Annotated in this window: 110 protein-coding genes and 1 tRNA gene (2 of these 111 running past the window's edge); 66 read left to right on the plus strand and 45 right to left on the minus strand. The window is 66.4% G+C overall.

Annotation, left to right across the window (positions count from 1 at the left end; translation table 11 throughout):
* The 3 genes from AC1M0F_RS00975 to AC1M0F_RS00985 form a co-directional block, all read left to right on the plus strand.
* On the plus strand, positions 1-382 hold the 3' portion of the coding sequence (locus tag AC1M0F_RS00975) for an FHA domain-containing protein (RefSeq protein ID WP_480237333.1). The gene continues 86 nt to the left of window position 1, outside the view; 382 of the gene's 468 nt are visible here — the last part of the coding sequence; its start codon lies beyond the left edge, outside the window; its stop codon occupies positions 380-382.
* A gap of 3 nt (positions 383-385) precedes the next feature.
* Positions 386-1,117 (plus strand): transcriptional regulator FtsR, encoded by a 732-nt coding sequence (gene ftsR / locus AC1M0F_RS00980; RefSeq protein WP_480236343.1) that lies wholly within the window; start codon positions 386-388, stop codon positions 1,115-1,117.
* A gap of 151 nt (positions 1,118-1,268) precedes the next feature.
* Entirely contained in the window at positions 1,269-1,814 is a 546-nt protein-coding gene (locus tag AC1M0F_RS00985; protein WP_480236344.1) for a MerR family transcriptional regulator, read from the plus strand.
* Between the two features lie 32 nt (positions 1,815-1,846).
* Here AC1M0F_RS00985 and AC1M0F_RS00990 read toward each other — a convergent pair whose 3' ends face one another.
* Both AC1M0F_RS00990 and AC1M0F_RS00995 read right to left on the minus strand, forming a co-directional pair.
* Positions 1,847-2,428, minus strand: a complete 582-nt coding sequence (locus AC1M0F_RS00990; protein WP_480236345.1) for a dihydrofolate reductase family protein — start codon at positions 2,426-2,428, stop codon at positions 1,847-1,849.
* A 213-nt stretch (positions 2,429-2,641) separates the two neighbouring features.
* Entirely contained in the window at positions 2,642-3,460 is an 819-nt protein-coding gene (locus AC1M0F_RS00995) for a ParA family protein (RefSeq protein ID WP_480237334.1), read from the minus strand.
* 75 nt (positions 3,461-3,535) lie between these two features.
* Between AC1M0F_RS00995 and AC1M0F_RS01000 the strand changes: the two genes are divergently transcribed.
* From AC1M0F_RS01000 to def, 3 genes are all read left to right on the plus strand, one after another.
* Entirely contained in the window at positions 3,536-6,943 is a 3,408-nt protein-coding gene (locus AC1M0F_RS01000; RefSeq protein ID WP_480236346.1) for a pyruvate carboxylase, read from the plus strand.
* Positions 6,944-7,012: 69 nt separating this feature from the next.
* Positions 7,013-8,275 carry a MinD/ParA family ATP-binding protein gene (locus tag AC1M0F_RS01005; RefSeq protein WP_480236347.1) on the plus strand — a complete coding sequence of 421 codons (1,263 nt, stop codon included), beginning with the start codon at positions 7,013-7,015 and terminating at the stop codon, positions 8,273-8,275.
* A gap of 25 nt (positions 8,276-8,300) precedes the next feature.
* Entirely contained in the window at positions 8,301-8,792 is a 492-nt protein-coding gene (def, locus tag AC1M0F_RS01010) for a peptide deformylase (RefSeq protein ID WP_480236348.1), read from the plus strand.
* Between the two features lie 103 nt (positions 8,793-8,895).
* Here def and AC1M0F_RS01015 read toward each other — a convergent pair whose 3' ends face one another.
* The gene (locus tag AC1M0F_RS01015) at positions 8,896-10,722 is read right to left on the minus strand and encodes an AMP-dependent synthetase/ligase (protein ID WP_480236349.1); all 1,827 of its coding nucleotides are present in this window, start codon (positions 10,720-10,722) and stop codon (positions 8,896-8,898) included.
* 176 nt (positions 10,723-10,898) lie between these two features.
* On the opposite strand from AC1M0F_RS01015, the gene AC1M0F_RS01020 reads away from it, so the two are divergent.
* The 3 genes from AC1M0F_RS01020 (at position 10,899) to AC1M0F_RS01030 (ending at position 14,002) form a co-directional block, all read left to right on the plus strand.
* Entirely contained in the window at positions 10,899-11,864 is a 966-nt protein-coding gene (locus AC1M0F_RS01020) for an ROK family glucokinase (protein WP_480236350.1), read from the plus strand.
* Between the two features lie 17 nt (positions 11,865-11,881).
* Positions 11,882-12,571, plus strand: coding sequence for a lysophospholipid acyltransferase family protein (locus AC1M0F_RS01025; RefSeq protein WP_480236351.1), 690 nt, complete (start codon positions 11,882-11,884; stop codon positions 12,569-12,571).
* A 105-nt stretch (positions 12,572-12,676) separates the two neighbouring features.
* Entirely contained in the window at positions 12,677-14,002 is a 1,326-nt protein-coding gene (locus tag AC1M0F_RS01030; RefSeq protein WP_480237335.1) for a class II 3-deoxy-7-phosphoheptulonate synthase, read from the plus strand.
* A 57-nt stretch (positions 14,003-14,059) separates the two neighbouring features.
* Here the strand turns inward: AC1M0F_RS01030 and pknB are convergent, their stop codons facing one another.
* Together pknB and AC1M0F_RS01040 are read right to left on the minus strand one after the other, a co-directional pair.
* A complete protein-coding gene (gene pknB, locus AC1M0F_RS01035) occupies positions 14,060-16,000 on the minus strand; it encodes a Stk1 family PASTA domain-containing Ser/Thr kinase (protein ID WP_480236352.1) in 1,941 nt (646 codons plus the stop codon).
* Between the two features lie 120 nt (positions 16,001-16,120).
* Positions 16,121-17,200, minus strand: a complete 1,080-nt coding sequence (locus tag AC1M0F_RS01040; protein ID WP_480236353.1) for a LysM peptidoglycan-binding domain-containing protein — start codon at positions 17,198-17,200, stop codon at positions 16,121-16,123.
* Between the two features lie 150 nt (positions 17,201-17,350).
* Here AC1M0F_RS01040 and AC1M0F_RS01045 point away from each other — a divergent pair, with 150 nt between their 5' ends.
* Complete coding sequence (locus AC1M0F_RS01045; protein ID WP_480236354.1) at positions 17,351-17,695, plus strand: Rv2175c family DNA-binding protein; 345 nt, start codon at positions 17,351-17,353, stop codon at positions 17,693-17,695.
* Between the two features lie 28 nt (positions 17,696-17,723).
* Here the strand turns inward: AC1M0F_RS01045 and AC1M0F_RS01050 are convergent, their stop codons facing one another.
* The gene (locus tag AC1M0F_RS01050; protein WP_480236355.1) at positions 17,724-18,818 is read right to left on the minus strand and encodes a polyprenyl synthetase family protein; all 1,095 of its coding nucleotides are present in this window, start codon (positions 18,816-18,818) and stop codon (positions 17,724-17,726) included.
* Positions 18,819-18,896: 78 nt separating this feature from the next.
* On the opposite strand from AC1M0F_RS01050, the gene AC1M0F_RS01055 reads away from it, so the two are divergent.
* The 21 genes from AC1M0F_RS01055 (at position 18,897) to AC1M0F_RS01155 (ending at position 42,854) form a co-directional block, all read left to right on the plus strand.
* Positions 18,897-19,280, plus strand: coding sequence for a DUF3040 domain-containing protein (locus AC1M0F_RS01055; RefSeq protein WP_480236356.1), 384 nt, complete (start codon positions 18,897-18,899; stop codon positions 19,278-19,280).
* A gap of 325 nt (positions 19,281-19,605) precedes the next feature.
* Positions 19,606-20,037, plus strand: a complete 432-nt coding sequence (gene mraZ / locus AC1M0F_RS01060) for a division/cell wall cluster transcriptional repressor MraZ (protein WP_480236357.1) — start codon at positions 19,606-19,608, stop codon at positions 20,035-20,037.
* A 103-nt stretch (positions 20,038-20,140) separates the two neighbouring features.
* On the plus strand, positions 20,141-21,097 hold the full coding sequence (gene rsmH / locus AC1M0F_RS01065; protein WP_480237336.1) for a 16S rRNA (cytosine(1402)-N(4))-methyltransferase RsmH: 957 nt from the start codon (positions 20,141-20,143) through the stop codon (positions 21,095-21,097).
* Positions 21,094-21,681: a cell division protein FtsL gene (gene ftsL / locus AC1M0F_RS01070; RefSeq protein WP_480236358.1), complete on the plus strand. Its 588-nt coding sequence runs from the start codon at positions 21,094-21,096 to the stop codon at positions 21,679-21,681. Before rsmH ends, ftsL begins: the two co-directional genes overlap by 4 nt.
* A gap of 42 nt (positions 21,682-21,723) precedes the next feature.
* Positions 21,724-23,508, plus strand: a complete 1,785-nt coding sequence (locus AC1M0F_RS01075; RefSeq protein WP_480236359.1) for a peptidoglycan D,D-transpeptidase FtsI family protein — start codon at positions 21,724-21,726, stop codon at positions 23,506-23,508.
* 71 nt (positions 23,509-23,579) lie between these two features.
* Entirely contained in the window at positions 23,580-24,995 is a 1,416-nt protein-coding gene (locus AC1M0F_RS01080; protein ID WP_480236360.1) for a UDP-N-acetylmuramoyl-tripeptide--D-alanyl-D-alanine ligase, read from the plus strand.
* Positions 24,989-26,083 carry a phospho-N-acetylmuramoyl-pentapeptide-transferase gene (gene mraY / locus AC1M0F_RS01085; protein WP_480236361.1) on the plus strand — a complete coding sequence of 365 codons (1,095 nt, stop codon included), beginning with the start codon at positions 24,989-24,991 and terminating at the stop codon, positions 26,081-26,083. The genes AC1M0F_RS01080 and mraY overlap by 7 nt, the downstream gene beginning before the upstream one ends.
* A gap of 4 nt (positions 26,084-26,087) precedes the next feature.
* On the plus strand, positions 26,088-27,605 hold the full coding sequence (gene murD, locus AC1M0F_RS01090) for a UDP-N-acetylmuramoyl-L-alanine--D-glutamate ligase (RefSeq protein WP_480236362.1): 1,518 nt from the start codon (positions 26,088-26,090) through the stop codon (positions 27,603-27,605).
* Positions 27,574-28,779 carry a putative lipid II flippase FtsW gene (gene ftsW / locus AC1M0F_RS01095; protein WP_480236363.1) on the plus strand — a complete coding sequence of 402 codons (1,206 nt, stop codon included), beginning with the start codon at positions 27,574-27,576 and terminating at the stop codon, positions 28,777-28,779. Before murD ends, ftsW begins: the two co-directional genes overlap by 32 nt.
* Positions 28,776-29,852, plus strand: coding sequence for a UDP-N-acetylglucosamine--N-acetylmuramyl-(pentapeptide) pyrophosphoryl-undecaprenol N-acetylglucosamine transferase (locus tag AC1M0F_RS01100; RefSeq protein WP_480236364.1), 1,077 nt, complete (start codon positions 28,776-28,778; stop codon positions 29,850-29,852). Before ftsW ends, AC1M0F_RS01100 begins: the two co-directional genes overlap by 4 nt.
* Positions 29,853-29,921: 69 nt before the next feature.
* Positions 29,922-31,319: a UDP-N-acetylmuramate--L-alanine ligase gene (murC, locus tag AC1M0F_RS01105; RefSeq protein ID WP_480236365.1), complete on the plus strand. Its 1,398-nt coding sequence runs from the start codon at positions 29,922-29,924 to the stop codon at positions 31,317-31,319.
* Positions 31,320-31,322: 3 nt separating this feature from the next.
* Positions 31,323-32,258, plus strand: a complete 936-nt coding sequence (locus AC1M0F_RS01110) for a cell division protein FtsQ/DivIB (protein WP_480236366.1) — start codon at positions 31,323-31,325, stop codon at positions 32,256-32,258.
* 158 nt (positions 32,259-32,416) lie between these two features.
* The gene (gene ftsZ / locus AC1M0F_RS01115; RefSeq protein ID WP_480236367.1) at positions 32,417-33,616 is read left to right on the plus strand and encodes a cell division protein FtsZ; all 1,200 of its coding nucleotides are present in this window, start codon (positions 32,417-32,419) and stop codon (positions 33,614-33,616) included.
* 2 nt (positions 33,617-33,618) lie between these two features.
* Positions 33,619-34,326 carry a YggS family pyridoxal phosphate-dependent enzyme gene (locus AC1M0F_RS01120; RefSeq protein ID WP_480236368.1) on the plus strand — a complete coding sequence of 236 codons (708 nt, stop codon included), beginning with the start codon at positions 33,619-33,621 and terminating at the stop codon, positions 34,324-34,326.
* A 37-nt stretch (positions 34,327-34,363) separates the two neighbouring features.
* The gene (locus tag AC1M0F_RS01125) at positions 34,364-34,867 is read left to right on the plus strand and encodes a cell division protein SepF (protein ID WP_480236369.1); all 504 of its coding nucleotides are present in this window, start codon (positions 34,364-34,366) and stop codon (positions 34,865-34,867) included.
* Positions 34,868-34,874: 7 nt separating this feature from the next.
* Entirely contained in the window at positions 34,875-35,177 is a 303-nt protein-coding gene (locus AC1M0F_RS01130; protein ID WP_480236370.1) for a YggT family protein, read from the plus strand.
* A 123-nt stretch (positions 35,178-35,300) separates the two neighbouring features.
* A complete protein-coding gene (locus AC1M0F_RS01135; protein WP_480236371.1) occupies positions 35,301-35,933 on the plus strand; it encodes a DivIVA domain-containing protein in 633 nt (210 codons plus the stop codon).
* A 4-nt stretch (positions 35,934-35,937) separates the two neighbouring features.
* Positions 35,938-36,627 (plus strand): signal peptidase II, encoded by a 690-nt coding sequence (gene lspA / locus AC1M0F_RS01140; RefSeq protein WP_480236372.1) that lies wholly within the window; start codon positions 35,938-35,940, stop codon positions 36,625-36,627.
* The gene (locus AC1M0F_RS01145) at positions 36,627-37,547 is read left to right on the plus strand and encodes an RluA family pseudouridine synthase (protein WP_480236373.1); all 921 of its coding nucleotides are present in this window, start codon (positions 36,627-36,629) and stop codon (positions 37,545-37,547) included. Before lspA ends, AC1M0F_RS01145 begins: the two co-directional genes overlap by 1 nt.
* An 89-nt stretch (positions 37,548-37,636) precedes the next feature.
* Entirely contained in the window at positions 37,637-41,101 is a 3,465-nt protein-coding gene (gene dnaE, locus AC1M0F_RS01150; RefSeq protein ID WP_480237337.1) for a DNA polymerase III subunit alpha, read from the plus strand.
* Between the two features lie 76 nt (positions 41,102-41,177).
* Positions 41,178-42,854, plus strand: a complete 1,677-nt coding sequence (locus tag AC1M0F_RS01155; RefSeq protein WP_480236374.1) for a hypothetical protein — start codon at positions 41,178-41,180, stop codon at positions 42,852-42,854.
* Here AC1M0F_RS01155 and AC1M0F_RS01160 read toward each other — a convergent pair.
* Positions 42,851-43,336, minus strand: coding sequence for a flavin reductase family protein (locus AC1M0F_RS01160; RefSeq protein WP_480236375.1), 486 nt, complete (start codon positions 43,334-43,336; stop codon positions 42,851-42,853). The genes AC1M0F_RS01155 and AC1M0F_RS01160 overlap by 4 nt on opposite strands.
* A gap of 120 nt (positions 43,337-43,456) precedes the next feature.
* Between AC1M0F_RS01160 and hisD the strand changes: the two genes are divergently transcribed.
* The 3 genes from hisD (at position 43,457) to AC1M0F_RS01175 (ending at position 46,472) form a co-directional block, all read left to right on the plus strand.
* On the plus strand, positions 43,457-44,767 hold the full coding sequence (hisD, locus tag AC1M0F_RS01165; protein WP_480236376.1) for a histidinol dehydrogenase: 1,311 nt from the start codon (positions 43,457-43,459) through the stop codon (positions 44,765-44,767).
* A gap of 146 nt (positions 44,768-44,913) precedes the next feature.
* The gene (gene nrdR, locus AC1M0F_RS01170) at positions 44,914-45,408 is read left to right on the plus strand and encodes a transcriptional regulator NrdR (RefSeq protein ID WP_480236377.1); all 495 of its coding nucleotides are present in this window, start codon (positions 44,914-44,916) and stop codon (positions 45,406-45,408) included.
* Between the two features lie 29 nt (positions 45,409-45,437).
* The gene (locus AC1M0F_RS01175; protein WP_480236378.1) at positions 45,438-46,472 is read left to right on the plus strand and encodes a quinone-dependent dihydroorotate dehydrogenase; all 1,035 of its coding nucleotides are present in this window, start codon (positions 45,438-45,440) and stop codon (positions 46,470-46,472) included.
* A gap of 15 nt (positions 46,473-46,487) precedes the next feature.
* On the opposite strand, the gene AC1M0F_RS01180 is transcribed toward AC1M0F_RS01175, so the two are convergent.
* Positions 46,488-47,081 (minus strand): DUF3043 domain-containing protein, encoded by a 594-nt coding sequence (locus AC1M0F_RS01180; RefSeq protein WP_480236379.1) that lies wholly within the window; start codon positions 47,079-47,081, stop codon positions 46,488-46,490.
* Between the two features lie 39 nt (positions 47,082-47,120).
* Here AC1M0F_RS01180 and AC1M0F_RS01185 point away from each other — a divergent pair, with 39 nt between their 5' ends.
* The 5 genes from AC1M0F_RS01185 to AC1M0F_RS01205 all read left to right on the plus strand — a co-directional run bounded on the left by AC1M0F_RS01185 (position 47,121) and on the right by AC1M0F_RS01205 (position 52,234).
* A complete protein-coding gene (locus tag AC1M0F_RS01185; protein WP_480236380.1) occupies positions 47,121-48,539 on the plus strand; it encodes a M20/M25/M40 family metallo-hydrolase in 1,419 nt (472 codons plus the stop codon).
* A 107-nt stretch (positions 48,540-48,646) separates the two neighbouring features.
* Entirely contained in the window at positions 48,647-49,006 is a 360-nt protein-coding gene (locus AC1M0F_RS01190) for a HesB/IscA family protein (RefSeq protein WP_480236381.1), read from the plus strand.
* A gap of 173 nt (positions 49,007-49,179) precedes the next feature.
* On the plus strand, positions 49,180-50,085 hold the full coding sequence (ctaC, locus tag AC1M0F_RS01195) for an aa3-type cytochrome oxidase subunit II (protein ID WP_480236382.1): 906 nt from the start codon (positions 49,180-49,182) through the stop codon (positions 50,083-50,085).
* A gap of 2 nt (positions 50,086-50,087) precedes the next feature.
* On the plus strand, positions 50,088-51,818 hold the full coding sequence (gene ctaD, locus AC1M0F_RS01200) for an aa3-type cytochrome oxidase subunit I (RefSeq protein WP_480236383.1): 1,731 nt from the start codon (positions 50,088-50,090) through the stop codon (positions 51,816-51,818).
* Positions 51,818-52,234, plus strand: coding sequence for a cytochrome c oxidase subunit 4 (locus AC1M0F_RS01205; RefSeq protein ID WP_480236384.1), 417 nt, complete (start codon positions 51,818-51,820; stop codon positions 52,232-52,234). The genes ctaD and AC1M0F_RS01205 overlap by 1 nt, the downstream gene beginning before the upstream one ends.
* An 84-nt stretch (positions 52,235-52,318) precedes the next feature.
* Here AC1M0F_RS01205 and AC1M0F_RS01210 read toward each other — a convergent pair whose 3' ends face one another.
* The 5 genes from AC1M0F_RS01210 to ctaE form a co-directional block, all read right to left on the minus strand.
* Positions 52,319-53,095, minus strand: coding sequence for a methyltransferase domain-containing protein (locus AC1M0F_RS01210; protein ID WP_480236385.1), 777 nt, complete (start codon positions 53,093-53,095; stop codon positions 52,319-52,321).
* A gap of 93 nt (positions 53,096-53,188) precedes the next feature.
* The gene (qcrB, locus tag AC1M0F_RS01215; RefSeq protein ID WP_480236386.1) at positions 53,189-54,808 is read right to left on the minus strand and encodes a cytochrome bc1 complex cytochrome b subunit; all 1,620 of its coding nucleotides are present in this window, start codon (positions 54,806-54,808) and stop codon (positions 53,189-53,191) included.
* Positions 54,805-55,887 carry a cytochrome bc1 complex Rieske iron-sulfur subunit gene (gene qcrA, locus AC1M0F_RS01220; protein WP_480236387.1) on the minus strand — a complete coding sequence of 361 codons (1,083 nt, stop codon included), beginning with the start codon at positions 55,885-55,887 and terminating at the stop codon, positions 54,805-54,807. The genes qcrB and qcrA overlap by 4 nt, the downstream gene beginning before the upstream one ends.
* 41 nt (positions 55,888-55,928) lie before the next feature.
* Positions 55,929-56,744 carry a cytochrome bc1 complex diheme cytochrome c subunit gene (gene qcrC / locus AC1M0F_RS01225; RefSeq protein ID WP_480236388.1) on the minus strand — a complete coding sequence of 272 codons (816 nt, stop codon included), beginning with the start codon at positions 56,742-56,744 and terminating at the stop codon, positions 55,929-55,931.
* Positions 56,745-56,764: 20 nt separating this feature from the next.
* On the minus strand, positions 56,765-57,394 hold the full coding sequence (gene ctaE / locus AC1M0F_RS01230) for an aa3-type cytochrome oxidase subunit III (protein ID WP_480236389.1): 630 nt from the start codon (positions 57,392-57,394) through the stop codon (positions 56,765-56,767).
* Positions 57,395-57,536: 142 nt separating this feature from the next.
* Here ctaE and trpD point away from each other — a divergent pair, with 142 nt between their 5' ends.
* The 10 genes from trpD (at position 57,537) to AC1M0F_RS01280 (ending at position 67,617) form a co-directional block, all read left to right on the plus strand.
* Complete coding sequence (gene trpD / locus AC1M0F_RS01235) at positions 57,537-58,595, plus strand: anthranilate phosphoribosyltransferase (protein WP_480236390.1); 1,059 nt, start codon at positions 57,537-57,539, stop codon at positions 58,593-58,595.
* A 93-nt stretch (positions 58,596-58,688) separates the two neighbouring features.
* Positions 58,689-59,687 (plus strand): dihydroxyacetone kinase subunit DhaK, encoded by a 999-nt coding sequence (gene dhaK / locus AC1M0F_RS01240; protein ID WP_480236391.1) that lies wholly within the window; start codon positions 58,689-58,691, stop codon positions 59,685-59,687.
* Between the two features lie 32 nt (positions 59,688-59,719).
* Positions 59,720-60,367, plus strand: coding sequence for a dihydroxyacetone kinase subunit DhaL (gene dhaL, locus AC1M0F_RS01245; protein ID WP_480236392.1), 648 nt, complete (start codon positions 59,720-59,722; stop codon positions 60,365-60,367).
* Positions 60,364-61,041, plus strand: a complete 678-nt coding sequence (dhaM, locus tag AC1M0F_RS01250; RefSeq protein ID WP_480236393.1) for a dihydroxyacetone kinase phosphoryl donor subunit DhaM — start codon at positions 60,364-60,366, stop codon at positions 61,039-61,041. The genes dhaL and dhaM overlap by 4 nt, the downstream gene beginning before the upstream one ends.
* A 195-nt stretch (positions 61,042-61,236) precedes the next feature.
* Positions 61,237-62,556: a C40 family peptidase gene (locus AC1M0F_RS01255; RefSeq protein WP_480236394.1), complete on the plus strand. Its 1,320-nt coding sequence runs from the start codon at positions 61,237-61,239 to the stop codon at positions 62,554-62,556.
* Between the two features lie 52 nt (positions 62,557-62,608).
* Positions 62,609-62,923: a hypothetical protein gene (locus tag AC1M0F_RS01260; RefSeq protein ID WP_480236395.1), complete on the plus strand. Its 315-nt coding sequence runs from the start codon at positions 62,609-62,611 to the stop codon at positions 62,921-62,923.
* Positions 62,920-63,237, plus strand: coding sequence for a 4a-hydroxytetrahydrobiopterin dehydratase (locus AC1M0F_RS01265; RefSeq protein WP_480236396.1), 318 nt, complete (start codon positions 62,920-62,922; stop codon positions 63,235-63,237). The genes AC1M0F_RS01260 and AC1M0F_RS01265 overlap by 4 nt, the downstream gene beginning before the upstream one ends.
* Before the next feature lie 150 nt (positions 63,238-63,387).
* Positions 63,388-64,929 carry an arylsulfatase gene (locus AC1M0F_RS01270; RefSeq protein ID WP_480236397.1) on the plus strand — a complete coding sequence of 514 codons (1,542 nt, stop codon included), beginning with the start codon at positions 63,388-63,390 and terminating at the stop codon, positions 64,927-64,929.
* Positions 64,930-64,940: 11 nt separating this feature from the next.
* A complete protein-coding gene (locus AC1M0F_RS01275) occupies positions 64,941-65,882 on the plus strand; it encodes a formylglycine-generating enzyme family protein (RefSeq protein ID WP_480236398.1) in 942 nt (313 codons plus the stop codon).
* Positions 65,883-66,015: 133 nt separating this feature from the next.
* Entirely contained in the window at positions 66,016-67,617 is a 1,602-nt protein-coding gene (locus AC1M0F_RS01280) for an MFS transporter (RefSeq protein WP_480236399.1), read from the plus strand.
* 80 nt (positions 67,618-67,697) lie between these two features.
* On the opposite strand, the gene AC1M0F_RS01285 is transcribed toward AC1M0F_RS01280, so the two are convergent.
* Together AC1M0F_RS01285 and AC1M0F_RS01290 are read right to left on the minus strand one after the other, a co-directional pair.
* Entirely contained in the window at positions 67,698-69,356 is a 1,659-nt protein-coding gene (locus tag AC1M0F_RS01285; protein WP_480236400.1) for an MDR family MFS transporter, read from the minus strand.
* Positions 69,353-69,985 carry a TetR/AcrR family transcriptional regulator gene (locus AC1M0F_RS01290; protein ID WP_480236401.1) on the minus strand — a complete coding sequence of 211 codons (633 nt, stop codon included), beginning with the start codon at positions 69,983-69,985 and terminating at the stop codon, positions 69,353-69,355. The genes AC1M0F_RS01285 and AC1M0F_RS01290 overlap by 4 nt, the downstream gene beginning before the upstream one ends.
* A 180-nt stretch (positions 69,986-70,165) precedes the next feature.
* On the opposite strand from AC1M0F_RS01290, the gene AC1M0F_RS01295 reads away from it, so the two are divergent.
* Both AC1M0F_RS01295 and AC1M0F_RS01300 read left to right on the plus strand, forming a co-directional pair.
* Positions 70,166-70,579: a hypothetical protein gene (locus AC1M0F_RS01295; protein WP_480236402.1), complete on the plus strand. Its 414-nt coding sequence runs from the start codon at positions 70,166-70,168 to the stop codon at positions 70,577-70,579.
* On the plus strand, positions 70,576-70,791 hold the full coding sequence (locus AC1M0F_RS01300) for a helix-turn-helix transcriptional regulator (protein ID WP_480236403.1): 216 nt from the start codon (positions 70,576-70,578) through the stop codon (positions 70,789-70,791). The genes AC1M0F_RS01295 and AC1M0F_RS01300 overlap by 4 nt, the downstream gene beginning before the upstream one ends.
* 365 nt (positions 70,792-71,156) lie before the next feature.
* Here the strand turns inward: AC1M0F_RS01300 and AC1M0F_RS01305 are convergent, their stop codons facing one another.
* Positions 71,157-71,918, minus strand: coding sequence for an SDR family oxidoreductase (locus AC1M0F_RS01305; RefSeq protein ID WP_480236404.1), 762 nt, complete (start codon positions 71,916-71,918; stop codon positions 71,157-71,159).
* Positions 71,919-72,063: 145 nt separating this feature from the next.
* On the opposite strand from AC1M0F_RS01305, the gene AC1M0F_RS01310 reads away from it, so the two are divergent.
* The 4 genes from AC1M0F_RS01310 (at position 72,064) to AC1M0F_RS01325 (ending at position 74,793) form a co-directional block, all read left to right on the plus strand.
* Positions 72,064-72,519, plus strand: coding sequence for an NfeD family protein (locus AC1M0F_RS01310; protein ID WP_480236405.1), 456 nt, complete (start codon positions 72,064-72,066; stop codon positions 72,517-72,519).
* Between the two features lie 13 nt (positions 72,520-72,532).
* Positions 72,533-73,552, plus strand: a complete 1,020-nt coding sequence (locus AC1M0F_RS01315) for an SPFH domain-containing protein (RefSeq protein WP_480236406.1) — start codon at positions 72,533-72,535, stop codon at positions 73,550-73,552.
* A 3-nt stretch (positions 73,553-73,555) separates the two neighbouring features.
* The gene (locus AC1M0F_RS01320) at positions 73,556-74,344 is read left to right on the plus strand and encodes a glycerophosphodiester phosphodiesterase family protein (RefSeq protein ID WP_480236407.1); all 789 of its coding nucleotides are present in this window, start codon (positions 73,556-73,558) and stop codon (positions 74,342-74,344) included.
* Positions 74,345-74,427: 83 nt separating this feature from the next.
* Positions 74,428-74,793, plus strand: coding sequence for an RNA polymerase-binding protein RbpA (locus tag AC1M0F_RS01325; RefSeq protein ID WP_480236408.1), 366 nt, complete (start codon positions 74,428-74,430; stop codon positions 74,791-74,793).
* Here AC1M0F_RS01325 and lnt read toward each other — a convergent pair.
* The 9 genes from lnt to AC1M0F_RS01370 form a co-directional block, all read right to left on the minus strand.
* The gene (gene lnt / locus AC1M0F_RS01330; protein ID WP_480236409.1) at positions 74,790-76,352 is read right to left on the minus strand and encodes an apolipoprotein N-acyltransferase; all 1,563 of its coding nucleotides are present in this window, start codon (positions 76,350-76,352) and stop codon (positions 74,790-74,792) included. The genes AC1M0F_RS01325 and lnt overlap by 4 nt on opposite strands.
* Positions 76,353-76,387: 35 nt before the next feature.
* Positions 76,388-78,811, minus strand: coding sequence for a DEAD/DEAH box helicase (locus AC1M0F_RS01335; RefSeq protein WP_480236410.1), 2,424 nt, complete (start codon positions 78,809-78,811; stop codon positions 76,388-76,390).
* Positions 78,808-79,557 (minus strand): twin-arginine translocase subunit TatC, encoded by a 750-nt coding sequence (gene tatC / locus AC1M0F_RS01340; RefSeq protein ID WP_480237338.1) that lies wholly within the window; start codon positions 79,555-79,557, stop codon positions 78,808-78,810. The genes AC1M0F_RS01335 and tatC overlap by 4 nt, the downstream gene beginning before the upstream one ends.
* 47 nt (positions 79,558-79,604) lie before the next feature.
* Positions 79,605-79,901: a twin-arginine translocase TatA/TatE family subunit gene (locus tag AC1M0F_RS01345; protein ID WP_480236411.1), complete on the minus strand. Its 297-nt coding sequence runs from the start codon at positions 79,899-79,901 to the stop codon at positions 79,605-79,607.
* A 66-nt stretch (positions 79,902-79,967) separates the two neighbouring features.
* Positions 79,968-80,954 (minus strand): helix-turn-helix transcriptional regulator, encoded by a 987-nt coding sequence (locus AC1M0F_RS01350; RefSeq protein ID WP_480236412.1) that lies wholly within the window; start codon positions 80,952-80,954, stop codon positions 79,968-79,970.
* Positions 80,947-81,987 carry a helix-turn-helix transcriptional regulator gene (locus AC1M0F_RS01355; RefSeq protein ID WP_480236413.1) on the minus strand — a complete coding sequence of 347 codons (1,041 nt, stop codon included), beginning with the start codon at positions 81,985-81,987 and terminating at the stop codon, positions 80,947-80,949. Before AC1M0F_RS01355 ends, AC1M0F_RS01350 begins: the two co-directional genes overlap by 8 nt.
* 36 nt (positions 81,988-82,023) lie before the next feature.
* Positions 82,024-82,956, minus strand: coding sequence for an FKBP-type peptidyl-prolyl cis-trans isomerase (locus AC1M0F_RS01360; RefSeq protein ID WP_480236414.1), 933 nt, complete (start codon positions 82,954-82,956; stop codon positions 82,024-82,026).
* 53 nt (positions 82,957-83,009) lie between these two features.
* Complete coding sequence (locus AC1M0F_RS01365; protein WP_480236415.1) at positions 83,010-84,083, minus strand: tRNA (adenine-N1)-methyltransferase; 1,074 nt, start codon at positions 84,081-84,083, stop codon at positions 83,010-83,012.
* A complete protein-coding gene (locus tag AC1M0F_RS01370) occupies positions 84,080-84,763 on the minus strand; it encodes an HAD family hydrolase (protein WP_480236416.1) in 684 nt (227 codons plus the stop codon). Before AC1M0F_RS01370 ends, AC1M0F_RS01365 begins: the two co-directional genes overlap by 4 nt.
* Positions 84,764-84,852: 89 nt before the next feature.
* On the opposite strand from AC1M0F_RS01370, the gene AC1M0F_RS01375 reads away from it, so the two are divergent.
* Positions 84,853-85,761 (plus strand): proteasome assembly chaperone family protein, encoded by a 909-nt coding sequence (locus AC1M0F_RS01375; protein ID WP_480236417.1) that lies wholly within the window; start codon positions 84,853-84,855, stop codon positions 85,759-85,761.
* Between the two features lie 7 nt (positions 85,762-85,768).
* Here the strand turns inward: AC1M0F_RS01375 and mshC are convergent, their stop codons facing one another.
* Genes mshC through AC1M0F_RS01390 form a run of 3 tightly spaced genes read right to left on the minus strand, consistent with a single transcriptional unit; the run spans position 85,769 to position 89,268 of the window.
* On the minus strand, positions 85,769-87,016 hold the full coding sequence (gene mshC / locus AC1M0F_RS01380; RefSeq protein WP_480236418.1) for a cysteine--1-D-myo-inosityl 2-amino-2-deoxy-alpha-D-glucopyranoside ligase: 1,248 nt from the start codon (positions 87,014-87,016) through the stop codon (positions 85,769-85,771).
* Between the two features lie 40 nt (positions 87,017-87,056).
* Positions 87,057-87,911: an undecaprenyl-diphosphate phosphatase gene (locus tag AC1M0F_RS01385; protein WP_480236419.1), complete on the minus strand. Its 855-nt coding sequence runs from the start codon at positions 87,909-87,911 to the stop codon at positions 87,057-87,059.
* Between the two features lie 28 nt (positions 87,912-87,939).
* The gene (locus AC1M0F_RS01390; RefSeq protein WP_480236420.1) at positions 87,940-89,268 is read right to left on the minus strand and encodes a M20/M25/M40 family metallo-hydrolase; all 1,329 of its coding nucleotides are present in this window, start codon (positions 89,266-89,268) and stop codon (positions 87,940-87,942) included.
* Positions 89,269-89,375: 107 nt separating this feature from the next.
* Between AC1M0F_RS01390 and AC1M0F_RS01395 the strand changes: the two genes are divergently transcribed.
* Positions 89,376-89,459 (plus strand) — tRNA-Leu (locus tag AC1M0F_RS01395).
* 107 nt (positions 89,460-89,566) lie between these two features.
* Here the strand turns inward: AC1M0F_RS01395 and AC1M0F_RS01400 are convergent.
* On the minus strand, positions 89,567-91,408 hold the full coding sequence (locus AC1M0F_RS01400; protein ID WP_480236421.1) for a DEAD/DEAH box helicase: 1,842 nt from the start codon (positions 91,406-91,408) through the stop codon (positions 89,567-89,569).
* Between the two features lie 118 nt (positions 91,409-91,526).
* On the opposite strand from AC1M0F_RS01400, the gene AC1M0F_RS01405 reads away from it, so the two are divergent.
* Positions 91,527-92,348 (plus strand): SGNH/GDSL hydrolase family protein, encoded by an 822-nt coding sequence (locus AC1M0F_RS01405; RefSeq protein WP_480237339.1) that lies wholly within the window; start codon positions 91,527-91,529, stop codon positions 92,346-92,348.
* A 16-nt stretch (positions 92,349-92,364) separates the two neighbouring features.
* Here AC1M0F_RS01405 and AC1M0F_RS01410 read toward each other — a convergent pair whose 3' ends face one another.
* Both AC1M0F_RS01410 and AC1M0F_RS01415 read right to left on the minus strand, forming a co-directional pair.
* Positions 92,365-93,597, minus strand: a complete 1,233-nt coding sequence (locus tag AC1M0F_RS01410; protein ID WP_480236422.1) for a D-alanyl-D-alanine carboxypeptidase family protein — start codon at positions 93,595-93,597, stop codon at positions 92,365-92,367.
* Between the two features lie 53 nt (positions 93,598-93,650).
* On the minus strand, positions 93,651-94,475 hold the full coding sequence (locus AC1M0F_RS01415; protein WP_480236423.1) for a TrmH family RNA methyltransferase: 825 nt from the start codon (positions 94,473-94,475) through the stop codon (positions 93,651-93,653).
* Between the two features lie 120 nt (positions 94,476-94,595).
* Between AC1M0F_RS01415 and AC1M0F_RS01420 the strand changes: the two genes are divergently transcribed.
* The gene (locus tag AC1M0F_RS01420) at positions 94,596-95,444 is read left to right on the plus strand and encodes a Sir2 family NAD-dependent protein deacetylase (protein WP_480236424.1); all 849 of its coding nucleotides are present in this window, start codon (positions 94,596-94,598) and stop codon (positions 95,442-95,444) included.
* 5 nt (positions 95,445-95,449) lie between these two features.
* On the opposite strand, the gene AC1M0F_RS01425 is transcribed toward AC1M0F_RS01420, so the two are convergent.
* The 3 genes from AC1M0F_RS01425 to AC1M0F_RS01435 are packed head-to-tail and all read right to left on the minus strand — an operon-like array spanning position 95,450 to position 98,001.
* On the minus strand, positions 95,450-96,439 hold the full coding sequence (locus tag AC1M0F_RS01425) for an NAD-dependent epimerase/dehydratase family protein (protein ID WP_480236425.1): 990 nt from the start codon (positions 96,437-96,439) through the stop codon (positions 95,450-95,452).
* A 54-nt stretch (positions 96,440-96,493) separates the two neighbouring features.
* A complete protein-coding gene (locus tag AC1M0F_RS01430; RefSeq protein ID WP_480236426.1) occupies positions 96,494-97,105 on the minus strand; it encodes a hypothetical protein in 612 nt (203 codons plus the stop codon).
* Positions 97,102-98,001 (minus strand): alpha/beta fold hydrolase, encoded by a 900-nt coding sequence (locus AC1M0F_RS01435; RefSeq protein WP_480236427.1) that lies wholly within the window; start codon positions 97,999-98,001, stop codon positions 97,102-97,104. Before AC1M0F_RS01435 ends, AC1M0F_RS01430 begins: the two co-directional genes overlap by 4 nt.
* Positions 98,002-98,115: 114 nt before the next feature.
* On the opposite strand from AC1M0F_RS01435, the gene treS reads away from it, so the two are divergent.
* The gene (gene treS / locus AC1M0F_RS01440) at positions 98,116-99,864 is read left to right on the plus strand and encodes a maltose alpha-D-glucosyltransferase (protein ID WP_480236428.1); all 1,749 of its coding nucleotides are present in this window, start codon (positions 98,116-98,118) and stop codon (positions 99,862-99,864) included.
* 44 nt (positions 99,865-99,908) lie between these two features.
* Complete coding sequence (locus AC1M0F_RS01445; protein WP_480237340.1) at positions 99,909-100,604, plus strand: exonuclease domain-containing protein; 696 nt, start codon at positions 99,909-99,911, stop codon at positions 100,602-100,604.
* 160 nt (positions 100,605-100,764) lie between these two features.
* On the opposite strand, the gene AC1M0F_RS01450 is transcribed toward AC1M0F_RS01445, so the two are convergent.
* The 3 genes from AC1M0F_RS01450 to glgA all read right to left on the minus strand — a co-directional run bounded on the left by AC1M0F_RS01450 (position 100,765) and on the right by glgA (position 103,149).
* Positions 100,765-101,016, minus strand: a complete 252-nt coding sequence (locus AC1M0F_RS01450; RefSeq protein WP_480236429.1) for a type B 50S ribosomal protein L31 — start codon at positions 101,014-101,016, stop codon at positions 100,765-100,767.
* A gap of 113 nt (positions 101,017-101,129) precedes the next feature.
* The gene (locus tag AC1M0F_RS01455) at positions 101,130-101,912 is read right to left on the minus strand and encodes an ABC transporter ATP-binding protein (RefSeq protein WP_480236430.1); all 783 of its coding nucleotides are present in this window, start codon (positions 101,910-101,912) and stop codon (positions 101,130-101,132) included.
* 49 nt (positions 101,913-101,961) lie between these two features.
* On the minus strand, positions 101,962-103,149 hold the full coding sequence (gene glgA / locus AC1M0F_RS01460; protein ID WP_480236431.1) for a glycogen synthase: 1,188 nt from the start codon (positions 103,147-103,149) through the stop codon (positions 101,962-101,964).
* A 46-nt stretch (positions 103,150-103,195) separates the two neighbouring features.
* Here glgA and AC1M0F_RS01465 point away from each other — a divergent pair, with 46 nt between their 5' ends.
* Both AC1M0F_RS01465 and serB read left to right on the plus strand, forming a co-directional pair.
* The gene (locus AC1M0F_RS01465) at positions 103,196-104,440 is read left to right on the plus strand and encodes a glucose-1-phosphate adenylyltransferase (RefSeq protein ID WP_480236432.1); all 1,245 of its coding nucleotides are present in this window, start codon (positions 103,196-103,198) and stop codon (positions 104,438-104,440) included.
* Positions 104,437-105,108 (plus strand): phosphoserine phosphatase SerB, encoded by a 672-nt coding sequence (serB, locus tag AC1M0F_RS01470; RefSeq protein WP_480236433.1) that lies wholly within the window; start codon positions 104,437-104,439, stop codon positions 105,106-105,108. Before AC1M0F_RS01465 ends, serB begins: the two co-directional genes overlap by 4 nt.
* 47 nt (positions 105,109-105,155) lie before the next feature.
* On the opposite strand, the gene AC1M0F_RS01475 is transcribed toward serB, so the two are convergent.
* A complete protein-coding gene (locus tag AC1M0F_RS01475) occupies positions 105,156-105,878 on the minus strand; it encodes a beta-ketoacyl-ACP reductase (RefSeq protein WP_480236434.1) in 723 nt (240 codons plus the stop codon).
* 99 nt (positions 105,879-105,977) lie between these two features.
* Here AC1M0F_RS01475 and AC1M0F_RS01480 point away from each other — a divergent pair, with 99 nt between their 5' ends.
* Genes AC1M0F_RS01480 through AC1M0F_RS01490 form a run of 3 tightly spaced genes read left to right on the plus strand, consistent with a single transcriptional unit; the run spans position 105,978 to position 107,352 of the window.
* The gene (locus AC1M0F_RS01480) at positions 105,978-106,289 is read left to right on the plus strand and encodes a DUF3099 domain-containing protein (RefSeq protein WP_480236435.1); all 312 of its coding nucleotides are present in this window, start codon (positions 105,978-105,980) and stop codon (positions 106,287-106,289) included.
* On the plus strand, positions 106,286-106,510 hold the full coding sequence (locus AC1M0F_RS01485; protein WP_480236436.1) for a hypothetical protein: 225 nt from the start codon (positions 106,286-106,288) through the stop codon (positions 106,508-106,510). The genes AC1M0F_RS01480 and AC1M0F_RS01485 overlap by 4 nt, the downstream gene beginning before the upstream one ends.
* A complete protein-coding gene (locus AC1M0F_RS01490) occupies positions 106,507-107,352 on the plus strand; it encodes an SURF1 family cytochrome oxidase biogenesis protein (protein ID WP_480236437.1) in 846 nt (281 codons plus the stop codon). The genes AC1M0F_RS01485 and AC1M0F_RS01490 overlap by 4 nt, the downstream gene beginning before the upstream one ends.
* Here AC1M0F_RS01490 and AC1M0F_RS01495 read toward each other — a convergent pair.
* The 7 genes from AC1M0F_RS01495 to sufB all read right to left on the minus strand — a co-directional run.
* On the minus strand, positions 107,349-108,947 hold the full coding sequence (locus AC1M0F_RS01495; RefSeq protein ID WP_480236438.1) for an ABC-F family ATP-binding cassette domain-containing protein: 1,599 nt from the start codon (positions 108,945-108,947) through the stop codon (positions 107,349-107,351). The genes AC1M0F_RS01490 and AC1M0F_RS01495 overlap by 4 nt on opposite strands.
* Before the next feature lie 102 nt (positions 108,948-109,049).
* Complete coding sequence (locus tag AC1M0F_RS01500; protein WP_480236439.1) at positions 109,050-110,216, minus strand: MalY/PatB family protein; 1,167 nt, start codon at positions 110,214-110,216, stop codon at positions 109,050-109,052.
* A 27-nt stretch (positions 110,217-110,243) separates the two neighbouring features.
* On the minus strand, positions 110,244-110,573 hold the full coding sequence (locus tag AC1M0F_RS01505) for a metal-sulfur cluster assembly factor (RefSeq protein WP_480236440.1): 330 nt from the start codon (positions 110,571-110,573) through the stop codon (positions 110,244-110,246).
* A 9-nt stretch (positions 110,574-110,582) separates the two neighbouring features.
* The gene (gene sufC / locus AC1M0F_RS01510) at positions 110,583-111,350 is read right to left on the minus strand and encodes a Fe-S cluster assembly ATPase SufC (protein ID WP_480236441.1); all 768 of its coding nucleotides are present in this window, start codon (positions 111,348-111,350) and stop codon (positions 110,583-110,585) included.
* 3 nt (positions 111,351-111,353) lie between these two features.
* Positions 111,354-111,677 carry a non-heme iron oxygenase ferredoxin subunit gene (locus tag AC1M0F_RS01515; protein ID WP_480237341.1) on the minus strand — a complete coding sequence of 108 codons (324 nt, stop codon included), beginning with the start codon at positions 111,675-111,677 and terminating at the stop codon, positions 111,354-111,356.
* Positions 111,678-111,679: 2 nt separating this feature from the next.
* A complete protein-coding gene (gene sufD, locus AC1M0F_RS01520; RefSeq protein ID WP_480237342.1) occupies positions 111,680-112,891 on the minus strand; it encodes a Fe-S cluster assembly protein SufD in 1,212 nt (403 codons plus the stop codon).
* Positions 112,892-112,897: 6 nt separating this feature from the next.
* Positions 112,898-114,053, minus strand: the 3' portion of a protein-coding gene (gene sufB, locus AC1M0F_RS01525; RefSeq protein ID WP_480236442.1) for a Fe-S cluster assembly protein SufB. It continues 263 nt past the right edge of the window; 1,156 of the gene's 1,419 nt are visible here — the last part of the coding sequence; its start codon lies beyond the right edge, outside the window; its stop codon occupies positions 112,898-112,900.

Raw genomic sequence — 114,053 nt, forward strand, 5'->3', positions numbered from 1 at the left:
GGCCAACGTCGACAGTGACATCAGCGCAGAGGAGCAGGAAGCGATTGCCGCCCTGCCCAGCGGTTCTGCCCTGCTGATCGTGCGTCGCGGCCCCAACTCCGGTGCCCGTTTCCTGCTCGACGCCGATGTCACGCCGGTCGGTCGTCACCCGGATGCCGACATCTTCCTCGACGACGTCACGGTCTCCCGCCGTCACGCGGAGTTCCTGCGCCATGGTGTGGCGTTCGAGATCAAGGACCTCAACTCGCTGAACGGCACCTACTTCGACGGCGTGCGTATCGACAGCGCACTGCTGAGCGACGGCGCCGAGGTGCAGATCGGCAAGTTCCGGCTGACCTTCTACCCGTCACGCCTCGACCTGCTTCCGCCCTCGGACGCCTAGACCGTGTCTGCTCAGGCAGCGCACCGCAGCTACGAGCGCGACCCCGGCAACGGCAAGACCCAGGCGGCGCCACAGCTCCTCAGCATCGGCCAGGTACTGGCGCGGCTGGCGAAGGAGTTCCCGGACCTCAGCAACTCGAAGCTGCGGTTCCTGGAGGAACAGGGACTCGTGTCGCCGTCACGCACCAAGTCCGGCTACCGCAAGTTCTCCCCGAAAGATGTCGAACGTCTCCGGCTCATCCTGTCGATGCAGCGCGACCATTACCTGCCGCTCAAGGTGATCCGCGGCCACCTGGCCGACCTCGACGCCGGGCGGGCGCCCGTTCTGCCCGGGGCTTCTCCCACAGGGCAGATCTCCACGATCATCCCGGCAGGACGGCGATATCAGCGCGACGACGTGCTCCGGGAGACCGGGGCGTCTGCCGCCCTCTTCTCGGAGGCCATCTCGGCATCCATCATCACGCCCGGCGACAGCTACGGCGAGGATTCGGTCCAGGTGCTCCGCTCGCTCGTTGCGCTTCAGCGGTGCGGCATCGAGCCGAGGCACCTCCGTGGCTACCGTGCCACCGCCGAGCGCGAGGTCAGCATGATCGAGAGCGCCCTGCTTCCCATCGCGCGACGCAAGGATGCCGCCAGTCGCGCGCGCGCCGCGGAACTCTCCGGTGAGATCGCCGGCCAGCTCGACGTGATCCGCGCCAGCCTGGTCCGCAGCGCGCTCGGACGGTTGACGTCGTAGACTGAACCCAGGCGCCGCGATTGTCACAGAATGATCACGGCCACCCGACACGCCGGACCGTTCGGTTCGGATGTCGTTGTAGAAGCCGACAGCCCTCGGTACCGTGGACTGTGCGGTACCGCCGCAGCAGATTCTTCAGAGGAGTACACGGATGAGCGAAATTCCCGCCAACGATAATCCTCGCTATGACCTCGGGCTGCTGTTCACCGACGGACTGCCCGAGATGGACGACCAGGCCGGCTACCGTGGCGCTGTCGCCGCGCGGGCCGCAGGCATCAGCTACCGCCAGCTCGACTACTGGGCACGCACCGGTCTCGTCGAGCCGACCGTGCGTGGTGCAGCCGGATCCGGTTCGCAGCGTCTTTACGGCTTCCGAGACATCCTCGTCCTCAAACTCGTCAAGCGTCTGCTCGACACCGGGATCTCACTCCAGCAGATCCGCACCGCCGTCAATCAACTCCGGGAGTCAGGGGTCAACGACCTCGCCCAGACCACGTTGATGAGCGACGGAGCCAGCGTCTACCTCTGCACGTCGGACGATGAGGTCATCGACCTCGTCAGCCGCGGGCAGGGCGTCTTCGGCATCGCCGTCGGCAAGGTGCTCCGCGAGGTGGAGACGAGCCTCATCGAGTTCGACTCGCAGGCTGCAGACCCCATGGACGAGCTCGCCGCTCGTCGCGCCGCGCGCTCCGCCTGAGTCCGCGCCGCCCGGTTATCCGCTCAGATCGGTCAACGCCGCACCCGATAGCGCAGGTGAAGCACCCGGTCGCCTTGAATCACCACGTCGGGATCCTCCAACAGGTGCTGCGCGTGAACCGATCCGAAGAACCGCTCGCCGGTCCCGAACACGACGGGTACGACGTCCATCCGCACCTCGTCGATCAGACCCGCGGCAATGGCCTGACCACCGACGTCGCCAGCGGCGACCTCGACGATGCGGTCACCCGCGAGTTCCTGTGCCAGGGCCACGGCTGCCTCGACGCCGTCGACGAAGTGAAACGGCGCCTCGGGGTTCCAGCCCTCGGGCTCCGGTCTGTGCGTGACGACGACCATGTGGTCGACCCCGCTCGGAGGTGTCCCGTCCCAGCCGTCCGTCATGTCGAAGACGCGGCGGCCGACGATCGTCACTCCGATCTGGTCCCAGTACCGCCGGGTGTAGTCGTAGGACGCCTGTGACACCTTCAGGAGACCGCTCTCGTCCAGCGGGACGTCACCGTTGGTCAGCCAGTCGAACAACGGTCCGGGCTGATCGTTCTCGTCTGCGACGAAGCCGTCGACCGAGACCGAGCTGTACATGACCACCGTGCCCACGGGGCCCTCCTTTGCTTGGGGTGGCCCCATTTTAGCGAGTCGTGCGTGACGGGCGCGCGACGTCGTCCGCGGATGCGAGGGATCGCTGCGCGACATCAGTGACCCATGAGTGAGGTGATCAGCTGGGACGAACCAGCGAAAGCAGCATCTCCGGTCGACGGCATCAGCTGCGCGAGGAGTCCTCGCCCGGAACTGATGCCCTCGCCGGAGTGGCTAGCGTGCGGCTTTGGCGGCGTCGGCGTACTCGCCGACGCGACCGGTCCGAAGAACGCGGTCAAGGAGCTGGTCGAAGTTCGACGCCATCTCCTGTGCGCTGTCGCCCGGCCAGATGTGCAGTGGCTTCGCCGCACCCTGCGCCTGCTGAAGCGATGTGCGCTCGGGCAGCTGAGGGCTGAGGACGAGGGGACCGAACATGTCGCGCAGTTCCTTGATCCGGAACTGGTGTTCCATGGACTGCGAACGCACGCGGTTGACGACGATTCCGAGGGGCTGGAGCCTGGGGCTGAGGCCCCTGCGGATCTCCTCGATGGCGCGAAGGGCGCGGTCGGCGGCTGCGACCGAGAAGAGGCCGGGTTCGGTGACGACGACGACGCGGTCACTGGCCGCCCACGCCGTGCGGGTGAGGGCGTTGAGGGAAGGTGCGCAGTCGATGAGCACGAGGTCGTAGTCGTCCTCGACGTGAGCGAGCGCCTCTTCGAGCTTCCAGATGTCGCGGATCGACGGGTGCGGGCCGTCGAAGTTGATGGCTGACGGGCTCCCGATCAGCACATCGATGGTTCCAGGGTGCGTCTTCGTCCAGCCGCTTGGCGCGATCGCCTGGCGGACCGTCTTCTCCTTCGGCGAGGCGAGTACGTCCGCGACATTCAGGCGGCCAGCGAGCGCGATGTCCATGCCTGTGGAGACATCCGACTGCGGATCGAGGTCGACGACGAGGGTCCGGACGCCCTTGGCGAACGCGGCGGAGGCCAGGCCAAGGCTGACGGTGGTTTTCCCGACGCCTCCCTTGAGGCTCGAGACGCTGAGTACGTGCACAAGTAGATACGTTACCTTCACTAAGCTGGGAGAACCTAACCGTTCCCTGTGCGCTGTGCTGCCAGAGAGGTCTGCATGTTCAAGAAAATTCTCGTTGCCAACCGAGGCGAAATCGCCATTCGCGCGTTCCGCGCCGCTTACGAACTCGGGGCAAAAACCGTTGCGGTCTTCCCATACGAGGACCGCAATTCCATGCATAGGCTCAAGGCCGACGAGGCCTACCAGATCGGCGAACCCGGACACCCGGTTCGTGCGTATCTGGACGTGGCCGAGATCATTCGCGTCGCCGTCGAATCCGGCGCAGACGCCATCTACCCGGGTTACGGCTTCCTCTCGGAGAACCCGGAACTCGCCGAGCAGGCTGCCGCAAACGGCATCACCTTCATCGGCCCGACGTCGAACGTGCTCGAGATGGCCGGCAACAAGGTCACGGCGAAGACGCACGCGATCGAGGCGGGCGTCCCCGTTCTCGCCTCGACCCCCGCGTCACGCGACATCGACGAGCTCCTCGCCGGGGCAGACGAGGTCGGCTTCCCCCTCTTCGCCAAGGCCGTCGCCGGCGGTGGCGGACGGGGCATGCGCCGGGTGGCCACGAAGGAAGAGCTGGCCCCTGCACTGGCAGAGGCCATGCGTGAGGCCGACAGTGCTTTCGGCGACCCCACCATGTTCCTCGAGCAGGCGGTCATCCGCCCGAGGCACATCGAGGTGCAGATTCTCGCGGATGCCGGCGGCGAGACCGTCCACCTGTTCGAGCGTGACTGCTCCGTCCAGCGCCGCAACCAGAAAGTCGTCGAGATCGCCCCTGCGCCGAACATCAGCGACGAGCTGCGCGCGAACCTGTACCGCGACGCCATCGCCTTCGCCAGGTCGATCGGCTACGTCAACGCAGGAACCGTCGAGTTCCTCCTCGACACGGCAGGAGAGCGCGCAGGCAAGCACGTCTTCATCGAGATGAACCCGCGCATCCAGGTCGAGCACACCGTCACGGAGGAAGTCACCGACGTCGACCTCGTCCAGGCACAGATCCGGATCGCGGCGGGCGAGAGCCTCGCCGACCTCGGGCTGACCCAGGACAAGATCCAGTTGCACGGCGCCGCGCTGCAGTGCAGGATCACGACCGAGGACCCGTCCCAGAACTTCCGTCCCGACACCGGCAAGATCACCACCTACCGCTCTCCTGGTGGCGGCGGCATCCGTCTCGACGGCGGAACGATCAACCCGGGTGCTCAGATCAGCCCCCACTTCGACTCGATGCTCGCCAAGATGACCTGCCGCGGCCGTGATTTCCCCGCTGCCGTCGCCCGCGCCAAGCGCGGACTGGCCGAGTTCCGCATCCGCGGTGTCTCCACCAACATCTCCTTCCTGCAGGCCGTGCTCGAGGATCCGTCGTTCGTGGCAGGCGACTTGAGCACGTCATTCATCGACGAGCGCCCGCAGCTCGTCCGTGGCCGGGTCTCGAAAGACCGCGGAACGAAGATCATGAACTGGCTCGCCGACGTCACGGTGAACCAGCCGCACGGACCCCGCCCGACGAACTTCCACCCGGCCGAGAAGCTGCCGGCGATCGATCTCAGCCAGCCAGCACCCGCCGGTGCCAGGCAGCGGCTCCTCGAGCTCGGACCACAGGGCTTCGCCCGTTCCCTTCGCGAGCAGACCGCCCTTGCCGTCACCGAGACCACCTTCCGCGACGCCCACCAGTCGCTCCTGGCCACACGCGTGCGCACCCGTGACCTGCTCGCAGCGGCACCGCACGTCGCCAGGCTCACACCCGAGTTGCTCTCGGTCGAGGCCTGGGGCGGCGCCACCTATGACGTGGCGCTCCGGTTCCTCGGCGAAGACCCGTGGGAGCGGCTGTCGAGCCTCCGTGAGGCCCTGCCGAACATCAACATCCAGATGCTCCTCCGTGGGCGCAACACCGTCGGTTACACGCCGTATCCGACGGCGGTGACGGATGCCTTCGTCCGCGAGGCCGCAGACAGTGGCGTCGACATCTTCCGCATCTTCGACGCGCTCAACGACGTCAACCAGATGCGCCCCGCCATCGAGTCGGTGCTCGCAACGGGAACGACCGTGGCCGAGGTCGCCGTCTGCTACACCGGTGACCTGCTCGACCCGGCCGAAGACCTGTACACGCTCGACTACTATCTCCGGCTCGCCGATGAGATCGTCTCTGCGGGTGCCCACATCCTCGCCATCAAGGACATGGCAGGGCTGCTCAGGCCTGCAGCGGCCGCCCGACTGGTCTCGGCATTCCGCGACCGGTTCGACGTTCCCGTCCACGTGCACACCCATGACACCGCGGGCGGGCAGCTCGCCACCCTGCTGGCTGCCAGCCAGGCCGGCGCTGACGCCGTCGACGTGGCCAGCGCGCCGATGGCAGGGACGACGAGCCAGCCGTCGGCATCCGCCCTCGTCGCCGCCCTTGCGCACACCGAACGGGACACGGGCCTCTCGCTGAAGGCCGTCACAGACCTCGAGCCGTACTGGGAAGCGGTCCGCCACATCTACAAGCCGTTCGAGTCAGGTCTTCCCGGCCCGACCGGCCGGGTCTACCGCCATGAGATCCCGGGCGGCCAGCTCTCGAACCTGCGTCAGCAGGCCATCGCACTCGGACTCGCCGACCACTTCGAACTGATCGAGGACATGTACGCGGCCGCGAACAGCATCCTCGGGCGTGTGCCGAAAGTCACGCCGTCGTCGAAGGTCGTCGGCGACCTCGCCCTCTACCTCGCGGCCGTGAAGGCAGACCCGGCCGACTTCGCCGAGAACCCCGACAAGTACGACGTGCCGGATTCGGTCGTCGGTTTCATGGCCGGGGAACTCGGAGACCTTCCGGGCGGCTGGCCTGAACCGTTCCGCAGCAAGGTCCTCGCCGGGCGACACATCGACATCGAGGTGGCTCCGCTCAGCGACGACGACCAGAAGCTGCTCGACGGAACATCGCTCGAGCGTCGCTCGACGCTCAACCGCCTGTTGTTCCCTGCGCCGACCAAGCAGTTCGAGCACGTGCGCGAGACCTATGGGGACCTCTCCGTCGTCGACACCATCGACTACCTGTATGGGCTGGAGCCCGGCGCCGAGCACGTGATCGAGATCGGGAAGGGCGTGCGCCTGTACGCCGGCCTCGAGGCGATCGGCGAACCGGACGACAAGGGCATGCGCACCGTCATGACCACCCTCAACGGCCAGCTGCGCCCTGTCTTCATCCGAGACACGAGCATCAAGGTCGAGACGAAGGCGGTCGAGAAGGCCGACACGTCCAAGCCGGGTCAGGTCGCCGCTCCGTTCTCCGGAGTGGTGACGCTCAAGGTCCAGGAGGGCGACGTCGTCGAGGCCGGCGACGCGGTCGCGTCGATCGAGGCCATGAAGATGGAAGCGGCGATCACGACAGCGATCTCCGGCCGGATCCAGCGCCTCGCCATCCCCGGCACCCAGCAGGTGGAGGCCGGCGACCTGATCGTGGTGGTACAGCCGGGGGAGTAGCCGGCGTGTCGGGATTTCCGGGCACCCGCCTAAACTTGAGGTCGAACCCGAACGAAGGGGGTAGCTCTCATGGCTCCCACCAAACCAGGCGGCGGCTCCCCGCGTCACACCACTGACGACCTCGTCGAGCCCAGGCTCGACGACGGCGGCGTCGACACGGCCGCGCTCGACGTCGTCGGATCCCCGGCGACGGTGACCGTGCAGCTCCCTGCTGCGCCGATCCACGACATCCCCGAGGACGAGCAGGCGGTCGCCATCGACGACGTCGCCGTGAACCCTGACTCCGAGCAGCCGGTCACCCGGTCGGTCGAGGTCATCGCCACGGTCGTCACCGTGCCCGCGGCGGAGGAATCTCCCAGTGTCAGCGCCACGCGCTACCAGACCGGCGCCCCTGAGTCGTCAGCGCAGCTCACGAGCGAACGCCTGCTCGAGGGAACCCCGGCGACTCGCGTGCCCCCGGAGGGCCGGTGGCAGCGCCTCGTCTACGACCTGACCGGGCAACGGCTGAACCTCGGCGACTCGGCCGAAGTGACGGCACGCAAAGACCTCGACCGTCGCATCCGCCGGTCCTTCGAGGGCGGGGCGCGCTTCGTGCCCGTGCTGACCAGGAAGGGCGGCGTAGGCAAGACCACGGTCACAGCGCTCCTCGGGATGGCCCTCGCGGATTCCCGCGACGACCGCACCATCGCGATCGACGCCAACCCCGACCGCGGGACACTGTCCGAACGGATCGCCCAGCACACCGACTTCACGGTTCGGGACATCGTGCGAGATGTCGACAGCATCACCGGCTACAACGAGTTCTCCTCACACGTCGCTCGCGACGAGACCAGACTCGACGTCCTCGCGTCTGACGCGGACCCCCACCTTGCCGAAGCGTTCAACGAGAACGACTACGACATCGTCGCCGACCTGGCCGCCCGGTATTACTCGCTCGTCCTCACCGACTGCGGCACCGGCATCGTGCACTCCGTCATGAGGGCGACGCTGGCCCGCGCAGACTCCGTCGTCATCGTCTCCGGCTCGAGCGTCGACGAAGCCAGGCTGGCCTCTGAGACGCTGACCTGGCTCGAGCAGAACGGCTACGAGCACCTCGTGACCAATGCCATCGTTGCTCTCAACACGGCGACGCAGGGCTCCCACATGGTCAGGCTCGATGAGATCGAGAGCCACTTCCAGTCCCGGGTGCGCGAGATCGTGCGCATCCCCTACGACCCTCAACTCGCTGCCGGCGCGGCGATCACGTTCCGTGACCTCCGTCCGGTGACGCGCCACGCTGCCCGCACACTCGCCGCCCTCGTCGTCGAGGGCATTCCCTCGCGGCGCCCATGACCGCACACCACACCGAAAGACACCAGTGACAGAACGACAGATCCGCATTTTCGGGGACCCGGTCCTCAAGACCGTTTCCGAACCGATCGGAGACATCGACGATGGCGTCCGCGGCCTCGTGGACGACCTGCTCGACAGCGTACGTCCGCCAGGGCGGGCCGGAGTGGCCGCCAGCCAGATCGGGGTGAACCTTCGGGCATTCAGCTACAACATCGACGGCGACATCGGCTACATCCTCAACCCGGTCATCGTCGAGACGCAGGGGGAGAAGGAACCCGTCGACGAGGGATGCCTTTCTGTCCCGAATCTCTGGTACCCGACACCGCGCTACCCGTTCGTGCGCGTCACCGGCCTCGACCTGGACGGCAACACGATCGAACTGAGCGGCACAGGACTGCTGTCGCAGGCGCTGCAGCACGAGATCGACCACCTCGACGGACTGCTCTACCTCGACCGCCTCGAGAAAGAGAACCGCAGGGCCGCCATGAAAGAGATCCGCGAGAGCGACTGGTTCTAAGCCGTATGGCCTGGCCTGACAGGCGCAGGCGACAACAAGAACGCCGGCCGGTTCCGAACCCCGATGGGAACGGAACCGGCCGGCGTCTTCGGTCCGTCGGGGCCTAGCCGAGCGGGATGCCCTGCGTGGGGGCGTCAGCGTACAGCTTGTCGATGTCCGGTGCGAAGTCCTTGAGGATCACGTGGCGCTTGATGCTGAGCTTCGGCGTCAGGTGACCACTCGCCTCGGTGAATTCTGTCGGGAGGACAACGAACTTGCGGATGGATTCGGCGCGCGACACCCGGGTGTTCGCCGCATCGATCGCCCGCTGGATCTCGGCGAGCACAGCCGGGTTCTTCGTGGCCTGGTCGAGGCTGAGCGACGCGTCCTGGCCGTTGTTGCCGAGCCAGGTGCCGATCATTTCCGAGTCGAGGGTGATGAGCGCGGAGATGAACGGGCGCTGGTCGCCGACGACGACGACCTGGCCGACCACAGGGTTGGACCGGATCGGGTCTTCGAGGGCGGCGGGTGCGACGTTCTTCCCGGCAGCCGTGACGATGATCTCCTTCTTGCGACCGGTGATCGTGAGGTTGCCGTCCTTGTCGAATGCACCCAGGTCGCCTGTGCGGAACCAGCCGTCGTTGAACGATTCGGCGGTGGCCTCGGGGTTCTTCCAGTACTCCTTGAAGACGTTGATTCCCTTGACCTCGATCTCGCCGTCGTCGAGGATCCGGATCGAGACACCGGGCATCGCCGGTCCGACCGTGCCGATCGGCGTCTTCCCCGGACGGCCGACAGAGGCGGGCGCCGTGGTCTCGGTGAGTCCGTAGCCTTCGAGGATCTCGATACCGAGGCTGTGGAAGAAGTGGCCGAGCCTCTGTCCGAGCGGCGCAGACCCCGAGACGGCGTATTCGACGTTGCCACCCATTGCGGTCCGCAGCTTGCCATAGACGAGCCGGTCGAAGAGCGCGAACTGCAGCTTCAGCCCGAGAGGGATCGAGCCGCCCTTCTGCTTCGCGATCGAGTGCGCGACGGCGACGTCTGCTGCCTTGCGGAAGATCTTGCCTTTGCCCCCTGCCTCCGCCTTCTGCTCGGCCGAGTTGTAGACCTTCTCGAATACGCGAGGCACGGCGAGGAGGTAGCTGGGCTTGAACGACCCGAGCGACGGCAGCAACTGCTTCGTGTCCGGCTGGTGACCGGTCTTCACGCCTGCGTGCACGTTGAGCACTGAGATGAATCGCGCGAAGATGTGCGCGAGCGTGATGAACAGCAGGGTTGATGCCCCGTTGGGGCCGTCGACGACCTCGCGGAGCGCGACGGCCGAGTTGCGTGACAGCTCGACGAAGTTCGAGTGGGTGATGACACAGCCCTTGGGCTTCCCGGTCGAACCCGAGGTGTAGATGAGCGTCGCGATGTCCGAACCGACGGCGAGGTTGCGCCTGCGCTCGATCTCTTCGTCGGAGACGGATGTCCCTGATGCTGCGAGCTTGTCGAGGTCGCCGAGCGCGATCTGCCACACGTTCTGCACCAGGGGCACGTCCGGGTGGACCTCGTCGAAGCGCGCGAAGTGGTCGGCGGTCTCGACGATCATGGCGACCGCGCCGGAGTCGGTGAGGTTCCACTGCACCTGGCTGGGAGAGCTGGTCTCGTAGACGGGAACGAGGATGGCGCCGGCGAACCAGGTCGCGAAGTCGATCAGGGTCCATTCGTAGCTGGTCTTGGCCATCAGGCCGATCTTGTCGCCAGGCTGGATCCCGGCGGCGACGAGGCCCTTCGCGAGGGCGACGACCTGGCGATGGAACTCGGCGCCGGAGACATCCACCCATCCTCCGTTCCTGGGGAGGGCGAAGAGGGGTGCGTCAGGCGTCTGCCTGACCCGGTCGACGAGGAGGTCGGTCGCATTGGCGTTCGGATCGGCGGCGACGACGGCGGGGACTTCGAACTGTTGCAAGGTAACTCCTTTGGTACCTGTAGGGGCAAGGTACGTCCTACTCTAGAGGGCGCGCTGCCGCCGATCCCGATCAGATGGCGGGACTTGGGCCGGATCACTAAACTGGCACGGGCCGCGAGGATCGTTGTTGTGGCTTTCGACAATTCACCCCGACCCCGGCCCTGGAGGTTTTTCGCGTGCACGCCATTGGCATCGACATCGGCGGGACCAAGATCGCCGGCGCCCTGGTCGACGATGACGGTGTCATCGTCGCCGAAGCACGCGTTCCGACTCCGGCCGGCCCGACCCAGCTGATCGAGGACGCCGTCGTCGAGATGGTGGCCCGTCTGGCATCCGGTCGCGAGGTCGAGGGTGTCGGGGTGGCAGCCGCAGGGTTCATCGACGCCGCCCAGTCGACCGTCTATTACGCACCGAACATCAACTGGCGTAACGAGCCGTTCCAGGCGCGGCTGTCCGCTCGCATCGACCTGCCGATCGTCATCGAGAACGACGCCAACGCCGCAGGCTGGGCCGAGTTCCGATACGGCGCCGGACGCCTGTACAGCGATATGGTCATGCTCACGATCGGCACGGGGGTCGGCGGTGCGATCGTCACCGAGGACCGCCTTTTCCGAGGCGGCTTCGGAGCAGGCGCCGAACTCGGCCACCTGCGCCTCGTCCCTGATGGCCTGCCGTGCGGCTGCGGCCAGCACGGCTGCCTCGAGCAGTACGGATCAGGGCGCGCGCTGTTGCGGATGGCGAACGAGTTGGCGGATGCCGGCGGCATCGGCCAGGCTCTCGCCGAACGGCGTGCGGTCACCGGCGTCCTCGCCGGACACGATGTCTCCGACCTGATCAGCGCCGGTGACGGCGGTGCACTCGCCGCCGTGCGCCAGCTCGGCAACTGGCTCGGCCAGGGCTGTGCTTCGCTCGGAGCCGTCCTCGACCCCCAGCTGTTCGTGTTCGGCGGGGGAGTGGCGCAGGTCGGGGAACTGATCCTCGAGCCGATCCGCCACGCCTACCTCGATCACCTGCCTGCGAGGGGATACCATCCCGAACCGGAGTTCCGCATCGCAGAACTCGTCAACGACGCCGGTGTCGTCGGTGCGGCCGATCTCGCGCGGGTCGCCGCCCGTCGCTCCGCCCCCGCGAACAGCGCATAGAGGATACTGGGACAACGATGTTCTATTGGTTCATGAAGTACCTGGTGGCGGGGCCGCTGCTGAAATCCGTGTTCCGGCCCTGGGTGATCGGCCAGGAGAACGTCCCACGCACGGGTGGCGTGATCATGGCGTCGAACCACCTCTCGGTCATCGACTCGGTCTTCCTGCCCCTCTATCTCGACCGCCGGATCTCCTTCCTGGCGAAGAGCGAGTACTTCACCGGCAAGGGCCTCAAGGGCTGGGTGACGCGGGTGTTCATGAAGGCGACGGGCCAGTTGCCGATCGACCGCTCGGGGGGCAAGGCGTCAGAGGCATCCCTGAACACGGGTTTGCGCGTGCTCGGTGGCGGCGACCTCCTCGGGATCTATCCGGAGGGCACGCGGAGCCCGGACGGCAAGATGTACAGGGGCAGGACCGGGGTGGCCAGGATGGTCCTCGAGGCCGGAGTCCCCATCGTCCCGATCGCGATGATCGACACGGAGAAGATGATGCCGATCGGCAGGAGACTCCCTCGGATCCGCAGGATCGGGATCATCATCGGCGAGCCGCTCGACTTCAGCCGGTTCGAGGGGATGGAGGGTGATCGCTTCATTCTGCGCTCGATCACGGATGAGCTGATGTACGAAATGCAGCGGCTCAGCAAGCAGGAATACGTCGACGTGTACGCCACGAGCGTGAAGGAAAAGGCGCCAACTCTTTCGCGGTAGGGTTGAAAAATCGGGCTGCATCGCGGCTCGAATCCCCTCACGAAGAGAAACAGGAAGCGTTCCGTGGTAGATCCAACTGATCCGGTGGTATTGGCAGATGATTCTGTGATTGCCGGGTTGGACTATTGGCGTGAACTGCCGATCAAGCAGCAGCCTGACTGGCCCGATTCGGATGCCGTCGGCCGCGCCAGCGCGCAGATCGCCTCGTTCCCTCCCCTCGTCTTCGCCGGCGAGGTCGACATCCTCCGTGAACGACTGGCCCGTGCGGCCAGCGGTGACGCCTTCCTGCTCCAGGGCGGCGACTGCGCCGAGACCTTCGCGGGTGCGACTGCCGACCAGATCCGCAATCGGGTGAAGACCCTCCTGCAGATGGCCGTCGTCCTCACCTACGGCGCGTCCATGCCTGTCATCAAGATGGGCCGGATGGCCGGCCAGTTCGCCAAGCCGCGATCGAGCGACACCGAGACTCGCGGGGACGTCACCCTTCCCGCGTACCGTGGCGACATCGTCAACGGCTACGACTTCACCCCTGAGTCCCGCCGTGCAGACCCGAACCGGCTCGTGCAGGGGTACCACACGGCAGCGTCGACGCTCAACCTGATCCGCGCGTTCACGCAGGGCGGATTCGCCGACCTGCGCCAGGTGCACAGCTGGAACAAGGGTTTCGCGTCGAACCCGGCGAACCACCGCTACGAGCAGCTTGCTCGCGAGATCGACAAGGCCATCCGTTTCATGGAGGCAGCAGGCGCCGACTTCGACGAGCTCAAGCGGGTCGAGTTCTACACGGCTCACGAGGCGCTGCTGATGGACTACGAGCGGCCGATGACGCGGATCGATTCCCGCACAGGGACGCCGTACAACACGTCATCGCACTTCATCTGGATCGGGGAGCGCACGCGCGACCTCGACGGAGCACACGTGGACTTCCTCTCCAGGGTACGCAACCCGATCGGTGTGAAGCTCGGCCCGTCGACCTCCGCCCAGGACATGCAGGATCTCATCGAGAAGCTCGACCCCGATCGCGAACCGGGGCGGCTCACGTTCATCACCCGCATGGGCGCAGGCAAGATCCGCGACGCGCTTCCGCCGCTCCTCGAAGCCATCAAGGCGTCAGAGGCGAACCCGCTCTGGGTGACCGATCCGATGCACGGAAACGGGATCACGACGCCGAACGGGTACAAGACCCGCCGGTTCGATGATGTCGTCGACGAGGTCAAGGGCTTCTTCGAGGCGCACCGCGCAGCGGGAACGCACCCGGGCGGCATCCACGTGGAGCTCACAGGGGACGACGTCACCGAGTGCCTCGGCGGATCCGAGCAACTCGACGAGGCGTCGCTCGCGACGAGGTACGAATCGCTGTGCGACCCGCGACTCAACCACATGCAGTCGCTCGAACTGGCGTTCCTCGTTGCAGAGGAACTCGGCAAGTAGGACCGACAGGCGAAGGCGCAGGGGCCGAGCCCCTGCGCCTTCGTCGTATGCCTCGGGTTACGGGGCTTCGAACAGGTACGCCGTGATCGTCACGGTCGATCCGCGCTTGAGGGACGTGCCTGCGACCGGGTCGGTGGCGTCGACGGTCAGCAGCGGGCTGCCCCAGTTCGGTTCGGCGATGTCGCTGACCACCTCGACGACGAAGCCCGCTTCTTCGAGCAGTTTCTTCGCGGCGGCCACGTTGTCGTCGATGACGTCGGGCACGTCGACGAGGTCGACACCCTTGGACACGACGAGGCTGACGGTGTCCGTCGGCCGGAGGGTGCCCTCTGGGAGCTTCGCAGAAATGACGAGGCCCTTGTCGATGGTGTCGCTGAACGCTTCGGCGACGTCCTCGGCGACGACGAGGCCGCTCTCGGTCAGTGCCGTCCGTGCAGCATCGGGGGAGAGCCCGACCACGTCGGGCACCGCGCCCGCCGAGACGACGAGGTCGACCGTCTCACCCTGGAGGATGGTTCCGCCTGCCGAGTAGTCCGTACCGCTGGCCGGGTCAATGGCCGATATCACGGCACCGGCCGCGACGTCGGCGTTGAACTGTTCGTCCACAGCGCCAAGCGTGAGCCTGTTGTCGGCGAGGAAGGTCTCGGCATCCGTCCTGGCCATGCCGGCGAGGGCAGGCACCTGGACCTCCTGCCGGCCGAGGGAGATGTTGATCGTGACCGTGCTGTCCTTGCCGACCTGGGTGCCTGACGCCGGGTCGGTGCTCGACACCAGCCCTGCGGCGACGTCGAAACTGTTCTCCTCGCCCTCGACCACTTTCAGACCGAGGTCGGTGAGCGTCTCCGTCGCCTCTTCCGGGGTCTGGCCGACGAGGCTCGGGATGAGCACCTGGGAGCCGGGACCGGCGCCGAAATACCAGCCGGTGCCCCCTGACACGGCGGCGAGCAGAAGCACGAGGGTGAGGATCCACCAGCCCTTCGCCCGGCGCTTCGCCGTCTTCGTGCGCAGTGCGCCGACCGCGTCGAGCGGGGCGACGGGGTCCGTCGACATGTTCGCGGAGGTGAGGGCCTGGGTGAACTCGGCGGTGTCGCTGATCGGCGCGGCCGCCGGCATGAGCATGGTCGGGTGGTGGGCTGTCGCAGCGCCACCGAAACCGAGCTGCTTCTCCACCTCCCGGAGGCGTTCGAGGAGTTCCCTGGCGTCGCTTGGGCGCTCGTCTGGCGACCGTTCGGTGGCCCACAGCACGAGATCGTCGAGCGGGTCTGGCACCGATGGGGTGACGACGCTCGGCCGGGGCACCGACTCGTTGGCGTGCTGGTAGGCGATCTGCATCGGCTGTTCGCCCTTGTAAGGCTGTTCTCCGGTGAGCATCTCGTACATCATGATGCCGAGTGCGTAGATGTCGCTCCTGGCGTCTGCGACGCCGCGGGTGACGAGCTCGGGGGAGAGATACGCGATCGTGCCGAGGAGCGACTGCCCGGTCGCGGTGTTCGCGCTGGCCGCGCGGGCCAGCCCGAAGTCGCTGATCTTGATCCGGCCGTCGTCGGCGAGGAGCACGTTCTCCGGTTTGAGGTCACGGTGGATGATGCCGGCGCGGTGTGCGGCAGCGAGGCCGCTGGTGACGGCGTCCATGATGTCGACCACCTGGCGTGGGGTCAGCTTGCCGTGGTCGCGGAGGAGGTCGCGGAGGGTGATCCCGGGCAGGTACTCCATCACGAGGTAGGCGAGGTCGGAGTCCTGTCCCTGGTCGAACACACTGACCACGTGCGGATCGGCCAGGCGTGCTGCCGACCTGGCCTCCTGGACGAAACGGTTCCGAAAGTTGCTGTCGTCGGCGAGATGCCCGTGCATGACCTTGATGGCGACGCGGCGTTCGAGACGACGGTCGGTGGCCAGGTAGACCGTTGCCATCCCGCCGCGCGCGATCCGCGATCGCACCTCATAACGGTCGTCGATGAGACGACCGATCATGGGGTCGGTCTGCTGGCTGGTGGTCACGCTTTGAATTGTATGGAGCGGCGTGCGTCGAACGCTGACAAAACACCGGCGGAGCCCGCAATGGCGCGAGATTCGTGACCGGATCGTGAGAAAGTCACGCGGGCGCCGTCACCGGCGAGGTCAACCCAGCTGGCTGAGCCAGGCGCGCGCCGACGTCTCCCACTTCGCATAGGCGTCAGGGTGACCAGATTTCTGGACGGCCTGCGCCGCTGCGGTGACAGACATCGAGGTCCAGCCCGGGATATCGAGCAGCCCAATCGTCAGGCCTGTGTTCGGGTTGGACGAGCCGCCGAAGAAGGCCTTGGTCGCCCTGACAGGGTCGAGCACCTGAGCCGGTGTTCCCCAGCCCTGACTCGGTCGCTGCTGGAACAGTCCGAGTGAATCCCGATCACCGAACTGCACGTTGCGCAGGCTGGACTCCTGTGCGGCAGCCGCGAGGGCGATCACGATTCCGGCGTCGCTCACCCCCAGGCTCCTGGCGGTCTGAACGATGATGAGGGCGTTCGCGGCCATCTCACTACTGAGCGGCGTCACAGCCCCGGCCGACGCGTGCGGGGTCGGAACCGGCGCCGCCGCAGGCGGCGAGACGGGGGCGGCCGCCTTCGGAGTTGCATGCGCACCGGCAGCGGGAATCACCAGGGACTGGCCGGGGTAGATGATGCTGGCCGAGCCGAGACCGTTGGCCGCGAAGATGGCCGAGATGCTCACACCATGTGATCCGGCGATGCCGCTCACGGTGTCGCCTGAGACGACGGTGTAACTCGTCGATGGCCCGGGTGCCGGCGCGGGGGCCGGTGCGGTTTTCGCCGCGGGTGGAGCCGGCGTCGCGGTCGCGCCGGTGAGTTTGAGGACCTGGCCAGGGAAGATCAGGCTGGACCAGCCGAGGCCGTTGAGGGCGAGGACGGATGCCGTGGCGAGGCCGAACCGGGACGCGATGGTCGAGACGGTGTCGCCAGAAGCCACCGTGTATTGGGCCGGGGGAGCCTGAACCGCTGCGGTTGCAACGGCCTGGGGTTTCGGGGCAGGGCTGGGCGCGCTCGACCTGGGCTTCGACGCGTGGGGCGAGGCGATCGCTTCAGACGGCAGGGCGATCTGCATGCTCGCGGCGAGGGAGCCGCTGAGGATGATCGGAAGCGTCAGGTTGCGCGCACGCTGGCGCACGTCGACCGCTGGCCGTGAGGTCGGTGTTCGTTGCGCCATTTAATGGCCCCCATTCGTGTGACATTCGACCCTCAGGGTGCCATACAGGCGCGGCGGGAGTCAATCACTGTGACTAATGAGGTTTGGCGTAACACAACCGAAACAATGCGCTGGGTCCGCCCGGCCGAGTCGACGTGTCACACTCGTACCGTGACACATGTGTATGCAGAACGACAGTGGCTGACCATCCCCGACCTGGTCGACAAGCTCGGCCTGACCCCCAGCAGGATCCGGCGCCTCGTGGAGGAGCGTCAGCTCCTCGCGGTGAAGATCGACGGTGTCCTCAGCGTCCCCGCCGACTTCCTCGACGAGGAGGACCTGCCGCTGAGCGAGTTGCGCGGGACCCTCTTCGTGCTCGCCGACGCGCGGTTCACCGATGACGAGGCCATGGAGTGGATGCTCAGCACCGAGGAAAGCCTCGGTGCCGCTCCGATCGACGCGTTGAGGGCCGGCCGGAAGGCCGAGGTCCGCCGCGTCGCGCAGGCCCTGGCCTGATCGACGTCCGACCGGTTGCGCGTCTCGCCTAGTACGTGCGGCGGGTGACGGCATCCGCCATCGTGTGCAGGCGGACGATCGCCTCGTCGGACAGCGGCGCCCCGTCCAGGGCGGCGCCGGCGGCGGCGACGTTCTCGGCGATCATCGCCTCCACCTTGTCGACCGCTCCTGAATCCCTGATGGTCGCCTGAAGCGAGGAGATCTGCTCAGGGGTGAGGTCCGGATCGCCGAGGAGCTCATCGAAGATCCGGCGAGCGGTCGGCGGCAGTGCCGCCCGGGTCAGGGCCACCAGGACCGTGCGCTTGCCTTCGAGGAGGTCGTCGCCGCTGGGCTTCCCCGTCACTGCCGCGTCCCCGAACACGCCGAGGAGGTCGTCGCGCAGCTGGAAGGCGATGCCGAGAGGCAGGCCGAAGGCGCGCAGTGCGGCCACCTGCTCATCGGTGCCTCCGCCGAGCAGGGCGCCGATCGCCAGCGGGCTCTCGATCGAGTACTTCGCGGACTTGTAGATGAGGACCTGGGTGGCACGGGCCAGCTGTTCGTCCTCGCCGTGGGTCCGCCACGCCCGCTCCTCGAGGATGTCGAGGTACTGTCCGGCCGTCACCTCCGAGCGCATGCGGACGAATTCGGATCGCGTGGCGCGTGCCACCTCGGGCGAGCAGTCGGAGAGGCCCTCGTCGAGCAGCTCGTCGCTCCAGCCGAGGAGGAGATCGCCGAACAGGATGGCTGCCGCCCGGCCGTACTGGTCGCCGTTGCCTGCCCAGCCCTGGACGCCATGCAGGGTTTCGAATCGCTTGTGAGCGGCAGGCGCACCGCGTCGAGTGTCCGAGTTGTCGATGATGTCGTCGTGGACGAGCGCGGCGGCGTGGAAGATCTCGAGGGATCCGGCCACGGAGACGATCGATCCGAGTGCGTCCTCCGACGAAACCGATGCGCCGGAAACGCTGTTCCAGCCCCAGTAGCAGAAGCTCGCCCTGAACCTCTTGCCACCGCTGAGAAACTCCCGAGAGAACAGGGAGAACGGGGCGAGGTCCGATCCGACCTGAGCGAGAATGGACTCCTGCGACGTCAGGAAAATGTCGATCCGCGACTGGACCAGATCGTTGAGGTTGACGGTTTCACTCACAGCGCTAGCCTAGCCATCTGAGCATGGCTAGAATTGCAGCGATGGACCTGCGTCGCACCCGAGTTGGAGGGGAACATCATGCCACTGTCTGAACAGGAGCAACGGCTTCTCGATGAGATGGAGCGCAACCTCTACCGCAACGACGCCGACTTCGTGTCGACTGTCGGAGACCGGCGGGGTCGCCCCACCTATCGAAGCATCGCGCTCGGAAGCGTCATCACCATCGTCGGTGCGATCGCCCTCGTCCTCGGAGTCGTCCTCCAGGCGCCCGTCGTCGGCATCGTCGGATTCGGTGTCATGCTCGCCGGCGTGATGGTCGCCATCACCCCGGGCAAGGTGAGCGCAGACGCCTCGGGCGATCGCGAAAGCTTCCCTGCCTCCGCCCAGAGTTCGACCAAGGGGTCCACGACGTTCATGGACCGGATGAACAACCGCTGGGACAAGCGCCAGGACGACCGCTAGGCGGACCCTCCACTTTCCACCCCACCGAACTCCACTTCCCACCCCGCACCACGCACACAGGGTCGACCACATGGTCGGCCCTTTTTTTGTGCCCGGAAACTCCCGCAAGGGATGCCGTGATGTCCGCCCTCGTTCGGTTGCGCCGCTTCACACCCATTTTCCTTCCCGGCTGCTCCATTTCCCTCCACCCTTCTCTGCGCCGCCATTCCGGGGGACAAGGCGCTCAGTTTGCCGATTTTCCCTGATATTCGTGGAATTGTGGTGCAAAGTGGAGTAAAGTGGAGAACACCTGAAGGTTGGCCGGAACGAGAGGGGGGACGTTGCGATGTTTCTTGGCACGTACGCCCCCAAGCTCGACGAAAAAGGCCGCATCATCCTGCCGGCCAAATTCCGTGACGAACTCGCAGGGGGAGTGGTGATGACCCGCGGCCAGGAACACTGCGTCTACGTGTTCAGCACCCGGGAGTTCGAGTCCCTCCACGAGAAGATCCGCCAGGCTCCTGTGACGAGCAAGCAGGCCCGCGACTACCTCCGCGTCTTCCTCTCCGGAGCAAGCGCTGAGACCCCCGACAAGCAGCACAGGGTCACCGTCCCCTCCACTCTCCGCAGCTACGCCGGCCTCAGCCGTGACCTCACGGTGATCGGCGCCGGTTCCCGCGCCGAGATCTGGGACACCGAAGCGTGGGAGACCTACCTGGCCGAACAGGAAGCCGCATTCTCAGACACCGCCGAGGAGGTGATCCCCGGACTCTTCTAGTCCCTGTGACCTGACTCCCAGCCGTTCACGCGCCCTGACACACTTCCCCGGTGCCAGGTCGGAATGGATGGGGATCAGGCCACACGGCCTCTCCGGACACATCATGGAACTCGACAACATCCACACCCCCGTCATGCTCGACCGTTGCATCGAGCTGCTCGGCCCGGCCATCGGCCGCCCGGGCGCCGTCCTCGTCGACGCCACCCTCGGAATGGGCGGCCACGCCGAGGCGTTCCTCGAGCGCTTCCCCGATCTCGTCCTCGTCGGCCTTGATCGCGACCTCGACGCCCTGGCGATCGCCGAGGAGCGGCTCAAGCGATTCACCGGACGGTTCCACCCCGTGCACACGGTCTACGACGGCATCCGCGAGGCACTCGACGGCCTCGGGATCGCTGAGACCAGCGGAATCCTGTTCGACCTCGGTGTCTCATCCCTCCAGCTCGACCGCGTCGACCGTGGCTTCTCCTACTCTCAGGACGCTCCGCTCGACATGCGAATGGACGCGACGAGCGAGCTGACGGCTGCACACATCCTCGCCACATACCGCGAAGGCGACCTCCGTCGCATCTTCGAGGACTACGGCGAGGAGAAACTGGCCGGCAGGTACGCCCGCAAGATCATCGAGGCACGCGCTGTCGAACCGATCACCAGGTCCGGCCAGCTCGTCCAGCTGCTGCAGGAAGCCACCCCTGCAGCCGTGTCACGAGCAGGTCACCCGGCGAAGCGGGTCTTCCAGGCTCTCAGGATCGAAGTGAACACCGAGCTCAGCGTGCTCAGGACGGCCATCCCCGCCGCCCTCGACACGCTCGAGGTGGGCGGCCGCATCGTCGTGCTCTCCTACCAGTCGCTCGAGGACCGCATCGTCAAGCGCGACCTGCAGGCCGCTGCGGCGTCGACCTCACCGGCCGACCTGCCCGTCGAGCTGCCCGAACACTCAGCCCGCTTCAAGCTCCTCGTCAGGGGAGCCGAGCTGGCCACAGACGCTGAAAAGGCACGGAACCCGCGCGCAACACCCGTCCGGCTGCGCGCGGCTGAACGACTGAAGTTGAGGAACACATGAGCGCGACAGCAGTTCACGACCACCTGGCGTTCGCACCCGCTCCACGGGAACACGCGCCCCGACCGGTCCGCGCCGTCCCGGCGACAGCAGCACGCAAGGCCCGACCGAAGCTGGCATACGCCGTCGTCGCGGTCTCCGGTGTCCTCGTCATGGTCGTCGTGCAGCTGCTCCTCAGCGTCGGCCTGAGCCAGGGCGCCTACGAGATCTCGTCGCTCCAGCGCGAGCAGACCACGCTCGGCTGGCAGCAGCAGTCGGTGTCAGACGACCTCCTCGAGGTGTCGTCACCCCAGTACATCGCCGCGAACGCCCAGGCACTCGGCATGGTCATCAACGGCACCCCTGCCTACCTGCGCCTGTCTGACGGCGCGGTCATCGGCGTTCCTGCGGCGGCCACTGCTCAGACCGAGATCCCGGTCGGGGCTTCGACCCTCGTCGCCAACTCGCGGATCGACGGCGTACCACTGGTGACCGTTCCTGGTGCGAGCGTGGAACCGGATGCCGGGAACACGGGCGTGGCAACCGGCGACGAGCCGGTCGCGCCCATATCGTTGGAAAACGGCATTCCCGCGCCCCAGACCCGCTAGGCGCCTGATTCCCGGATGTCACGGTTCAAAGGACGACGCGTGGTGAAGCACTCACTTTCGACACGACGGCGGGTGACCGTCGCGATCCTCTGTGTCGTCGTGATCGTCGGTGCCTTCGTGGTCCGGCTCGTCGACATCCAGGTCGTCAGGGCCAACCAGCTCGTCACGGCCTCCCTGTCGAAGACGAGCGGCGCAGGCACGATCTACGCGCCTCGGGGCAACATCGTCGACACCAACGGCGTCCTGCTCGCCGGCAGCGTCACCCTGTTCGACGTCACCATCTCACCGAAAGACGTCGACGACGTCAGCCGCACAGACGAGAACGGCGACAAGGTCACCGTGCCTGTCGCTGACGCCCTCGCCGAAGTCGCCGCCATCACCGGTCAGAAGGCCGCTGACCTCCAGACGGTCGTCGATGACGCCCTGGCGCAGGATGCCTCGGCGAACTTCGCCTACCTCGCCCGCGGGGTCGACTACGAGACCTACCAGGCGCTGAACGAGCTGAAGAAGCAGGGCACGTGGTGGATCTACACCCAGCAGACCTCGGGGAGGACCTATCCGAACGGTGCCGTCGCCGGGAGCATCCTCGGCTACGTCGGCAGCGACAACAGCGGGCTCGGCGGTCTGGAGATCGCCCAGGACTCCTGCCTCACCGGTGAGAACGGCCAGCAGGCCTTCCAGCGCAGCAAGGACAACGTCGCGCTGCCGGGGACGACGGTCGTCACCAAGGAGGCCAAGCCGGGTGGAGAGCTGAAGCTCACCATCGACAGCGACCTGAACTGGTACCTCCAGCAGCTCGTCGCCTCGCAGGTCCAGGCACAGGGCGCGCAGTGGGGGACCATCACGGTCACAGAGGCGAAGACCGGCAAGATCCGTGCCATCGCCGAGGCCCCGTCCCTCGACCCCAACGACATCTCGGCGACGCCGGCGGACGGTCGCCGGTCGTACGTGTTCCAGAACCGGTTCGAACCGGGCTCGGTGTTCAAGCCGCTCACGGCGGCATCCCTCATCGACGCCGGCCTCGCCACCCCTGCGTCCCAGGTCGTCGCCGACTACCGATACCACCCGGAGAACGGGGCAAGCATCAAGGATGCCCTGCCGCACGAACGCCAGCAGCTGACCCTCGCCGGGGTACTCCAGACCTCGTCGAACACGGGCACCAGCCAGCTCGGCGAGAAGCTCAGCCCCGAGAAGCGGTACGACTATCTCGACGCCTTCGGGATCGGCCACAAGAGTGTCATCGGTTTCCCGGGGGAGCAGCAGGGCACGCTGCACCCGTGGCAGGAGTGGGACAACCAGACCTACTACACCACCATGTTCGGCCAGGGTGTCGACGTCACCGGCATCGAACTCGCCGGCGCCTACCAGGCACTCGCGAACAAGGGTGAGAAGCTCCCGCTCCAGCTGATCGAGGGCTGCACGTATCCCGACGGCACCGTCACCGAGGTGCCAGAAACCCCCGAACCCGTGCGGATCGTGTCCGAGAAAGCCGCCCTGGAGACCCTCGGGATGATGGAGACCGTCGTGACCGAGGGGTTCTGGTCCGAACAGCTCGAGATCCCCGGCTACCGGGTCGCAGCGAAGTCCGGAACCGGTGAGCAGATCATCGCCGGTATACTTCAAGACACGTTCTTCTCATCGATGGCCGGAGCATTTCCGGCAGACGACCCCGAGTACGTGGTGACCGTGACACTCAAGGATCCGCTCTACAAGCGCTCGAGCGCCGCAGCGGCACCCGTGTTCAAAGAGGCCGTCCTCCAGGTGATCAAGAAGTACGGCATCCCGCCGTCGTCCACCCCAGGCGCGGACTACCCGGGCACCTACTAACCCATGCGCGCGGGACCATTCACACTCGCGCAGGCCGCACAGACCCCGTCGTGCCGGAAAGACATTTTTTCATGATTCGTTTGACCCTGTCCGAGATCGCCGACCGGCTGTCCGGTAGCATCCACCCCTCGGGAACCGACGCCTCAGGCGACACCGTCGTCAGTGGCCCCGTCGAGACCGACTCCCGCGAGATCGTGCCTGGAGGCGTCTTCGTGGCCAAGCGCGGCGACGACACCGACGGACACCTCTTCGTCGGAGCTGCCGTCGAACGAGGGGCAGCCCTCGCCGTCGTCGAGCACCCGGTCGGCGACGCCGTCGCGCAGATCGTCGTCGAGGATGCCGTCACGGCGCTGGGCGAGCTCGCCCGATTCGTCGTGGAACGCGTGCGTGCCGCAGGCGACCTCACGGTCATCGGGATCACCGGATCCAACGGCAAGACGACCACCAAGAACATGCTCGAAGCCATCCTCTCCGCCGAGGGCGAGACGGTGGCGCCGATCCGCTCCTTCAACAACGCCGTCGGGGCCCCGACGACCATGCTCAGGGCGACGGAGTCGACCAGGTTCCTCATCGTCGAAATGGGGGCAAGCGGCATCGGCGACATCGCCAGGCTCGTCGCCATGGCGAAGCCTGACATCGGTGTCGTCCTCAAAGTCGGGCTTGCCCACGCCGGCGGTTTCGGCGGGATCGAGTCGACGCTGCGGGCGAAGACCGAAATGGTGACGGATCTCGCCGACGGCGCCGTCGCCGTCCTCAACTCCGACGACCTCCGGGTCGAGTCGATGGCGGACAAGACCCGCGCCAGGGTGCTCCGCTTCGGCCAGGAGGACGTCGCAGACGTCCGTGCGACCCTGGTGTCCGGGTCCAGGACGGGAACGACGTTCACCGCGCAGGTGCCGGGGGAGGATCCGGTTCAGATCCGGCTTCGCGTCCTCGGCGAGCATCACGTGATGAACGCGCTTGCCGCGATCGCCGTCGCACACACCCTCGGCGTCCCTCTCGCTCGTGCAGCAGCTGCGCTCGAAACCCTCACCAGGGCCGAGCGCTGGAGGATGGAAGTCCTCGGCGGGCGCGACGACGTCACGATCATCAACGACGCGTACAACGCCAGCCCCGACTCGATGTCGGCCGCCATCAAGACACTCGCGCAGATCGCGGAGCCGGGAAAGCGGACCATCGCCGTCCTCGGGGCGATGAGCGAACTCGGCGAGTACTCCGGCGAGGAACATGATCGCATCGGGCTCCAGCTCGTCCGTCTCAACATCTCCCGCCTCGTCGTCGTGGGTGCCGAGGCCCGCCGGATGCACATCAGCGCCATCAACGAAGGCTCGTGGGACGGCGAGAGCGTGTACTTTGGCGATATGGATGCGGCCTACGACTATCTCGCTGCAGAGCTCACCCCGGGGGACACGGTGCTCGTGAAATCCTCCAACTCTGCGAAACTGCGATTCCTGGGCGACCGATTAGGAGAACTGTTCTCGTGGTAGCACTTCTCACGGCCGGCGCCCTCGCGATGGCCTTCTCGCTCTTCCTCACCCCGCTCTTCGTGCGCCTGTTCAAGAAGCTCGAGTGGGGCCAGTTCATCCGCGACGACGGACCGAAGTCCCACCACGCGAAGCGCGGAACGGCGACGATGGGCGGGATCGTCATCATCGCGGCCACCCTGTTCGGATTCTTCACGGCGATGCTCATCACCGGTGACGCGATCAGCGTGTCTGCGCTGCTCGTGCTGTTCATGATGGTCGGGCTCGGCATCGTCGGCTTCATCGACGACTTCACCAAGACGCGTAAACAGCGGAGCCTCGGGCTCGGCGGCTGGGCGAAGATCTTCGGGCAGGTCGTCGTCGCGGTGAGCTTCGGCATCCTCGCCATCAGCTTCCCAAGCCCTGAGTCCATCACCCCTGCGTCGACCGCGATCTCGCTGACCCGCGATCTGCCCCTCGACTTCCTGATCCTCGGCCCGGTCATCGGCGTCGTCCTGTACCTGTTGTGGACGAGCTTCATCGTCACCGCGACCTCGAACGGAGTCAACGTCACCGACGGACTCGACGGGCTCGCCACCGGTGCGTCCATCCTGGCGATCGGGTCGTACATCGTCATCGGGTTCTGGCAGTACAACCAGTCCTGCTTCGGATCCGCCCTCGCCGAGGAGGTGGCGTACAAGTGCTACGAAGTCCGCGATCCTCTGGCGCTGGCGATCGTCGCAGCCGCGATCTGCGGTTCGCTCATCGGCTTCCTCTGGTGGAACACGTCGCCGGCGTCGATCTTCCTCGGTGACACCGGTTCGCTCGCCCTCGGTGGTGCCCTCGCCGCTCTCGCGATCCTCACCCGCACCGAACTGCTCCTCCTCCTGATTGGTGGCCTGTTCGTGATCGAGACCGGCTCGGTGATCGTCCAGCGTGCGTACTTCAAGATCACCCGCGGCAAGCGCATCTTCCGGATGAGCCCCATCCACCACCACTTCGAACTCAAGGGCTGGGCCGAGATCACTGTCGTCGTCCGGTTCTGGATCGTCGGGGGCCTCCTCGTGGCCGCCGGAGTGGGGACCTTCTACCTCGAATGGATCCTGAGATAGCACCATGACGAACCGACTGGACACCCTGACCAGCTGGCACGCCGATTGGACGGGACTCCGCGTGGGAGTCCTCGGCCTCGGCGTGACCGGATTCTCGGTCGCAGACACCCTCGCTGAGCTCGGCGCAGACGTCCTCGTGGTCGCCTCGGCGGCCGGGGACGACCGCGCAGGACTCGTCGACGTGATCGGCGCCAGGCTGGTGCAGAGCGACCTCGCCGAAGCCCCTGCAGAGCTCATCGACCACCGCCCGGATGTGCTCGTGGTGTCGCCCGGTTTCGTGCCCACCCATCCGATCCTCGGCTGGGCCAGAGACACCGGTATCCCGGTCTGGGGCGACGTCGAGCTCGCCTGGCGGGTTCGCGACAAGGTCGGTACCCCGGCCGAGTGGATCCTCGTCACAGGGACCAACGGCAAGACCACGACCGTGCAGCTCACGGCAGCCATGCTCGCCGAGTCCGGCCTCCGCGTCGCGCCGTGCGGCAACATCGGTGTGCCCGTCCTCGACGCCATCCGGGACCCCCAGGGATTCGACGTGCTCGTGGTCGAGCTGTCGAGTTACCAGTTGCACTACCTCGGCGGGCAGGCCGGTCCTGACAAGGTCACCCCATTCTCGAGCGTGTGCCTCAACATCGCAGACGACCACCTCGACTGGCACGGCTCGCTCGAGGCGTACATCGACGCCAAGGCCGAGGTGTACTCCCGCACGCGGGTGGCCTGCGTCTACAACCGGTCAGACGCGGTGACCGAGGAAATGGTCAGGCGAGCCGACGTCCAGGAGGGCGCCCGCGCCATCGGCTTCGGGCTCGGCGTCCCAGGACCGAGCGATCTCGGCATCGTCGAAGGCATCCTCGTCGACCGTGCCTTCCTCGAGGAGCGGTTCACCTCTGCACTCGAACTGACGACGATCGACGAACTCACCGGTGTCGGGCTCGCCGCCCCGCACATCGTCGCCAACATCCTCGCGGCAGCCGCCCTCGCGCGGTCCTTCGGCGTGACGCCTGCCGACATCCGCCAGGCACTCCTCGGCTTCGCCCTCGATGCGCACCGCATCCAGCTCGTCCTCACCGCAGGCGGCGTCGGCTGGGTCAACGACTCCAAGGCCACGAACCCGCACGCGGCGGATGCCTCCCTGCGCGCGTACCCCTCTGTCGTCTGGATCCTCGGAGGGCTGCTCAAAGGGGTCGACGTCGGCGAGCTGGTCTCCCGGCACGCCGACAGGCTTCGCGGCGCCGTGATCATCGGCATCGACCGTGTCGCCGTCCGCGCCGCATTCCAGCGACACGCCCCTGAGGTCCCGGTCTTCGAGGTGCAGGCGGATGACACTGAAGACGTCATGACGGAGGCCGTCGAACTGGCGTCAGCACTGGCTGCATCCGGCGATGTCGTCCTCCTGGCTCCGGCCGCGGCATCCATGGACCAGTTCGCGGATTACGCCGAACGGGGCAGACGATTCACCGAGGCCGTGCAGCAACGATGGGGAGGGTTGAACGATGAGCGCCCCGACGACCAGCCGCCCGCGTAGCGACGACGGCGCAACCTCCTCCCGCATCTCACTCGGCCGCGTGCTGACCGCCCAGTCACGCAACTACATGCTCGTGCTCGGCACGACGCTCTTCCTCGTCGCAGTCGGACTCGTGATGGTGCTGTCATCGTCCTCAGTCGACTCGTTCCTCGACAACAAAGGATTCTTCGGCGGGTTCTGGAAACAGGCCACGTACGCCGTCGTCGGCATCCCGATGATGCTCGTCATCAGCAGGGTCCCCGTGCGGTTCTGGAAGCGCTGGGCCTGGCTTGCCCTGGCCGGCGCGCTCGTGCTGCAGCTGCTCGTCTTCACTCCGCTCGGCATCGCCGAAGGCGGTAACCGCAACTGGATCGCGGTCGGCCCGATCAGCGGCCAGCCGTCCGAGCTGCTCAAGCTCGCCCTCGCCCTTTGGCTCGGTGCCGTCCTCGGCAGGAAGATGCACCTCCTGGCCGACTGGAAGCACGCACTCATTCCTGTCGTCCCCATCGCCGTGCTCTCTCTCGGGCTCGTCCTCGCCGGTCACGACCTCGGAACAGTCGTCATCATGGCCGGCATCGTCATCGGGGCGATGTTCTTCGCCAACGTCAGGCTCCGCTTCCTCGCCGTCCCCGTGCTCGGCGGGCTTCTGCTCTTCTTCGTCATGGCCGTGATCAGCCCCAACCGGATGGCACGGATCATGACGTTCCTCGACGAGGAATGCCTCGACTACGAGAACCTCTGCTGGCAGCCGCTGCACGGCACGTGGGCGCTGGCCAACGGGGGAGTGTTCGGTCTCGGACTCGGCAACTCCCGTGAGAAGTACTCGTGGCTGCCTGCAGCGAGCAACGACTACATCTTCGCCATCATCGGCGAGGAACTCGGCCTGATCGGGGCCGTCGTCGTCCTGGTGATGTTCGTCCTGCTCGCCGTCGCCTTCGTCCGGGTCATCCGTTCGAGCACCGACCCATTCGTCCGCATCGCCACAGGCGCCATCATGGTCTGGATCATCGGACAGGCCTTCGTGAACATCGGAGTCGTCCTCAGACTCCTCCCCGTGCTCGGCGTCCCCCTACCGTTCATCTCTGCAGGAGGAACCGCTCTCTTGACCTCGCTCGCCGCCATCGGAATCGTGCTCTCGTTCGCCAGGGAGCAGACCGCCCCCCGTCGGATCTCCGACGATTGGAGCCGGTCGTGACCTGCTACCTCCTCGCAGGCGGAGGGACAGCCGGGCACGTCAACCCGCTGCTCGCCGTCGCCGACGCCATCACCGAACGCGAACCGGATGCCACGGTGCACGTGCTCGGGACGAAGGAAGGCCTCGAGGCGCGCCTCGTGCCCGCCCGCGGGTATGACCTCCTCACCATCGCCAAACTGCCCTTCCCGCGCCGGATCAACCGGAAGGCCCTGAGCTTCGGATCCCGGTTCTCGGCCGCCGTCCGCGAGATCACCGCGATGATCGCAGAGCACAAGGTCGATGTCGTCGTCGGATTCGGCGGATACGCCGCAGCCCCCGCCTACCTGGCCGCGCGCCGGGCAGGCATCCCGCTCGTCGTCCACGAGGCCAACGCGAAACCGGGCCTCGGCAACCGCCTCGGCGCCCGCTTCACCCGGTTCGTCGGCGTGGCCTTCCACGGGACACGGCTCCGTCACTCCCGATTCGTCGGGATGCCGCTGCGCCGGGAGATCGAACGTCTCGACCGGGACGCCGCCAGGCCCGAGGCCCGCGAACTCTTCGGCCTGGCCAAAGACCGCAGGACGCTCCTCGTCACAGGGGGGTCGCTCGGCGCCAGGCGCGTGAACGAGACCGTGTTCGCCGCCAGGCAGGCGATCATCGATGCGGGGTACCAGATCCTCCACGTCACCGGCGACCGCTCCGAACTCACCGATCCTGGGACACCGCACTACGTCATGCTGCCGTACTGCGACCGGATGGACCTCGCCCTCGCTGTCGCGGACTTCGCGGTCTCGCGGGCGGGCGCAGCAACTGTGTCTGAGCTCTCCGCCCTCGGCATCCCCGCAGCATACGTGCCGTACCCGGTCGGGAACGGCGAACAGCGGTACAACGCGGCAGACGCGGTCAACGCGGGCGGTGCCGTGATCGTGCTCGACGCCAAATTCACTCCCGAGTGGATCGAGTCCTCCCTCGTTCCCCTCCTCACCGACCGGATGCGGGTGCAGGACATGGCCGTCCAGTCCCGGCTGATGGGCACCCTCGAGGGGTCGGCCAGAATGATCGACCTCGTCCACGAAGCCATCGCAGCGCGCTGACGTTCAGCCACGTGCGTTATAACTGAACATTCAGCGGAACCAGCAACACAGAACAGAGAGACACCCAGCGTGATCAAACCCGACTTCAGCATCGAGATCCCTGACGACCTCGGCACCGTGCACTTCGTCGGGATCGGAGGGTCCGGGATGAGCGGCATCGCCCGCCTGTTCCTCGGCGCAGGGCACACCGTCACCGGGTCAGACGTGCGCGACTCCGCCAACATCGAAGCGCTGCGGGAACTCGGCGCGACGATCAGCATCGGTCACGACGCCGCAAACGTCGGCGACGCAGACACCCTCGTCGTCACGAGCGCCCTCTGGCCGACCAACCCCGAGTACGTGCTCGCCCAGGAACGCGGGCTTCCCGTACTGCACCGCTCGCAGGCCCTCGCCTGGTTGATCAACAAACAGCGGCTCGTCGCCGTCGCCGGCGCGCACGGCAAGACCACGTCCACCGGCATGATCGTCACAGGACTGCTCGGCCTGTCCGAGAGCCCCAGCTTCGTCAACGGGGGCGTGATCGAGTCGCTCGGCGTGTCCAGCGCCCAGGGCACGGGTGACCTGTTCGTCGTCGAAGCGGACGAATCCGACGGCTCCTTCCTGCTGTACGACACCGCCGTCGCGCTGATCACCAACGTCGACGCCGACCACCTCGACCACTACGGCTCGCTCGACGCGTTCGACGACGCCTTCGTCGCCTTCGCCCAGAAGGCATCCGAACTCGTCGTCATCTCCTCAGACGACCCGGGGGCAGTCCGGGTCACCGCCAAGATCGACGGTCCGCGCGTCCTCACGTTCGGTGAGGCCGCAGAGGCCGACGTTCGGGTCCACTCGATCACCACGGAGGGGCCCGTGTCGTTCGTCGTGAGCTTCGAGGGGCAGGACAACGGCGCCACCCTGCGCGTTCCAGGTCGTCACAATGCCATCAACGCCGCCGGTGCGTTCGCCGTGCTCGTCGGGCTCGGGTTCGGAGCGGCGGAGTCGCTCGCGGTCATCGCTGAATTCGGTGGGACGGAGCGACGGTTCGAGCTGCACGGAACCGTCGACGGTGTCAGCGTGTTCGACGATTACGCCCACCACCCGACCGAGGTCGCCGCGGCACTCTCCGCAGCTCGGACGGTCGTCGGCGATGGACGAATCATCGCCGTCCACCAGCCGCACCTCTACAGCCGTACCCGCCTGATGGCAGGCGAGTTCGCCGAGACTCTGGAATCGCACGCAGACCAGACCATCGTGCTCGACGTCTACGGCGCGCGTGAGGACCCGGAACCCGGCGTGACGGGTGCACTGGTCTCGGATCGGTTCACGGATGCCTCAAAGGTCGCGTTCATCTCCGACTGGCAGCAGGCGGCGGACTACGTGGCGTCGATCGCGAAGCCTGGAGACTATGTGATCACCCTCGGCTGCGGTGACGTCTACCGGATCGTTCCGCAGCTGCTCGGCTCACTCAGCGCCACCAGGGACTAACCGATGAAACGGCCCTCAGGGTTCACCCCGCAGCGACCGTCTACACCGGAGCCAACCACCAGCGAGCCAGAGCGCCATGCGCGTTCGGGCGACGCCGACCGGATCGCCGCGGAAAGGAACCGGACGGCGAAGGAGCCGGAACTCACCGCGCCGATCCCGTTCACCGTTGCTCCCGCCTCCCCTGTGCGCACTCCGGGCCTCCGCGAGGCCCGCAAGCAGCGCAAGCGGGTCGAGCGTGCAGAGGTCAAGCGCTTCACCGCCCACTCCCGTCGTCGCAGGCGCACCTGGCTGATCGTGGTCGGCGGCGTCGTCGGGCTCGCGCTGCTCGCCTGCGCCCTCGCGTACACTCCGATCCTCTCGGTGAGGACCATCCAGGTCGAGGGTGCCGAACGGGTGAGTTCTGACGCCATCGTCGCCGACCTCGCTGGTCAGCTCGGCTCGCCCTTCCCCATGGTCGACGAGAGCGCCATCAAGGCCGCCCTCGTGACCTATCCGCTCATCGAGTCATACTCGGTCGAAGCGCGTCCGCCGAGCACGCTGGTGGTGCGACTCGTCGAACGCACTCCCGTCGGCGCGGTGGCAACAGGAGACGGCTTCACGATCGTCGACGCGGCAGGGGTGGTCATCGAATCCGGGCCCAACCGCCCCGCGACCTTCCCGCTGATCGCGGTCGACGGGGGAATCGAGGCGGACGGCTTCACACCGGCGGCCGAAGTGCTGCGCGCGCTGCCAGACGATTTGTTCGCCAGGGTGGATTCCGTCACCGCGACGACGACGGACGATGTGCGGTTCACGTTGCGGGACAGCGACACCACCGTTGTCTGGGGGAGTGCGGAAGAGGCAGGGCTCAAGGCCTACACCCTCACTGCGCTCATGAAGGCCCAGCCCGGTTTCGATGAGTACGACGTCAGCTCGCCGAGCGTCGCCGTCGTCCGCTAGCTCCCAGCGGATCGAATTCAGCCCAGACTTCGCGACACGCGGGGTGCGCTCCCGCATGCGACGGGGTCTGCGCATAACGTCGGGTTCAAGAAATGCATACTGAGCATAACTTTAAACCTTAACCTGAGGTTGAGGGTTCTTTCCACCGGAGGCCGGACGTGACTACAAACCAGAACTACCTTGCCGTGATCAAGGTCGTCGGCATTGGCGGCGGCGGCGTCAACGCCGTCAATCGAATGATCGAACTCGGCCTTCGCGGCGTCGAGTTCATCGCCATCAACACCGACGCCCAGGCGCTGCTCATGAGCGACGCCGACGTGAAGCTCGACGTCGGACGCGAAATCACCAGGGGCCTCGGAGCAGGTGCGGACCCCGAGGTGGGCCGCCGCGCAGCCGAGGACCACGCCGAGGAGATCGAAGAGGCACTCGCCGGTGCCGACATGGTCTTCGTCACAGCGGGTGAGGGTGGAGGAACCGGCACAGGTGGTGCCCCCGTCGTCGCCAGGATCGCCAAGTCCATCGGCGCACTCACCATCGGTGTGGTGACCAAGCCCTTCGGCTTCGAAGGCCGTCGCCGTCAGGCGCAGGCCGAGCTCGGCGTCGCCAAGCTCAAGGAAGAGGTCGACACCCTCATCGTCGTGCCGAACGACCGCCTTCTGGAGATCAGCGACCGCGGCATCAGCATGCTCGAGGCGTTCTCCACCGCCGACCAGGTGCTGCTCGCCGGTGTCCAGGGCATCACGGACCTCATCACGACGCCCGGATTGATCAACCTCGACTTCGCCGACGTGAAGAGCGTCATGCAGGGAGCCGGCTCCGCCCTCATGGGCATCGGGTCCTCCCGTGGCGCCGACCGTGCCATCAAGGCCGCCGAGCTCGCTGTCGCCTCACCGCTGCTCGAGGCAAGCATCGAGGGTGCCCACGGTGTGCTGCTCTCGATCCAGGGCGGGTCGAACCTCGGAATCTTCGAGATCAACGACGCGGCCAGACTCGTGCAGGAAGCCGTCCACCCCGAAGCCAACATCATCTTCGGTGCCGTCATCGACGACACCCTGGGTGACGAGGTCAGGGTCACCGTCATCGCCGCCGGCTTCGACGGTGGAGAGCCGCCGTCGCGCCAGGGTGAATCGGCTCGCGACGCCGTGATCAGCTCAGGCGGCATCCAGACCAGCGCCCCGGCCGCCGCTGCGACAGCCGCTGCTGTCGGCGGCAGCGACACAGCCGCAGGCGGCGCGGTGCTGACCGAGACGGCTCAGACCTGGAAGGTCACGGAGGAATCCCTCGCGACCCCTCCGGTGACGGCCGACCCGGCATTCGCTGACGAGGACGAACTCGATATCCCCGACTTCCTCAAGTAGGAATGCCGAACGACGACGAACAGGCGCTCGACCAGCTTTCGCTGGCCGGGCGCCTGGCGCGTATCCGTGCCGCCGTCGCGGATGCCGCGTCAGACGCGGGCAGGGACGCAACCGGGATCACGACGATCGTCGTGACGAAGTTCCATCCGGTCGGTCTGATCAGGGACCTGCACCGGCTCGGGGTCCTCGACGTGGGGGAGAACCGGCACCAGGAGGCAGCGGCCAAGGCGGCTGACCTCGCCGATCTCCACGATCTGACCTGGCATTTCGTCGGGCAGCTGCAGTCGAAGAAGGCTCGCCAGGTGGCCGCATACGCCGACGTGGTGCATTCGATAGACAGGCAGGTGCTTGTCGACGCCCTCAGCGCGCCACGGGAGGCGCCACTGGACTGCTTCGTGCAGGTGAACCTCACGACCGATCCCGGCCGCGGTGGCGTGGCGCCCGTCGAGCTCGAGCCGCTTGTCGAAAGCGTGCTCGCCACTCCGGCGCTTCGTCTCCTGGGCGTCATGGCCGTCGCCCCACTCGGGGAGGAGCCGCTCGCCGCATTCGCGCGGTTGCGTGGAATGTCCGACCGCGTCCGCGCGCTCGATCCGGCCGCAGACAGGATCTCGGCCGGAATGTCCCACGACTTCCGCGAAGCCATCGCCGAAGGCGCGACACACCTTCGGATTGGGACCGCAATCACGGGTAACCGGCCGTCACCCGGTTAATCTCATAGAAGTAGGAACCGCACAAACGGAGGTAGCGATGTCCAACCCGCTGAAGAAGACCATGGTCTACCTTGGCCTCGCAGATGATGATCTCGAGTACGAGGAGCAGTCGAACGCCGCCCCCGCCGCGCCCGCTGCGTCGAACACGCACAACGCGTCGCACGCGAACACGCAGGGACCGACGCCGGTGCAGAACCGCGCTCCGGTGACCCCACTGCGTCGCCCGACGGCGACCAAGCAGGCAGCCCCTGCCGAACTCAACGAGATCCTCACGGTGCACCCCAAGCAGTACCGCGACGCACAGGTCATCGCCGAGACGTTCCGTGACGGTGTCCCCGTCATCATCAACCTCTCGCAGATGAGCGAAGGAGACGCGAAGCGCCTCATCGACTTCGCCAGCGGCCTCTCCCAGGGACTGTACGGAAAGATCGAACGAGTCACCAGCAAGGTGTTCCTGCTCTCCCCGGCGCACGTCGCCGTGCTCGGTGATGCCGGCGGAGCTGCGTCAGACGCAGAGTCCACCTTCTTCGCTCAGCAATAATTGACGGGTGGACTCCGTTCTTTCGCTTCTCCGAGGCATCCTGTATTTCGCCCTCCTGCTGTATTTCTTCGTCATGTGGGCCCGATTCGGTCTTGACCTCGTCCGATCCTTCAAGCCGCGCTGGCGGCCCAGGGGATTCGGACTGGTCGCAGCCGAACTCGTGTTCTCGCTGACGGACCCTCCGATCCGGTTCTTCCGGCGCATCCTCCCGCCGGTGCGGATCGGAGCCTTCGCCCTCGACTTCGGCTGGAGCATCACCATGCTGTGCGTCATCATCGCGATGACACTGGTGAATCTGCTCCTGCGCTGATGCGTGAGGCGGGGTATCCTGTAACCCACGTGCCCGACCAGTCGAAATTCCAGCAGACCGCTGCGAGGATTTGCTAGCGTAGGCACGTCCATACGAGCTCAAACAAGTAAGAGGTGGGAAGCCATGGCGCTAACTCCGGAAGACGTCGTCAACAAGCAGTTCCAGCAGACCAAGTTCCGCGAGGGCTACGACCAGGACGAAGTTGATGACTTCCTGGACGAGGTGGTCGTCGAGCTTCGCCGCCTGCTCCAGGAGAACACGGAGCTGAAGGCACGTCTCGAGGGTTCCGACACCGGTGAAGCCCGCACGGCAGAGCCCGTCGCAGCCGCAGCCGCTCCTGCAGAGGTGGCCCCGTCGCCCGTCGCCGCTCCCGTGGAGACGCCCGTCACCCCGTCGGCAGTTGCCGACGACTCCGAGTCCTCATCGAGCCTGCTCCAGCTGGCTCGCCGCCTGCACGACGAGCACGTCCGTGAAGGCGCCGAGAAGCGCGATGCCCTCGTCGCTGAGGGTCACGCCACCGCGGCGCGCGTCGTCGCCGAGGCCGAGGCCAAGCAGCGCGCACAGATGAAGATCCTCAACGACGAGAAGTCCGCTCTCGAAGAGAAGATCGACGGACTCCGGATCTTCGAACGCGAGTACCGCCAGAAGCTGCGCGGCTACATCGAAGGTCAGCTGAAGGAACTGGACGCCAACGGCGGTCCGGCAGCGCAGGGCACCGGCTCCGGCTATGTGACCAGCGAAAAGTCCAACGCTTAAGGTCTTGCCGAAAAAACCTGCTGGTTCTCCCAGTGTGCGGGCGCTCGTCGTCGTGGCCGTCATCGCGGTCACGGCGCTTGCGCTCGATCAGTTCACGAAGTACCTCGTCGTCTCCAACCTGCCGCTCGGCGAGCAGGTGAAGGTTCTTGGCGATCTGCTCATTCTGCAGTTCGTCAAGAACCCGGGGGCGGCGTTCTCGCTTGCCGCAGGCAGCACCTGGATCTTCTCGATCCTGGCGACCGCCGTCACGGTGGCGATCATCGTCTTTGCGCGCAGGATCCGGTCCATCGGCTGGGCCGTCGTCTTCGGGCTTCTCCTCGGTGGCGTGCTCGGCAACCTCACCGACCGGCTGTTCCGCGAACCGTCGTTCGGCCTCGGTCATGTCATCGACTTCATCTCCACACCGTGGATGATCCCGGCGATCTACAACATCGCCGACATCTGCATCGTCGTCAGCATGGGGTTGTTCATCATCCTCACGATCAGGGGAATCAACCTGGACGGGACGAGGACGGTGTCCTCGAAGGATGCCGACGCCTCAGTCGCTGAAGGCGAAGGCGCTGAGGGCGAAGGCGCTGAAGACCAGGCCGCTGAGGCGCCGAAGGGGGAGACCCCGGCCGGTTCCGTCGAAGCCGCCCCCCTGGCAGGCTCTCCGGCCGACCACCCCGCCGAGCCGCGCCGGTCGGACGCCTGATGGAGTCCCGCAGCCTGCCCGTCCCCGACGGGCTCGAGGGCTCGCGCGTCGATGCCGGTCTCGCCAAGGTGCTCGGCTTCTCGCGGAGCTTTGCCGCAGAAGTCGCCGAAGCCGGTGGCGTCACGATCGACGGCCAGCAGGCGGGCAAATCCGACCGCCTTCACGCCGGAAGCTGGCTCGAAGTGAGCTGGACGCCGAAACAGGAACCGGTGATCGTCCCCGTCGTCGTCTCCGACCTCACCGTCGTGCATGACGACGACGACATCATCGTGATCAACAAGCCCATCGGCGTCGCCGCGCACCCGTCGGTCGGCTGGACCGGTCCGACCGTCCTCGGGGCCCTCGCCGGCGCCGGATACACCGTCTCGACGTCCGGTTCCGCCGAGCGCGCAGGTATCGTCCACAGGCTCGACGTCGGAACGACGGGGCTCATGGTCGTCGCCAAGAGCGAGCGCGCGTACACGCAGCTCAAGCGGGCGTTCCACGACCGTGAGGTCGACAAGGTCTACCACGCGGTCGTCCAAGGTCACCCTGACCCGCTTGCAGGCACGATCGACGCGCCGATCGGGCGGCATCCCCGCCACGATTGGAAGTTCGCGGTGACGGCGGACGGCAAACCGTCGATCACGCACTACGAGACCGTGGAGGCGTTCCCCAGTGCCTCGCTACTCGAGATCCACCTGGAGAGCGGCAGGACCCATCAGATCCGGGTCCACATGGCCGCCCAACGGCATCCGTGCGTCGGCGACCCGCTGTACGGCAGCGACCCGACGCTCGCCGCGCGACTGGGCCTCACCAGGCAGTGGCTGCACGCTGCCCAGCTCTCGTTCACCCACCCGGGCTCGGGCGACTGGGTCACCTACGATGCGGCATACCCGGCTGACCTCCAGCACGCCCTCGATGTCCTCCGTGAGGATTAGGCTGGGAGTTCATCCCCCAGCTCCACGGAGAAGTCTTGCCCTCATCTGACGACTCGTTCGTTCACCTGCACGTCCACAGCGAGTACTCGATGCTCGACGGTGCCGCCCGCGTCAAACCGCTCATCGAAGCCGCAGTGGCCGAGGGGATGCCTGCAGTCGCTGTCACCGACCACGGCAACATGTTCGGTTCGTTCGATTTCTGGAGCACGGCGACAGCCGCCGGCATCAAACCGATCATCGGCACAGAGGCCTACATCACCCCTGGGACCCACAGGAGCGACAAGACCCGTGTGAAGTGGGGAACGAGCGCCCAGGGGCGCGACGACGTCTCCGGTAGTGGTGCGTACACCCACATGACCCTGCTCTCCGAGACCACGGAGGGCATGCACAACCTGTTCAGGATGTCGTCGCTCGCGTCGATCGAGGGCTACTACTTCAAGCCCAGGATGGACCGCGAGGTCCTTTCCACCTACGCGAAGGGCGTCATCGGAACGACCGGCTGTGCCGGTGGTGAGATCCAGACCCGCCTGAGGCTCGGGCAGTACGACGAGGCGAAGGCGGCTGCGGCCGAGTTCCGCGACATCTTCGGCAAGGACAACTTCTTCTGCGAGGTCATGGACCACGGCATCGACGTCGAACGCCGCACCATGACCGACCTGTTCCGGCTCGCGAAAGAGCTGGACCTGCCTCTCGTCGCCACCAACGACCTGCACTACACGCACGCGCACGACGCCAAGGCGCATGCCGCGCTGCTCTGTGTCCAGTCCGGCTCGACCCTCGACGACCCCAACCGGTTCAAGTTCGACGCAGACGAGTTCTACCTCAAGTCGGCGCAGCAGATGCGCCAGATCTTCCGCGACCACCCTGAGGCGTGCGACAACACGCTGGCCATCGCCGAGCGATGCAACGTCGAGTTCAACACCAAGGCCAACTACATGCCGCGGTTCCCGGTCCCTGCCGGTGAGTCCGAAGAGACCTGGTTCATCAAGGAGGTCGAGCGAGGACTCGTCGAGCGGTACCCGAACGGCATCTCGGACGAGGTTCGGGCGCGGGCGAACTACGAAGCAGGCGTGATCGTCCAGATGGGCTTCCCCGGCTACTTCCTCGTCGTCTCCGACTTCATCAAATGGTCGAAGGAGAACGGCATCCGTGTCGGCCCCGGCCGCGGTTCGGGTGCAGGGTCGATGGCCGCGTACGCCATGAAGATCACCGACCTGGACCCGATCGTGCACGGCCTCATCTTCGAGCGATTCCTCAACCCCGACCGCGTGTCCATGCCCGACTTCGACGTCGACTTCGATGATCGGCGCCGCGGCGAAGTGATTCGGTACGTCACCGAGAAGTACGGCGACGAACGCGTCGCCCAGATCGTCACGTACGGCACCATCAAGGCGAAGCAGGCGCTCAAGGACTCCTCGAGGGTTCTCGGGTTCCCCTTCGGGATGGGCGACAAGCTCACCAAGGCGATGCCGCCGCCCGTCATGGGCAAGGACATCCCCCTCGAGGGGATCTTCGACAAGACCCACCCGCGCTACAAGGAAGCCGTCGACATCCGGACGATCGTCGAAACGGATGCCGAGGCCAGGACGGTCTTCGACACCGCACTCGGCATCGAGAACCTCAAGCGGCAGTGGGGTGTGCACGCTGCAGGCGTGATCATGTCGAGCGACCCGCTGATCGACATCATCCCGATCATGAAGCGGGAGCAGGACGGCCAGATCGTCACGCAGTTCGACTACCCGGCCTGCGAAGCCCTCGGACTGATCAAGATGGACTTCCTCGGGCTGCGCAACCTCACGATCGTCAGCGACGCACTCGACAACATCGAATCGAACCGCGGTACCAGGATCGAGCTCGAACAGCTCGCCCTCGATGACCAGGGCGCATACGAACTGCTCTCGCGCGGTGACACCCTCGGTGTCTTCCAGCTCGACGGCGGCCCGATGCGCAGTCTGCTCCGCCTGATGAAGCCGGACAATTTCGAGGACATCTCCGCCGTGATCGCCCTCTACCGGCCGGGGCCGATGGGTGCTGACTCGCACACCAATTACGCACTGCGCAAGAACGGCCTGCAGGCGATCACCCCGATCCATCCTGAACTCGAGGAGCCGCTCCAGGAGATCCTCGGAGGGACGCACGGTCTGATCATCTACCAGGAGCAGGTCATGAGCGTGGCGCAGAAGCTGGCAGGCTTCTCGCTCGGGCAGGCAGACATCCTGCGCCGCGCCATGGGCAAGAAGAAGAAGTCGGAGCTGGACAAGCAGTTCGAGGGTTTCAGCGGCGGCATGCACGAACGCGGATACTCGGACGCGGCGATCAAGGCCGTCTGGGACATCCTCCTTCCGTTCTCCGACTACGCATTCAACAAGGCTCACTCGGCCGCATACGGGGTGGTGTCCTACTGGACCGCATACCTCAAGGCGCATTACCCGGCCGAGTACATGGCGGCGCTGCTCACGAGTGTCGGTGACTCGAAGGACAAGGCGGCCATCTACCTCAACGAGTGCCGCCGGATGGGCATCCAGGTGCTCCCACCGGACGTCAACGAGTCGATCGGTTTCTTCCGCGCTGTCGGCGAGGACATCAGGTTCGGGCTCGGTGCCGTTCGAAACGTGGGGTTCAATGTCGTCGAGGCCATCAGGGCCGCGCGGGAGCGGGAGGGGGAGTTCACCTCGTTCCACGACTTCCTCCGCAAGGTGCCCCTGCCTGTGGCCAACAAACGCACGATGGAATCTCTGATCAAGGCTGGAGCTTTCGATTCCCTCGGGGCGACGAGGCGCGGCCTGATCGAGATCCACGAGGACGCCGTCGACTCGGCCGTGAGTCTCAAACGCAACGAAGCCAACGGGCAGGTCGACCTCTTCGGCGGCATCTTCGAACTGGATGCCACGGCCCAGGTGACGCCTGACCGCCCGGAATGGTCCAAGAAGGACAAACTCGCGTTCGAACGCGAGATGCTCGGCCTGTACGTCTCGGACCACCCGCTCGCCGGACTCGAGCTGCAGCTGGCCAAACACGCGACGACCACGATCACCGACATGCTCACCTCCGAGCACACGCAGGACGGCGACACGGTGACGATCGCCGGTCTCACCACGAGCGTGCAGCACCGTGTCGCGAAGACCTCCGGCAACCAGTACGGCATGATCCAGGTCGAGGACTTCGGCGGTGAGATCACCGTCATGTTCATGGGCAAGGCGTACCAGGAGTTCGCCCCGACGCTCGTGAACGACTCCGTCGTCGTCGTTCGCGGCCGGGTGAGCATGCGGGACGACGGCATGAACCTGCACGCGTACAGCATCTTCTCGCCGGAGATCGAGCAGGGCGGGGTGTCAGGTCCGCTGACGCTCACGATGCCGGATGCCAGGGCGACGACCGAGCTCGTGACGCAGCTCGGCGGCATCCTCTCCCGGCACTCCGGAGACGCCGAAGTGCGGCTCAAGCTCGTCAGGGGCGACGTCGCGCGTGTGTTCGAGATCCCGTACCCGGTGAAGGTCACACCTGACCTGTTCGGCGAGCTCAAGTCGTTGCTGGGCCCGAATTGCCTCGGTTAGGATCGGCTACGCTCGAACCGGACCACCACCAGCTGGCCTGGCGAACGCCCGTATTGCCGTGAACGAAGGATTTCCCATGACGAACCCGCAGACACCGCAATACCAGGAGGGCACGCCCGCTGACGCAGGCGACGCGCCCCAGCAGGGAGCCTTCGCGCCGCAGCAGCCGTCGTTCGCGCCTCAGCAGCACGGCGCCCAGCCGGTCGGCTACCCGCCGTTCGACCAGTACCAGCAGCAGGCCCCTCAGGGGTACCAGCAGCCTCCGCAGGGGTACCAGCAGCAGTACCCGCAGCAGGGGCAGTACGTCCAGCAGCCGTACCCGCAGCAGTACGCGCCCGCCCCGCCGCCGCAGCCGCAGAGGCCCGCGCGTCCGAAGACCGATCCGAACGGCGTGCCGTACGGCATCGGAGGATTCACCCTCCGCGAGGTGCTGTTCCTCGGCACGACGGTGTTCGTTCTCATCACGTCCTTCCTGCCGTTCCTCGGCGGCGACTACGCCGACGTCTTCGGCTACACCAGTGTCTGGGCACCAGCACCGTGGCTCGCGATTCCTGCCGTCCTCGTCCTCGTGGCAGCTGCGGTGCTTCTCGCCGTTCGGCGACTCGCCCCGGCCCGGCCGCTCCGCGTCGGTTCGCTGTCCGTCGACCAGTACGCCTCTGTGGCATCCGTCGTCACCTCAGGCTTCTATCTCGGCGCGCTCTTCCTCATCATCGGATTCCCGGCATGGTTCGGCGGAGGATCCGATCTCCTCGTTCCCGGCGCCGGCGTCATCGTCGGGCTCCTGTTCTCCCTCGTGGCCGTCGTGCTGACCACGCTGGCACCGGTGATCCCGCTGTTCGCCGGAGATTTCTCCGGGCGAGAGGAGACCGTCGCCCACCGGGTCGCCCGTCCGGCAGGACCCGTTGCCCGCCGCCCACGGGTCGAACGCCCGGCAGCACCCCAGCAGCCGGTCGCCTACCCCGGGCAGCCAGGAGCGCCGCTTCAGCCCGCAGGGCCAGGCGAGTACGCCGCATACCAGCGCCGTGGCTCCCAGCCGGCGCCTGCCCCTCACGACCCGGGCGCCCAGGCGTTCCCACTCGCGGGAGCGGATACCGCAGCGCCGGTGGCGCCGGAGGCAGTCCAGCCGCCATCGGCGGAGACATTCACCGACACCGCAGCCCCGGTCACGGTCGAACCGGATGCCGCCCCGACCGAGGTCTCTCGAGATGCCCAGGTCGAATCCCCGGCCGAACCCGCACCGGACGACAGCGCGCCGGAGCCGTCGGACCCCGGGCAGGTCGTCTCCGAGGACCAGCCCCGTCCGCATGAAGACGCGCAGCTGCTCGACCCGGCATTCGTGGCCGCCGACGTCCCTGCCGTCGACCCCGTCGCGTCGGTTTCAGCGACGCAGGTCATCGACGCCCACGACGATCTCGACGACGACGAGGGCGCAGGCCCGGCACCGGTGTCTGCGTTCAGTCACGTCTCCGCAAGGTCCGCGGGCGACTCCGACGACGACGAAGGCACCGAACGGCTCGCGGCGGGGGAGCAGGCGGCCGAATCCCCGACCACTGTGTTCTCGACCCAGCCGTTCTGGGTCTACTCGCCTGTGCCTCGCCAGGTGATCGACGAGCAGACAGGGGCGACGGTGTTCGAGATCGGACCGACCGCGTGGGCGCTGGCGATCATCGATCGCGGCGCCGAGCTCGTGATCCGCCACGATGACGGCCGGATCGGCGTTCTCCGTGACCTCGAGGGGATCACCCGCGGCTAGGCGATCTCTCCCGGGCGCACGTAGCGGCGCTCGTGGTAGATCAGCGGCTCGTCGTCTGGTCCGATCTCACCAGACTCGATCTGAACGACGACGACGGCGCTGTTGTGGACCTGGAGACGTTCGATGATCCGTCCGGTCATCCACGTCGTCACACCGTCGAGAATCGGGAGACCGTTCTCGCCCTCGTGCCAGTGATCGCCGACGAATCTGGCGGCGTTGTCTCCGCTCATGATCTCGGCGAGACGGCGGTTGCGCGCTCCGAGCATGTGGATGACGACGCGGTCGGTGGACACGATGGCCGGCCACGAACTCGCGCTTCTGGCCATGTTGAATGTCGCGAGAGGCGGAACAGCCGACAGTGAGGCGAGGGAAGTGGCGGTGAATCCGACCGGGTCGCCGTCCGGTTTCCTGGCGGTGATGGCGGCCACACCGGCGGCGTGACGCCGGAACGCTGCCTTGAACGCATCCAGGTCTGGTTGCATCGGATTCATTCTGTGCGCTCTCTTTCCGGTCGCCGACAGCCAACCGACCATCCGTGTGCATCAACGAGTGTTCCGCAGGAATATTCCGGGGCGAGAGCGGGCCGATAGGCTGGTATCGCCATGATCCAGACCATTGACCTGCGCGGTGTCAAGCCTACTCGCGCTGAACTCCTGCAGCTCATTCCCCGCCCGGCGGTCGACGTCTCGGTCGCGTCAGCGGCTGCCGCACGACTGATCGACGAGGTGAGGACCGAGGGCGAGGTCGCGCTGCACCGTCACGCCGAACAGTTCGACGGCGTGACCGATACCCCGATCAGGGTGTCCGCCTCGGACATCGCCGCTGCCGTCGATGCCCTCGACCCCGATGTCCGGGATGCCATCGAAGCGGCCATCGAACGGGTCAGGACCGCGACCCGGGTCCAGGTCCCCGCCCCCGTGACCACGAGGCTGACCCCTGGCGCGACGATCAGGCAGCGCTGGCAGCCCGTCGACCGCGTCGGGCTCTACGTGCCTGGCGGCAAGGCCGTCTACCCGTCGAGCGTCGTCATGAACGTCGTTCCTGCGCAAGTGGCCGGTGTCGGGTCCATCGCGCTCGCATCACCGGCGCAGCGTGAGCACGGCGGGAAGGTCCACCCCACCATTCTCGCGGCGGCCGGCCTCCTCGGCGTCACCGAGATCTACGCCATGGGAGGCGCGAGCGCGATCGGTGCCCTCGCTTACGGGGTCCCCGGTCTCGACCTCGACCCTGTCGACGTTGTCACCGGGCCAGGCAACATCTTCGTCGCGGCCGCCAAGCGGCTGGTCCGCGGCCAGGTCGGCATCGACTCCGAAGCGGGCACCACCGAGATCCTCGTCATCGCAGACGTCGACGCCGACCCGGCGCTCGTCGCCGCAGACCTCGTCAGCCAGGCCGAACACGACGAGGCGGCCGCATCGCTCCTCGTCACCGACTCCGTCGACCTCGCGGAGGCCGTCGAGGCCAGGCTCGAGGTTCTCGCCGCGAGCACGACCCACTCGGCCCGCGTGACGGAGGCGCTCGGGGGACCGCAATCGGCGATCGTCCTCGTCGACGACCTCGCCGCAGCCGCGCGGTTCAGCAACGCGTACGGACCCGAACACCTCGAGATCCAGACCGCGGACGACGAGGCGGTCCTCGCGATGATCACCAGCGCAGGAGCCATCTTCCTCGGCGCCCACTCGCCCGTCAGCCTCGGTGACTACCTCGCGGGGTCCAACCACGTCCTGCCGACAGGAGGACAGTCGCGCTTCGCGTCCGGTCTCGGTGCGTACACGTTCCTGCGCCCTCAGCAGGTGATCGACTACGACCGCGCCGCACTCGGCGAGGTCGCTGACCGGGTGCTCGCCCTGTCGAACGCTGAAGCGCTTCCTGCACACGGCGACGCGGTTCGCGCGCGGTTCCCTGAGCGGTAGCGGCGTCGGGCCGCGCGCACGCGCGCCGCGCGGGTCGATCGGCTTCGCGCGGGTGAAAAGACACCCGCGCAGAGCCGGAACACCCGCGCGGACCGTGCGCGCCGTACAGCGGCCGGACCACCTCGAGCTTCGACTAGTCTTGAGCCATGTTCTGCCCGTTCTGCCGTCACCCCGATTCACGCGTCATCGACTCCAGGACCAGCGACGACGGTCTCTCGATCCGTCGCAGGCGACAGTGCCCCGAATGTGGCCGCCGTTTCTCGACCACGGAGACAGCCAGCCTCAACGTGATCAAGCGCAGCGGAGTCGTCGAGCCGTTCAGCCGCGAGAAGGTCGTCTCCGGGGTGCGCAAAGCCTGCCAGGGCCGCCCCGTCACCGACTCCGACCTGGCCGTGCTGGCGCAGAAGGTCGAGGAATCGATCCGCCAGACCGGCACCAGCCAGATCGACGCGAACGAGATCGGACTGGCCATTCTCACGCCGCTCCGTGAACTGGACGAGGTCGCCTACCTCCGGTTCGCCAGCGTGTACCAGGCGTTCGAATCCCTCGAGGATTTCGAGGACGCCATCACCCTGCTGCGCAACGAACACGCAGAACCGGTTGCGTCAGCGGATGCCGCATCACCGACCGCGCAGGCGTGACATCCGCCGCACGGTAACCTTGCACACGCATGTATCGCTTCCTCTTCACTCACGTCCTGTCCAGGCTCGATCCTGAACGCGCCCACCACCTCGCCTTCGTGGTGATCCGCACCCTGCCCAGGGTCGGCCTCACCGCAGCAGTCCGCCGGTTCACCCGGCCGTCGGCGGATCTCGGCGTCGACACCCTCGGGTTGCATTTCGACACGCCGTTCGGCGTCGCTGCCGGGTTCGACAAGGACGGCGAAGCGGTTCTGGGACTCGGGGCGCTCGGGTTCGGTCACGTCGAAGTCGGGACGCTCACCGCACACGCGCAGCCGGGCAACCCGAAGCCGCGCCTGTTCCGTCTTGTCCCCGACCGTGCAGTCATCAACCGGATGGGGTTCAACAACGGGGGAGCGGCGTCCGCCGCCCGCCGACTTGCCCGCCTGCGTTCGGTTCCCGGGCGACCAGTGCTCGGCGTGAACATCGGCAAGAGCCGCGTCGTCGGTGTGGATCACGCCATCGACGACTACCTCGAGAGCACGAGGCTGCTCGCCCCCCTCGCCGACTATCTCGTCGTCAATGTCAGCTCCCCGAACACCCCTGGCCTGCGCGGCCTGCAGGAACTCGACAAGCTGGCTCCACTGCTGGTCGCCGTCAAGCAGGCTGCTGGCAGGACCCCGCTCCTCGTGAAGATCGCGCCCGACCTCACCGATGACGAAGTCCGGCGGATCGCCGAACTGGCCGTCGGGGTCGGACTCGACGGGATCATCGCCACGAACACCACGATCGCCAGGACGTCGCTGTCGACACCGGCGGCCACCGTCGAGGCCGCAGGCGCTGGAGGGCTGTCAGGCGCTCCGCTTGCCGCGCGATCGCTCGAGGTGCTGCGGCTCATCCGGTCGAGCGTCCCTGAAAGCCTGTGCGTCATCTCGGTCGGCGGGGTGGAGACGGCGGCAGACGTGGCCGACCGCCTCGCGGCCGGTGCGAGCCTCGTGCAGGGCTATACAGCGTTCCTGTACCGCGGCCCGCTCTGGGCGCGCCAGATCAACCGAGGCCTGTCCGAGCGCCTGTCGGCATCCTGACCGACCACAGCCAGATCAGGCGGGGCGCTGTCCGCGCTTGACCTGGGGCTTCGGTAGGCGCAGTACGCGCATCTGGAAGGCCCGCATGGCGGCATACCAGCGCACACCGCGTTCGACAGAGGTCTCGCCGAACTTCGCACCGAGCTTCTTCTTCACCGAGAAACCGAGCCAGACGGCGTCGAGGACGGCGATCGCGAAGAAGACCCAGAGCAGCAGCATCGCATAGACCTGGACGACAGGCGGGAACAGCGTCAGGACGATCACGACGAACATCACGGGGATGAGGAACTCGCCGATGTTGAAGCGGGAGTCGACGACGTCGCGGACGAAGCGCTTTTGAGGGCCGCGGTCGCGGGCAGGGAGGTAACGCTCGTCGCCTGCGGCGAGGCCGATCCTGGCCTTCTCGCGGGACTCGGCCAGTTTCGCTTTCGCGGCCTTCTGCGCTTCCTTGCGGTCGCCGGGGACGAGCGGCCGCTTGTTCAGGGCCTCCCGTTCCTTGCGGGTGGGGGTCGGCCTGCCCTTTCCTGAGTTGCCGGCGAGACGGTCAGCGGTCTCCTCCGGCGTTTCGAGGACGGGCTCGGAAGACGAGTCTGGGGTGTGCTTGGTCACGATGATTCCTTGCGCTGGATATCTCTTAAGATTACCTGCATGACCGATACCGACGAGAACGTCTCTCGAACCCCGTCCGCCGTCGATGACGCGATCCGTTCGGCGGTCGCGGGCGGACTGCCGTCGACCATTGCCGACCTGTCCCGCCTCGTCCGGATCCCGAGCGTGTCGTGGGCGGCTTTCGACCCTGCCCATGTGAAGGAGAGCGCGGAAGCCGTCGCCGCCCTCGTCGAGCACACCGGGCTGTTCGACAGCGTCACGATCACCCAGGCGCCGATCGGCGACACCACAGAACTCGGCCAGCCCGCGGTCCTGGCCACCCGCCGTGCGAAGAATGGCCGACCGACGGTCATGCTCTACGCCCACCACGACGTCCAGCCTCCAGGGAAGGACGAGGACTGGGACTCGAAGCCGTTCGAGCCGACCGTGCGCGGCGACCGCATCTACGGCAGGGGAGCCGCGGACGACAAAGCCGGTGTGATGGCCCACATCGCGTCGCTCAGGGCGCTCACCGAAGCCGTCGGCGACGACATCGACCTGGGCCTCGCCCTCTTCATCGAAGGGGAAGAGGAGTTCGGCTCCCGGTCGTTCGCGAACTTCCTCACCGCCAACCGCGACGCACTCACCGCTGACGCCATCATCGTGGCCGACTCGAGCAACTGGGACGAGAAGACGCCTGCCCTCACCATCGGGCTCCGCGGCAACGTCACCTTCCGGCTCACTGTCAGGACGCTCGAGCACGCCTCGCACTCGGGCATGTTCGGGGGAGCGGTTCCGGATGCCATGCTGGCGACGATCCGCCTCCTCGCCACGTTCTGGGACGCAGAGGGCTCCGTCGCCATCGACGGGCTGACCAGGTACGCGGGGGAGACTCCCGCGTACACCGAGGAGCAGCTCCGAGAAGAGGCCGGCCTCCTGGCGGGAGTGAAGCCGATCGGAACCGGTTCGCTCCTCAGCCGGATCTGGAACCAGCCGTCGATCACCGTCACGGGGATCGACGCCCCGACGGTGGCCAACGCTTCCAACACGCTCGCTCCCTCCGTGGCCGTCAAGGTCAGCGTGCGGGTCGCCCCCGGCCAGACCGCAAGGGATGCCGCAGACGCCATCGAGAGGCACCTCACCAGGAACGCGCCGTTCGGCGCCGGCATCGAGATCGACGACCTGGACCTCGGTGACCCGTTCCTCGTCGACACCAGCGGGTACGCCGTCGGAGAGGCCAAGCGGGCCATGGCGGACGCGTGGGGAGTCGACCCGGTCGAGCTCGGTATCGGCGGATCGATCCCGTTCATCGCCGATCTCGTCCGTGAGTTCCCCGACGCGGAGATCCTGGTCACCGGAGTCGAGGACCCCCACTCGCGGGCGCACAGCCCCAACGAGTCGCTCCACCTCGGCGTGTTCCACCGTTCCGTGCTGGCCGAAGCGCTGCTCCTCGGCAGGCTCAACGCGCATCAGCGCTGAGACGACATCCGACCTGCCGGGAATTCCCCCAGCTCGCGCCCGGTTACCGTGCGTAGAATGACATCAGATTTCGCAACCCCTGCGAGCACGACCAACCAAGGAGAGTCATGAGCGACACGACACTGACATCCGCCCCGCCCGCCCACGGTGTCGGGCTGAGCGACACGGCAGCTGCCAAGGTGAAGAGCCTGCTCGAGCAGGAAGGCCGTGACGACCTCCGTCTGCGCGTCGCCGTCCAGCCCGGCGGCTGCTCCGGCCTCATCTACCAGCTGTACTTCGACGAGCGCGTCCTCGACGGTGACGCCACCGTCGACTTCGGCGGCGTCGAAGTGATCGTCGACAAGATGAGCGTTCCCTACCTTGACGGTGCGTCGATCGACTTCGAGGACACCATCCAGAAGCAGGGATTCACCATCGACAACCCGAACGCCGGCGGCAGCTGCGCGTGTGGAGACAGCTTCCACTAGGCGGATTTTCAGGAATTCATGCAGGGGACGCGCCGGGAACGGCGGGTCCCCTGCATCTTTTAACCCCCGCGAGGCCGCCGGAAACCGGGCAGCACGCGCCAAATGGTCGAGAGCGGGGCGATCGATCGGGCTAGACTGATGGCTGAAATAACACTGTCATCGAAAGGTCCCAGGTGCGCTCGAATCGTCGACTCCGATGGGCTGCTATACCGGTTGCCATCACGCTTGCCGTGGTTCTCGCCGGCTGTACCCAGGCCGAACTTCACGGCTATCTTCCCGGATTCGTGGAGGGCGAAGCGCCCGTCACGAATCACACCGAGCGCATAGCAGGGCTGTGGACCACATCGTGGATCGTGCTCCTGGGTGTCGGTCTGCTGACCTGGGGACTCATCATCTGGGCCATCGTGGTCTACCGCAGGAGGAAGGGCCAGACCGGCCTTCCCGTCCAGATGCGGTACAACATGCCGATCGAGATCTTCTACACGATCGTGCCCCTCATCCTCGTTCTCGGGTTCTTCGCTTTCACCGCGCGCGACCAGGCCGCCATCGAGACCCAGTACGAGAACCCTGACGTGGAGATCGAAGTCTTCGCCAAGCAGTGGGCATGGGACTTCGTGTACTCGGGCGCCGTCGACGGCGAAGACGTCTGGTCCGCAGGCGTCCAGGGCGAGCAGGAAGAGGGTGCCCCAGCAGGCACCATCGACCAGGAGAAGCTCCCCACCCTCTACCTGCCGGTCGGAGCCGATGTCACCATCGCCCTCCAGTCCCGCGACGTCATCCACTCCTTCTGGGTCATCGACTTCCTCTACAAGAAGGACATGTTCCCCGGCAAGACCAACTACATGTCGTTCTCGCCCGAGCGCGAGGGCACATACGCGGGCAAGTGCGCCGAGCTCTGCGGCGAGTACCACTCCCTGATGTTGTTCAACGTCAAGGTCGTCTCGCAGGACGAGTACGACGACTACCTGCAGTCGCTCGCCGACGACGGAAACATCGGCGACTTCGGCGAGGACTTCTCTCGCAACACCAACCTGCCGGGAACCGACGCGCCGGCCCGCGTTGAGGAAGAGAACGAATAGTCATGGCTACAACACTCGAGATCCCAGCGGGCCAGGCCAGGGTCATCAACCGCAACACGGCCCAGCGCAAGGGAAACATCATCGTCAGCTGGATCACCTCCACTGACCACAAGACGATCGGGTACATGTACCTGATCGCCTCGTTCCTGTTCTTCTGCGTCGGCGGCGTGATGGCACTGATCATCCGTGCCCAGCTCTTCGAACCAGGCCTCAGCCTGCTCGAGACCAAGGAACAGTACAACCAGCTGTTCACCATGCACGGCACGATCATGCTGCTCATGTTCGCGACGCCACTGTTCGCCGGTTTCGCCAACGCGCTCATGCCGCTGCAGATCGGCGCCCCTGACGTCGCGTTCCCGCGACTGAACGCCTTCGCGTTCTGGCTGTTCCTGTTCGGCAGCCTCCTGGCCGTCGGCGGGTTCCTCACCCCGCAGGGTGCTGCATCCTTCGGCTGGTTCGCGTACGCACCACTGTCGAGCACGACCTTCTCTCCCGGCATCGGTGGGAACCTCTGGGTCCTCGGGCTCGCGCTTTCCGGATTCGGAACCATCCTCGGTGGTGTGAACTTCATCACGACGATCATCACCATGCGCGCGCCTGGCATGACGATGTTCCGGATGCCGATCTTCACCTGGAACACGCTCGTCACGTCGCTGCTCGTCCTGATGGCCTTCCCTGTCCTGGCTGCCGCGCTCTTCGCGCTCGGCGCCGACCGCGTGTTCGGCGCTCACATCTACGACGCCGAGAACGGCGGAGTGATCCTCTGGCAGCACCTGTTCTGGTTCTTCGGCCACCCCGAGGTCTACATCATCGCCCTGCCGTTCTTCGGCATCGTGAGTGAAGTCTTCCCCGTGTTCAGCCGCAAGCCGATCTTCGGATACAAGACCCTGGTCTACGCGACGATCTCGATCGCCGCCCTGTCCGTCACCGTGTGGGCCCACCACATGTACGTCACCGGCTCGGTCCTCCTGCCGTTCTTCTCCCTGATGACGATGCTCATCGCCGTTCCAACCGGTGTGAAGATCTTCAACTGGGTCGGAACGATGTGGCGCGGCTCAGTGACGTTCGAGACGCCGATGCTCTGGGCGATCGGCTTCCTGGTCACCTTCACCTTCGGTGGACTGACCGGCGTCATCCTCGCATCGCCTCCGCTCGACTTCCACGTGTCAGACACGTACTTCGTCGTCGCGCACTTCCACTACGTGGTGTTCGGAACCGTCGTCTTCGCCATGTTCAGCGGGTTCTACTTCTGGTGGCCCAAGTGGACGGGCAAGATGCTGAATGAGAAACTCGGCTACTGGCACTTCTGGCTGCTGTTCATCGGTTTCCACACCACCTTCCTCATCCAGCACTGGCTCGGCGTGATCGGCATGCCGAGGCGGTACGCCACGTACTCGCCTGAGGACGGCTTCACCTGGATGAACCAGCTCTCCACGGTCGGATCGATGATCCTCGCCCTGTCGATGCTGCCGTTCTTCCTGAACGTCTACATCACGGCGCGCAAGGCACCGAGGGTGACCGTGAACGACCCGTGGGGCTACGGTGGATCGCTCGAGTGGGCGACCTCCTGCCCGCCGCCCCGCCACAACTTCACGTCGATTCCGCGCATCCGTTCCGAGCGTCCGGCCTTCGACCTGAACCACCCCGAAGCCGGCATCCCCGTCGGCATCGGCCCGGCGAAGGACGCCCCTGACGCCCCAACGTACGACCGCGCGGAAGGTGAAGTGAAGTAATGAAAGCGAACGTCAACCTCTTCTGGATCCTCGCCGTCTTCTTCGCGCTCGTCGCGGGCATCTATGTGTACTGGAGCCTCGCGGCCGCAGAGGAGATCGAGTGGGTCGGCACCGTCGCACTCATCCTCTCCGCTGTGCTCTCGCTGTTCCTCGGTTTCTACCTCAACCGGGTGCACAAGCATCAGGGCGGCGAACTGCCCGAGGACACCCTGAGCGCCAACATCGACGACGGTGACCCCGAGGTCGGGCACTTCAGCCCGTGGAGCTGGTGGCCGATCATCATGGCCGGCGGTGGAGCACTCATGATGCTCGGTCTCTCGGTGGGCTTCTGGATCTCGTTCATCGCCGCGCCGCTGATCCTCATCGCGGTGATCGGCTGGACCTACGAGTACTACCGCGGATACCACGCTCGCTGAGCGGACCCCGCACGCGAGACGGCCAGGCGCTCAGCGCCTGGCCGTCTCTCTGTGTCCGGGCGGCTGATGCCGTGCGCGGGGGCCTCAGTCGCGACGGCGGAAGGTCAGCACGGAGACGGATGCCGTGACGCGCGTCGGAACAACCTGGCCCGCTGCGAGCGTGTGATGCGCAGATGGCCCCATGCCGAGCAGGAGCGCGAGGCTGTCGCCCTCGAGGTGCATGAGAAACTCCACCTCGGTCCGCGCTGCGAGGGTGAACCACGGGTCTGCTGAGCGGATCAGGTCGTCCGCCTTGCCCTCGGGTACGTCGAGCGCCAGACCGGCGGCTCGTGCCTCACGGAGATGCGCGCCGGTGGGGACGACGGCGAGGAAGGCACCGTCCGTATCGAGCACGCGGGCGAACTCGGCGAGGTTCCTGGGGGCGAAGACACTCAACAGGACGTCCTGGGACCGGTCGGCGAGCGGCAGGGGCTGCCAGACGTCGAGGACCACCCCCACAGCGCCTGGGACGGCTCCGACAGCGACGCGAACGGCTGCAGGCGACAGGTCGCTGGCGAGGGGAGCCGAGGACGGGAGGGCGGCGCACAGGGCCGAGAGGTAATAGCCGGTGCCGCAGCCGATCTCAGCGACCCGCAGACCGGGAGCATCCGTCACCGCCCGTCCCGCTTCGGAGACTGCCTCGGCGATCGGGGCATAGGCGCCGGTGTCGAAGAAGCGGGCGCGGGCCTCGAGCATAGCGGCGCTGTCGCCGGTCACCCTCGTCCTGGGTGGCAGCAGCGACACGTAGCCGCGTTTGTTCACGTCGATGCGATGCCCGGCGTCACAGCCGAGAACGAGGACGTCGATGGGGGAGAGGGGCACCGATCCGAGACCGGCGGAGAAACAGAAGGGGCAGCGCAGCCCTCCTGCCAGGTGGCGGAGGGTCAGCGCTGCCCGTTCGGGTGACGTGATCGCCTAGTGGTGGTCGTGCGAGGATTCGAGCTCGGTCTGCGAGACCGGGTCGATCCTGTCCTCGAAGAACCAGCGCGACAGGCTGGCACGGGCACGCTGCCCGACCGTGATCTTGCCGCGGGCGTTCGGGCGGATCATCAGGGGCTGGTAGCTCTCGTGGCTGACGAGCTTCCAGCGCTCGTACTCGTCGACGGGCTCGTGCACCTCGATGTACTCGCCACCGGGGAGGCGGACGATGCGTCCGGACTCGTAGCCGTGGAGGGCGATCGAGCGGTCCTTCTTCTGCAGGGCCAGGCAGGTGCGCTTGGCGATGAAGTACGCGATGACCGGTCCGACGAAGAGCAGGACCTGCAGCGTGCGGATGACTCCTTCCATCGTGACGTGGAAGTGCGTCGCGATGATGTCGGAGCTGGCCGCTGCCCAGAGGCACGCGTAGAAGGTGACGCCTGCTGCACCGATGGCGGTGCGGGTCGCGGCGTTACGCGGGCGGTCGAGGATGTGGTGTTCGCGCTTGTCGCCGGTGACCCACGCCTCGATGAACGGGTAGATCAGGACGGTCACGATGAACAGACCGACGACGCCGAGGGGGACGAGGATGCCGAGCGACAGGGTGTGGTCGAGGATCACGATGTCCCAGTTGGACGGAGCCAGTCGGAGCACGCCGTCGGCGAAGCCGATGTACCAGTCCGGCTGGGTTCCCGCTGAGACCGGGGACGGGTCGTACGGGCCGTAGTTCCAGATCGGGTTGATCGTGAACAGCGATGCCATGAGCATCACGACACCGAAGACGATGAAGAAGAACCCGCCAGCCTTCGCGGCGTAGACCGGGAGGACGGGGAAGCCGACGACGTTCTGCTGTGTGCGCCCGGGGCCGGCGTACTGGGTGTGCTTGTGCACGACGACGAACAGGAGGTGCAGGGCGATGAGCACGAGGATGATCGCCGGGAGCAGCAGGATGTGCAGCGAGTAGAGACGCCCGACGATGTCGGTGCCGGGGAACTCGCCTCCGAAGAGCAGGAACGAGGTCCAGGTTCCGATCAGCGGGATGCCCTTGACCATGCCGTCGATGATGCGGAGGCCGTTTCCGGAGAGCAGGTCGTCAGGCAGCGAGTACCCGGTGAAGCCCTCAGCCATGGCCAGGATGAAGAGGATGAATCCGATCACCCAGTTCAGCTCGCGCGGCTTGCGGAAGGCTCCGGTGAAGAAGATACGCAGCATGTGCAGGCCGATGGATGCGACGAAGAGCAGGGCTGCCCAGTGGTGGACCTGGCGCATGAGCAGGCCGCCGCGGATGTCGAACGAGAGGTCGAGGCTCGACGCCATTGCGGCGGACATCTCGATGCCCTTGAGCGGGACGAACGATCCTTCGTAATGGACCTCGGCCATCGACGCCTGGAAGAAGAACGTCAGGAACGTTCCTGACAGAAGGATGATGACGAAGCTGTACAGCGCCACCTCACCGAGCAGGAAGGACCAGTGGTCGGGGAAGATCTTGCGGCCGAGCTCCTTGACGGCGGTCGAGATGCTCGTGCGCTCGTCGATGTAGTTCGACGCCGCTGCGGTGAAGCCACCGGACTTCTGAGCCGGTGTCGTGGTTTCGGCGGGGGCCGTGACGGTGTTCAATGACGCTCCCAGAAGCTTGGGCCGACAGGTTCGAGGAAGTCGCTCTGGGCGATGAGGTAGCCCTCGTCGTCGATCGCGATGGGAAGCTGCGGGAGGGGACGGGCTGCCGGGCCGAAGATGACGGCGCAGTGGTTGGTGACGTCGAACTGCGACTGGTGGCAGGGGCACAGCAGGTGGTGGGTCTGCTGCTCGTACAGGGCGACAGGGCAGCCGACGTGGGTGCAGACCTTGGAGTACGCGACGATGCCGTCGTACGACCAGCCCTTCTTGTCCTCATCCTCGACGAGGTCTTCCGGCTTGAGGCGCATGAGGAGGACGATGGCCTTCGCCTTCTCCTCCAGATAGCCCTCCGAGTGTCCGACTTCGGCCAGGCTCTCCGGGATCACGTGGAACACGGAACCGACGGTGACGTCTGAGGCCTTGATGGGCACGCCGGACGGGTCGCGGGCGAGTTTCTCGCCTTCCTTCCACATGGTGTGCTTCAGGAGGTCGACCGGGTTCTGGTTCTCAGGCGCGAGGCCACGGAACAGTACGACGGCAGGCAGCGGGAACGCGATGAGCGCGCCGATGAGGCTGTTGCGGATCAACGAACGGCGACCGAAACCGGACTCGGTGTTCGCCTCGTCGAAGATCTCCACGGCACGAGCCCTGGTGTCTTCGCTTCCGCGGACCGGGTGGCGGATGTCGATGCCCTCCTGGTCGTGCATGATCGCCTTGCCCCAGTGCACGGCCCCGATACCGAGGGCGAGCAGTGCGAGCGCGAGGCCGATGCCGATGAAGAGGTTGTTCAGCCTGACGGACTCGAGGTCCTCCGGGATGATCGGGAACGCCATGTACGCCGCGATGGCCCACACGCTGCCCACGATCGACAGGTAGAAGAGGGTGTAGACCGTGCGCTCAGCACGCTTGTCCTTCTTCGGGTCGATGTCGGTGACACGGTGCCTGTGCGGGGGGAATCCCGGGTTCGGAACCGCGTCCCTGGCCACAACCGCCGTACCGACGGCGTGTTCGATGCCGTGGCCGTGGTCTGACGAGTCGGCAGCGGCGAGTTCCGTGCCGCTGTTACCGTCCTGTGCCATTGTGCTCCTTCGTAGTTCTGCGCGTTGTCATTGCCCGGTGCCTAGTTCGACCGCGCCGTGATCCACACGGTGATCGCGACGATGGTCCCGAGGCCGAAGATCCAGAGGAACAGGCCTTCGGCGACGGGGCCGAGGGAACCGAGCGGGTGTCCGCCAGGCGACGGGCTGTTCTCCATGAACTTCAGCGCGGAGATGATGTCGCGCTTGTCTTCCGGTGAGAGGTTGGCGTCGTTGAAGACCGGCATGTTCTGCGGTCCGGTGACCATTGCCTCGTAGATGTGCTCCGGGGCGACCCCGGTCAGCGCTGGGGCGTACTTGCCCTGGGTCAGAGCGCCACCGGCTCCGGCGACGTTGTGGCACATGGCGCAGTTGATCCGGAACAACTCGGCGCCGTTGGTGAGGTCGCCTTCTCCGTCGAGGAGTTCATCGTCGGGGATGCCGGGGCCTGGTGCCGTCGTCGCGACGTACTCCGCGAGCGACTGGATCTGCTCCTCGGTGAACTGGACGGGCTTCTCCGGTGCCTGCGGGCCCTGGGCCTGCATCGGCATCCGGCCGGTTCCGACCTGGAAGTCGACCGCTGCCGCTCCGACGCCGATCAGGCTGGGGGCGACATCCGTGCCGTCGAGGTCGAGACCGTGGCACGACGCGCAGTTGGCCTGGAAGAGCTTCTTGCCGTCCTCGACGCTCGCGGCCGACACTGCGTGAGGAGTCTCGGCGCTTGCGGTACTCGTGGAGAAGGCTGCGTATGCGCCACCGGTGAACAGCAGCCCTGCGGCGATCAGGGAGATCGTGGCGAGAGGGGAACGGCGGCCCTGCTTACGGCCCGTGCGGGCGGAGGGTGATGGTGTCCTGAGCATTCGTGTGCGTCTTCCGGTTGCTATTTCAGTATGTAGATGACGAAGAAGAGACCGATCCAGACGACATCGACGAAGTGCCAGTAGTAGGAGACGACGATCGCGCTTGTCGCTTCCTTGTGGCCGAAAGCCTTGACGGCGTACGAACGGCCGATCACGAGGAGGAAGGCGATGAGGCCGCCCGTCACGTGCAGACCGTGGAAACCGGTGGTGAAGTAGAACGCGGAACCGTAGGCGTTGGAGGAGAGCGACACGCCCTCGCTGACGAGGGTCGCGTACTCGAAGATCTGGCCGGCGACGAAGATCGCGCCGAGGGCATAGGTGAGGAAGAACCACTCGACCATGCCCCATTCGCTTGGCTTCCAGCCGATGGAGCGCGGCTGCATCCGCTCCGCAGCGAACACGCCGAACTGGCAGGTGAACGAGGACGCCACGAGGATGATCGTGTTGACCGTCGAGAACGGAATGTTCAGCAAAGCGGTCTCGCTGGCCCACAGGTCCGGTGCCACGGAACGGAGGGTGAAATAGATCGCAAACAGGCCCGCGAAGAACATGACCTCGCTGCCGAGCCACACGATGGTGCCCACGGCGACAGTGTTTGGCCTGTTGATCTTCGGGGCTCTCGCCGCATAGTTCAATGAAGTGCTCGTCACCCTTCCATTATGGCCGATATCCCGGCAGCTTTTTCGCAATCGGGGCCCCTCAGGCCCGAGTCTTTAGTTAGGCGAGCCTTAGTTCTGGCCGGGAGTCGACCGGGAATTCGCCCAACTGTCCGCTGTCGATACCATTTGAGCTATGTCTGATTCCCCGAGCTGGCCATACATCCTCACCGAACTGCTGGGTGGCACCGACCTCAGCGTCGCCGAAGCCACCTGGGCGATGGAGCAGGTCATCAGTGGGGAGGCCACCTCAGCGCAGATCGCCGCGTTCCTCGTCGCGCTCAGGGCGAAGGGTGAATCCGTCAACGAAATCGTCGGATTCCGCGACGCGATCCTCGAAAAATCCGTGCATCTGCCGGTCGACTCGATGGCCCTCGACATCGTGGGAACGGGGGGAGACCGATTCGGCACGGTGAACGTCTCGACCATGGCCTGCGTCGTCGTCGCGGCAACGGGTGTTCCTGTGATCAAGCACGGCAACCGCGCCGTCAGCTCGACGTCAGGAGCGAGTGATGTGCTGTCTGCCCTCGGCATCGACCTGACCCTGTCGCCGGATGCCGTCGCATCCGCCCTCACCGAAACAGGGATCACGTTCGCTTTCGCCTCCGCTTTCCACCCCGGATTCCGCCATGCGGCGCCGGTGAGGGCCGAACTCGGGGTACCGACCGTGTTCAACTACCTCGGCCCGCTCTGCAACCCTGCCCGCCCTGAAGCCTCCGCGGTGGGCGTCGCGCAGCTCGACAGGGTCCCCCTCTTCGTCGGGGTCTTCCAGACGCGGGGCGCGACAGCACTCGTCTTTCGCGGCGACGACGGCCTCGACGAGCTCACCACGACGGGGCACTCCCACATCTGGGAGATCAGCAGGGGACTCGTCACCGAGCACGACCTCGACCCGCGCGACCTCGGCATCCCCAGGTCGAGGATGAGCGACCTCATCGGCGGGGACCCGCAGCACAACGCCGGGGTCGTTCGCCGGGTGCTTGAAGGCGAGCAGGGTCCTGTGCGTGACATCGTGCTGCTGAACGCCGCAGCAGGCCTCGTCGCGTACCGGCTCGCTGAGGACCCCGCCCAGATGCAGGTGGGCATCCTTGAGCGGTTCGCCGAACAGCTCGAGGTGGCCAGGGAGTCGATCGACTCCGGCCGAGCGTCGGCGAAGCTCGACGAGTGGGTGGCAGCGACACAGGCGGCCCGCTGACCCCTTCCGTGCGCAGGTCGCAGACGGCTAGGTTGAGTGCAGGCTGCCCCAGCCGGCACCAATCCCCGGTTCGCGCACAAGCAGGAGAGTTCAATGAAGAAGCTCATCAACGACCCGAAGAACGTCGTCACCGAAGCGGTCGAAGGATTCGCGTCAGCGCACGCGGACATCGTTCGCGCCTCGACGGATCCGATTTATCTGGTCAGGGCGGATGCCCCGTCGGGCAAGGTCGGAATCGTCTCGGGCGGCGGAAGCGGGCACGAGCCACTGCACGGCGGGTTCGTCGGCTATGGCATGCTCGACGCCGCGGTCCCCGGCGCCGTGTTCACCTCGCCGACTCCTGACCCCATCGTCGCCGCAACCACCGCGGTGGACGGAGGCAAGGGTGTGCTGCACATCGTCAAGAACTACACCGGCGACGTGCTCAACTTCGAGACAGCTGCCGACCTCGCCGGTGCCGACGGTATCGAGGTTCGGAGTGTCATCGTCAACGACGACGTCGCCGTCCAGGACTCGCTCTACACCGCCGGCCGCAGGGGAGTGGCGGGGACGGTCCTCGTCGAGAAGATCGCCGGTGCCTCGGCCCAGCGTGGTGACTCACTCGATGAGGTGACCGCAGTCGCCGAGAAGGTGATCGGTCAGGTCAGGTCGATGGGCGTCGCGCTCACCCCGTGCGTGGTCCCTCACGCCGGCGAGCCGAGCTTCATCCTTGAAGACGACGAGATCGAGATCGGCATCGGCATCCACGGTGAGCCGGGGCGCGAGAAGGTCAAACTCCAGCCGGCCGACGCGATCGTCGACCGTCTGCTCGGTCCTATCCTCGACGACATCCCGTTCGCCTCAGGCGACAAGGTCCTGCTCCTCGTGAACGGGATGGGCGGGACACCGCAGGTCGAGCTGTACATCGTCTACAGGCACGCAGCAGAAGTCCTCGCCGCCCGCGGTATCGAGGTCACCCGCTCCCTCGTCGGTAACTACACGACGTCGCTGGAGATGCAGGGCATGTCGATCTCGGTGCTCAAACTGGACGATGAGCTGACCGAGCTGTGGGACGCGCCCGTCCAGACCGCAGCACTCCGCTGGGGCCGCTGACCCGTGATCGCGACGCAACGAGAGGACACCCGATGAGCCTGGGCACCGAGTGGGTCACCGAATGGGTGCGGTCGAGCGCCGCCGTCATCGCCGAACACCGGGTGGAGCTGATCACTCTGGACCGGGACATCGGAGACGGCGACCACGGCGAGAACATGGACAGAGGTTTTTCCGCTGTTCTCGCCAAGCTCGACGACCTCCCCGTCGACGCGATCCCCGCAGACGTGCTCAAGCTCGTCGCGACGACGTTGATCTCGACGGTCGGTGGAGCGGCAGGCCCTCTCTACGGGACGGCGTACCTCAAAGCCGCTGGCGCGGTCGCAGGGAAGACCGACCTCGATGCGGCTGCGATCGCGTCGCTCCTCGGCGCCGCACGCGACGGGATCGTCCTCAGGGGCAAGGCGGAGCCGGGCGACAAGACGATGATCGATGCCTGGACGCCCGCGGTCGATGCCGCGGAAGCGGCCGTCGCTGACGGCGCATCGGAGGTCGGCGTGCTCGAGGCGGCGGCGGCAGCGGCGGAGTCCGGGGCAGAGGCCACGGAGCCGCTGGTCGCCCGCAAGGGACGCGCGAGCTACCTGGGGGAGCGCGCCATCGGGCACAGGGACCCGGGAGCCCAGTCGACAGCCCTGCTGCTGCGGGCGGCGGCCGATCGCGCCGCAGGCGTGTCGGCGCCATGACGGTCGGCCTCGTCTTCGTCTCGCACAGTTCGAAGATCGCCGACGGCCTGGTCGACCTCGCCGGGCAGATGGCCCCTGACGTCGCCCTCGTCGCGGCAGGCGGCACGGACGACGGCGGGATCGGGACCAGCTTCGATCTCGTGACCGCGGCGATCGGTCAGGCGGACACTGGAGACGGTGTCGTCATCCTCTGCGATCTGGGGTCGGCCATCCTCACGGCCGAGACCGCTCTCGACTTCCTCGATGACGGGGCGCGCTCCCGAGTGGCCATCATCGATGCGCCGCTCGTCGAAGGCGGCGTTGCCGCCGCCGTCGCCGCACAGACCGGGCAGGACAGAGGCGATGTCGCTGCAGCGGCCAGAACGGCGTTCGAGAGGCCTGAGTCCTCCGTCGCGCCGCAAGAGGACCGACCGCCTTCCGGATACTCCCGCGTCGTCACCGTGATCAACCGAGACGGGCTCCATGCGCGCCCTGCCGCCGATTTCGTCAAGCTCGCAGGCACGTTCACCTCACGGGTCACCGTCAACGGCAAGGACGCGAAGAGCCTGCTCGCGATCATGGCCCTCGGTCTCGTTCGCGGACGCGATGCGGAGATCGCCACGGAGGACCCGGACGGCCAGCCTGCCGTCGACGCTCTGGCCGACCTGGTCGCCTCGGGGTTCGGCGAGGACTGAGCTCACACGCCTCCGGTACGTGTGTGACTGGAGTTGTCAGTGGTGCGCGTGTGACGCGGTTCTGTTAGGTTAGCCGACGGCGCACATACCTCATCTCACAGCAATGCACGGAGAAGCGACCCGGCGAGTCGCGGTCTGGGGGTGTGCTGCATCGCCGGGCGGTTCTGGCCTGGCGTCACAGAGGGGGCACAATCCATGAGGGTCAGAAGACGATCGATCGCGGCCGGACTGGCGCTCCTTCTCGCTGCAGGTTCCCTCCTGGCGGCGTCCCCGGCATCCGCTGCCCCCAGCTATCCGACCTGGGAAGACCTGCAGGCGGCACGGAGCGATGCCGCCGCCGCCGAAGTGCAGATCACCGCCGTCGCCGACCTGATCGCGTCCCTCGAATCGGCGGCAGCAGAAGCGACCATCACCGCGCAGAAGGCCGCGGAGACCTATCAGGTTGCCAGGGACGCCGAGGCCAGGGCGCAGGACGCCGCCGACCGTCTCGCTTCTGAACTCTCGGAGGCAACGGCGGAGGCCGCTGCCGCGTCCAGACAGCTCGGCTCGCTCTTCGCGCGGATGGGCAGGAACGGGAACGCCGACGTCTCGGCGGCGCTGCTCGTCGACTCCACGAACGCAGACAACGCGCTCTACCGTCTCAGCGCCGTGTCGAAGCTCACGTCCCGCTCAGCGCACCTCGTCGACGACGCCGAGCAGGCCGCGAACGCGGTGACCTCGTTGAGCGCGCAGGCGGATGCCGCCGCCACCGTGCTCGAGGACGCCGCGGCAGAGGCCGAATCCCGGCTGGCCGATGCCGACGCGGCGGCGGACGCCGCCGACGCGCGTCTCGCGGAGCAGCAGGAGCACGAGGGCGAGCTGTACGCCCAGCTCGCGTTCCTCTCCGACGCGTCCCTGTCGATCGAGGAAGCCTACCTCGCCGGAGTCGCCGCACTGGCGGACCGCGACGAGACCGCGCCGCCTGCGGCACCGGCGACACCGTCTGCACCGGCCGGACCGTCGACACCGGCAGCCCCGCAGACTCCGCAACCGGCACCAGCCCCAGCGCCGGCCCCGGCTCCCAGCCCGACACCGAAGCCACCCGTGCCAGGGAACGGCGGGGGAGCGCCACTCGCGGGCACAGCGGCAGCGCGAAGCGCCGTGGCGTTCGCCACAGCGCAGGTCGGAGACTGGTACCGGTTCGCCGGCGAGGGTCCGAACGTGTGGGACTGCTCGGGCCTCACGATGATCGCCTACCGGCAGGCAGGGGTCACCATCGGCGCCCACACGGTCGGAGCCCAGTACCGCTACCTTCGCGATCGTGGTCGCCTCGCCCCGGTCAGCGGAGGACTGCGTGCGGGCGACCTGCTGTTCTACGCCCAGGGTTCGACGACGGACAGCCAGCAGATGTATCACACGACGATGTACATCGGCGGAGGCATGATGGTCGAGGCGCCGCAGCGCGGCAAGCAGGTGCAGATCACTCCGCTGCGTACTCTCCGCCTTGTCCCGTACGCCGGCCGGCCCACCGGATAGCGGCCATTAGCAGGTTCCTGAGAATTCGTCAAATCGGGAGTACCATGATCCCATGGTCCGGATCAAGAACACGGAGACCACTGACGGCCGGCTGGTCCGGTCGGCTGCGTGGGTCGACCGCAAACTGACACCCGTCTTCGGCCCGCCCCCGGTCGGGCCGTACGCCGACGACGACAGGGCGCCGGTGTCCACCTGCCCGGTCTGCGGGCATCCGATGGCGGAGCATCGCATCGATCACTCTGCGCGCAACGCCATTCTCGAATGTCCTGCGCCGATCGACCACAACCTGGAGTTCAACGATCACTCGCCCCTCGACGAACTCGGGATGCCGTCGCACGGCCCGCGACCGGCGAAGAAGGGGCGATGAGCGGCACTCAGACGCTCACGCCGGGTGAAACAGCCGAGGAACTGAGGGGGAGCGGTTTCCGGCACGAAGGCGCGGAACTCACTGCCTCCTTCCGTACGGGTGACTTCGCCACCGGCGCCCGTCTCGTCGCCGCCATCGCCGAGGTTGCTGAGGACCTCAACCATCACCCCGACCTGACGCTCAGCTACGGAGTGGTCGGGGTGCGACTCTCGTCACACGACGCGGGTGGAGTGACAGGGCGTGATCTCGAACTCGCCCGCAGGATCACCGCGGCGGCCGGTGCCGTCGGCGCTGACCCGTCCCCGGCCGGCTGAGGGCGCGATCGGGCCGCCGACGGCGACGGGGCGCTGAAGACTCGCGATCACCCGGATCGGGGGATACCTGGCCTTCTTCCGACTCGAAGAATAGGACGAAACGAGTGCTCGAGCGCCACTCCGGCGCGGGCGGAACTCAGGAGGGCCACGATGCCGAACGGTAAACCGAACATTCTCGTGATCTGGGGTGACGACATCGGCATCACCAACCTCAGCTGCTACAGCGACGGTCTGATGGGCTACCGGACGCCGAACATCGACAGGATCGCCGAAGAGGGGATGCGTTTCACCGACTCGTACGGCGAACAGAGCTGCACGGCAGGCCGGTCCTCGTTCATCACCGGCCAGAGCGTGTTTCGGACCGGGTTGAGCAAGGTGGGGATCCCCGGCGCGGACATCGGCCTGCGGGCCGAAGATCCGACCATCGCCCAACTGCTGAAGCCTCACGGCTACGCGACGGGGCAGTTCGGTAAGAACCACCTCGGAGACAAGAACGAGTTCCTGCCGACCGTCCACGGTTTCGATGAGTTCTTCGGCAACCTCTACCACCTCAATGCCGAGGAAGAACCCGAATCGGCGAACTGGCCGAGCCCGACGGAGTTTCCGGAGTTCAACGAGCGATCCCGACCGCGAGGAGTGATTCACTCCTGGGCCACCGAGGAGGACGACGACACGGTCGACGGCCGTTTCGGCAGACGGGGGAAGCAGAGGATCGAAGACACCGGCCCGCTGACGAAGAAGCGGATGGAGACGATCGACGACGTCTTCGCCTCGGCAGCCCAGGACTTCATCGGGCGTGCCCACGACGCAGACACACCGTTCTTCGTCTGGATGAACACCACGCACATGCACTTCAGGACACATCCGAAACCGGAGAGCGTCGGACAGGCCGGGCGATGGCAGTCCGAATATCACGACACGATGATCGATCACGACAACCTCGTGGGCGACCTGCTCGATCAGCTCGATGAACTCGGCATCGCCGATGACACCATCGTCATCTACTCGACGGACAACGGCCCGCACATGAACAGCTGGCCCGATGCAGGCATGACACCGTTCCGGAGTGAGAAGAACACCAACTGGGAGGGTGCATTCCGCGTCCCGGAGATGGTTCGCTGGCCCGGCCACGTCCCGGCCGGTGTCGTATCGAACGAGATCATCCAGCACCACGACTGGTTGCCGACGTTCCTCGCCGCCGCCGGAGACACGAGCGTCGTCGATGAGCTCAAGGAGTCGAAGACGATCGGCGACACGACGTTCAAGGTGCACATCGACGGCTACAACCTCCTCCCGTACCTGACAGGCGAGGTGGACGAGAGCCCGCGCAAGGGACTGGTGTACTTCTCCGACGACGGAGACGTCGTCGCACTGCGCTTCGACAACTGGAAGATGGTGTTCATGGAGCAGCGCACGGCCGGCACCCTGGCCGTGTGGGCGGATCCGTTCGTCCCGCTGAGAGTTCCGAAAGTGTTCAACCTGCGGACGGATCCGTTCGAGCGCGCCGACATCACGTCGAACACCTATTACGACTGGCTTCTCAACAACGCCTACCTGGTCTACGCAGGACAATCGATCATGACGAAGTTCCTCGCGACGTTCGTGGAATTCCCCCCGCGTCAACGCGCCGCCAGCTTCAGCATCGACCAGGCGGTGGAGAAGCTGGAGACCATGCTCGCCGGTGGGGACTGACGGAACAGCGGATGGCGTCACTCACCGAATCATCGATGACGAACCACTCTCGCGCATCCGCCGACTTCATCCGGCTCGATGGCGGCGAATTCACCATGGGCACCGACGGGCTCTACCCGGAGGAGGCACCCGCCCATCGTGTACGGGTCGGCGGATTCCGGATCAGCCCGACCGCCGTCACGAACCGGCAGTACGCCGCCTTCGTCACGGCCACCAGGTACCGGACCGTCGCCGAACGACCTCTCGACCCCGCCGATTTCCCCGGTGCTCCTGCCGAGAACCTCGTGCCGGGGTCGATGGTGTTCACCGGTACCCCTGGACCGGTCGACCTGCGACACCTGAGTCAATGGTGGGCGTGGACACCTGGGGCGAACTGGCGGCGCCCGTTCGGCCCGGGGTCGACGATCGGGAACCGTGCGGAGCATCCTGTCGTGCACATCGCCTACGAGGATGCCGAGGAGTATGCGGAGTGGGCGAAGAGCCGCCTGCCAACGGAGGCCGAATGGGAGTTCGCAGCGCGAGGCGGGCTGGACGGAGCGCGGTACACGTGGGGCGACGAGCCCGAGCCGCCCGATCAGCCTCGCGCCAACTACTGGCACGGCGAGTTCCCCTGGCGAGCGAACCCCGGCTACGGGTCGACGGCCCCTGTGGGTTCGTTTCCCGCCAACGGCTACGGGCTGTTCGACATGTCTGGCAACGTCTGGGAGTGGACGTCGGACTGGTACAGGGGGTACGAAGCCGGGCACGGCTGTTGCGCTCCCGAGAACCCCAGGGGAGGGAGCAGGGACGCCAGCATCGATCCTGCCGAGCAGTTCCCCGTGCCCAGGAAGGTCGTGAAGGGCGGATCGTTCCTCTGCGCCGACAGTTACTGCATGCGCTATCGCCCCGGCGCCAGGCGCCCGCAGATGGTCGACACCGGCATGAGTCACGTCGGGTTCAGATGCGCCGGCTGAATCGCATCAGCGGCTTGTGATCACCCGGAGCGGGGGATGCCCGGTCCGTCTCCGACGCGAAGAATGACGGCAACCAGACGTTCCGTGCCTCCGCGAGGAGCGTGGGTGGTGATTCCGAGCGGAAGGGGTCGAGATGCCCAACGGTGAGGCGAAGGGCAGCGACGTCGAAGCGCCCCCGTTCAACGGCCGTCTCGCCCTCCTGCTGGCGATGGCGATGTTCGTGCTCGTCGTCGACACCTCGATCATGAACGTGTCGATCTCGGCCGTCGTGAAGGACATCGGTGTGGGCGTCAGCGACGTCCAGTCAGCGATCGCGCTCGAAGCGCTGGTCTCAGCGGCATTCATCCTCATCGGGAGCAAGGTCGGCGACCTGATCGGCCGTAAACGCGCCTACGTCCTCGGACTGCTCGGCTACGCCATCGGGGCCCTGGCCATGACTCTCGCCCAGAGCATCGTCCCGATCATCATCTTCTGGGCCGTCATCGGCGGCCTCGGCGCCTCCCTGCTCCTGCCATCGATGCAGTCGCTCATCCACGGAAACTTCGAGGGGGCACACCAGCAACGCGTGTACGCCCTCGTCGGCGCGTCCGCGGCGATTGCGGCCGCTGTCGGTCCGCTTATCGGCGGCTTCATCACGACATTCCTGTCCTGGCGTGTCGCCTTCCTGCTCGAAGCCGTCATCATCGCGATCGTCCTCTCCGGGATCAAACTCGTGCACGACGTGCCGTACACGGGGAGCAGGGAGATCGACTTCGTCGGCGCGGTCCTCTCCGTCGTCGGAATGGGCGGCATCGTCCTCGGCATCCTCGTCTGGCAGGAGGGCGGGGACCGCGTCGCCCTGCTGATCGGAGTGGGCGCCATAGCCCTCGCCGGTCTCGTTCTCTGGCTGGTCCGACGTAAACGACGCGAAAAGGCGACGCTCCTGGATCCGGAGCTCTTCCGTATGAAGACGTTCCGGTTCGGGATCTCGCAGCAAATGCTCCAGCAGATCGCGCTCGGCGGCACGATGATCGTGCTACCGCTCTACCTCCAGATGGTGCTCGAGTACAACGCGATGCTCGCCGGCCTGTCGATCGCGCCGTTGTCGCTGACCATGTTCGGAGTGGCGATGCTCGCAGGAAAACGGGTCGGAAGACGCAGGCCGGCCATCCTCGTGCTGTGGGGGTTCGCGCTCCTCGTTGTCGGCCTGGTGATCCTCATCCCGATCATCCCGCGCGCAGACAGCGGGTGGTGGATGGTCGTGCCGCTCGTCATCGCCGGGTCCGGTGTCGGACTCCTCGTCTCCCAGCTCAACAACTACACGTTGTCGCCGGTCTCGGATGAGCGTGTCAGCGAGGCCGCCGGGGTCAATTCCGCCGCCGGTTCATTCGGGCTCTCGTTCGGACTGGCGTTCGCAGGGGCCATCATGCTCGCGGCCCTCGCGCCGGTCTTCAGCACCATGGCCGAGTCGAGCACCGTTCTCCCGGCGAGCGAGCAGCAGCAGGTCGCAGAGGCGCTCGACAGGGATGCTCAGATCCTCAGCACCACTCAGCTCGAGGAGCAACTCGCCGGTCAGCCTGAGGAGATCCAGGACGAAATCATCCGGATCAACACGGACGCCCGTGCCATCGCTCTCCAGATCGCGCTCCTGATCCCGATCCTTGCCGGGCTGGTCGGCTTGTTCCTGTCGACCAGGATGTTGAGAATCCCCGATCCGAAACCGGCGGGGGACGGAGCAGGGATGGTCATCGGTTGAGGCGCTGAGGGCGTTTCGCCGCACAAACGGAGACGGCATGGCGATTTCGCGCCATGCCGTCTCCGTTCGGTGACTGGTCGTTACGACAGGGAGGGCGTGTTCTCGCGCTCCTCGGTGTCGGCGGCGTCTGCTGCCGGCCTCCGGGCATCCGCGAGCTGGGCCGCCTCGAGTTCTTCGGCTTCCTCACCGCCGATGGCCTCACCGCGGGCAACGAGACCCGCGACATCGGAGAGCTTGATCTGCTTGAGGAACAGCGACAGAAGGAACGCCAGCCCGATGAAGGGGAGGAGGTACCAGAAGACCGGCGCGAGGGCATCCGCGTATGCCGTCACGACACCGTCGCGCAGGGCATCCGGCAGCTGGCTGAGCGTCTGCGGATCGAGTGTCGCCGTGGCGTTCGCCGCGTCGGAGGCGCTCGCCCCTGCCCCGGCGAAGACGTCGGTGAGGTTGTCGGTGAGCCTGGTGGTGAAGATCGTTCCGAAGACGGCCACGCCGAGGGATGCACCTACTTCACGGAAGTAGTTGTTCGTGCTCGTCGCTGTTCCGATCATCGAGGCGTCGACGGAGTTCTGGGTGACCAGGACGACGACCTGCATGATGAGTCCGAGGCCTGCGCCGAAGACGAACAGGTAGATGCAAATGAGCCAGATCGGTGTGTCGGCGGTCAGCGTCGTCATCGCGACCATGGCTGCACCGGTGATGAGCGTGCCCAGGATCGGGAAGATCTTGTACTTGCCCGTGCGGGTGATGGCCACACCGGAACCGATCGAGGTTCCGATCAGGCCGACCATCATCGGGAGCATGAGCAGACCGGATGCCGCAGCAGACGTCCCAGAGGACATCTGGAGGAATGTCGGAACGAAGCCGATGGCAGCGAACATCCCCAGCCCGAGCGTGAGGCCGATGGCCGTTGCGTTGACGAAGATCGGGTTCTTGAAGAGCGACAAGGGGATGATCGGGTCCTTCGCCCTGGCCTCGACGAGAACGAAGATGAGTGCCGAGACAACCATTCCGATGCCGAACAGCCAGGTCTCGATCGCGTCCCAGCCGTGGTCGGAGTCGCCACCGAAGTCGGTGAAGAAGATGAGGCAGGTGGTGAACGCCGAGAGGAAGATGACACCCAGGATGTCGATCGGTGCAGTCGCCTTCTTGTTCGGCAGTTTCAGCGTGAACCATGCGACGGCGAACGCGGCGATCCCGACGGGGATGTTGATGTAGAACGCCCACTGCCAGGTCATGTGGTCGACGAAGAAACCGCCGAGGAGCGGGCCGCCGACGGCGGACAGTCCGAAGACGGCGCCGAGGGGTCCGAGGTACTTGCCTCGCTCGGAGGCGGGCACGATGTCGGCGATGATCGCCTGCGAGAGGATCATCAGCCCGCCGCCACCGAGGCCCTGGACGGCGCGCCAGACGATGAGCTGGGTGAAGTCACCCGCGAACGCGCAACCGACCGATGCGATCGTGAACAGGGCGATCGCGATGAGGAAGAGGTTGCGCCGTCCGAGCACGTCACCGAACTTGCCGTAGACAGGCATGACGATCGTCGTGGCCAACAGGTAGGCGGTGGTCAGCCAGACCTGGTGCTCGACACCGCCGAGCTGCCCGACGATCGTCGGCATTGCGGTCGAGACGATGGTCTGATCGAGGCTCGAGAGCAGCATCCCCGCGATGAGCGCGGCGAAGATGATCCAGATTCTGCGTTTGGTGAGGAGAAGCGGCGCTTCTGCTGTGGATGTCACTGGTGGGCCTTTCGGGGGAGTGGGGGAGTGAGGACCGCGCGGATGGCGGAAAGTGAGTCGGTGAGTGCTGCGCCGAAGTCTTCGGCCACTCGGGGATCCGAGATCCGGTCAGCCGTCGAACGCATGACTGTTGCGACGATGTCGATCGCGGCGCGAGCGTGCGGGTCGTCCGCGGGAACGCCCTCCCGTTCGGCGACGAGCGCGACGAGGCCGGCTTCGCGTTCCCGCCCCGCTCCGATGAACCGGGCCAGCAGCCTCGGTTCGCGTTCGAGGACCTTCATGAAGGCGATGTGCTCCGTCGCATCGTGTCCGGCCGAGCCGATGTGCTCGACCGCGAAGTCGATCAGGTCGTCCACGACCGCGGCCCAGCCCCTGGACCCCCGCGACCGGAAGTCTTCGGTGAACTTCGCCATGTCTTCGGTCTCGTCGACGCCGAGGACGGCATCTTCTTTCGATGGGAAGTAGTTGAAGAATGTGCGGCGGGAGATGCCGACCTCGGCACAGACCTCTTCGATCGTGAACCCGTTGAGGCCGCGTTCAGCCGTGAGGCGCCTGCAGAGTGTCGTGACAAGGGAGGCGGTCGCCTGCTTGCGCAGAGCGGCCCGGTTCTCGGTTGCACTTTCATTCATAGAGTGCACTATTGCACTTTGTGTGTGATTGTGCAAATTGTGCGCAGGAGCGACAGCCGAGCGTGAGGGGGAGCGGCGAAACGCGATGCGAAAAAGGGGGGGTGTCAAGTACGCTTGACATCAGCCGCCAGCTCGGCTTATCGTGTCAAGTGTGCTTGACACGCAGCGGAAGGTGGCACCATGACGGCATCGCAGGACACCAGTGGCTATCGGGCCGAGATGAGGGCAACAGGGGGACTGGTGGCCTGGACTGTCGCCTGGGCTGCGAGTCTGGCTCTCGCCCGATTCGGCCCTGAGATCTGGGGGGACTTGCCATCGGTGACGTGGGCGGCAGTGCTTCTGAACCTGGCCGTCGGCATCGGCTGGATCATCGCGTTCACTCGTTTTCTCCGGGCGCTCGACGATCTGCAGCGCAAGATCGTGCAGGATGCTCTCGCGGTCACCCTGGGGGTGGGATGGGTCGCCGGATTCGGCTACGTCGCCGCAGAGGCCGCCGGCCTACTTTCCATCGAGGTGGACGCCGCGGTTCTTCCAGCCTTCATGGGTGTCGCCTTCATGGTCGCCTTCGTCGTCGGGAAGATCCGGTACCGATGAGGAACGCCATCGCATCGCTCCGGTCGGAGCGCTCGTGGACCCAGGCGGACGTGGCGCAGCGCGTCGGCGTGTCCCGGCAGACGATCAACGCGATCGAGACGGGCAAGTTCGACCCGAGCCTTCCTGTGGCCTTCCGCCTCGCGCGGCTGTTCGGGCAGAGGATCGATGAGATCTTCTTCGACGAGCAGAGCGAGGATGGCTCCTTGGCCTGATCGGAGGGGAGGTGTCGTTTCGCACGGGGACTGCCCTTCGAATCGCTTTGTTGACATAATGTGCATTATCGGCACAAAAGCGGAAGTGGCGGGTTCTCCTGGGCTGCGCCGGGTTGCCCCTTCTGCAGGCCGTCTCGCGCCGGTCGCGTCCTGGCCCCGCGACGGCAATGATCGGCCGGCCGAATAGTCCGCCGTTGTCGTGCCGGCAGACGCGTCGTGGCGCGGGTCGTCCGGCGCTGCGCGGGTGATTAATCACCCGCGCGACGCCGATTCACCAGCGTGAGTGCGGCTCCTCCGCAGGACGAGACGCCACCCGATTTACTTGACATAATCGTGCGGCGAGTCTCCTCCGCCCCTGACCGGGGCTATCCGCCGAAGTCGGCGGTGTCTCCGACGTATCGGGTGTTCTCGGTGGGAACCGGCTCCACGGCGGCGGCGGCCACCTCAGCGGCGAATTCGCCGACGTTGTAGAGCTTGCCTGCGGCATCCTTGCGGGCGCTGATGGCACCGGGGTTCGCACGTTCGAGCAGCGTCGCCGTGATGGTTCCCTCGATCATGTCGCCCGAGACGACGACGAACTCGATGCCTTTGGCGGCGAGTTCAGGGATACGCGCACGGAGGGCATCCTCTCCCGCGCGCTTCGACAGGGCGACCGGCTCGTATTCGGGCATGGTCGGCGTCGTGCGGATGAAGTGCGCCTGGTGGCTCGTGACGAAGACCACACGGGAGCCGTCGTGAAGCAGCCCCAGGGCGGAATCGAGCACATTGACCTGGGCGTCACGGTTGAGCTGCATGGCGTAGTCGGCGGCCATGCCGCTCTCCATGCCGCCAGACGCGTTGAGGACGAGCACGTCGAGGTGACCGTACCGCTCCGCGACAGTGTCGAACATCGCCTGGACGGATGCCGGGTCGGTCAGGTCGGCTCCGACCGTGATGGCGGTGCCCCCGAGCGCGCGGATCTGGTCGGCGAGCTTGATCGCCCGCGCTTCCTTGTTACGGAAGTTGATGACGACATTCGCGCCTGCCTCGGCGAAGTAGCGCACGGTGTCTGCGCCGATCCCGCGTGACGATCCGGTGACGAGGACGTTCTTGCCGGTGAGCGAACCTGCGGCGAGAGGGTTGGACACGGTAACTCCTTCGAGACGGTGGCGTTGCGGCGACGGCGGCAATCCCAGCCTCCGAGACTATCAAGAACTCCACGGCACCGACCGCCCACCTGATAGATTCAGGAGTAACACTGGCCCCACGGGTGGCGGCTGGAAGGGGCGTGACATGGACTGGATCGTTCAGTACTCATGGGTGATCTGGCTGGTCCTGATCCTGCTGTTCGTCACCATCGAGATGCTCACTCTCGAGTTCACCTTCCTCATGCTGGCCATCGGCAGCTTTGTCGGCCTGGTCTCCGGCCTCTTCGGTGTCCCCTGGTGGGCGCAGTTCCTCATCGGCGCCGCGGCATCCGTTGTGCTCCTGCTGCTCGTCCGTCCGCCACTGCTCCGTGCCCTCCGCAAGGGCGAAGACCCGGCCAAGAGCAACGTCGACGCCCTGCTCGGAGCCCGCGGCCTCGTCGTTCAGACCGTCTCAGGTCACGGCGGCCAGGTCAAGCTCTCGAACGGCGAGCTGTGGACCGCCGTCGTTCCCACCGACTCCCCCGCAACAAGCCTGGAACCCGGGACCGCGGTGCGCGTGCTCGCCATCGAAGGAGCGACCGCGGTGGTCGTGCCGAACTGAGAGGAAACCCGACATGACTCCTGCTGAATTCGTGGGAACCACCATCGGATGGATCATTGCGATCGTCATCGTCATCTTCATCGTTGTGGTGCTGTTCAGGGCCATCCGGATCATCCCGCAGGCCTCGGCCGGGGTCGTCGAACGCCTGGGCAGGTATCACAAGACACTGCAGCCGGGGCTGAACATCCTCGTCCCGTTCATCGACCGGCTCCGTCCCCTGATCGACATGCGCGAACAGGTGGTGTCCTTCCCGCCGCAGCCGGTGATCACCGAGGACAACCTCGTCGTCTCCATCGACACCGTCGTCTACTTCCAGGTGACGGATGCGCGCGCTGCCACATACGAGATCGCCAACTACCTCGGCGCAGTGGAGCAGCTCACCACGACGACGCTTCGTAACGTCGTCGGTGGGCTCAACCTCGAAGAGGCACTCACGAGCCGTGACAACATCAACGGGCAGCTGCGCGTCGTCCTCGATGAAGCGACAGGCAAGTGGGGCATCCGCGTCGGTCGCGTCGAGCTCAAGGCCATCGACCCGCCCCTCTCCATCCAGGACTCGATGGAGAAGCAGATGCGCGCCGAGCGTGATCGCCGTGCGTTGATCCTCACCGCTGAGGGAACCAAGCAGTCCGCGATCCTTACCGCTGAGGGTGCGCGGCAGGCCGCGATCCTCAGCGCCGAAGGTGATGCGAGGGCGGCCGTGCTTCGTGCGCAGGGTGAGGCCGAGGCGATCACAACCGTCTTCGACGCCATCCACCGTGGGGACCCTGACCCGAAGCTGCTGGCGTACCAGTACTTGCAGACGCTGCCGAAGCTCGCAGACGGATCGGCGAACAAGCTCTGGATCATCCCGTCCGAACTCACCGAAGCGCTCAAGGGGCTCGGCAAGGCGTTCGTCACGGGAAAGGGAGACGACCGGCCGTACGCTCCCCCGGCCGCACCGACCCCTGACGTGCCGTCGAGCATCTTCCCGCCGGCAGCGCCGCCATCGGCCGCTCCCCCGATCCCGCCCACTCCCCCGGCCTCCGAGTAGGCCATGGACGTCGAGCGTACGGCCTCGGTGTATTTCGATCCGCCGGGGCCGCGCGTCTTCGCGCACAGAGGGCTCGCAACGAACGTGCCCGAGAACACGATCGCCGCGTTCCAGGCAGCGGTGGATGCCGGCGCGGTGTATCTCGAGACGGATGCCCACGCCACAGCCGACGGGGTCGCCGTTCTCGTGCATGATCCGGAGATCGTCGTCGACGGGGTCACGCACGCCGTGCGCAACCTCACCCTGAGCCAGCTGCGACAGCTCGACCTTGGCCTCGGCCACCATGTGCCGACTCTGGCCGGTGCGCTCGTCACGTTCCCCGACATCCGGTTCAACATCGATGTGAAGTCCGAACAGGCGGCAGGCCCGGTGTCGCACGCGATCCGGGCGGAGCGGGCGACCGACCGGGTGCTCATCACCTCGTTCGACGAAGCACGACGCGCACGCGCCACCGCGTCACTTCCCGGTGTCGCCACGTCGGCGTCGTCGGAGCGCTTCAGCCGTGCATTTCTGGGCGCGCGGCTGGGTTCGGCGGCGCTCGTCCGTTCGGCACTGGGCGACATCTCGAGCGTGCAGATCCCCGAACGGCACCGCAACCTGAAACTGGTGACGGCCCGGACGGTTCGAACGTTCCACCGCGCCGGTGTCGAGGTCCACGTCTGGACCGTGAACTCCCCCGCGGACATGAGCCGGTTGCTCGACCTCGGAGTCGACGGAATCATCACCGATCGTGCCGACCTTGCCCTCCCCCTCGTGGCCGCGAGACGCCCAGGGACCAAGTCTGGGCGTTAGCTGGGAGAAAGCCCCTGACGACAGAGCCGTTCCCCAGCTTGGGGGTCTATAACTGGACTCAGCGAGCGAGAGGGGACCATAAAATGGCAGATCGTAGTTTGCGCGGAATGCGCCTCGGCGCCCAGAGCCTACAAAGCGAAGAGGGCGTCGTATTTTCAGAACGAGCACGGTCGGTGTACCTGTGCCCGGAGTGCAGCCACGAAAGCGCACTCATGTTCGCCGCCGATGCGGAAGCCCCTGACACCTGGGAGTGCCGCAACTGCGGCGCGGAAGCGGTGCTCATGGTGGGTTCTGAGCCGGTCACGATCGACCGCTCGGACCAGAAGCAGGCACGCACCCACTGGGACATGCTGCTCGAACGCCGCAGTCGTGATGAGCTCGAGGAGCTTCTCGAGGAACGACTGACGTTCCTGCGCGCCCGCCGCGGCCAGAACAAGATCGGCGCTTAGTCCGCCTTCGACACGATTCGGGCGTCAGCATTGTGCTGGCGCCCGTTTTTCGTGCGCAGGAGCAGGGCGACCGCGAGAGCGAGCAAGCCGAAGTACGACACGAACGACTCGATGTGCCCGCCGAGGATCATCGCCGGCGTCTTGTCGTTGACCAGTGGAACGTCGTAGACCATGTGGCCCGGCTCGTAGGCGGGAATCTCGGTCAGGGTCGCACCGTCAGGGCCGATCATCTGGCTGGTGCCGACGGTGGAGATGTTCACGATGCTCCGTGACGACTCGATCGCCCTCAACCGAGCGATCGCCAGCTGCTGCTGGTTCTCATCGGTGCGGCCGAAGTCGGCGTTGTTCGTCTGCGCGATGATCACCTGCGCTCCCCTGTCGACGGCCTCACGGGTCAGGGCGTCGTCGACGATGTCGAAACAGATCGAGATCCCCGCGATCACGCCGTTCACGTCGAACACGTTGTCGCGGGTTCCCGGCGTGTATTCGCGACCGACGAGCCCGATCAGGTCTGGCGCGAACGGCTCCCAGAAAGCCCGGTCAGGAACGTACTCGCCGAACGGCACCGGGTGCTTCTTGTCGTAGAAATCGACGGCTCCCTCGCCGGACTTCCAGAGCAGCGAGGTGTTGTAGAACCGACCCTCGCGTTCCTGGATCGTGCCGACGATCAGCGGTGCACCCGTCTGCGCACCGAGGTAGTCGAGAACGGATGCCGCCTGCGGCACGGTCATCGGGTCGAGGTCAGACCCGTTCTCGGGCCAGACGATCATGTCGACCTGCGTTCCGACGAGCGGCAGGGTCGCCGACGCCTGGGCGGAGAGGATGTCCCCCGGTTCCCGCTCGTCGAAGTAGCCGGCCTTGCCATTGCCCTGGACGGCCGCGATCGTCGACGTGCCGCGCTCGATGACGGGCCACGCGGGCAGGGCGATCAGCAGGGCGGCCGCGATCGCGGGAGCGAGCAGGCGGGTGGACCAGAAGGCGACCTCCGGCTCGCGGAGGAACTGGATCAGGAATGCGACGAGCCAGACCAGCACGAAGCTCAGCCCGCTGATGCCGATCCAGGCCACGAGCGGCGCGAACGGACTCTCCGACTGGCTGAGGGCGATGCGGCCCCAGGCGAACCCGCCGTACGGCCAGGTGCTGACGAGAGCCTCCCGTGCGGTCCACAATCCTGCGACAACGATCGGAAGGAGGCCCACTCGGGCCAGCGGGGTCGGCCAGACCCGCGGAATCCACCGGAACGCCAGCGTGAGAAGGAGGGCGCCGACGGCGAAGAAGATCGACTCGAGCACCGACAGTGCGACCCACGGGACGTCGCCCAGATACAGCGTGATCCAGGAGATGTGAACGAGGTAGAACGAGACGCCCGCGATGAAGCCGGTGAGCAGTGCGCCCCACGCGCTGCGCCCGATCAGGGCGACGAGGATGAGACCGACGCCGACGATGGCGAGTGGCCAGATGCCCTTGTCGGGGAAACCGGCGTCCAGCACCGGTCCTGAGGCGGCTGCGACGATCACGGCGGCGAGGAGCGGGAGCGGCGGGCGCGTCGGGGCTGTCACGACTCCAGCCTAGATTGCCCTGGCTGGGTGTCTGATCACACGGCGCTGTATGCGACGATCCCCCTGCGGATCGCCTCGAGAGCCTTGCGGGCGTTTCGGCCCACTCCCCCGTCGGCGACGATCGAGAGCTGGTCGAGCAGGTCGATCGTCTGCTTGGTCCAGCGGACGAAATCGCCTGCGGCCATGTCCGCCTCGGTGAGGACGACGTTGAGGCTCGAGCCTCTCGCCCATTTGTGCATCGCGACGCACAGTCCGGTCGCGAGCGGTTCGCTCCCGGGAAGGCGGTTCTCCTGCTCGGTGTCGTCGAGCCTCGCCCACAGATCCTGGGTCTTGTCGAGAGCGATGCGGAATGCACCCTTCGGGAGATACCTGTCGGCGATCGAGCCTTCGTCCCTGCGGGGCTCGAAGACGATGCAGCACGCCATCGCTGCCAGGCTGGCCGGGTCGAGGTCGTTCCAGACGCCGCGGCGGAGCGCCTCGGCGACGAGGAGATCCCGTTCGCCGTAGATCCGCTTGAGGGTGCGCCCGGCGGCGCTCAGCTCGACCTGGCCGTTCTCGTCGCGGAGAAGGTACTCGTACTCGAGGAGCACGTCAGTGACGCGGTCGAAGATCTTTGCGACGGCGCCGGTGCGGGTGGAGATCTGGCGGCTGAGCTGGTCGGTCTGCCTCTTCAGGGTGAACCAGCGCTCGGCCCACCTGGCGTGCTGCTCGCGATCGGAACAGCCGTGGCACGGGTGCGCGCGCATCCGTTTGCGGAGAGAGACGAGCTGGCGCTGGCGGCGCTCGTTCTGCGACCTGGACTGGTGTTCAGGGTGAGTGCTCTTCCGTTCGAGGTCGGTCAGTTCGCGACGGATGCCCGCGTACTCGGCGAAATCGCCCAGGTGACAGGTCATCGCTTCGCGGTACTTTTCGAGGGACCCTTCCTGCTCGCGAACCTTGCGTGCCATGCCGACGACGGCCCTGTCCGCCTGGAACTGGGCGAACGAGGACTCGAGGATCTCCCTGGTCCGCTCTCGGCCGAACTGGTCGATCAGGTTCACGGCCATGTTGTAGGTGGGCTTGAAGCTGGAGTTGAGCGGGTAGCTCCTGCGGGAGGCCAGCGATGCCACCGACTGTGGGTGCAGCCCCTCCTGCCAGGCGATGACCGCGTGACCTTCGACGTCGATCCCGCGACGCCCCGCGCGCCCGGTGAGCTGGGTGTACTCCCCCGGGGTGATCGGAACCCGCGCTTCGCCGTTGAACTTCTCGAGTTTCTCGAGGACGACGGTGCGGGCAGGCATGTTGATTCCGAGCGCCAGGGTCTCGGTGGCGAAGACAGCCTTGACGAGCTTGCGCCTGAACAGCTCCTCGACGACCTCCTTGAAGGCAGGCAGCATGCCGGCGTGATGCGCGGCGATGCCTCGCTCCAGGCCGTCCAGCCACTCCCAATAGCCGAGAACTCCGAGATCCTCGTCCTGCAGCGCCGAACAGCGCTCTTCGACGATCTCCCGGATCTCATCGCGCTCGTGCGCTTCGGTGAGGCGGATGCCCGATCGGAGGACCTGCGCGACGGCCTGGTCGCATCCGACCCTGCTGAAGATGAAGAAGATGGCCGGCAGCAGGTGGTGCTCGTCGAGCAGGTCGACCACCTGTCCCCTGTCGACTCGCTGCTGGGTGCGCTGGCCCCGCTTGGCGTTGTACCTGCTGACGTCCTTGTACTGCTTCGAGTTGAGGGTGCGCCCGCCAAATTGCGCCATCCTGACCAGCTCGGGGTTCACCGAATGGGTCTCGGCCAGGCTGGGTGCGGCGAAGAGGTCGATGAGCTTGCCGCCCATGAGGACGTGCTGATCGAGAGGGACAGGGCGTTCCTCCGAGACGATGACCTCCGTGTGCCCGCGGACGGCCTGGAGCCAGTCCCCGAACTCCTCGGCGTTCGACACCGTCGCGCTGAGTGAGACCATCCGAACCTCCTGTGGGAGGTGGATGATGACTTCTTCCCAGACGGCGCCGCGGAATCGGTCGGCGAGGTAGTGCACCTCGTCCATGACGACGTAAGCGAGGTCGGCGAGCAGGTCGGAGTCGGCGTACAGCATGTTGCGGAGGACCTCTGTGGTCATCACGACGATGCGGGCCCTGGCGTTGATGTTGGTGTCACCGGTGAGCAGTCCGACGGAATCGGCACCGTACTCCGCGACGAGCTCGTTGAACTTCTGGTTGCTCAGCGCCTTCATCGGCGCTGTGTAGAAGACCTTCGCCCTGCTGCGCTGCATCGCGGCATAGATCGCGAACTCGGCGATGATCGTCTTCCCTGCCCCGGTCGGTGCGGCGACGAGCACGCTGTTGCCTGCCTCGACGCTCGCACAGGCCTCGAGCTGGAACGGGTCGAGGTCGAATCGCTGCTTCGCGCGGAACGCGTCGAGCAGGGGGGTCTTGCGCTGGGCGGCCGCGTAACGCTCCGCGGGGGAAAGATCGACGGTCACACCGCCAATTCTGCATCGAATGCGAGCTGGCGCTTCGCGGCGCGGCGGTCGTGCAGGAAAGCGACACCATAGGAGGCGAAGTAGAGCAGCACCATCGGGACGGCCAGGATGAACATCGAGATGACATCGGCAGCCGGTGTGGCGACGGCGCAGAACAGTGCGATCACCAGGACGGCGACCCGCCACGACTTGATGATCGTCTTGGCGCTCAGCACGCCGACGAAGTTCAGCAGGACGAGGAAGACGGGGACGACGAACGCGATCCCGACGGCAAGCACGAGCTTGAGCACGAAGTCGAAGTAGACGCCGGCGTTGAAGAAGTTGGACGCGTCGGCCGGCGTGAATCCGACCATCAGCTCGACGATGTGCGGCATGACCATCCAGCCCGCAGCGCAACCGGCGAGGAACAGCGGCACAGCGCTGAGCATGAAGCCCAGGGCGTAGCCGATCTCCTTGCGGGTCAGCCCTGGCACCAGGAATGCCCAGATCTGATAGAGCCAGATCGGGCTGGAGATGACGATGCCGATCGTGAACGCGACCTTCATGCGCAGGTCGAAAGCCCCGGTTACGTTGTCGAAGTTGAGCAGCGCCTGCCCTCGGCCCTCCGCGATCTCTGTGATCGGGGCGGCCATGGCCGAAATGGCGAAGTCGGAGACGACGAAGCCGATGATCATGGCGGCGACGATGCCGATGGCGCTGATGAACAGGCGTTTGCGCAGCTCGACCAGGTGCGCACCGAGCGACATCCGGCCTTCGGCGTTCCTGCCCTGTTTGATACGGGCGGCCACGAACCCTACGGTTTCGTCTGGGACCCGGGGGCACCCGTGGTCGGGTTCACTCCGGCCGACTGCTCGCTGGGCGCAGGGGTCGTGTCGATGGTCGCTGCCGGAGTCACCGGGGTCACAGGAGTGCCGGTGGCGTCGTCGACTTTGTCCTTGTCCTTGTCGGTCTTGATCTCAGCCTTGAAGATCTTCATCGACTGTCCGACGCTCTTCGCCAGACCGGGCAGCTTGGGAGCACCGAACAACAGAAGCACCAGGAACACGATGACGAGCAGGTGCCATCCCGTGAGGTTGCCAAAGATTCCCATGATGTGTCCTTTTAGTCAGTCGTGTATCCGGCTCAGTTTACAGTGGATTTCCGGATGTCGCGTGCCTCATTGCTCGTCAACTCGTTCAGCGTAGCGGTCGAGGGCCGCCTGCGCCCAGTCAGCCACGCGCGCACGCGCCGTGTCGGGCCCGATCACCGTGACGACACCGGAAAGGCCGGCGATGAGCCGCTTCAGTCCGTGGTGGTGGGCGACGTGAAGGGTGACCCGCGACCGCCCGTTCCTGCCGTGCACCGGGGCATCCGTCGTGACGTATTCGGCGATCATGCCGATCGCATCGTCCGGCAGCTCGACGACCACGGCGAGATCGGTGTCCGAGCTCTCGAACAGGCTGTCTGTGAGAGCCACCTCCCCGGCGTGATGGCTGATCGGCTCGTCGGTCGCCACGAGGTTGCTCATCCTGTCGAGCCGGAATGTGCGCACGGCCTGGCGGAGGTGATCCCATCCCCTGAGGTACCAGTCCTGGTCGAGCGACTGGATACGGAGGGGGTCGACGCGGCGTTTCTCGGCCTCGCCCCTGGAGTTGAGGTAGTCGAACTCGATCCTGTGCCCTGCGGCGACCGAGTCGCGGATGCGGGACAGTGTGCTGTCGACCTCGCTCGAACCGACGGCGACCTCGCTCGGCCTGCCGCTCGAGCCGCGGGCGAGTTTGGACATCAGGGATCCGAGCACGTCACGGTCGGCCTGCTCGGGCAGCGAAGAGAGGTACTGCAGCCCGGCGATGAGCGCAGCGGCCTCACGGGCGGAGAACCGGGGCGAGTCATCGATGGCCACGAGGTGGGTGATGACGATCTCGTCACTGTCCTCGAACAGGTCCCAGTCGATGTCGAAGAGGTCTTCGTGCTGGTAGGAACTCGTCTCCCCCGGGACGCCGGAGACGGCGATGAGGCGCACCGATTCCCGGATCAGTTCTTCGTCCACCCCGAAGTGCCTGGCCGCCTCGGCGACGGAGACGTGCCCGTGGTCCATCAGGTACGGGACGAGGGAGAGCAGGAATGCCAGTTTGTCCCGTGCGTGCAGTGCAGCTTTAGCCACGGTTCTCCCCCGTCAGTGATCCGGTGCCCGACCCGCCGCGGTGCGAGCGGACGGTCTTCACGTGGCGGGCGATCACCGCGTCGACGAGTCGGCGTGGGGACTCGACGAGGACCTCAGGGCCGAATGCGGCGAGTTCGTCTGCGAGCACATCGACGTCCGTGTAGTGGAGTTCGAGGGTGTCGTCCGAGGAGGCCGAAGCCCGCTTGGCGAGCCGGGTTGCGGCATCCGTTCCCGGCTCCACCCGGATGACGGCGCGTTGCGACGCCCAGAGTGCGTCGAGGTCGTTGAGTGACTTCTCGGCGTAGCCGCCGCTCTCGCTGCGCTTCCAGGTGCGCTTCACCGGCACGACGGGCCCGACGATCCTGGACAGCAGGAAGGTGCGCCCGTCGTCGACGGTGAGGTCGTGGGCAGAGAGGTGCCAGCGGCCGTGATGCTGGACGAGGGCGAGGGGTGCGACCGTTCGGGTCCTGGCGCGGGACTCGCCCGGCTTGAGGTACGGGAACTCGACGACGCTGTTGAGGTCGAGTGCCTGCCTGAGCGGCTCGAAAGCACTCTCCCGGATCCGAACGCGCGGGGCGTATCCGATCACCGGTTCATCCGACTCGATTCCGAGGGACCGCAGCTTCAGGATGGCGCGGTGCGACTCGTCCGACAACGAGCCCTGGCGCCACACCGTCGCGGCCAGCGACAGCATCGCGATCTCGGCGGGCGAGAAGGTGAGCTCCTTGGGCAGATCGTATTCCCCCTTGGGAATGCGATAGCGGGTGAGCTGATTGTTGCCTGGGTCCCCCGGCGACTCGACGGTCTCGAGCGGGATGCCGAGTTCGCGGATGTCATCCTTGTCGCGCTCGAACTGGCGCTCGAGGCTGGCGTTGCCACCCGAACTCGAATAGCGCTGCCGATACCCCTGCACCGTCGAGAGGATCTCCGACTTCGTCAGGCCCTGCTCGGTCGCGAGCAGGGCAAGGACGAGGCTGAAGAGACGTTCCTCGACGGCGACGCGCTGCGCTGCTGCTTCGGTGGGTTCTGACACGACTTCATCCTAGTTGCGCGGCAGGCGCTGGGACGGTCAGGAGATGGTGCCGAGGATGTCGACGACGAACACCAGGGTCGAACCCGCCGGGACGGCGCCGCTCGCCTGGTCGCCGTATGCGAGCTTCGGCGGGATCACGACGAGGACCTGCGACCCGACCTTCTGGCCGACGAGGGCCGTCGCCAGGCCCGGGACGATCGCGTCTGCGGTGAAGACCGTCGGAACGCCCTTCTCCCATGACGAATCGAAGACGGTCCGCTCTTTCCAGAGCACGCCGGTGTAGTGGACGACCATCGAGTTGCTCGTGGTCACCTCGTCGCCGTCGCCCTCCTTGAGTACCGCGACCTTGAGATCTGTCGGCGGGTCGGACTTGGGGATGGTGAGTCCTGGGGTGCCGTCCGCAGCGGTCACCACCGACGGGAAACCCGGTTCGACGATCGGGCGGTCTGCCCCGTTCGCCTTGGCCAGGAAAGCGTCCGTGATGTCGGCGACCATGATGATCGAGTCGTCTTCGCCGAGGCCTGCGGCTGCGCCGTCTGCACCGAATGCGTCCGCGCTCGGCATGGCTACGGCGATGCGTGAGCCGACCGTCGCGCATTGCAGGCTCTCGGTCATGCCTGGAAGCAACTGCGACGGGAGGTAGACCGCGGGGTCGGTGTACGCGGCCTGCTCGATGGCTTCACCCGTCGTGCCGTTGTAGAGCGCGAAGCTCATCTTCACGAGCTGGTCGCCGTCGATGACGGTTCCGTCGCCCTCGGTCACGACAGTGCGCTCGGTCTGCTTCGCCTTCAGCGGCGTCGGGATGTCCACCGTCGGGGCCGAACCGAAGTCACCGGTCACGGTGATGAGCTGCGAAGCCTTCCCGTCGGGAGTCGTCGACTCGCAGGCATCCGCAGCAGAAGGCGCGCAGCCGGTGAGGGCGGCCGTCAACAGGCCGGCGGACAGGAGCAGTACAGGTGCCTTGCGCACGGGATCTCTCTTCGATGCTGGGAGGGCGGATGCGACGAGGTCGCGTGGCTATTTTAGTCGGTCAGGGTGCCGTCGGGTTCCGCGGCGTCGTCCACGGCATCCGGCGCGTCGTCGAAGGTGCGGGAGCGGCTGAGCTGAGCGGAGTTGTTGGCGGTGCGGACCCGCTTGCGCAGGATCTTGGCGCTCACGTTCCGTTCGCCGAGAGCACCGGGGGTCCACAGCTCGACGTCCTCGTCGCTGAAGTCGGACTTGCTCGGCCGGCGCTTCAGCTCGGGCAGGACGGCGCCGTGGGCGAGCCTGCGGGCGGTGATGAGGAAGCCGGTGTGGCCGATCATGCGGTGGTCGGGCCGCACGGCGAGTCCTTCGACGTGCCAGCCCCTGACGATCGTCTCGTTGGAGTCGGGGTTGGTGAACCGGCCCGTCACCCGAATCGCCTCGGCGACACGGGAGAGCTGGGTGACGGTCGCCACGTAGCAGAGCAGGACCCCTCCCGGCTTCATCGCCGTCGCGCACTCGTCGATGCACTCCCACGGGGCGAGCATGTCAAGGACGACGCGGTCGACCGATTCCGGTTCGACCGTGTGCGGGAGGGTCTCGGTGAGGTCACCGACGGAGACCCGCCAGTTCTCCGGGTCGTAGCCGAAGAAGGTGGCGACGTTGCCCCTCGCCACCTCGGCGAATTCGTCTCGGCGTTCGAAGGACTCCAGGCGCCCGGTCGGTCCGATGGCACGCAGCAGCCACAGTGACAGAGCCCCAGAGCCGACGCCCGCCTCCACGACGGTCGCTCCGGGGAAGATGTCCGCCTGACCGACGATCTGGGCGGCATCCTTCGGGTAGATGATGGCAGCGCCGCGCGGCATGGACATGACGAAGTCGACGAGCAGCGGCCGGAGAGCCAGATATTCGATGCCGTCGCTCGTGGTGATGACCGAGCCGTCCGGGAGACCGATGATGCTGTCGTGCCCGACGATGCCGCGGTGGGTGTGGAATTCCTTGCCGTGCTCGAGCGTGATGGTGTTGCGCTTGCCCTTCGGGCCGGTGAGCTGCACACGGTCGCCCACTCGGAACGGCCCGGAGTTCTGCGGGCGTTCGTCAACGGGACGCTCGGCGTCGATCGATTCGGTCATCGTGGGGTTCCTTCGCTTCGGCCGGCGGCGACCAGGGCCGCCAGGTCGGTGCTGGTTCTGCCGGCCAGGGTCGGCCAGATGGTGTGGGTGGACGCCTCGGGGATGCTCACGGCGTGCGGGACGGCCACGGAGATCGCCCCTGAGGCGACGGCGGAGGCCAGCCCGGCCCGGGAATCCTCGATGGCCACGCACTCGGCGATCGGGACTCCGAGGAGTTCGGCTGCGCGGAGGTACGGTTCCGGGTGAGGTTTGGGGTGTTCGACTTCGTCGCCGGTGACGAGGAGGTCGAAGCCGTCGAAGCCGAGGTGCCCGACGACCTGTTCGGCCATCGACCGGATCGACATGGTCACGAGGGCGGTCTTCACGCCGAGGCCGCGGAGCTCTTCGAGCAGTTCGCGCGCCCCTGGCCGGAACGGGACGCCATCGCGGGCCAGCCGGTCCTGCACCCGGGAGGTGAGGTGGTGGACGATGTCGTCCTCGGTCATATCGACGCCGTGCGACTGCAGGACCCGCGCGGACTCCCAGAGTCCTGACCCGACGAGGGTCATGGCATCCTCGTAGGTCCAGGTGTGGCCGAAGGACTCGACGAGATCCGTCTCCGAGGAGATCCAATACGGTTCGGTATCGACGAGAGTGCCGTCCATATCCCAGAGGACGGCGGCGGGAAGCTGTGTAGTCACGGGTTTCAATGCTACCCGGTGGCGGACTGCGCCTATTCTTGGATGAACCCTCGCACCTGGCGCGGGTGGATCCACGGATTGGGGAGCTCTTGCTGAAGGGTCGACTGCTGGTTGTCGCGTTCGAGGGCTGGAACGACGCCGGAGAAGCGGCTACCGGTGCCGTCCGTGTGCTGCAGGAACAACTCGACGTCGCTCCTGTGCTCGAACTCGATCCCGAGTTGTACTACGACTACCAGTTCAACCGGCCGGTCATCGGCGTCGATGATGATTCCAGACGCCGGCTGACCTGGCCGACGGCCACCCTCTACGGTCCGTCTGCCCCGCAATCCCCTGTCGCCCCTCTCGCCGACGACGCCGAACTCAGCGTCTCTGGGGACAACGGCGGCAACGTGTACCTCCTCGTCGGCGTGGAGCCCTCACGCAGCTGGAAGGCGTTCACCGCCGAGATCGTCGACGCGGCGCTCACCGCGGACATCTCCGCCGTGGTGTTCCTCGGAGCGATGCTCGCCGATGTTCCGCACACACGGCCGATCTCGATTTTCGCGTCGAGCGAGAACCCCGAGGTCCGGTCAGAGCTGCAGATCGAGCGGAGCATGTACGAGGGTCCCGTCGGGATCCTCAGCGTCCTCGCCGAGGCAGCGGAGGACGCGGGCATTCCGACGCTCGCCATCTGGGCATCCGTTCCCCATTACGTGCACAACGCGCCGTCGCCGAAGGCGGTTCTCGCCCTCATCGACAAGCTCGAGGAGATCGTCGACGTCGTCATCCCCCGCGGTGACCTCGTCGAGGAGGCCAGCGAATGGGAGCAGGGCATCGATGCCCTCGCCGGCGAAGACGAAGACATGGCTGCATACATCCGTCAGTTGGAGCAGGCCAGGGACACGGTGGAATCGCCTGAGGCGAGCGGCGAGGCCATCGCCAAGGAGTTCGAGCGGTACCTGCGCCGCTCGGCGGACGGCAAGGGCGACGGCAGGAACGAACCGCCGACACCCCGCTAGCCGTCGGTCAGAGCACGACGCCGAGCAGGGCGTGCACGGCCCGCTGGAGCAGTGCAGGGTCGTCGACCCCTGCGGCGACGGCTGAGTCGATCACGCTGAGGGCTTTCGGGCTGTCGAGGTCGATGCGCAGCGCTTCGCGGAGCCTGGCGAGGGCATCGACGGCGGAGGCAGGTCCTGCCGCCGCCCCGTCGCCGAGCGCTGCGCTCCACCGGGCCAGGCGGTCCTGCGCGGTCGCAAGTGCGGCATCCGTCCATTCCCAGTCCGACCGGTAGTGGTGCGCGAGCAGGGTCAGGCGGATAGCGCGCGCGTCGATGCCCGACTCGACGAGCCGGGACACGAGCACGAGGTTGCCGAGCGACTTCGACATCTTCTCGCCCTTGTACGCGACCATGCCGGTGTGGCTGTACACCCGCGCCAGCGGATGCCCGCTCAGAGCTGCGGCGTGCCCAGCGCTCATTTCGTGGTGCGGGAAGATGAGATCGGATCCACCACCCTGCACGGTGAAGTCGCGACCGAGTTCCATCAGGGCGATGACGGAGCACTCGATGTGCCAGCCGGGACGTCCGGCGCCGACGACACTCGCCCAGGACGGCTCGTCGTCGCGGGCCGCTCGCCAGAGCAGCGGGTCGAGGGTGTCCCGCTTGCCCGCGCGGTCGGGGTCTCCCCCACGTTCACGGAAGAATCGAGCCATGGTCTCGGCGTCGAGGCTGCTGACCTCTCCGAGCGCCCACGGGCTCATCGTTGCGGCTGCGGCGCTGTCGAAGTAGATGTCGGACCCTGCCCGGCTCTCCGGTGTCGGCACCTCGTAGGCGACACCGGCGGCGACGAGCCGGCGGACGGCCTCGGCGATCTCATCGAGGACCTCGGTCACGGCGACGTAGTCCTCTGGCGGGAGGATGCTGAGCGCTTCCATGTCGCCGCGGAACAGTTCGACCTGGCTGGCGGCGAGTTCACGCCAGTCCACTCCGGTCGCAGCCGCACGTTCGAGCAGCGGGTCGTCGATGTCGGTGACGTTCTGGGTGAAGTGCACGTCGAGGCCGGCGTCGAGCCACACCCTCTGCAGGGTGTCGTAGGCGAGGTAGGTCGCCGCGTGGCCCATGTGCGTGGCGTCGTACGGCGTGATGCCGCAGACATAGATCCGTGCGGTGTCACCGGTGTGCGCCTCCACGAGCCCGCGCGTGGCCGTGTCATAGATGCACGGCGCCTCTGAGAGTCCTGGAAGGGTCGGAATCTCGGGTTTGCTCCATGCCTTCACTGTCCCAGCCTAAACCGGCCGGCAGCGTGCCGAGGACGCGTCAGGCCGAGAGGACGCCGGTCCCGAGCAGGACGAAGATGATGAGGCCGAGGACGATCCGGTAGATCACGAACGGCAGGAAGCTCCGCTTCGAGATGTAGTTCATGAAGAACTTGATGACGACGAGGGCGACGAAGAACGCGACGACCGTGGCGACGAGGGTTTCCAGCGGGCCGTAGATCTCGGGCGTACAGTTCGTGGCGCCATCGACGCAGGGCGATGCGACCGACTTGTAGACCTGGTAGAAGCCGCTGCCGAGAACGGCGGGGATGGCTAGCAGGAACGCGTACCGCGCTGCTGCGGCCCGCTCGTAGCCGAGGAACAGTCCCGCGGTGATGGTGCCGCCGGAGCGGGACACCCCCGGGATGAGTGCGAGTGCCTGCGCGAAACCGAAGATGATGCCGTCGCGGTAGCCGAGGTTCTGGAGTTTGAGGTTTTTGCGGCCCACCCAGTCGGCGAGCCCGAGCAGGAGGCCGAAACCGATGAGCATCGAGGCAGTGAACCAGAGCGACCGGAACGTGGTCTCGATCTGGTCCTGGAAGAGAAGCCCGAGGATGACGATCGGCAGCGAGCCGATGATGATCAGCCAGCCCATCATGGCATCGGGGTCGTTGCGCGGGACCTTGCCGGCGAGGGAACGGAACCAGGCACGGATGATGCGGACGATGTCACCCCAGAACAGGATGATGACGGCCAGTTCGGTGCCGATCTGGGTGATCGCCGTGAAGCGGGCGCCAGGGTCTTCGCCTGTGCCGAGGAACTCCCCGACGATGCGCAGGTGGGCGCTCGATGAGACCGGGAGGAACTCGGTCAGGCCCTGTACCAGGCCGAGGATGATCGCGTTGAGAAGGTCCACGGGTGTAGTCGATCCTGCCGTTTGGGTGTCAGTAGCTGCGGAGGAGGTCGGTGAGGACCTGCCTGCCAAAGACTAATGCGTCGAGCGGGACGCGTTCGTCGACGCCATGGAACATGGCCGGGAAGTCGAGGTCCTCCGGCAGCCGCAGCGGGGCGAAGCCGTACCCGGTGATGCCGAGGAGCGACAGCGCCTTGTTGTCCGTCCCTGCGGGCAGCAGGTAGGGCAGAACGTCTGCGCCGGGGTCGTGGTCGGCGAGGGTCGAGCAGATCGCGTCGATGAGCGGTCCGGAGAAGTCGTTCTCCAGGCCGACGTCACGGTGGAGGATCTCAATCTCGATGTCTGGGCCGATGAGTTCCTGGACGGCCGCGAGGACGGCATCCTCTTCGCCGGGGAGGGAGCGAATGTCGACGAGAGCCTCTGCCATGTCCGGGATGACGTTGTGCTTGTATCCGGCGGTGAGGACGGTCGGGTTCGTCGTTGTCCGGAGCGAGGCCTGGATGAAACCGGATGCGGTGCCGGTCGCGAGGGCGAGTTCGTCAGGGCCGAGCGTCTGCGGCTCGACGCCGAGGATGCGGGCGACCTCCCCGAGGAGGGCTGTCGTGGTCGCGGTGAGCCGGATCGGCCAGTCCTGCCGACCGATGATCGCGACAGCCTCCGCGAGTCTGGTGACGGCGTTCTCTCGGACGACACGGGAACCGTGTGCCGCAGGGCCCCGCGCGATGAGTTTCACCCAGAGGAGCGCCTTCTCGCCTGTCTGCACGAGATACGCCCGTTTGCCGTCGATCGAGATCGAGTAGCCGCCGACCTCGCTGATCGCCTCCGTCGCTCCGTCGAAGAGTTCAGGGTGGTTCTCGACGAGGTAGTGCGAGCCGTACACACCGCCGTTCTCCTCGTCGGCGAAGAAGGCCAGGATCAGGTCGCGGGCCGGCCGCTCCCCCGTGCGGAGCAGCTCGGCGACGGCCGTGAGGATCATGGCGTCCATGTTCTTCATGTCGACGGCGCCGCGGCCCCACAGCATCCCGTCGCGGATCTCCCCGCCGAACGGGTCGACGCTCCAGTTGGCGGCGTCAGCGGGGACGACGTCGAGGTGGCCGTGCACGACGAGGGCGCCCTTGCTGCTGTCGCGGCCTTCGACCCGGGCGATCACGCTCGTACGGCCGGGCTCTGAGTCGAACAGCTGCGGTTCCAGGCCGAGGTCGCGCAGGTATGAGGCCACGTATTCGGCTGCGGCGGTCTCGCCTTTCGAGCGTCCCTCGCCGTAATTCGTGGTGTCGATGCGGATGAGGTCGCGCGCCACACGCACGGTCTCATCGAGGGTGGCGTCGGTCTCTGGAGGGGTCGCGTCTGCGGAAAGCATGCTCACCACGCTACCGTCCCGTCCGTTTGTGTGAGGTGGAAAACAGCGTCCGAAAATCGTGCTAAAGTCTTACCTCGGCAGCAGAAATATTGGCTGCTGGAACACATGCGCGGGTGGCGGAAATGGCAGACGCGCTAGCTTGAGGTGCTAGTGCCCTTACGGGCGTGGGGGTTCAAGTCCCCCTTCGCGCACACTGTGTTGAGACAGTAGAAGAGCCGGACCAGAAATGGTCCGGCTCTTCGCTGTTAAGCCGGGTCAGCCGGCGAATGCGCCATCGTGGGCGGATCGCCCACGATGGTCAGCGCCTGCCGCTCATCCGTTTCCGCAGCCATTCGATCCTGGACTGCAGTTGGGTGACACTGGCCTGCTGCACGGCCGGCCCTCCACACATCCGGCGGAGCTCTGCGTGGACCAGGCCGTGCGGCTCGCCGGTCGTCTTCGCATACAGCCCGACGAGGCTGTTGAGGAGGCTGCGCTGTTCCTTGAGAGTTCGGTACAGCGGCGGAGGGACGTCGGCGTCCGGGGCGACCGGCGGCTGCGGCTTCGTCGATGACCGCTTCGCCTGCCGAGCCTGCCGCTGCTTGAGGAGTTCGTGCACCTGGTCGGGCTCGAGCAGCCCTGGCAGCCCGATGAAGTCGAGTTCCTCGTCCGTCCCCGGTTCGGCGTACTGACCGAACTCGTCGCCGTCGTAGACGACGCGGTCGAAGGTGGCCGTCGAGGACATCGCCTCGTAGGCGAACTCCCCCAGAAGCGATTCTGAGGCCTTCGACTCGCGATTGGCCTCCGCGACCATGGCGTCCTCGGGGTTCCACATGTCCCCTTCGCCCTCGCCGTCGCTCTTCCGGTCGAGCGCGTGGTCCCGCTCCAACTCGAGCTGGGTGGCCAAAGCCATCAGGCTGGGAACGTTCGGCAGGAAGACAGAAGCCGTCTCACCCCGACGCCGTGCCCGCACGAACCTGCCGATGGCCTGGGCGAAGAACAGCGGGGTCGACGCGCTCGTGGCGTAGACGCCGACGGCGAGCCTTGGTACGTCGACTCCCTCACTCACCATTCTGACGGCGACCATCCACCGGCTGTCCCCCGCGGAGAATTCGTCGATCCTGTCGCTGGACTCCTTCTCGTCGGAGAGAACCACTGTCGGGCTCTCTCCGGTGATGTCCTTGAGGATCGCGGCGTACGCCCGCGCGGCGGTCTGGTCGGTCGCGATGACGAGACCACCGGCATCCGGGATGCCGTGCCTGACCTCGCTGAGGCGCCTGTCGGCGGCCTGCAGCACCTGAGGGATCCACTCCCCCTTCGGGTCGAGGGCGGTGCGCCAGGCCTGTGAGGTGATGTCCTTCGTGTTGCCCTCGCCAAGGCGGGCTTCCATCTCGTCGCCGGCCTTGGTCTTCCACCGCATGTGCCCGGCGTAGACCATGAACATGACCGGACGGACGACGCCGTCGGCCAGGGCGCGACCGTAGCCGTAGTTGTAGTCGGTGAGCGAGGTGCGAATACCCTGCTTGTCCGGGAGGTAGGACACGAACGGGATCGGCGCCGTGTCCGACCGGAACGGGGTCCCCGTGAGGGACAGTCGGCGGGTGGCGGATTCGAAGGCCTCGCGGATCGCGTCACCCCAGCTGAGGGCATCCCCTCCGTGGTGCACTTCGTCCAGGATCACGAGGGTCTTCGACGACTCAGTGATGTCCCGGTGCAGCGCGGCGCGGACAGCTACCTGCGCATAGGTGACGACAACGCCGTGGTAGTGCCGGCCGTACCGCCCTGCGGCGTTCGTGAAGGTGGGGTCCAGGCGGATGCCAGCCCGGTGTGCAGCGTCCGCCCACTGCTTCTTGAGGTGTTCGGTGGGGGCGACGACGGTGATCCTGTCGACCGTGCGGCGTGCCAGCAGTTCCGCGGCGAGTCGCAGAGCGAACGTCGTCTTTCCTGCCCCTGGTGTCGCTGCGGCGAGGAAGTCGCGAGGCTCGGTCGTGAAGTAGGACTCGATCGCCTCTTCCTGCCAGGCGCGCAGTTTGGAAACGGTTCCCCATGCGGCCCGTTCAGGGAACGACGGCGAGAGGTGTTCGGCGGCGGAGGTACCGATCCGCGGGGTCGATGGGGCATCCACGCTCGCCCGCTCCCCCGAAAAGATCTCTGTACTCACTTGACGGTAATCTACCCGAGGTCATCAGGTGTCCCAAACGCAGGGGGTGCCCTGGCGTGGCGGCCGGGGGTAGGCTCGCCCGGATGGAAGGAAAGTCGTGAACGACAACACACATCACCTGAACAGCCACAGCCCGATCGACGAATTCGAAGCTCATCGGCGCCCCCACCCGTGGTCACGATACGTCGCGCTCGGGGACTCATTCACCGAAGGCATCGGTGACCCCGAACCGAGCCTGCCGGACGGTCACAGGGGCTGGGCCGATCGAGTGGCCGAGGTCCTCGCCCGGGATGTCGACGACTTCGCCTATGCAAACCTCGCGGTACGTGGCAGGCTGATCGCCCAGATCGTCGCCGAACAGGTCGAACCGGCCCTCGAACTCCGCCCGGACCTGATCTCCATCTCGGCGGGAGGCAACGACGTCATCCGCCCGGGGACGGACCCGGACGTCACGGCGGCGCGCATGGAGGATGCCATCGCCAGGCTCAGCAGGGACCGCGCCACTATCGTGTTGTTCACCGGTGTCGACGTCGGATTCTCCCCGGTGTTCAGAGGGATCCGCGGGAAGGTGGCCATCTACAACGAGAACCTCCGAGCCATCGCGGCCAAGTACGACTGCATCGTCGCCGACCTGTGGTCGTTGACCGACGTCCAGGACAGCCGCATGTGGTCTGCTGACCGCCTGCACTTCAACCCGCTCGGGCATCACACGGTCGCGAGAATGATGCTCAAGGCGCTCGCCGTCACGAACGACCTGGAGCCGCTCAAGCCCGAACCGGTGCCGTTGTCGACCTGGCGTCAGGCCAGGGCGTCCGACCTGGTCTGGGCGAGGGAATACCTCGTGCCCTGGGTGGTCCGTCGCATCCGTCACCAGTCCTCTGGCGATTTCATCACGGCCAAGCGGCCCCTGGCCGAGCGCTACACGCGCGTCGAGGACTGAGCCGACCGGCCGAAGATCAACCGAACGGGTGGGCGAGCTTCCAGCCGGCGTCGGCTCCGACGAGTTCGTCTTCCAGTTCGAGCGGAACGACGATGCTCTCTCCGTCGTGCTCGAATGTCACGGTTCCCACATCGAGTCCGTCTTCGCCGAATTCGAGGGCGGATGCTTCTGGCGTCACGGTGACCGGCGTGTCCTGCCAGACCAGGACGCTCGCCGCCTCGGCGGCAACGATGTCGGTGCTCGCGCCCCACGGCGTCGTGTAGCTGCCGAAGGCGTCGCCCGGCGCGACGAGTTGCACGTCATGGAATCCGCTCGTCGTGCTCGCGATCAGCGCGGTGATCGCCTCGTTCAGCTGGCGGTGGTTGGGCGCCCCGAGGATCACTCCGACGAGGGTGACCGTGTTGTCGCCGACCGTGGCTTCTGCGGCGAAGAGAAGGCAGGCTCCTGCGACCCGGGTGGTTCCCGTCTTCAGGCCGATCACTCCGTTGCTGCCGAGGAGCTTGTTGGTGTTCTTCACCTCACCGATGACGGGAAGCACCGCTGACTGCTCCTGCACGACCTCGGACAGGACCGGGTGAGCGAGGGCGAGCTTGCCGATCGCCACAAGATCGGCCGGTGTCGACGTGCTGTTCCGGCTGAGCCCGCTGGAATCGGCGAGGCTCGTTCCTGCGAGGTCGTGTTCGGTGAGCCAGGCCTTCGCCGCATCGAGGAATTCAGGCATCGACCCGTAGGCCCAGTTGGCCAGCGTGATGCTGTAGTTGTTCGCCGACGGAAGCATCATCGCCTCGAGAAGTTGCCGCTCAGTGAACACCGAGCCGGCCACGACCGGTGCGGCCGAGCCGCCCTCGGCGATGACCTCCGAGTAGATGCGGGTGTCATCGCTCGTCAGGGTGAGCTCGGGTCCGTTCTCGCCGGCTTTCAGCGGCATCCTGTCGAGGACGACGAGGGCGGTCACCGTCTTGGTGATACTCGCCATCGGTGTGGGCTCCTGCACGCCATGGTCGCCGAGGACGCCGTCGATGCCGACGGCTCCGATCGCGCCGTTGCCGAATCCGGGCCAGGCCAGAGCGGTTGCCTGCTGGCTGATCGGGGCGGCGGGCGGGAGCTCGGCAGCGTTCGCCGGGATGGGGCGAAGCAGGGCGACCGAGGTGTAGCCGAGTACGAGAAGGACGATGGCGAGGATTCCGAAGACAGTCACACGTCGGCGTCGGTACACCCGCCTGCGGTCGGAAACGCGGGAGTCTGGCACCGGACAATCCTAACCGCGGCCGGGGGGCAGGCCGTGACGGCGCGGCGTCCAGGTCAGGCGCGGGTGCCAGCGGGCCGTGGTCGCACCGCCCAGAGGGCGACGGCACTGGCGGATGCCACGTTCAGTGAGTCGACTCCGTGGAGCATCGGGATCATCACGGTCGAGTCAGCGGCCTCGAGGGCCTGCCTCGAGAGGCCGTCCCCTTCCGCCCCGAGGGTCAGGGCGATCCGCTCCGGGGGCTCTGCGGCGAATTCGTCGAGTGAGACGGCGCGGTCGTCCAGGGCGAGGGCTGCGACATGGAAGCCGGCTGCGTCGAGGATCCTGCGCGCCTCAGGCCACTCCGGCATCCGGGTCCACGGCACCTGCAGGACGGTTCCCATGCTGACCCGGACGCTGCGTCGGTAGAGCGGGTCTGCGCATCGCGGCGTGATGAGCACGGCGTCGGCGCCGAGTCCCGCGACCGAACGGAAGATCGCGCCAACATTGGTGTGGTCGACGATGTCCTCGAGGATGACGACACGCGTCGCCCCGGCGATCAGCCGTTCCATCGACGGGAGTTCGGGCCGGTGCATGGCCGCGAGGGCGCCGCGGTGCATGTGATACCCGGTGAGGGATTCGAGGACGTCGGAGGATCCGACGTAGACCGGCAGGTCCGGGAACTGTTCGACGAGGGGCGCGACGTCGTCCAGCCATTGCTCCTGCAGGAGCAGCGAGCGGGGTACGTGCCCTGCGGCGATCGCCCGGGCGATCACCTTGTGAGACTCGGCGATGTACAGGCCACCTGCCGGTTCGGTGACCCGGCGGAGGGCGACGTCCGTGAGTCGCGCGTAGTCGGTGAGGCCATCGATGCTGAGGTCGGTGATGGGGACGATCTGCACGGGATTCCTTCGTCTGGGGTGGCGTAGTCTCTGAGGGAAGACCCGGCGACGGGCTGTGGCGAAACAATTCCGACATGTGGGTTGTTTACCATCGTGACAGTCGCGGGTTTCGGAGGCTACATGACCATGATCACCGGATCGACGCCTGAGGTGGACGAACGCGGGCTCGATGCAGCCTACGCGGTCCTCTCCGGTGGCACGTTCGCCGTGCTCACCGGCGCAGGGGTGAGCACCGACTCGGGGATCCCCGACTACCGGGGTGCAGGCGCCCCGAAGCGGACACCGATGACGGTGTCTCAGTTCCTCCTCAACGACGCGTCACGCAAACGCTACTGGGCAGGAAGCCACCTCGGCTGGGCCATGTTCGACGCCGCCAGGCCCAACGCCGGCCACCGGATGCTGGCGACGCTGGAGGGTGCCGGCCTCGTCAACGGTGTCGTCACCCAGAACGTCGACGGGCTGCACGTGCGCGCCGGGTCGCGCCGCGTGGTTGACCTGCACGGCTCGATGGATCGTGTCCACTGCCTGGACTGTGGCCAGACCTTCGCCCGGTCGAGCATCGCATCACGGATCGACCGCGAGAACCCGTGGCTGTCGAAGCCGGATGCGGTGACCCTGAACCCCGACGGAGACGCCGAGATCAGTCAGGTCGACGACTTCATCGCGCCGGTGTGCTCCGTCTGCGGAGGTCCGCTCAAGCCGGACGTCGTGTTCTTCGGCGAGTTCGTTCCCTCTGACAAGTTCTCCGAGGCCAGGGACCTGGTTGCGACAGCGGACGCCCTCGTCATCGCCGGGTCGTCCCTCGTCGTCAACTCGGGCATCCGTCTTCTCGAGCACGCCAGGCGCAACAAGCTGCCGATCGTGATCATCAACCGGGGTGAGACCAAGGGCGATTCGCGGGCGACCGTGAAACTGGACGCAGGGGCGTCAGAGACCCTCGCCGCCCTTGCGGAGCGTCTGCTCGGCTGAGCCCGTCACAACCGGGCGAGAATGTCCGCCTCGATCTCGGGTGCCAGCCCGACGACCGGCCGGTCTGCCCGCTGAGGCGCCACTCCCCCGATGCTGCTGAGCCAGGACCAGGTGTCCGAGACGGTGTCGGTGATCGGCCGGCAGAGGAGTCCGGCGGCGATCGCCTTCGAGACATCCGCTCCGTGCATCGTGTCGTGAGCGTCGCCGGGCGGCAGCCACGCGGGAAGGTCCATCCACGGCTCAGCACCCGCTGCGGCCAGGACAGTCGGGTCGGCCCAGCGCAACGTGGCAGATGACCCGGTCGCGTCGATGCAGGCCTGGAGCAGATCGCCCATCGTGGCGAAACCGACGGGGCTGACGACGTTGAACGGTCCGCCGAGGCCGCGTTCGGCGGCGGAGAGCCCCCACGCGGCGAGGTCCCGGGCGTCGATGAACTGGATCCCTGCCCCGGGCTCGCCCGGAGCGACGACGTCTCCGCCGCGGGCGATCCGGCCCAGCCACCATGGCAGTCGGCCGATGTCCTCGTGCGGTCCGAGGATCAGGCCGGCACGCGCGAGCAGTGCCCGGTCGCCGAATGCCTCGATGACGGCGGCTTCCGCCCCTGCCTTGGCCCTTGCGTAGTCGTCGAACCCGGTGTCAGACGATGTCGACTCGACGACGGGAGCCCGCTCGTCGGATCCGGCCGGCGTCGGGTAGCTGTACACGGACCGGCTGGAGATGTAGAGGTAGGTGTCGGCGCGGGCGGCGAGAAACGCGGCCGAGTCCCTGACGGCCACCGGCGCCCACGACCAGGTGTCCGCCACGACATCCCAGCGGCGGTCGCCGATGGCGGTCAGTCCCGCCTGTGTCGTGCGATCGCCGGTCAGCGCCGTCACTCCGTCGACGGGCTCGCGGGTGCCCCGGTTCAGGGTGGTCACGTTCCAGCCCCGTGCCAGGCCCTCGTCCACGAGCGCGCGCCCCACGAAACCACTGCCACCGAGAATGAGAAGGTCCATGCGTCCCATCACAGCGGATGCCGTCGTCGCGTGTACAGCGACTTCTCCGGGAGCTTAATCCGCGCGCGGGGATCCCGTTCGGGCGCGCCGGTCGGCGGTCGCCCGCCAGACCTGCCCGATCACGTCGTCGAGTTGCGCGACCGACTCCCGCCAGCTGTCCGGGGCGACGCTGGAGGCATCCTCGGTGTGCAGGGTGACGACGGGCTGGTCCGCGACGCTGTCGCTGAGGAGATTCCGCTGCTGGGCACGCGAGACCCCGACGATCACGTCGGCCGAGCGCATCATCCAGCCCCGGGTGAACCGGAACCGCCACGGCCACCTCGTCACCCGTTTCAGGAGACCTGAACCCTCAGGCAGGTGAGGGATGCCTCCGCCCGCGATGAGACCGAACCGGCGCCCGAGGCCGGCCCAGCCGGGTGCTGGCGTGAAGACGACGTCGGCGCCGATGGAGTTGAGCCGCCGGCCGGTGAGCAGTTCTGCCGGGCTGTACGGCGATGGCAGGAGCTCCCACGGAAGTGCAGGGAGCAGGTCGAGCGCCGTCGACGGGCCGACGAGAAGAACGAATGAGTGTCGTTCGGCGAGGGCGTGGACGATCCCCTGCGTCATCCGGCTGAGCTGGTCCTCAGGGTCGTTCGTCACCCACCGGCAGTCGACGAGGAGCTTCATCCTGTCGGCTCCTCGGCGAGGAAGTCGCGGATCAGCCCTGCAGCCTGCTCGGGAACCTCGTAGTGGATGAGATGCCCGACGCCCGGAAGGATCTCGAGCGTGGCATCCGGAAAACGTCGCACCAGTCTGTGCTGCGCTTCGACCGGTGTGATGTCGTCCTGGTCGGCGGCGATGAGCAGGGTGTGGTCGATGATGTCAGCGGCGAATTCACTGACGTCGTTCCCGACGGACGCTCTGAAGGCCTCGAGTACGACAGCCCTGTTGTCGAACGCGCTGAAGTAGAGGTCGTGCTGGTTGTGGATCCAGCGGCGCAGGTCCTTGTCCTTCGTCTTCGCCATGGTCACGCTCATCACCCGCACGATGGCACGATTGCGCAGCAGCGCGAAACCGAGCGGTTCGGGCAGCCAGGCGCCCATCCGGTAGTAGAAGACCGCGAGCCTGGTGAGGATGCCGCGAGGGCCGGCGAGGGCGGGCGCGGCGATCGGATTGACGAGGATCACCCGGGGCGCGCGCAGCGGTGTCGTCGCGAGGGCGGCCGACACGACGATCGAGCCGAACGAGTGACCCAGGATCACCGGAGGTTTCGGGAGGTCGACGGCCTCGACGAACTGGTTCAGCCATCCGGCGTACCCGTCGATGTCGTGTGTGACGCCGAGCGGTTCGGATTCGCCGAAGCCGGGAAGGTCGGGGCTGAGGATGTGGAAACCGTCGAGGTGGGCCACGACCGGTTCGAGTCCATGATGGTCGCCGCGAAATCCGTGCACCATGACGACCGTCGGGCCGTCGGATTGGGTGCCGTATTCCCAGTAGCTCGTGAGGCTTCCACCGGTGCGGACGGACCGTCGGGTGACGTGGATGCGATCGAGTCGCGAGGAGTATGGAGAACGGGGTGTCATGGGGAATTCCAGTTTAGGCTTTTCGCTCACCCGAACCGAACGATGCTCCCCATAGACTCGGAGCCACATCGCGAGGACCCACACCTCGCGCCCCCGAGACGGAATCGGAATCTCGTGACTTTCACCGCGCCCATCCAACTCCCAGGCCTCGCCCGAGACCCCCTGTGGTATCGGAGAGCGATCTTCTATGAGGTCATGGTCCGGTCGTATGTGGACAGCAACGGCGACGGCGCCGGAGACCTGCAGGGTCTGACGTCCAGGCTCGACTACCTCCAGTGGCTCGGCGTCGACGCTCTATGGCTGCCCCCGTTCTTCACGTCACCGCTGCGTGACGGTGGCTACGACGTCGCCGACTACCGGTCGATCCTCCCCGAGTTCGGGACGATCGACGAGTTCAAGGACCTCGTGACGAAGGCGCACGAGCGGAACATGCGCATCATCATCGACCTTCCGATCAACCACACCTCCGACCAGCACGAGTGGTTCCAGGAATCGCGGGAGAACCCGGACGGCCCGTACGGCGACTTCTACGTGTGGAGCGACACCGACGAGAGGTGGCCGGACATCCGGATCATCTTCACCGACACGGAGGATTCCAACTGGGCGTTCGACCCGGTTCGGCGCCAGTTCTTCTTCCACCGGTTCTTCTCGCACCAGCCCGACCTCAACTTCGAGAACCCGGCCGTCCACGACGCCATGTTCGACATCATCCGGTTCTGGCTCGACATGGGTGTCGACGGTTTCCGGCTGGATGCGATCCCCTACCTCTACGAGTCGGACGAGGGCAACGGTGAGGGCGAGCCGAAGACGCACGCCTACATCAAGAAACTCCGTGCCATGGTCGACCTCGAGTATCCGGGCCGGGTGATGATCGCCGAGGCGAACCAGTGGCCGAGGGAGGTCGCGGCCTTTTTCGGGACCGACGAGGAACCGGAGTGTCACATGGCGTTCGATTTCCCGGTGATGCCCAGGATCTTCTACTCCCTCCGCTCGCAGCAGGCCGAGGAACTCGTCCGGGTGCTGTCCGAGACCACCGACGTGCCCGAATGGGCCGGCTGGGCCGTGTTCCTCCGCAACCATGACGAGCTCACGCTCGAGATGGTCAGCGAGGAGTACCGCCAGGCCATGTACGGCTGGTACGCCTACGACCCTCGGATGCGCGCCAATATCGGCATCCGCCGCCGTCTCGCTCCCCTGCTCGACAACTCGAGGGCCGAGCTGGAACTCGCCCACGCGTTGCTGTTCTCCCTCCCGGGCAGCCCGTTCATCTATTACGGCGACGAGATCGGGATGGGTGACAACATCTGGCTGGCCGACCGTGATGCCTCCAGGACGCCGATGCAGTGGACCCCAGACCGGAACGCCGGCTTCTCGTCGGCCGACCCGGGCAAGCTCTACCTGCCCGTCATCCAGTCCCTCGTCTACAACTACACGCTCGTCAACGTCGAATCGCAACTGGCGCAGTCCAGGTCGCTCCTGCACTGGGTGCGCAACGTCATCCACGTGCGCAAGGGGCACCCGGCATTCGGGCTCGGCAGCGTCGAGGTCCTGACGAGCGACCACGAGTCCGTGCTCAGTTTCATCAGGAGTTACAAGGGCACCGGCGGCCACGTGGGCGGGCACATCGGAGACGAGAAGGAAGACATCCTCTGCGTCTTCAGCTTCTCGCATCACCCGATCGCGACGACGATCGTAGCTCCTGACCTGGCGGGATGCCGCCTGTTCGACCTGTTCGGCGGTGGGGAATTCCCGCCGTTCGATGAAAACGGAAAGGTGACCCTCACCATCGCTACACAGAGTTTTTACTGGCTGCACGTCGCCCATCCGGACGACTCACCGTTCTCGCAGCGGCGTCACTCGTGAGCGAGGACGTGTCGGTGGTCCGCCCTAACGTGGGCTCCGTGCAGATAACAGCCGTAACTCCGTGGTCAGAGTCCCTCGCCGTCTTCGACCTCGAGACGACGGGAATCGACGTCATCACGAGCCGGATCGTCAGCGCGAATGTGAGCCTGCTCGATGCCGGCGGAGACGTCGTCCGACGGAGCGACTGGCTCGCAGATCCGGGCATCGCGATTCCGGAGCAGGCGACAGCCGTGCACGGCATCACCACTGAGCGTGCCAGAGCCGAGGGACGGCCTGCCCCGCTCGTCGTCGCCGAGATCGTCGCCGAGCTGCGCACCTACTTCGACGCAGGCATCCCGGTCGTCATCTACAACGCGCCGTACGACCTATCGCTCCTCTTCCACGAGTCCCTCAGGCACCATGTCTCGCCGCTCGTCGAACCGACCCCGGTCATCGACCCGCTGGTCATCGACAAGGCCGTCGACCGCTACCGCAAGGGCAAACGGACGCTCGAAGCCGCAGCGCTCCACTACGGGGTGGACCTCACCGATGCGCACGACGCAGGTGCGGATGCGATCGCGGCCGGTCGTGTCGCCCAGGCGATCGCGCGGGCCCATTCGCGTGCCCTCGCTGTCGATGCCATCGAGTTGCACCGCCTGCAGCAGGGCTGGTGCCAGGACCAGGCCGACAGCTTCCAGGACTACATGCGGCGCACGCGCGACGCCACCTTCGTGGCGTCGACCGGGTGGCCGGTGCGCTGAACGCTCCACGCCCCGTCAGCGCCCTACTCACCTGTTCCGGACCTACTCACCCGGCGTACCTGGTGAGTAGGTCCGGAACGCGTGACAACGTGCGCTGACCCGCCCGCAACGACAAAGACCCGCAACCGAAAGGCTGCGGGTCTTTGTTGAGGTTCGGGGTTTAGGCGCCGAAGCCCTTGAAGCGCTGGTTGAACTTCTCGACACGGCCGGCCGAGTCCATGATGCGCTGCTTGCCCGTGTAGAACGGGTGCGACTCCGAGGAGATCTCAACGTCGATGACGGGGTAGACGGTGCCGTCTTCCCACTCCATGGTCTTCGAGCTGGTCACCGTGGAGCGCGTGAGGAACGTAGCGCCCGAAGCGAGGTCGCGGAAAACAACCGCGTTGTATTCGGGGTGGATGTCAGTCTTCATGAGGACTTCCTTGTGAGTCGTGGGGTGTGTTTCAGTCTCGCCTGCACGGACGGTGCGGTAAGAAAGCGTGCGGCCCATCGGGGCCAGCTACCTACTTTATCAGATGACAGCGGTTATTCGGCACGCGCGCTGTAGCGGCCGTCGCGCTCGGTGAGTTCGATCGGAAGACCGAAGGTCGCGGTCAGCGTGTCGCTGGTCAGGGCCTCGGTGATGGGGCCCGCTGCAACGACCTTGCCGTCTGCGAGAAGGAGCGCATGGGTGAAGCCTGCGGGGATCTCCTCGACGTGGTGGGTGACCATGACGATCGCGGGCGACTCCTCCGAGCGGGCGTAGCCGCTGAGCAGAGTGACGAGTTCTTCCCTTGCGCCGAGGTCGAGGCTGGCTGCAGGCTCATCGAGCAGGAGCAGTTCGGGGTCGGTCATCACGGCCCTGGCGATCTGTACCCGCTTCTGCTCCCCGTCGCTCAGCGTTCCGAAGCGGCGTTCGGCGAGGTCCTCGAGGTGCCATTCGGCGAGGACACGGCGGGCGCGCTTCTCGTCGATGTCTTCGTAATCCTCGTTCCACCTGCCGGTGACCGAGTACGCGGCCGTCATGACCACGTTGAGCACCGTCTCCTCGAACGGCACACGGCGCGCCATCGCGGTCGACGCGATACCGATCCGCGGACGGAGCTCGAAGACATCGACTTTTCCGAGTTCTGTGTCGAGGATCCCGACCGAACCGCTGGTCGGATGCATGAGGGTCGACGACAGCTGGAGGATCGTGGTCTTCCCGGCCCCGTTCGGACCAAGCACCACCCACCGCTGGTCGTCTTCGACCGTCCACGACACGGAATCCACGATCGCACGGCCATTGCGCACGACCGATACGTCACTCAACTGCAAAACGCTCGACATGGTTCTAGCCTATCCGTCCGAGTCGGCCGGCCGTGTCGTGCCTCGCCCGTCAGCGGGCGAGAACGGACCGGTACAGGTCGATGGTTTCGCGACCGATCCTCGACCAGCTGAACTCGCGTTCGGCGCGGTCCCTGCCCGCGGCTCCCATCGCCCTGGCGGCATCCGGATCGGAGACCACCTCGGTGAGTGCTGCGGCCAGGTCGGCGACGAAACGGTCGGGGTCGACAGGTGTTCCCGTGCCGTCCGTGACCTGCTCGATCGGCACGAGCCGGCCGGTGACACCGTCATCGACGACCTCGGGGATGCCGCCGGTCGCGGTCCCGACGACGGCAGCGCCACAGGCCATCGCCTCGAGGTTGACGATGCCCAGCGGCTCGTAGACGGACGGGCAGACGAACGTCGTCGCCGCGGTGAGGACAGCACAGAGTTCGTGGCGTGGCAGCAGCCTGTCGATCCAGACGACACCCGAGCGTTCCTTCTGGAGCTCACGGACACCGGCTTCGACCTCCGCCATGATCTCGGGCGTGTCAGGTGCGCCGGCACACAGGACGAGCTGCACGTCCTTCGGCAGCAGCGAGGCTGCACGCAGGAGGTACGGCAAGCCCTTCTGCCTCGTGATCCTGCCGACGAAGACCACGCTCGGGCGGTCGGGATCGATGCCGAGGGTACGCAGGAGGTCGTCGTCCTGCACCGGCTGCCAGGCGGAGAGGTCGATCCCGTTGTAGATGGTGTGCACGCGCGACTCGTCGAGTGCCGGATAGCTGCGGAGGATGTCACGCCGCATGCCGTTGCTCACGGCGATCACGGCATCGGCGGCTTCGAACGCCGTCTTCTCGATCCAGCTGGAGACGCGGTACCCGCCACCGAGCTGTTCGGCCTTCCACGGGCGCAGCGGCTCGAGGCTGTGGGCGGAGACGATGTGCGGGATGCCGTGAAGCAGCTTCGCGAGGTGGCCTGCGCCGTTCGCGTACCAGGTGTGCGAGTGCACGAGGTCGGCACCTTCGGCGTCCTGTGCCATCAGCAAATCGGTGCCGAGCGTCGTCAACGCTCCGTTCGCGCGGGCGAGTTCCTCGGGGACCCGATACGCGTACGTGTCCGCCTCGCCACGATCGGCGCCGAAGCAGCGAACGGTGACGTCGATCTCCCCCCGCATCGCCGACACGAGTTCCGCGACGTGCACGCCGGCTCCGCCGTAAATCTCTGGTGGGTATTCCCGGGTAAGAAGATCAACTCGCATGACACGAACGCTAGTACAGGTATGGGGTTGCCCCTAGTGTTGTGGCATGGTCGCATCGAAGAAGATCTTTGGCATTGTCCTCGCCGGCGGGGAAGGAAAACGACTCATGCCGTTGACGGCGGACCGGGCAAAACCCGCGGTTCCGTTCGCCGGGCAGTACCGGCTCATCGACTTCGCGTTGTCCAACCTGATCAACTCGGGTCTGACCCAGATCGTCGTGCTGACGCAGTACAAGTCGCACAGCCTCGACCGCCACGTGTCCCAGACCTGGCGCCTGTCCGGACTGCTGAACTCGTATATCGCCTCCGTGCCGGCACAACAGCGGCTCGGGAAACGCTGGTTCTCCGGTTCCGCTGACGCGATCCTTCAGAGCCTCAACCTGATCCGCGACGAGAAGCCCGACATCGTCGTCGTCGTCGGCGCTGACCACGTCTACCGGATGGACTTCCGCGAGATGCTCCAGGCCCACATCGACTCCGGCCGCGGCGCAACGGTCGCAGCGATCCGGCAGCCGATCGAGCTGAGCGACCAGTTCGGCGTCATCGAACTCGACAAGGATGATCCGACGAAGATCGCCGAGTTCCTCGAGAAGCCGATCAACGCGGTCGGCCTCGCCGACGCCCCCCACGAGGTCCTCGCTTCGATGGGAAATTACATCTTCAACACGGATGCCCTCATCGACGCAGTCACCCGCGACGGCGAGCTGACGGATTCCAACCACGACATGGGCGGCGACATCGTTCCCGACTTCGTTCGCAGGGGCGACGCCGGCGTCTACGACCTCAAACGCAACGACGTCCCCGGCTCGACGGATCGTGACCGCTACTACTGGCGCGACGTCGGAACGATCGACTCGTTCTTCGACGCGCACCAGGACCTCATCTCCACCCTGCCGATCTTCAACCTGTACAACAGCGAATGGCCGATCTTCAGCCAGCAGCTCAACTCTCCCCCTGCGAAGTTCGTCCGTGACGCCAAGGGGAACCTCGGTACGACGATCGACTCGATCGTTTCGCTCGGTTCGCTGATCTCCGGAGCGCACATCGAACGCAGCGTCCTCGGCGCCTGGTCGAAGATCGAGTCGGGCGCCCAGGTCGTCGACTCGGTGCTTTTCGACCGGGTGGTCGTCGGACCGGATGCCACAGTGAGGCGCGCGATCCTCGACAAGGACGTCGTCGTCGAAGACGGTGCCTCGATCGGCGTCGACCACGACCGTGACAGGGCCCGCGGGTTCACCGTCACCGACTCCGGCCTGACCGTCGTCGGCAAGGGAGTCCGCGTTCCCCGATGAGCTCCACGCATTCGCCGGCGCCCGATGGGCCGGCCCGGTTCCTCGTCGTGCTCGACGCGGATTCCACCCTCATCGAGAACGAAGTCATCGAACTGCTGGCCGAAGAGGCCGGCTCCCTCGCACTCGTCGCAGACGTGACCGAACGCGCGATGCGGGGCCAGCTGGACTTCGCCGAGAGCCTCCGGGAACGCGTGGCCACCCTCGCCGGGCTTTCGGAGACGGTCTTCGCGACCGTGTCCGGCCGGATCCGGCCCACCAGGGGCGTCCATGAGCTCATCGCAGGCGTTCAGGCTGCCGGTGGACGGATCGGCGTCGTGTCCGGCGGCTTCCACGAGCTCCTCGACCCGCTCGGCGCCGAACTCGGCCTCGACTCCTGGCGTGCCAACCGCCTCGACGTGTCGGACGGCCGCCTGACCGGCTCCGTGAGCGGCCCGATCATCGACGCCCAGGCGAAGGCATCCGCCCTGCTGGAATGGGCGGCGGATGCCGGAATCCCGGCGGAGCGGACCGTCGCGGTCGGCGACGGAGCCAACGACCTCCTCATGATGGAGGCCGCTGGACTCAGTGTCGCGTTCAACGCCAAGCCGGCCGTTCGCGAGCGGGCAGACGTGGCCTGCGACCGCGTCGACCTCTCGGACATCCTGCCGCTGCTCGGCCTCAGGGGCTGACTCAGGCGGACACGGCCTGACTCAGCTGCACCGAGAGCCAGCCGGCGTCAGTGCCCCATGCCGAGGCCGCCGTCGACGGGGATCACGGCGCCGGAGATGTACCCGGCATCGTCGCCTGCGAGCCACGTGACGGCCTTCGCCACCTCAGCAGGCGTCGCGAACCGGCCGGCAGGGATGCTCTTCTTGTATTCGGCCTGCGTCGCCTCCGGAAGCTCGGCGGTCATGTCGGTCTCGATGAACCCGGGCGCGACGACGTTGGCGGTGATCCCCCTGGCTCCGAGTTCGCGCGTGATCGACCTGGCCATGCCCACGAGGCCTGCCTTCGACGCGGCGTAGTTGACCTGACCGGGGCCACCGTAGAGTCCGACGACACTGGAGATGAGGATGACGCGGCCGAATCGGGCCTTGAGCATTCCCTTCGAGGCCCGTTTCACCACGCGGAACGAGCCGCCCAGGTTGGTGTTCACGACGCTGTCGAAGTCGTCCTCGCTCATCCGCATGAGGAGCATGTCCTTCGTGATGCCCGCGTTGGCGACGACGACCTCGACCGGACCGAGCTTCTGCTCGATCTCGGTGAACGCGGCGTCGATGGATGCTGCATCCGTCACGTCTGCCCTGACGGTGAGCGTTCCGGCAGGGCCCTCCCCTGAGCGCGCGGTGACGGCCACCCTGTGCCCGAGCGAGACGAACTCCTCAGCGATGGCGAAGCCGATCCCCCGGTTTCCTCCTGTGACGAGTACGGTGCGCGGGGTGATCTCAGAGTGGGGCATGTCGGCCTTCCGGTGTGGGGGGAATTCCCAGCAGGCAGCAGCGCTGAACACGCTGGGCGACCCGGCCGGGGGGACGAAACAAGCGTAGTCTTGACGTGAATGAAACAGCCATCCATTACCTCACTGCCGCAGTCGCCTGACGCCGAGCGACGGGCGCGAATGCTCAAGTACTCGATTGCCATGAGCATCCGTCTGGCGTGCCTGATCGCGATGCTCTTCGCCCAGGGCTGGTGGCTGTTCGTCTTCGCAGCAGGTGCCATCTGCCTGCCGTACATCGCGGTCGTTCTCGCCAATGTCGGCGCCCCGCGTGCGGACATGACCGTGCAGCGCCCAGGTGGCGTCGTCGTGATCCCTGAGCGGCCCGTTTCGCGTGAGGATTCAGAGGGCGAACCGGACCAGCGAGCCTCATGATCGGACTCTTCCAGGATCCGGAGCAGCTCACCTGTTCACGGGCCGGCTGCACAGCTGCGGCCGGATGGCGTATCGAGTGGCGCAACCCGAAGATCCACACCGAGGACCGCGTCAAGGTGTGGCTGGCCTGCGACGACCACAGGGACTACCTCGGTGAGTTCCTCGCCGCGCGGGAGTTCCCCGTCCGCACCGTTGCGCTGAGTCCGGGGGCGGCCGAATGAAGAACTGGAGATTCGCGTTCAGCCGTCGCTGGTTCGGTTACCTTGCGGTCGCGGTCGTCTTCGCCGTCGTGTGTGTGCTTCTCTCGAACTGGCAGCTTTCCCGGCTCGAAGAGAAACGCGTCGAGAACTCCCGGGTGATCGAGAACTACGACTCCTCCCCCGTCCCCCTCGCCGAGGTGCTCCCTGACAGGGAGAGCTGGAGCGACGGCGACACCTGGACGCCCGTGCTGATGACCGGCAGTTACCTCGAGGACGAACAGGTCCTCGTGCGGAACCGGCCGCGCAACGGTCAGCCGGGATTCGAGGTCCTCACGCCGCTGAAGCTCACCGACGGCTCCGTGTTCGTCGTCGACCGCGGCTGGCTGCCGACGGGTAACGCCCAGGACCTGCCCGATGTCATCCCGTCCCCTCCGACCGGTGAGGTGACCGTGACGGCGCGCCTGAAGCCCGGCGAACCCGCCCTGCAGGGACGCAGCGCCGCCGACGGACAGATCGCCACCGTCGAGCTCGCCCAGTTCGCCGACCGGATCGACGCCCCTGTCTACACCGAGGCGTACGGGCTGCTGGACTCAGAGGATCCGGCCCCGGCCGACGCGAGGCCGGTCGCCGCGTTCAAGCCGGAACTGGACGAGGGCTCCCACCTGTCCTACGCCTTCCAGTGGCTGGTCTTCGGGCTTCTCGGCTTCGCGTTCCTCGCCTACGCGGTCCGCGAAGAGTACAGGCACCTCAACGCGGATGACCCCGCCGAACAGGCGAGGGCGGCAGAGCGGGAGCGAAAGCGTGCCGCCAGGCGGTCCGACTCGGATGTCGAGGACGACATCCTCGACGCGTCGGTCCGTTAGGCGAGCTCGATCAGTTCGAGGTAGTCCTTGTTCCAGTGGTCCTCGACGCCGTCGGGCAGGATGAGGACCCGCTCCGGGTTGAGAGCCTGAACGGCACCCTCGTCGTGGCTGACCAGGACGACAGCGCCTGTGAAATGCGCGAGGGCGTCGAGGATCTCTGCGCGGCTGGCGGGGTCGAGGTTGTTCGTGGGCTCATCGAGGAGCAGGACGTTGGCGCCCGAGACGACGATCATGGCGAGGGCCAGCCGCGTCTTCTCCCCGCCGGACAGGACGCCTGCCGGCTTGTGGGAGTCGTCTCCGGTGAACAGGAACGATCCGAGGACCTTCCTGGCCTCCGTCTCGGTGATGTTCGGCGAACTCGACACCATGTTCTCGAGGACACTGCGCTTCACGTCGAGGGTCTCGTGCTCCTGTGCGAAGTAGCCGATCCGGAGGCCGTGGCCGGGTTCGACCTGTCCGGTGTCCGGCTTGTCGACGCCGGCGAGGATGCGGAGCAGGGTCGTCTTCCCGGCTCCGTTGAGCCCGAGGACGACGACCTTGGAACCGCGATCGATGGCGAGGTCGACAGCGGTGAAGATCTCGAGCGACCCGTAGCTCCGCGAGAGGTTCGACGCCATCAGCGGTGTCCGCCCACACGGTGCGGGGTCGGGGAAACGCAGCTTGGCGACCCGTTCGACGGCTCGCACATCGTCGAGGCCGGAGAGCATCTTCTCGGCACGCGCGACCATCTGGTGGGCCGAAGCGGCCTTCGAGGCCTTGGCGCCGAACTTCGCAGCCTGGAGCTGCAGTGACGTGGCCTTCTTCTCGACGTTGACGCGTTCCTTCTTGCGACGCTCCTCGTCGGCCTCACGCTGGCGCTGGTAGTTCTTCCAGTTCATGTTGTACACGTCGATGACCTGGCGGTTGCCGTCGAGGTAGAACACCTTGTTGACGGTTTCGCCGACGAGCTCGACATCGTGGGTGATGACGATGAATCCGCCGGTGTACGTCTTGAGGAACTCGCGGAGCCAGGTCACCGAGTCGGCGTCGAGGTGGTTCGTGGGCTCATCGAGGATCATCGTGCGTGCGTCCGAGAACAGGATCCTGGCCAGCTCGATCCGTCGGCGCTGACCGCCGGACAGGGTCTTCAGCTGCTGGTCGAGGATCCGGTCTGGCAGGTTCAGGTTGCTGGCGATCGACGCGGCCTCAGCCTCGGCGGCATAGCCACCGAGCATCTGGAAACGTTCCTCGAGGTTGCCGTACTTCTTCATGGCGGCTTCGCTCGTCGCGACATCCGTCGACGCCATGCCCATCGTGGCTTCCTGCATCCCGAGGACGAGGCTGCCGAGGCCGCGGGCGTTGAGGATGCGAGTCCTCGCGAGTTCGTCCGGGTCGCCCGAGCGGGGGTCCTGGGGCAGGTAGCCGAGTTCGCCTGACCGCTCGACCTTGCCTGCTGAGGGGAGCAGCTCACCGGCGAGAACCTTGGTCAGCGTCGTCTTGCCTGCGCCGTTGCGGCCGACGAGGCCGATCTTGTCGCCGTCGGTCACCCGGAAGTTGACCTCGTCCATGAGAACTCGTGCCCCGACGCGAATTTCGAGATCGTGCACACTCAGCAAAACAAAGTCCAATTCCTGGGGGCGCGCCAAAACGGCGCTCAAAACAACGGGGTCAACCTGACAGTCTACGTTGTCGGCGGCTGGGAGCCTGCCGGTGCGGCGTCAGGGCTGTGCCGGTGGGCCAGGAGGGATGCGTGCGATCCGCCTGATCGCTTCCTCGAGAAGTTCCGGTGAACAGGCGATGTTCATGCGGGCGCACCGTGCGCCCGGGTCACCGAAGCCCGGACCGGGGCTGAGGGCGACGCGCGCCTCACTGAGGATGCGAGCTGCCGGGTCGTCGCCCCAGCCCCTGCCGGTGAAATCGAGCCACGCGAGATAGCTCGACTCCGGGCGTCGCCAGGTCACCTCAGGCAGGTGTTCACGCAGCAGCCGGTCGAGGAGTTCGATGTTGGAGGCGAGAGCGGCGAGCACGCCGTCGAGCCAGTCCTGGCCATCCGTGTACGCGGCGGCGCTGGCGAGCATCCCGAACTGCCCCGTGCGCCAGGTCACCTCGAACGGCATCCCATCGAGCACGGCTGCCGGGCCTTCGCCGTCCGCAACCATGACGGCACACTTGAGCCCGGCGATGTTCCAGGCTTTGCTCGCAGAGTGGACCGCGAAGCCGTGGGAGCGGGCGGTGTCCGACACGCTGAGGTATGGCGTGAATGTCGCATCCGGCTGCGTGAGCGGAGCGTGGATCTCGTCGCTGATGACGGTGACGTCGTGGGCGGCGGCCAGATCGGCGAGGCGGGCGAGCTCGGTGCGGGAGTGCGGGTGGCCCAGCGGATTGTGCGGGTTGCACAGCACGAACGCCCTGGCGCCTGACACGAACGCGGACTCCAGGGCGGCGAAATCGAGGCGGTAGCCCTCACCGCTGTCGACGAGCGGGACGGTGAGGACGGATGCGCCCGCCTCGGTCACGAGGTCGAAGAACGGCGGATAGACCGGTGGCGTGATGATGACAGGGTCGCCCGGTTTCGTCACACGGCGGAGGATCTCGACGATGCCCATGCTCACGTCGGCCGTTGAGAGCAGCGTGGCCGAGAACAGGTCCCAGTCCCAGCGCCGCTTCGCGTAGCCGCTGAACGCCGCGGGCAGCGTGTTCCTCGACGCGACGTAGCCCGCGTCGCCACGGTCGATGGCCTCGTGGAGGGCGCGACGGATCGGCTCGGCCAGCGGGTAGTCCATCTCGGCGACGAACATCGGCAAGACGTCGTCCGGGTGTTCCGCCCACTTCTCGCTCGTGCGAGAACGGAGGACGTCGATCGGGTCGGCCTGGACGCTGGTCATCCTCCGACGATAGCGGCTGGGGCCGGCTCAGATGGAGAAGCCGAGTGCCCGCATCATGTCGCGACCGTCGTCGGTGATCTTCTCGGGACCCCACGGCGGCATCCAGACCCAGTTGATCCTGAACGCCTCGACGACGCCGTCGAGCGCCTGCGCCGTCTGCTCCTCGAGGACGTCGGTGAGCGGGCACCCGGCGGAGGTCAGGGTCATGTGGATGATGAGGGCGTCGTTCTCGTCATCCCATCCGAGGTCGTAGATGAGCCCGAGGTCGACGACGTTGATGCCGAGCTCGGGGTCCATGACGTCCTTGAGGGCTTCTTCGACTTCGTCGAAGCGCTGCGGGCTCAGTGTGGTCACCATGATCTGATTTTACGCCGTCGTCGCTTCGTCGGCGAGGAACCGGTCGTATCCCTCGTCCTCGAGACGGTCGGCCAGCTCAGGGCCGCCCTGCTCCGCGATGCGCCCGTCGACGAAGACGTGCACGAAGTCCGGCTTGATGTAGCGGAGGATGCGCGTGTAGTGGGTGATCAGCAGCACACCGAGGTGGGTGTTCTCCTTGGCCCGGTTCACGCCCTCGGAGACGATCTTCAGGGCGTCGACGTCGAGGCCGGAGTCGGTCTCGTCGAGGACAGCGAAGGTCGGCCTGAGCAGCTCGAGCTGGAGGATCTCGTGGCGCTTCTTCTCTCCACCGGAGAAGCCCTCGTTGACGTTGCGCTCGGCGAACGTCGAGTCCATCCGAAGGTTCTTCATGGAGCTCTTGACGTCCTTGATCCAGTGACGGATGGGGGGCGCTTCGCCGTCGATCGCGGTCTTCGCGGTGCGGAGGAAGTTCGTCACCGTGACGCCGGGGATCTCGACCGGGTACTGCATGGCGAGGAAGAGGCCGGCGCGAGCGCGCTCGTCCACGGTCATCGCGAGGACGTCCTGGCCGTCGAGGGTGATCGATCCAGAGTCGACCTTGTACTTCGGGTGACCGGCGATCGTGTACGCAAGGGTGGACTTGCCCGAACCGTTCGGGCCCATGATCGCGTGGGTCTCACCCTTGTTGATGGTGAGGTCGACGCCGCGCAGGATGGGCTTCTGTCCCTGGTCGGTCTCGACGCTGACGTGCAGGTCGCGGATTTCAAGTACAGCCATGAGCTAGATCTCTTTCGTTACGGTCGGGTCGATGTAGATGTCTCCGTCGGTCACTTCCACGTGGAAGACCGGGACGGGTTCGTATGCGGGCAGCGACAGCGGCTTGCCCGTGAGCAGGGAGAACTGGGAACCGTGCGCCCAGCATTCGAGGGTGTCGCCCTCGACGAAACCTTCGGCCAGGGAGATGTCCCCGTGCGTGCAGGTGTCGCCGATGGCGTGCACGTCGCCGCTGCCGTCGAGGACAAGGGCGATCGGAGTGCCGCCGACGACGACGCGTTTCGCCTCGTTCACCTTCAGGTCGCTGAGGGCGCAGACACGTTCCGCCACGGTCACCTGCCGTCCGTCGACAGGCTGGTTCCGTTCAATTCTTCCTCGATGGCGATCTCGAGGCGCTCCTGCAGTTCGGTGTCACCGATCTGCTGGACGATCTCGGTGAGGAACCCGCGCACGACGAGGCGGCGTGCCTCGTCCTCTCGGATGCCGCGAGCCTGCAGGTAGAACAGCTGCTCGTCGTCGAAACGGCCGGTGGCACTGGCGTGGCCGGCGCCGGCGATGTCGCCGGTCTCGATCTCGAGGTTGGGTACGGAGTCGGCCCGTGTGCCATCCGTGAGCACGAGGTTGCGGTTCTGCTCGTAGCTGTCCGTTCCCGTCGCGCTCTGGCGGATGAGGACGTCGCCGATCCACACGGTACGTGCCCCTTCGCCCTGCAGTGCACCCTTGTAGGTGACGCGGCTGCGGGTGTGCGGTGCGTCGTGGTCGACGTAGACCTGCTGCTCGAGGTGCTGGCCGGCGTCGGCGAAGTACAGTCCGAGCGCTTCGACCTCTCCCCCCTGCGCGTTGAGGTGCGTGGACGGGTTCACCCGGACGACGTTTCCGCCGAGGGTCACGACGACGTGCTTGATGCGAGCGTCCCGACCGACCGTTGTGAAGTGCGAGGCCAGGTGTACGGCGTCGTCGTCCCACTGCTGCACAGTGACGACGGTGAGGTTGGCACCGTCTCCGACGATGATCTCGACGTTCTCGGTCAGGCGCGCCTGTCCGGTGTTTGCGAGGATGACAAGGCCGGTGCTGAACGCCTTCGCTTCGATGAGAACGTGCGCGGCGCGGGCACCACGACCGAGTCCGGAGCGCGCGACGCGCACCGTCTTCGACTCTTCACCTGAGACGGTGATCGCGAGGGCACGCTCGAACCGGCTCCACGCGTTGGCCGACGCGCGCTCCTCGGGTGTTCCGGCGCTGCCGATCCGCTTGTCGCCGCGGTCGACCCAGGAGACGTCGACTCCGTCGACGGCCGTGGCGGCGAACTCATACTCGCCGCCGTCGAGCGGACCGTCGATGAGATCGGCCACACGGTCGATCGGCGTGAGCTTCCAAACCGCTTCACGACCGGTGACTGCCGGGAAATCTTCGACTGCCGTCGATGCGAAGCGTTCGGAACGGGTCTGGATCGGGACGAGTCCCCATCCACCGTCGGTGTGCTTTTTGTAGCCCAGTTGCCCGGTGTTCTCGAGCTTCGTGGTGGTTGCTTCCGGCGGGGAGATCGTCATTTAGCCGACCGATCCTTCCATGCCCATTTCGATGAGCTTGTTGAGTTCGAGTGCGTATTCCATCGGGAGTTCCCTGGCGATGGGCTCGATGAATCCGCGGACGATCATCGCCATGGCCTCGTCCTCAGGCATGCCCCGGCTCATCAGGTAGAAGAGCTGCTCTTCGCTGACCTTGGAGACGGTGGCCTCGTGCCCGAGCTGGACGTCATCCACACGGATGTCGATGGCGGGGTAGGTGTCACTCCTCGAGATGGTGTCGACGAGCAGGGCGTCGCATCGCACGGTGTTCGCCGAGTGGTGCGCGTTGGCATCCACCCGCACCTCACCGCGGTAGCCGGCGCGGCCGCCTCCACGCGCGATCGACTTGGAGACGATCGACGACTGCGTGTACGGGGCCATGTGGATCATCTTCGCGCCGGCGTCCTGGTGCTGTCCCGGACCGGCGAAAGCGACGGAGAGGGTCTCGCCCTTGGCGTGCTCTCCCATGAGGAAGATCGACGGGTACTTCATGGTGACCTTGGAACCGATGTTGCCGTCGATCCACTCCATGGTCGCGCCCTCTGCGGCCGTGGCGCGCTTGGTGACGAGGTTGTACACGTTGTTCGACCAGTTCTGGATCGTCGTGTAGCGGACGCGGGCGTTCTTCTTCACGATGATCTCGACCACGGCGGAGTGCAGTGAGTCCGACTTGTAGATCGGAGCGGTGCAGCCCTCGATGTAGTGGACGTAGCTGCCTTCGTCGGCGATGATCAGGGTGCGCTCGAACTGGCCCATGTTCTCGGTGTTGATCCGGAAGTAGGCCTGGAGCGGGATCTCGACGTGCACGCCGGGCGGCACGTAGACGAAGGAGCCTCCTGACCAGACGGCCGTGTTCAGCGCGGCGAACTTGTTGTCGCCTGCGGGGATGACGGTGCCGAAGTACTCCTCAAAGAACTCCGGGTGCTCCTTGAGCGCGGTGTCCGTGTCCATGAAGATGACGCCCTGGCGGGCGAGGTCCTCGTTGATCTGGTGGTAGACGACCTCAGACTCGTACTGGGCTGCGACGCCGGAGACGAGGCGCTGGCGTTCTGCTTCGGGGATCCCCAGCTTCTCGTACGTGTTCTTGATGTCGTCGGGGAGGTCGTCCCAGGTCTGCGCCTGCTTCTCGGTGGAGCGG

The organism is Mycetocola sp. Y719 (genome assembly GCF_056713205.1).

What these genes read in the sequence shown, in the direction of transcription:
- AC1M0F_RS01110 (WP_480236366.1), top strand. Translation starts at nt 31,323, where the DNA reads ATGAAACGGCCCTCAGGGTTCACCCCGCAGCGACCGTCTACACCGGAG.
- AC1M0F_RS01430 (WP_480236426.1), bottom strand. Translation starts at nt 97,105, where the DNA reads ATGAAGCTCCTCGTCGACTGCCGGTGGGTGACGAACGACCCTGAGGAC.
- AC1M0F_RS01435 (WP_480236427.1), bottom strand. Translation starts at nt 98,001, where the DNA reads ATGACACCCCGTTCTCCATACTCCTCGCGACTCGATCGCATCCACGTC.
- ftsL (WP_480236358.1), top strand. Translation starts at nt 21,094, where the DNA reads ATGAGCGCGACAGCAGTTCACGACCACCTGGCGTTCGCACCCGCTCCA.
- AC1M0F_RS01325 (WP_480236408.1), top strand. Translation starts at nt 74,428, where the DNA reads ATGGCAGATCGTAGTTTGCGCGGAATGCGCCTCGGCGCCCAGAGCCTA.
- mraZ (WP_480236357.1), top strand. Translation starts at nt 19,606, where the DNA reads ATGTTTCTTGGCACGTACGCCCCCAAGCTCGACGAAAAAGGCCGCATC.
- AC1M0F_RS01295 (WP_480236402.1), top strand. Translation starts at nt 70,166, where the DNA reads ATGACGGCATCGCAGGACACCAGTGGCTATCGGGCCGAGATGAGGGCA.
- AC1M0F_RS01265 (WP_480236396.1), top strand. Translation starts at nt 62,920, where the DNA reads ATGAGCGGCACTCAGACGCTCACGCCGGGTGAAACAGCCGAGGAACTG.
- AC1M0F_RS01055 (WP_480236356.1), top strand. Translation starts at nt 18,897, where the DNA reads ATGCCACTGTCTGAACAGGAGCAACGGCTTCTCGATGAGATGGAGCGC.
- AC1M0F_RS01145 (WP_480236373.1), top strand. Translation starts at nt 36,627, where the DNA reads ATGGAGTCCCGCAGCCTGCCCGTCCCCGACGGGCTCGAGGGCTCGCGC.
- AC1M0F_RS01120 (WP_480236368.1), top strand. Translation starts at nt 33,619, where the DNA reads ATGCCGAACGACGACGAACAGGCGCTCGACCAGCTTTCGCTGGCCGGG.
- AC1M0F_RS01345 (WP_480236411.1), bottom strand. Translation starts at nt 79,901, where the DNA reads ATGGGAATCTTTGGCAACCTCACGGGATGGCACCTGCTCGTCATCGTG.
- tatC (WP_480237338.1), bottom strand. Translation starts at nt 79,557, where the DNA reads ATGTCGCTCGGTGCGCACCTGGTCGAGCTGCGCAAACGCCTGTTCATC.
- AC1M0F_RS01505 (WP_480236440.1), bottom strand. Translation starts at nt 110,573, where the DNA reads ATGGTGACCACACTGAGCCCGCAGCGCTTCGACGAAGTCGAAGAAGCC.
- AC1M0F_RS01425 (WP_480236425.1), bottom strand. Translation starts at nt 96,439, where the DNA reads ATGGACCTTCTCATTCTCGGTGGCAGTGGTTTCGTGGGGCGCGCGCTC.
- AC1M0F_RS01475 (WP_480236434.1), bottom strand. Translation starts at nt 105,878, where the DNA reads ATGCCCCACTCTGAGATCACCCCGCGCACCGTACTCGTCACAGGAGGA.
- ctaD (WP_480236383.1), top strand. Translation starts at nt 50,088, where the DNA reads ATGGCTACAACACTCGAGATCCCAGCGGGCCAGGCCAGGGTCATCAAC.
- AC1M0F_RS01025 (WP_480236351.1), top strand. Translation starts at nt 11,882, where the DNA reads ATGTTCTATTGGTTCATGAAGTACCTGGTGGCGGGGCCGCTGCTGAAA.
- AC1M0F_RS01485 (WP_480236436.1), top strand. Translation starts at nt 106,286, where the DNA reads ATGATCGGACTCTTCCAGGATCCGGAGCAGCTCACCTGTTCACGGGCC.
- AC1M0F_RS01005 (WP_480236347.1), top strand. Translation starts at nt 7,013, where the DNA reads ATGGCTCCCACCAAACCAGGCGGCGGCTCCCCGCGTCACACCACTGAC.
- AC1M0F_RS01390 (WP_480236420.1), bottom strand. Translation starts at nt 89,268, where the DNA reads ATGCTTTCCGCAGACGCGACCCCTCCAGAGACCGACGCCACCCTCGAT.
- qcrA (WP_480236387.1), bottom strand. Translation starts at nt 55,887, where the DNA reads ATGGCACAGGACGGTAACAGCGGCACGGAACTCGCCGCTGCCGACTCG.
- AC1M0F_RS01465 (WP_480236432.1), top strand. Translation starts at nt 103,196, where the DNA reads ATGGTCGCATCGAAGAAGATCTTTGGCATTGTCCTCGCCGGCGGGGAA.
- AC1M0F_RS01185 (WP_480236380.1), top strand. Translation starts at nt 47,121, where the DNA reads ATGACCGATACCGACGAGAACGTCTCTCGAACCCCGTCCGCCGTCGAT.
- AC1M0F_RS01315 (WP_480236406.1), top strand. Translation starts at nt 72,533, where the DNA reads ATGACTCCTGCTGAATTCGTGGGAACCACCATCGGATGGATCATTGCG.
- AC1M0F_RS01320 (WP_480236407.1), top strand. Translation starts at nt 73,556, where the DNA reads ATGGACGTCGAGCGTACGGCCTCGGTGTATTTCGATCCGCCGGGGCCG.
- AC1M0F_RS01080 (WP_480236360.1), top strand. Translation starts at nt 23,580, where the DNA reads ATGATTCGTTTGACCCTGTCCGAGATCGCCGACCGGCTGTCCGGTAGC.
- AC1M0F_RS01420 (WP_480236424.1), top strand. Translation starts at nt 94,596, where the DNA reads ATGACCATGATCACCGGATCGACGCCTGAGGTGGACGAACGCGGGCTC.
- AC1M0F_RS01160 (WP_480236375.1), bottom strand. Translation starts at nt 43,336, where the DNA reads ATGCAACCAGACCTGGATGCGTTCAAGGCAGCGTTCCGGCGTCACGCC.
- murD (WP_480236362.1), top strand. Translation starts at nt 26,088, where the DNA reads ATGACGAACCGACTGGACACCCTGACCAGCTGGCACGCCGATTGGACG.
- AC1M0F_RS01190 (WP_480236381.1), top strand. Translation starts at nt 48,647, where the DNA reads ATGAGCGACACGACACTGACATCCGCCCCGCCCGCCCACGGTGTCGGG.
- AC1M0F_RS01040 (WP_480236353.1), bottom strand. Translation starts at nt 17,200, where the DNA reads ATGGCGCAACGAACACCGACCTCACGGCCAGCGGTCGACGTGCGCCAG.
- AC1M0F_RS01270 (WP_480236397.1), top strand. Translation starts at nt 63,388, where the DNA reads ATGCCGAACGGTAAACCGAACATTCTCGTGATCTGGGGTGACGACATC.
- hisD (WP_480236376.1), top strand. Translation starts at nt 43,457, where the DNA reads ATGATCCAGACCATTGACCTGCGCGGTGTCAAGCCTACTCGCGCTGAA.
- nrdR (WP_480236377.1), top strand. Translation starts at nt 44,914, where the DNA reads ATGTTCTGCCCGTTCTGCCGTCACCCCGATTCACGCGTCATCGACTCC.
- AC1M0F_RS01255 (WP_480236394.1), top strand. Translation starts at nt 61,237, where the DNA reads ATGAGGGTCAGAAGACGATCGATCGCGGCCGGACTGGCGCTCCTTCTC.
- serB (WP_480236433.1), top strand. Translation starts at nt 104,437, where the DNA reads ATGAGCTCCACGCATTCGCCGGCGCCCGATGGGCCGGCCCGGTTCCTC.
- rsmH (WP_480237336.1), top strand. Translation starts at nt 20,141, where the DNA reads ATGGAACTCGACAACATCCACACCCCCGTCATGCTCGACCGTTGCATC.
- AC1M0F_RS01260 (WP_480236395.1), top strand. Translation starts at nt 62,609, where the DNA reads ATGGTCCGGATCAAGAACACGGAGACCACTGACGGCCGGCTGGTCCGG.
- qcrC (WP_480236388.1), bottom strand. Translation starts at nt 56,744, where the DNA reads ATGCTCAGGACACCATCACCCTCCGCCCGCACGGGCCGTAAGCAGGGC.
- AC1M0F_RS01365 (WP_480236415.1), bottom strand. Translation starts at nt 84,083, where the DNA reads ATGACCGAATCGATCGACGCCGAGCGTCCCGTTGACGAACGCCCGCAG.
- dhaL (WP_480236392.1), top strand. Translation starts at nt 59,720, where the DNA reads ATGAGCCTGGGCACCGAGTGGGTCACCGAATGGGTGCGGTCGAGCGCC.
- AC1M0F_RS01310 (WP_480236405.1), top strand. Translation starts at nt 72,064, where the DNA reads ATGGACTGGATCGTTCAGTACTCATGGGTGATCTGGCTGGTCCTGATC.
- AC1M0F_RS01205 (WP_480236384.1), top strand. Translation starts at nt 51,818, where the DNA reads ATGAAAGCGAACGTCAACCTCTTCTGGATCCTCGCCGTCTTCTTCGCG.
- trpD (WP_480236390.1), top strand. Translation starts at nt 57,537, where the DNA reads ATGTCTGATTCCCCGAGCTGGCCATACATCCTCACCGAACTGCTGGGT.
- AC1M0F_RS01290 (WP_480236401.1), bottom strand. Translation starts at nt 69,985, where the DNA reads ATGAATGAAAGTGCAACCGAGAACCGGGCCGCTCTGCGCAAGCAGGCG.
- AC1M0F_RS01275 (WP_480236398.1), top strand. Translation starts at nt 64,941, where the DNA reads ATGGCGTCACTCACCGAATCATCGATGACGAACCACTCTCGCGCATCC.
- AC1M0F_RS01000 (WP_480236346.1), top strand. Translation starts at nt 3,536, where the DNA reads ATGTTCAAGAAAATTCTCGTTGCCAACCGAGGCGAAATCGCCATTCGC.
- glgA (WP_480236431.1), bottom strand. Translation starts at nt 103,149, where the DNA reads ATGCGAGTTGATCTTCTTACCCGGGAATACCCACCAGAGATTTACGGC.
- AC1M0F_RS01455 (WP_480236430.1), bottom strand. Translation starts at nt 101,912, where the DNA reads ATGTCGAGCGTTTTGCAGTTGAGTGACGTATCGGTCGTGCGCAATGGC.
- dnaE (WP_480237337.1), top strand. Translation starts at nt 37,637, where the DNA reads ATGCTCGACGGTGCCGCCCGCGTCAAACCGCTCATCGAAGCCGCAGTG.
- AC1M0F_RS01155 (WP_480236374.1), top strand. Translation starts at nt 41,178, where the DNA reads ATGACGAACCCGCAGACACCGCAATACCAGGAGGGCACGCCCGCTGAC.
- AC1M0F_RS01135 (WP_480236371.1), top strand. Translation starts at nt 35,301, where the DNA reads ATGGCGCTAACTCCGGAAGACGTCGTCAACAAGCAGTTCCAGCAGACC.
- dhaM (WP_480236393.1), top strand. Translation starts at nt 60,364, where the DNA reads ATGACGGTCGGCCTCGTCTTCGTCTCGCACAGTTCGAAGATCGCCGAC.
- AC1M0F_RS01300 (WP_480236403.1), top strand. Translation starts at nt 70,576, where the DNA reads ATGAGGAACGCCATCGCATCGCTCCGGTCGGAGCGCTCGTGGACCCAG.
- AC1M0F_RS01490 (WP_480236437.1), top strand. Translation starts at nt 106,507, where the DNA reads ATGAAGAACTGGAGATTCGCGTTCAGCCGTCGCTGGTTCGGTTACCTT.
- AC1M0F_RS01280 (WP_480236399.1), top strand. Translation starts at nt 66,016, where the DNA reads ATGCCCAACGGTGAGGCGAAGGGCAGCGACGTCGAAGCGCCCCCGTTC.
- AC1M0F_RS01175 (WP_480236378.1), top strand. Translation starts at nt 45,438, where the DNA reads ATGTATCGCTTCCTCTTCACTCACGTCCTGTCCAGGCTCGATCCTGAA.
- AC1M0F_RS00985 (WP_480236344.1), top strand. Translation starts at nt 1,269, where the DNA reads ATGAGCGAAATTCCCGCCAACGATAATCCTCGCTATGACCTCGGGCTG.
- sufC (WP_480236441.1), bottom strand. Translation starts at nt 111,350, where the DNA reads ATGGCTGTACTTGAAATCCGCGACCTGCACGTCAGCGTCGAGACCGAC.
- dhaK (WP_480236391.1), top strand. Translation starts at nt 58,689, where the DNA reads ATGAAGAAGCTCATCAACGACCCGAAGAACGTCGTCACCGAAGCGGTC.
- AC1M0F_RS01450 (WP_480236429.1), bottom strand. Translation starts at nt 101,016, where the DNA reads ATGAAGACTGACATCCACCCCGAATACAACGCGGTTGTTTTCCGCGAC.
- AC1M0F_RS01500 (WP_480236439.1), bottom strand. Translation starts at nt 110,216, where the DNA reads ATGACCAGCGTCCAGGCCGACCCGATCGACGTCCTCCGTTCTCGCACG.
- ftsW (WP_480236363.1), top strand. Translation starts at nt 27,574, where the DNA reads ATGAGCGCCCCGACGACCAGCCGCCCGCGTAGCGACGACGGCGCAACC.
- AC1M0F_RS01480 (WP_480236435.1), top strand. Translation starts at nt 105,978, where the DNA reads ATGAAACAGCCATCCATTACCTCACTGCCGCAGTCGCCTGACGCCGAG.
- AC1M0F_RS01125 (WP_480236369.1), top strand. Translation starts at nt 34,364, where the DNA reads ATGTCCAACCCGCTGAAGAAGACCATGGTCTACCTTGGCCTCGCAGAT.